The sequence below is a fragment of the Mycobacterium sp. B14F4 genome, from assembly GCF_039871645.1.
Classification (GTDB): domain Bacteria; phylum Actinomycetota; class Actinomycetes; order Mycobacteriales; family Mycobacteriaceae; genus Mycobacterium.
This window is the reverse complement of the sequence record NZ_JBDPMF010000001.1, coordinates 846,101-956,136: the sequence shown is the minus strand read 5'-3', so window position 1 is coordinate 956,136 and position 110,036 is coordinate 846,101. Positions and strand designations below refer to the sequence as shown.

117 protein-coding genes, 4 tRNA genes and 1 pseudogene (2 of these 122 running past the window's edge) are annotated in these 110,036 nt (G+C 68.7%); 68 read left to right on the top strand and 54 right to left on the bottom strand.

Annotated features, from left to right (window positions below; all coding sequences use genetic code 11):
• Positions 1-998, top strand: the 3' portion of a protein-coding gene (locus ABGB19_RS04805; RefSeq protein ID WP_347684528.1) for an acyl-CoA dehydrogenase family protein. It extends 214 nt beyond the left edge of the window; only the last 998 of its 1,212 coding nucleotides appear in the window; its start codon lies beyond the left edge, outside the window; the stop codon is at positions 996-998.
• A 59-nt stretch (positions 999-1,057) separates the two neighbouring features.
• Here the strand turns inward: ABGB19_RS04805 and pdxT are convergent, their stop codons facing one another.
• From pdxT to ABGB19_RS04745, 12 genes and pseudogenes are all read right to left on the bottom strand, one after another.
• A complete protein-coding gene (pdxT, locus tag ABGB19_RS04800; protein WP_347684525.1) occupies positions 1,058-1,642 on the bottom strand; it encodes a pyridoxal 5'-phosphate synthase glutaminase subunit PdxT in 585 nt (194 codons plus the stop codon).
• Positions 1,639-2,478 carry an acyl-CoA thioesterase II gene (tesB, locus tag ABGB19_RS04795; RefSeq protein WP_347684523.1) on the bottom strand — a complete coding sequence of 280 codons (840 nt, stop codon included), beginning with the start codon at positions 2,476-2,478 and terminating at the stop codon, positions 1,639-1,641. Before tesB ends, pdxT begins: the two co-directional genes overlap by 4 nt.
• An 11-nt stretch (positions 2,479-2,489) precedes the next feature.
• A complete protein-coding gene (pdxS, locus tag ABGB19_RS04790; protein ID WP_347684521.1) occupies positions 2,490-3,377 on the bottom strand; it encodes a pyridoxal 5'-phosphate synthase lyase subunit PdxS in 888 nt (295 codons plus the stop codon).
• Between the two features lie 99 nt (positions 3,378-3,476).
• Positions 3,477-4,510: pseudogene (locus ABGB19_RS04785) on the bottom strand (NUDIX hydrolase).
• The gene (locus tag ABGB19_RS04780) at positions 4,507-5,679 is read right to left on the bottom strand and encodes a glycosyltransferase family 4 protein (protein WP_347684519.1); all 1,173 of its coding nucleotides are present in this window, start codon (positions 5,677-5,679) and stop codon (positions 4,507-4,509) included. The pseudogene ABGB19_RS04785 and the gene ABGB19_RS04780 overlap by 4 nt, the downstream one beginning before the upstream one ends.
• On the bottom strand, positions 5,679-6,617 hold the full coding sequence (locus tag ABGB19_RS04775) for a phosphatidylinositol mannoside acyltransferase (RefSeq protein WP_347684517.1): 939 nt from the start codon (positions 6,615-6,617) through the stop codon (positions 5,679-5,681). Before ABGB19_RS04775 ends, ABGB19_RS04780 begins: the two co-directional genes overlap by 1 nt.
• Positions 6,614-7,279, bottom strand: coding sequence for a phosphatidylinositol phosphate synthase (pgsA, locus tag ABGB19_RS04770; RefSeq protein WP_347684515.1), 666 nt, complete (start codon positions 7,277-7,279; stop codon positions 6,614-6,616). Before pgsA ends, ABGB19_RS04775 begins: the two co-directional genes overlap by 4 nt.
• Positions 7,276-7,860, bottom strand: a complete 585-nt coding sequence (locus tag ABGB19_RS04765; protein WP_347684739.1) for an HIT domain-containing protein — start codon at positions 7,858-7,860, stop codon at positions 7,276-7,278. The genes pgsA and ABGB19_RS04765 overlap by 4 nt, the downstream gene beginning before the upstream one ends.
• 80 nt (positions 7,861-7,940) lie before the next feature.
• Positions 7,941-9,995 carry a threonine--tRNA ligase gene (thrS, locus tag ABGB19_RS04760; RefSeq protein ID WP_347684514.1) on the bottom strand — a complete coding sequence of 685 codons (2,055 nt, stop codon included), beginning with the start codon at positions 9,993-9,995 and terminating at the stop codon, positions 7,941-7,943.
• Positions 9,996-10,059: 64 nt separating this feature from the next.
• On the bottom strand, positions 10,060-10,479 hold the full coding sequence (locus ABGB19_RS04755; RefSeq protein WP_347684512.1) for a TIGR02611 family protein: 420 nt from the start codon (positions 10,477-10,479) through the stop codon (positions 10,060-10,062).
• Positions 10,476-11,105, bottom strand: coding sequence for a PaaI family thioesterase (locus tag ABGB19_RS04750; RefSeq protein WP_347684510.1), 630 nt, complete (start codon positions 11,103-11,105; stop codon positions 10,476-10,478). Before ABGB19_RS04750 ends, ABGB19_RS04755 begins: the two co-directional genes overlap by 4 nt.
• 22 nt (positions 11,106-11,127) lie before the next feature.
• Positions 11,128-11,994, bottom strand: coding sequence for an aldo/keto reductase (locus tag ABGB19_RS04745; RefSeq protein ID WP_347684508.1), 867 nt, complete (start codon positions 11,992-11,994; stop codon positions 11,128-11,130).
• Between the two features lie 37 nt (positions 11,995-12,031).
• Here ABGB19_RS04745 and ABGB19_RS04740 point away from each other — a divergent pair, with 37 nt between their 5' ends.
• Both ABGB19_RS04740 and ABGB19_RS04735 read left to right on the top strand, forming a co-directional pair.
• Entirely contained in the window at positions 12,032-12,529 is a 498-nt protein-coding gene (locus tag ABGB19_RS04740; protein ID WP_347684506.1) for a DUF1990 domain-containing protein, read from the top strand.
• Between the two features lie 215 nt (positions 12,530-12,744).
• Positions 12,745-13,467, top strand: a complete 723-nt coding sequence (locus ABGB19_RS04735; RefSeq protein ID WP_347684504.1) for a GAF and ANTAR domain-containing protein — start codon at positions 12,745-12,747, stop codon at positions 13,465-13,467.
• On the opposite strand, the gene ABGB19_RS04730 is transcribed toward ABGB19_RS04735, so the two are convergent.
• A complete protein-coding gene (locus ABGB19_RS04730) occupies positions 13,451-14,218 on the bottom strand; it encodes an alpha/beta fold hydrolase (RefSeq protein WP_347684502.1) in 768 nt (255 codons plus the stop codon). The genes ABGB19_RS04735 and ABGB19_RS04730 overlap by 17 nt on opposite strands.
• 50 nt (positions 14,219-14,268) lie before the next feature.
• Between ABGB19_RS04730 and ABGB19_RS04725 the strand changes: the two genes are divergently transcribed.
• The 3 genes from ABGB19_RS04725 to ABGB19_RS04715 all read left to right on the top strand — a co-directional run bounded on the left by ABGB19_RS04725 (position 14,269) and on the right by ABGB19_RS04715 (position 18,377).
• Complete coding sequence (locus ABGB19_RS04725) at positions 14,269-17,262, top strand: hypothetical protein (RefSeq protein WP_347684500.1); 2,994 nt, start codon at positions 14,269-14,271, stop codon at positions 17,260-17,262.
• Positions 17,263-17,646: 384 nt separating this feature from the next.
• The gene (locus ABGB19_RS04720; RefSeq protein WP_347684498.1) at positions 17,647-18,048 is read left to right on the top strand and encodes a phage holin family protein; all 402 of its coding nucleotides are present in this window, start codon (positions 17,647-17,649) and stop codon (positions 18,046-18,048) included.
• Positions 18,045-18,377, top strand: coding sequence for a DUF3618 domain-containing protein (locus ABGB19_RS04715; RefSeq protein ID WP_347684496.1), 333 nt, complete (start codon positions 18,045-18,047; stop codon positions 18,375-18,377). Before ABGB19_RS04720 ends, ABGB19_RS04715 begins: the two co-directional genes overlap by 4 nt.
• A gap of 789 nt (positions 18,378-19,166) precedes the next feature.
• Here ABGB19_RS04715 and ABGB19_RS04710 read toward each other — a convergent pair.
• Positions 19,167-19,607: an MscL family protein gene (locus tag ABGB19_RS04710; RefSeq protein ID WP_347684494.1), complete on the bottom strand. Its 441-nt coding sequence runs from the start codon at positions 19,605-19,607 to the stop codon at positions 19,167-19,169.
• 435 nt (positions 19,608-20,042) lie between these two features.
• Positions 20,043-20,114: transfer RNA gene (locus ABGB19_RS04705), tRNA-Val, on the bottom strand.
• 131 nt (positions 20,115-20,245) lie between these two features.
• On the opposite strand from ABGB19_RS04705, the gene ABGB19_RS04700 reads away from it, so the two are divergent.
• From ABGB19_RS04700 to ABGB19_RS04675, 6 genes are all read left to right on the top strand, one after another.
• Positions 20,246-20,743: a DUF6636 domain-containing protein gene (locus ABGB19_RS04700; RefSeq protein WP_347684491.1), complete on the top strand. Its 498-nt coding sequence runs from the start codon at positions 20,246-20,248 to the stop codon at positions 20,741-20,743.
• Positions 20,744-20,848: 105 nt separating this feature from the next.
• Positions 20,849-20,921, top strand: a tRNA-Gly gene (locus ABGB19_RS04695).
• Positions 20,922-20,948: 27 nt separating this feature from the next.
• Positions 20,949-21,019 (top strand) — tRNA-Cys (locus ABGB19_RS04690).
• Positions 21,020-21,034: 15 nt separating this feature from the next.
• Positions 21,035-21,109, top strand: a tRNA-Val gene (locus tag ABGB19_RS04685).
• 395 nt (positions 21,110-21,504) lie between these two features.
• Complete coding sequence (locus ABGB19_RS04680; RefSeq protein WP_347684489.1) at positions 21,505-21,888, top strand: hypothetical protein; 384 nt, start codon at positions 21,505-21,507, stop codon at positions 21,886-21,888.
• A 78-nt stretch (positions 21,889-21,966) separates the two neighbouring features.
• Positions 21,967-22,395 (top strand): hypothetical protein, encoded by a 429-nt coding sequence (locus ABGB19_RS04675; protein WP_347684487.1) that lies wholly within the window; start codon positions 21,967-21,969, stop codon positions 22,393-22,395.
• 6 nt (positions 22,396-22,401) lie between these two features.
• On the opposite strand, the gene ABGB19_RS04670 is transcribed toward ABGB19_RS04675, so the two are convergent.
• A complete protein-coding gene (locus ABGB19_RS04670; RefSeq protein ID WP_347684485.1) occupies positions 22,402-22,755 on the bottom strand; it encodes a helix-turn-helix transcriptional regulator in 354 nt (117 codons plus the stop codon).
• 76 nt (positions 22,756-22,831) lie between these two features.
• Here ABGB19_RS04670 and ABGB19_RS04665 point away from each other — a divergent pair, with 76 nt between their 5' ends.
• The 6 genes from ABGB19_RS04665 to ABGB19_RS04640 all read left to right on the top strand — a co-directional run bounded on the left by ABGB19_RS04665 (position 22,832) and on the right by ABGB19_RS04640 (position 26,287).
• Positions 22,832-23,320, top strand: a complete 489-nt coding sequence (locus tag ABGB19_RS04665) for an SRPBCC family protein (protein WP_347684483.1) — start codon at positions 22,832-22,834, stop codon at positions 23,318-23,320.
• Between the two features lie 32 nt (positions 23,321-23,352).
• The gene (locus ABGB19_RS04660) at positions 23,353-24,078 is read left to right on the top strand and encodes a Clp protease N-terminal domain-containing protein (RefSeq protein ID WP_347684481.1); all 726 of its coding nucleotides are present in this window, start codon (positions 23,353-23,355) and stop codon (positions 24,076-24,078) included.
• A gap of 42 nt (positions 24,079-24,120) precedes the next feature.
• Positions 24,121-24,594 (top strand): sigma-70 family RNA polymerase sigma factor, encoded by a 474-nt coding sequence (locus ABGB19_RS04655; RefSeq protein WP_347684479.1) that lies wholly within the window; start codon positions 24,121-24,123, stop codon positions 24,592-24,594.
• Positions 24,594-25,187: a methylated-DNA--[protein]-cysteine S-methyltransferase gene (locus tag ABGB19_RS04650; RefSeq protein ID WP_347684477.1), complete on the top strand. Its 594-nt coding sequence runs from the start codon at positions 24,594-24,596 to the stop codon at positions 25,185-25,187. The genes ABGB19_RS04655 and ABGB19_RS04650 overlap by 1 nt, the downstream gene beginning before the upstream one ends.
• Positions 25,188-25,258: 71 nt before the next feature.
• On the top strand, positions 25,259-25,750 hold the full coding sequence (locus ABGB19_RS04645) for a hypothetical protein (RefSeq protein WP_347684475.1): 492 nt from the start codon (positions 25,259-25,261) through the stop codon (positions 25,748-25,750).
• Between the two features lie 6 nt (positions 25,751-25,756).
• On the top strand, positions 25,757-26,287 hold the full coding sequence (locus ABGB19_RS04640; RefSeq protein ID WP_347684473.1) for a GNAT family N-acetyltransferase: 531 nt from the start codon (positions 25,757-25,759) through the stop codon (positions 26,285-26,287).
• Here the strand turns inward: ABGB19_RS04640 and zapE are convergent.
• Complete coding sequence (zapE, locus tag ABGB19_RS04635; RefSeq protein WP_347684471.1) at positions 26,284-27,303, bottom strand: cell division protein ZapE; 1,020 nt, start codon at positions 27,301-27,303, stop codon at positions 26,284-26,286. The two genes, ABGB19_RS04640 and zapE, sit on opposite strands and share 4 nt — an antisense overlap.
• Positions 27,304-27,337: 34 nt before the next feature.
• Here zapE and ABGB19_RS04630 point away from each other — a divergent pair, with 34 nt between their 5' ends.
• From ABGB19_RS04630 to msrB, 4 genes are read left to right on the top strand one after another with little or no spacing between them, the layout of a single operon-like run.
• Positions 27,338-28,120, top strand: coding sequence for a pyrimidine reductase family protein (locus tag ABGB19_RS04630; RefSeq protein ID WP_347684469.1), 783 nt, complete (start codon positions 27,338-27,340; stop codon positions 28,118-28,120).
• A gap of 25 nt (positions 28,121-28,145) precedes the next feature.
• The gene (locus ABGB19_RS04625) at positions 28,146-29,711 is read left to right on the top strand and encodes an alpha/beta hydrolase (protein ID WP_347684467.1); all 1,566 of its coding nucleotides are present in this window, start codon (positions 28,146-28,148) and stop codon (positions 29,709-29,711) included.
• Positions 29,712-29,746: 35 nt separating this feature from the next.
• Positions 29,747-31,030 carry an arabinofuranan 3-O-arabinosyltransferase gene (aftC, locus tag ABGB19_RS04620; RefSeq protein WP_347684465.1) on the top strand — a complete coding sequence of 428 codons (1,284 nt, stop codon included), beginning with the start codon at positions 29,747-29,749 and terminating at the stop codon, positions 31,028-31,030.
• Positions 31,031-31,068: 38 nt separating this feature from the next.
• The gene (gene msrB / locus ABGB19_RS04615) at positions 31,069-31,485 is read left to right on the top strand and encodes a peptide-methionine (R)-S-oxide reductase MsrB (RefSeq protein ID WP_347684463.1); all 417 of its coding nucleotides are present in this window, start codon (positions 31,069-31,071) and stop codon (positions 31,483-31,485) included.
• Here msrB and ABGB19_RS04610 read toward each other — a convergent pair.
• From ABGB19_RS04610 to hemE, 5 genes are read right to left on the bottom strand one after another with little or no spacing between them, the layout of a single operon-like run.
• Positions 31,445-33,775, bottom strand: coding sequence for a bifunctional diguanylate cyclase/phosphodiesterase (locus ABGB19_RS04610; protein ID WP_347684461.1), 2,331 nt, complete (start codon positions 33,773-33,775; stop codon positions 31,445-31,447). The two genes, msrB and ABGB19_RS04610, sit on opposite strands and share 41 nt — an antisense overlap.
• A gap of 51 nt (positions 33,776-33,826) precedes the next feature.
• Positions 33,827-34,138, bottom strand: coding sequence for a hypothetical protein (locus tag ABGB19_RS04605; protein ID WP_347684459.1), 312 nt, complete (start codon positions 34,136-34,138; stop codon positions 33,827-33,829).
• 53 nt (positions 34,139-34,191) lie between these two features.
• Positions 34,192-34,887 carry a hydrogen peroxide-dependent heme synthase gene (gene hemQ, locus ABGB19_RS04600; RefSeq protein WP_347684457.1) on the bottom strand — a complete coding sequence of 232 codons (696 nt, stop codon included), beginning with the start codon at positions 34,885-34,887 and terminating at the stop codon, positions 34,192-34,194.
• 4 nt (positions 34,888-34,891) lie between these two features.
• Positions 34,892-36,262, bottom strand: a complete 1,371-nt coding sequence (locus ABGB19_RS04595; protein WP_347684455.1) for a protoporphyrinogen oxidase — start codon at positions 36,260-36,262, stop codon at positions 34,892-34,894.
• Positions 36,259-37,323 carry a uroporphyrinogen decarboxylase gene (hemE, locus tag ABGB19_RS04590; protein WP_347684737.1) on the bottom strand — a complete coding sequence of 355 codons (1,065 nt, stop codon included), beginning with the start codon at positions 37,321-37,323 and terminating at the stop codon, positions 36,259-36,261. The genes ABGB19_RS04595 and hemE overlap by 4 nt, the downstream gene beginning before the upstream one ends.
• 121 nt (positions 37,324-37,444) lie before the next feature.
• On the opposite strand from hemE, the gene ABGB19_RS04585 reads away from it, so the two are divergent.
• The 3 genes from ABGB19_RS04585 to ABGB19_RS04575 are packed head-to-tail and all read left to right on the top strand — an operon-like array spanning position 37,445 to position 39,874.
• Positions 37,445-38,026 (top strand): DUF3000 domain-containing protein, encoded by a 582-nt coding sequence (locus ABGB19_RS04585; protein ID WP_347684453.1) that lies wholly within the window; start codon positions 37,445-37,447, stop codon positions 38,024-38,026.
• 47 nt (positions 38,027-38,073) lie between these two features.
• Complete coding sequence (locus ABGB19_RS04580) at positions 38,074-39,354, top strand: ribonuclease D (protein ID WP_347684451.1); 1,281 nt, start codon at positions 38,074-38,076, stop codon at positions 39,352-39,354.
• Between the two features lie 10 nt (positions 39,355-39,364).
• Positions 39,365-39,874 carry a phosphate-starvation-inducible PsiE family protein gene (locus ABGB19_RS04575; protein ID WP_347684445.1) on the top strand — a complete coding sequence of 170 codons (510 nt, stop codon included), beginning with the start codon at positions 39,365-39,367 and terminating at the stop codon, positions 39,872-39,874.
• Here ABGB19_RS04575 and dxs read toward each other — a convergent pair.
• Positions 39,871-41,793: a 1-deoxy-D-xylulose-5-phosphate synthase gene (dxs, locus tag ABGB19_RS04570; RefSeq protein ID WP_347684443.1), complete on the bottom strand. Its 1,923-nt coding sequence runs from the start codon at positions 41,791-41,793 to the stop codon at positions 39,871-39,873. The genes ABGB19_RS04575 and dxs overlap by 4 nt on opposite strands.
• 28 nt (positions 41,794-41,821) lie before the next feature.
• Positions 41,822-43,150: a Na+/H+ antiporter NhaA gene (gene nhaA / locus ABGB19_RS04565; RefSeq protein WP_347684441.1), complete on the bottom strand. Its 1,329-nt coding sequence runs from the start codon at positions 43,148-43,150 to the stop codon at positions 41,822-41,824.
• Between the two features lie 264 nt (positions 43,151-43,414).
• On the opposite strand from nhaA, the gene ABGB19_RS04560 reads away from it, so the two are divergent.
• The 4 genes from ABGB19_RS04560 (at position 43,415) to ABGB19_RS04545 (ending at position 49,602) form a co-directional block, all read left to right on the top strand.
• A complete protein-coding gene (locus ABGB19_RS04560) occupies positions 43,415-44,710 on the top strand; it encodes a polysaccharide pyruvyl transferase family protein (protein WP_347684439.1) in 1,296 nt (431 codons plus the stop codon).
• 13 nt (positions 44,711-44,723) lie between these two features.
• Complete coding sequence (locus tag ABGB19_RS04555; RefSeq protein WP_347684437.1) at positions 44,724-45,932, top strand: helix-turn-helix domain-containing protein; 1,209 nt, start codon at positions 44,724-44,726, stop codon at positions 45,930-45,932.
• A gap of 293 nt (positions 45,933-46,225) precedes the next feature.
• Positions 46,226-49,114, top strand: a complete 2,889-nt coding sequence (locus ABGB19_RS04550) for a UPF0182 family protein (protein WP_347684435.1) — start codon at positions 46,226-46,228, stop codon at positions 49,112-49,114.
• Between the two features lie 26 nt (positions 49,115-49,140).
• Positions 49,141-49,602, top strand: a complete 462-nt coding sequence (locus ABGB19_RS04545) for a hypothetical protein (protein WP_347684433.1) — start codon at positions 49,141-49,143, stop codon at positions 49,600-49,602.
• Here ABGB19_RS04545 and ABGB19_RS04540 read toward each other — a convergent pair.
• The 4 genes from ABGB19_RS04540 to ABGB19_RS04525 are packed head-to-tail and all read right to left on the bottom strand — an operon-like array spanning position 49,587 to position 53,816.
• Positions 49,587-50,084: an MSMEG_6728 family protein gene (locus ABGB19_RS04540; protein WP_347684431.1), complete on the bottom strand. Its 498-nt coding sequence runs from the start codon at positions 50,082-50,084 to the stop codon at positions 49,587-49,589. The genes ABGB19_RS04545 and ABGB19_RS04540 overlap by 16 nt on opposite strands.
• A 28-nt stretch (positions 50,085-50,112) precedes the next feature.
• On the bottom strand, positions 50,113-50,559 hold the full coding sequence (locus ABGB19_RS04535; RefSeq protein WP_347684735.1) for an SRPBCC family protein: 447 nt from the start codon (positions 50,557-50,559) through the stop codon (positions 50,113-50,115).
• Positions 50,560-50,601: 42 nt separating this feature from the next.
• Positions 50,602-51,825, bottom strand: a complete 1,224-nt coding sequence (locus tag ABGB19_RS04530) for a TRAM domain-containing protein (protein ID WP_347684429.1) — start codon at positions 51,823-51,825, stop codon at positions 50,602-50,604.
• The gene (locus ABGB19_RS04525; protein WP_347684427.1) at positions 51,822-53,816 is read right to left on the bottom strand and encodes an APC family permease; all 1,995 of its coding nucleotides are present in this window, start codon (positions 53,814-53,816) and stop codon (positions 51,822-51,824) included. The genes ABGB19_RS04530 and ABGB19_RS04525 overlap by 4 nt, the downstream gene beginning before the upstream one ends.
• A gap of 112 nt (positions 53,817-53,928) precedes the next feature.
• Here ABGB19_RS04525 and ABGB19_RS04520 point away from each other — a divergent pair, with 112 nt between their 5' ends.
• From ABGB19_RS04520 to ABGB19_RS04505, 4 genes are read left to right on the top strand one after another with little or no spacing between them, the layout of a single operon-like run.
• On the top strand, positions 53,929-54,600 hold the full coding sequence (locus tag ABGB19_RS04520; RefSeq protein ID WP_347684425.1) for a TrkA family potassium uptake protein: 672 nt from the start codon (positions 53,929-53,931) through the stop codon (positions 54,598-54,600).
• A complete protein-coding gene (locus ABGB19_RS04515; protein WP_347684423.1) occupies positions 54,600-55,262 on the top strand; it encodes a TrkA family potassium uptake protein in 663 nt (220 codons plus the stop codon). Before ABGB19_RS04520 ends, ABGB19_RS04515 begins: the two co-directional genes overlap by 1 nt.
• Positions 55,263-55,317: 55 nt before the next feature.
• Entirely contained in the window at positions 55,318-56,655 is a 1,338-nt protein-coding gene (locus tag ABGB19_RS04510; protein ID WP_347684421.1) for a TrkH family potassium uptake protein, read from the top strand.
• Positions 56,648-57,307 carry a TrkA family potassium uptake protein gene (locus ABGB19_RS04505; protein ID WP_347684419.1) on the top strand — a complete coding sequence of 220 codons (660 nt, stop codon included), beginning with the start codon at positions 56,648-56,650 and terminating at the stop codon, positions 57,305-57,307. The genes ABGB19_RS04510 and ABGB19_RS04505 overlap by 8 nt, the downstream gene beginning before the upstream one ends.
• Position 57,308: 1 nt before the next feature.
• Here ABGB19_RS04505 and ABGB19_RS04500 read toward each other — a convergent pair whose 3' ends face one another.
• The gene (locus tag ABGB19_RS04500; protein WP_347684417.1) at positions 57,309-58,535 is read right to left on the bottom strand and encodes an MFS transporter; all 1,227 of its coding nucleotides are present in this window, start codon (positions 58,533-58,535) and stop codon (positions 57,309-57,311) included.
• On the opposite strand from ABGB19_RS04500, the gene ABGB19_RS04495 reads away from it, so the two are divergent.
• Positions 58,534-58,782 (top strand): hypothetical protein, encoded by a 249-nt coding sequence (locus tag ABGB19_RS04495; protein ID WP_347684415.1) that lies wholly within the window; start codon positions 58,534-58,536, stop codon positions 58,780-58,782. The genes ABGB19_RS04500 and ABGB19_RS04495 overlap by 2 nt on opposite strands.
• Here ABGB19_RS04495 and ABGB19_RS04490 read toward each other — a convergent pair.
• A complete protein-coding gene (locus ABGB19_RS04490) occupies positions 58,764-59,480 on the bottom strand; it encodes a DUF3159 domain-containing protein (RefSeq protein ID WP_347684413.1) in 717 nt (238 codons plus the stop codon). The two genes, ABGB19_RS04495 and ABGB19_RS04490, sit on opposite strands and share 19 nt — an antisense overlap.
• Entirely contained in the window at positions 59,477-59,848 is a 372-nt protein-coding gene (locus ABGB19_RS04485; RefSeq protein WP_347684411.1) for an OB-fold nucleic acid binding domain-containing protein, read from the bottom strand. The genes ABGB19_RS04490 and ABGB19_RS04485 overlap by 4 nt, the downstream gene beginning before the upstream one ends.
• 134 nt (positions 59,849-59,982) lie before the next feature.
• On the opposite strand from ABGB19_RS04485, the gene ABGB19_RS04480 reads away from it, so the two are divergent.
• Positions 59,983-60,684: an alpha/beta hydrolase gene (locus ABGB19_RS04480; RefSeq protein ID WP_347684409.1), complete on the top strand. Its 702-nt coding sequence runs from the start codon at positions 59,983-59,985 to the stop codon at positions 60,682-60,684.
• On the opposite strand, the gene ABGB19_RS04475 is transcribed toward ABGB19_RS04480, so the two are convergent.
• Together ABGB19_RS04475 and dut are read right to left on the bottom strand one after the other, a co-directional pair.
• Positions 60,685-61,476, bottom strand: a complete 792-nt coding sequence (locus ABGB19_RS04475; protein WP_347684407.1) for a DUF3710 domain-containing protein — start codon at positions 61,474-61,476, stop codon at positions 60,685-60,687.
• The gene (dut, locus tag ABGB19_RS04470; protein ID WP_347684405.1) at positions 61,476-61,940 is read right to left on the bottom strand and encodes a dUTP diphosphatase; all 465 of its coding nucleotides are present in this window, start codon (positions 61,938-61,940) and stop codon (positions 61,476-61,478) included. Before dut ends, ABGB19_RS04475 begins: the two co-directional genes overlap by 1 nt.
• 25 nt (positions 61,941-61,965) lie before the next feature.
• Between dut and ABGB19_RS04465 the strand changes: the two genes are divergently transcribed.
• Positions 61,966-62,442, top strand: a complete 477-nt coding sequence (locus ABGB19_RS04465) for a DUF3093 domain-containing protein (RefSeq protein ID WP_347684403.1) — start codon at positions 61,966-61,968, stop codon at positions 62,440-62,442.
• A gap of 14 nt (positions 62,443-62,456) precedes the next feature.
• Here the strand turns inward: ABGB19_RS04465 and ABGB19_RS04460 are convergent, their stop codons facing one another.
• Positions 62,457-62,759, bottom strand: coding sequence for a DUF4193 domain-containing protein (locus ABGB19_RS04460; protein ID WP_347684401.1), 303 nt, complete (start codon positions 62,757-62,759; stop codon positions 62,457-62,459).
• 167 nt (positions 62,760-62,926) lie between these two features.
• Between ABGB19_RS04460 and cei the strand changes: the two genes are divergently transcribed.
• The gene (cei, locus tag ABGB19_RS04455) at positions 62,927-63,583 is read left to right on the top strand and encodes an envelope integrity protein Cei (protein ID WP_347684399.1); all 657 of its coding nucleotides are present in this window, start codon (positions 62,927-62,929) and stop codon (positions 63,581-63,583) included.
• Positions 63,584-63,613: 30 nt separating this feature from the next.
• Here cei and ABGB19_RS04450 read toward each other — a convergent pair whose 3' ends face one another.
• Positions 63,614-64,459 (bottom strand): inositol monophosphatase family protein, encoded by an 846-nt coding sequence (locus tag ABGB19_RS04450; protein WP_347684397.1) that lies wholly within the window; start codon positions 64,457-64,459, stop codon positions 63,614-63,616.
• Between the two features lie 115 nt (positions 64,460-64,574).
• Between ABGB19_RS04450 and ppgK the strand changes: the two genes are divergently transcribed.
• From ppgK to ABGB19_RS04430, 4 genes are all read left to right on the top strand, one after another.
• Positions 64,575-65,384 (top strand): polyphosphate--glucose phosphotransferase, encoded by an 810-nt coding sequence (ppgK, locus tag ABGB19_RS04445; protein ID WP_347684395.1) that lies wholly within the window; start codon positions 64,575-64,577, stop codon positions 65,382-65,384.
• A gap of 201 nt (positions 65,385-65,585) precedes the next feature.
• On the top strand, positions 65,586-67,109 hold the full coding sequence (locus tag ABGB19_RS04440) for an RNA polymerase sigma factor (protein ID WP_347684393.1): 1,524 nt from the start codon (positions 65,586-65,588) through the stop codon (positions 67,107-67,109).
• 12 nt (positions 67,110-67,121) lie between these two features.
• Positions 67,122-67,532 (top strand): YkvA family protein, encoded by a 411-nt coding sequence (locus tag ABGB19_RS04435; RefSeq protein ID WP_347684388.1) that lies wholly within the window; start codon positions 67,122-67,124, stop codon positions 67,530-67,532.
• 67 nt (positions 67,533-67,599) lie between these two features.
• Entirely contained in the window at positions 67,600-68,664 is a 1,065-nt protein-coding gene (locus tag ABGB19_RS04430; protein WP_347684733.1) for a methyltransferase, read from the top strand.
• A gap of 10 nt (positions 68,665-68,674) precedes the next feature.
• Here the strand turns inward: ABGB19_RS04430 and ABGB19_RS04425 are convergent, their stop codons facing one another.
• Positions 68,675-69,457 carry a hypothetical protein gene (locus tag ABGB19_RS04425; protein ID WP_347684385.1) on the bottom strand — a complete coding sequence of 261 codons (783 nt, stop codon included), beginning with the start codon at positions 69,455-69,457 and terminating at the stop codon, positions 68,675-68,677.
• A 56-nt stretch (positions 69,458-69,513) separates the two neighbouring features.
• Between ABGB19_RS04425 and ABGB19_RS04420 the strand changes: the two genes are divergently transcribed.
• Positions 69,514-69,882, top strand: coding sequence for a RidA family protein (locus ABGB19_RS04420; RefSeq protein ID WP_347684383.1), 369 nt, complete (start codon positions 69,514-69,516; stop codon positions 69,880-69,882).
• Here ABGB19_RS04420 and ABGB19_RS04415 read toward each other — a convergent pair.
• A complete protein-coding gene (locus ABGB19_RS04415) occupies positions 69,879-70,238 on the bottom strand; it encodes a DUF952 domain-containing protein (RefSeq protein WP_347684381.1) in 360 nt (119 codons plus the stop codon). The genes ABGB19_RS04420 and ABGB19_RS04415 overlap by 4 nt on opposite strands.
• Before the next feature lie 130 nt (positions 70,239-70,368).
• Here ABGB19_RS04415 and ABGB19_RS04410 point away from each other — a divergent pair, with 130 nt between their 5' ends.
• Both ABGB19_RS04410 and ABGB19_RS04405 read left to right on the top strand, forming a co-directional pair.
• The gene (locus tag ABGB19_RS04410) at positions 70,369-70,563 is read left to right on the top strand and encodes a hypothetical protein (protein ID WP_347684379.1); all 195 of its coding nucleotides are present in this window, start codon (positions 70,369-70,371) and stop codon (positions 70,561-70,563) included.
• Between the two features lie 64 nt (positions 70,564-70,627).
• Complete coding sequence (locus ABGB19_RS04405) at positions 70,628-71,632, top strand: YihY/virulence factor BrkB family protein (RefSeq protein WP_347684377.1); 1,005 nt, start codon at positions 70,628-70,630, stop codon at positions 71,630-71,632.
• Here the strand turns inward: ABGB19_RS04405 and ABGB19_RS04400 are convergent.
• On the bottom strand, positions 71,622-71,858 hold the full coding sequence (locus tag ABGB19_RS04400; RefSeq protein WP_069416272.1) for a DUF3039 domain-containing protein: 237 nt from the start codon (positions 71,856-71,858) through the stop codon (positions 71,622-71,624). The genes ABGB19_RS04405 and ABGB19_RS04400 overlap by 11 nt on opposite strands.
• 65 nt (positions 71,859-71,923) lie before the next feature.
• Here ABGB19_RS04400 and ABGB19_RS04395 point away from each other — a divergent pair, with 65 nt between their 5' ends.
• The 3 genes from ABGB19_RS04395 (at position 71,924) to ABGB19_RS04385 (ending at position 74,268) form a co-directional block, all read left to right on the top strand.
• Positions 71,924-72,325, top strand: coding sequence for a DUF3099 domain-containing protein (locus ABGB19_RS04395; RefSeq protein ID WP_347684374.1), 402 nt, complete (start codon positions 71,924-71,926; stop codon positions 72,323-72,325).
• A 147-nt stretch (positions 72,326-72,472) separates the two neighbouring features.
• Positions 72,473-73,432 (top strand): sigma-70 family RNA polymerase sigma factor SigB, encoded by a 960-nt coding sequence (sigB, locus tag ABGB19_RS04390; RefSeq protein ID WP_347684372.1) that lies wholly within the window; start codon positions 72,473-72,475, stop codon positions 73,430-73,432.
• A 140-nt stretch (positions 73,433-73,572) separates the two neighbouring features.
• Positions 73,573-74,268 (top strand): iron dependent repressor, metal binding and dimerization domain protein, encoded by a 696-nt coding sequence (locus ABGB19_RS04385; protein WP_347684370.1) that lies wholly within the window; start codon positions 73,573-73,575, stop codon positions 74,266-74,268.
• 31 nt (positions 74,269-74,299) lie between these two features.
• On the opposite strand, the gene ABGB19_RS04380 is transcribed toward ABGB19_RS04385, so the two are convergent.
• Entirely contained in the window at positions 74,300-75,340 is a 1,041-nt protein-coding gene (locus ABGB19_RS04380; RefSeq protein ID WP_347684368.1) for a DUF4192 domain-containing protein, read from the bottom strand.
• A gap of 198 nt (positions 75,341-75,538) precedes the next feature.
• On the opposite strand from ABGB19_RS04380, the gene sthA reads away from it, so the two are divergent.
• From sthA to ABGB19_RS04360, 4 genes are all read left to right on the top strand, one after another.
• A complete protein-coding gene (gene sthA, locus ABGB19_RS04375) occupies positions 75,539-76,945 on the top strand; it encodes a Si-specific NAD(P)(+) transhydrogenase (RefSeq protein WP_347684731.1) in 1,407 nt (468 codons plus the stop codon).
• A 131-nt stretch (positions 76,946-77,076) separates the two neighbouring features.
• Complete coding sequence (locus ABGB19_RS04370; protein WP_347684366.1) at positions 77,077-78,066, top strand: PAC2 family protein; 990 nt, start codon at positions 77,077-77,079, stop codon at positions 78,064-78,066.
• A 143-nt stretch (positions 78,067-78,209) separates the two neighbouring features.
• Positions 78,210-79,232, top strand: a complete 1,023-nt coding sequence (locus tag ABGB19_RS04365) for an alpha/beta hydrolase (RefSeq protein WP_347684364.1) — start codon at positions 78,210-78,212, stop codon at positions 79,230-79,232.
• Positions 79,233-79,293: 61 nt separating this feature from the next.
• The gene (locus ABGB19_RS04360; protein ID WP_347684362.1) at positions 79,294-79,980 is read left to right on the top strand and encodes a PhzF family phenazine biosynthesis protein; all 687 of its coding nucleotides are present in this window, start codon (positions 79,294-79,296) and stop codon (positions 79,978-79,980) included.
• A 23-nt stretch (positions 79,981-80,003) separates the two neighbouring features.
• Here ABGB19_RS04360 and nrdR read toward each other — a convergent pair whose 3' ends face one another.
• Both nrdR and ABGB19_RS04350 read right to left on the bottom strand, forming a co-directional pair.
• Complete coding sequence (nrdR, locus tag ABGB19_RS04355) at positions 80,004-80,474, bottom strand: transcriptional regulator NrdR (protein WP_347684360.1); 471 nt, start codon at positions 80,472-80,474, stop codon at positions 80,004-80,006.
• 159 nt (positions 80,475-80,633) lie between these two features.
• Entirely contained in the window at positions 80,634-81,083 is a 450-nt protein-coding gene (locus tag ABGB19_RS04350; RefSeq protein WP_347684358.1) for a LysM peptidoglycan-binding domain-containing protein, read from the bottom strand.
• 208 nt (positions 81,084-81,291) lie between these two features.
• Here ABGB19_RS04350 and lexA point away from each other — a divergent pair, with 208 nt between their 5' ends.
• Entirely contained in the window at positions 81,292-81,987 is a 696-nt protein-coding gene (gene lexA / locus ABGB19_RS04345) for a transcriptional repressor LexA (RefSeq protein ID WP_347684356.1), read from the top strand.
• Here the strand turns inward: lexA and ABGB19_RS04340 are convergent.
• Together ABGB19_RS04340 and ABGB19_RS04335 are read right to left on the bottom strand one after the other, a co-directional pair.
• Complete coding sequence (locus ABGB19_RS04340) at positions 81,984-83,945, bottom strand: hypothetical protein (protein ID WP_347684354.1); 1,962 nt, start codon at positions 83,943-83,945, stop codon at positions 81,984-81,986. The two genes, lexA and ABGB19_RS04340, sit on opposite strands and share 4 nt — an antisense overlap.
• 167 nt (positions 83,946-84,112) lie before the next feature.
• Positions 84,113-85,273, bottom strand: coding sequence for an acyl-CoA dehydrogenase family protein (locus ABGB19_RS04335; protein ID WP_347684352.1), 1,161 nt, complete (start codon positions 85,271-85,273; stop codon positions 84,113-84,115).
• A gap of 159 nt (positions 85,274-85,432) precedes the next feature.
• Here ABGB19_RS04335 and ABGB19_RS04330 point away from each other — a divergent pair, with 159 nt between their 5' ends.
• Both ABGB19_RS04330 and ABGB19_RS04325 read left to right on the top strand, forming a co-directional pair.
• Positions 85,433-85,936 carry a hypothetical protein gene (locus tag ABGB19_RS04330; protein WP_347684351.1) on the top strand — a complete coding sequence of 168 codons (504 nt, stop codon included), beginning with the start codon at positions 85,433-85,435 and terminating at the stop codon, positions 85,934-85,936.
• Between the two features lie 77 nt (positions 85,937-86,013).
• Complete coding sequence (locus tag ABGB19_RS04325; protein WP_347684349.1) at positions 86,014-86,247, top strand: CsbD family protein; 234 nt, start codon at positions 86,014-86,016, stop codon at positions 86,245-86,247.
• Positions 86,248-86,311: 64 nt separating this feature from the next.
• Here the strand turns inward: ABGB19_RS04325 and hflX are convergent, their stop codons facing one another.
• The 5 genes from hflX to ABGB19_RS04300 are packed head-to-tail and all read right to left on the bottom strand — an operon-like array spanning position 86,312 to position 91,134.
• Entirely contained in the window at positions 86,312-87,724 is a 1,413-nt protein-coding gene (gene hflX / locus ABGB19_RS04320; protein WP_347684347.1) for a GTPase HflX, read from the bottom strand.
• Positions 87,725-87,749: 25 nt separating this feature from the next.
• A complete protein-coding gene (gene dapF / locus ABGB19_RS04315; RefSeq protein ID WP_347684345.1) occupies positions 87,750-88,643 on the bottom strand; it encodes a diaminopimelate epimerase in 894 nt (297 codons plus the stop codon).
• A 4-nt stretch (positions 88,644-88,647) separates the two neighbouring features.
• Positions 88,648-89,556, bottom strand: a complete 909-nt coding sequence (miaA, locus tag ABGB19_RS04310; protein ID WP_347684343.1) for a tRNA (adenosine(37)-N6)-dimethylallyltransferase MiaA — start codon at positions 89,554-89,556, stop codon at positions 88,648-88,650.
• Positions 89,553-90,236: a hypothetical protein gene (locus ABGB19_RS04305; protein WP_347684341.1), complete on the bottom strand. Its 684-nt coding sequence runs from the start codon at positions 90,234-90,236 to the stop codon at positions 89,553-89,555. Before ABGB19_RS04305 ends, miaA begins: the two co-directional genes overlap by 4 nt.
• Before the next feature lie 10 nt (positions 90,237-90,246).
• Entirely contained in the window at positions 90,247-91,134 is an 888-nt protein-coding gene (locus ABGB19_RS04300; RefSeq protein ID WP_347684339.1) for a DMT family transporter, read from the bottom strand.
• Between the two features lie 163 nt (positions 91,135-91,297).
• Here ABGB19_RS04300 and ABGB19_RS04295 point away from each other — a divergent pair, with 163 nt between their 5' ends.
• Complete coding sequence (locus ABGB19_RS04295; RefSeq protein ID WP_347684337.1) at positions 91,298-92,623, top strand: DUF349 domain-containing protein; 1,326 nt, start codon at positions 91,298-91,300, stop codon at positions 92,621-92,623.
• 72 nt (positions 92,624-92,695) lie between these two features.
• Here ABGB19_RS04295 and ABGB19_RS04290 read toward each other — a convergent pair whose 3' ends face one another.
• Positions 92,696-93,286 (bottom strand): hypothetical protein, encoded by a 591-nt coding sequence (locus ABGB19_RS04290; RefSeq protein WP_347684335.1) that lies wholly within the window; start codon positions 93,284-93,286, stop codon positions 92,696-92,698.
• Positions 93,283-94,821 (bottom strand): tRNA (N6-isopentenyl adenosine(37)-C2)-methylthiotransferase MiaB, encoded by a 1,539-nt coding sequence (miaB, locus tag ABGB19_RS04285; RefSeq protein WP_347684333.1) that lies wholly within the window; start codon positions 94,819-94,821, stop codon positions 93,283-93,285. Before miaB ends, ABGB19_RS04290 begins: the two co-directional genes overlap by 4 nt.
• A gap of 140 nt (positions 94,822-94,961) precedes the next feature.
• On the opposite strand from miaB, the gene ABGB19_RS04280 reads away from it, so the two are divergent.
• Genes ABGB19_RS04280 through ABGB19_RS04265 form a run of 4 tightly spaced genes read left to right on the top strand, consistent with a single transcriptional unit; the run spans position 94,962 to position 98,099 of the window.
• Positions 94,962-95,690: an amino acid ABC transporter ATP-binding protein gene (locus ABGB19_RS04280; RefSeq protein WP_347684729.1), complete on the top strand. Its 729-nt coding sequence runs from the start codon at positions 94,962-94,964 to the stop codon at positions 95,688-95,690.
• Between the two features lie 16 nt (positions 95,691-95,706).
• Positions 95,707-96,525: a glutamate ABC transporter substrate-binding protein gene (locus ABGB19_RS04275; protein WP_347684331.1), complete on the top strand. Its 819-nt coding sequence runs from the start codon at positions 95,707-95,709 to the stop codon at positions 96,523-96,525.
• 15 nt (positions 96,526-96,540) lie between these two features.
• On the top strand, positions 96,541-97,221 hold the full coding sequence (locus tag ABGB19_RS04270) for an amino acid ABC transporter permease (protein WP_347684329.1): 681 nt from the start codon (positions 96,541-96,543) through the stop codon (positions 97,219-97,221).
• Positions 97,221-98,099, top strand: a complete 879-nt coding sequence (locus tag ABGB19_RS04265) for an amino acid ABC transporter permease (RefSeq protein WP_347684727.1) — start codon at positions 97,221-97,223, stop codon at positions 98,097-98,099. The genes ABGB19_RS04270 and ABGB19_RS04265 overlap by 1 nt, the downstream gene beginning before the upstream one ends.
• Before the next feature lie 8 nt (positions 98,100-98,107).
• Here ABGB19_RS04265 and ABGB19_RS04260 read toward each other — a convergent pair whose 3' ends face one another.
• The 4 genes from ABGB19_RS04260 to ABGB19_RS04245 all read right to left on the bottom strand — a co-directional run bounded on the left by ABGB19_RS04260 (position 98,108) and on the right by ABGB19_RS04245 (position 101,883).
• Positions 98,108-98,452 carry a hypothetical protein gene (locus tag ABGB19_RS04260; RefSeq protein WP_347684327.1) on the bottom strand — a complete coding sequence of 115 codons (345 nt, stop codon included), beginning with the start codon at positions 98,450-98,452 and terminating at the stop codon, positions 98,108-98,110.
• Positions 98,453-98,594: 142 nt separating this feature from the next.
• The gene (recX, locus tag ABGB19_RS04255) at positions 98,595-99,128 is read right to left on the bottom strand and encodes a recombination regulator RecX (protein ID WP_347684325.1); all 534 of its coding nucleotides are present in this window, start codon (positions 99,126-99,128) and stop codon (positions 98,595-98,597) included.
• Positions 99,094-101,238, bottom strand: a complete 2,145-nt coding sequence (gene recA, locus ABGB19_RS04250) for an intein-containing recombinase RecA (protein WP_347684323.1) — start codon at positions 101,236-101,238, stop codon at positions 99,094-99,096. The genes recX and recA overlap by 35 nt, the downstream gene beginning before the upstream one ends.
• Positions 101,239-101,406: 168 nt before the next feature.
• Positions 101,407-101,883 carry a VOC family protein gene (locus ABGB19_RS04245; protein ID WP_347684318.1) on the bottom strand — a complete coding sequence of 159 codons (477 nt, stop codon included), beginning with the start codon at positions 101,881-101,883 and terminating at the stop codon, positions 101,407-101,409.
• 123 nt (positions 101,884-102,006) lie between these two features.
• Here ABGB19_RS04245 and ABGB19_RS04240 point away from each other — a divergent pair, with 123 nt between their 5' ends.
• From ABGB19_RS04240 to ABGB19_RS04200, 9 genes are all read left to right on the top strand, one after another.
• Entirely contained in the window at positions 102,007-102,336 is a 330-nt protein-coding gene (locus tag ABGB19_RS04240; RefSeq protein WP_347684315.1) for a hydrogenase maturation nickel metallochaperone HypA, read from the top strand.
• Between the two features lie 2 nt (positions 102,337-102,338).
• The gene (gene hypB / locus ABGB19_RS04235) at positions 102,339-103,118 is read left to right on the top strand and encodes a hydrogenase nickel incorporation protein HypB (protein ID WP_347684313.1); all 780 of its coding nucleotides are present in this window, start codon (positions 102,339-102,341) and stop codon (positions 103,116-103,118) included.
• Between the two features lie 133 nt (positions 103,119-103,251).
• Positions 103,252-104,307 (top strand): hydrogenase expression protein HypE, encoded by a 1,056-nt coding sequence (locus ABGB19_RS04230; RefSeq protein WP_347684311.1) that lies wholly within the window; start codon positions 103,252-103,254, stop codon positions 104,305-104,307.
• A gap of 95 nt (positions 104,308-104,402) precedes the next feature.
• Positions 104,403-106,199 carry a nickel-dependent hydrogenase large subunit gene (locus ABGB19_RS04225; protein WP_347684309.1) on the top strand — a complete coding sequence of 599 codons (1,797 nt, stop codon included), beginning with the start codon at positions 104,403-104,405 and terminating at the stop codon, positions 106,197-106,199.
• A 3-nt stretch (positions 106,200-106,202) separates the two neighbouring features.
• Positions 106,203-107,105 carry a NifU family protein gene (locus ABGB19_RS04220; protein ID WP_347684307.1) on the top strand — a complete coding sequence of 301 codons (903 nt, stop codon included), beginning with the start codon at positions 106,203-106,205 and terminating at the stop codon, positions 107,103-107,105.
• A complete protein-coding gene (locus ABGB19_RS04215; protein ID WP_347684305.1) occupies positions 107,105-107,794 on the top strand; it encodes a DUF5947 family protein in 690 nt (229 codons plus the stop codon). Before ABGB19_RS04220 ends, ABGB19_RS04215 begins: the two co-directional genes overlap by 1 nt.
• A complete protein-coding gene (locus tag ABGB19_RS04210) occupies positions 107,791-108,429 on the top strand; it encodes a DUF6084 family protein (protein ID WP_347684303.1) in 639 nt (212 codons plus the stop codon). The genes ABGB19_RS04215 and ABGB19_RS04210 overlap by 4 nt, the downstream gene beginning before the upstream one ends.
• On the top strand, positions 108,426-109,763 hold the full coding sequence (locus tag ABGB19_RS04205) for a hypothetical protein (RefSeq protein WP_347684301.1): 1,338 nt from the start codon (positions 108,426-108,428) through the stop codon (positions 109,761-109,763). Before ABGB19_RS04210 ends, ABGB19_RS04205 begins: the two co-directional genes overlap by 4 nt.
• Before the next feature lie 126 nt (positions 109,764-109,889).
• On the top strand, positions 109,890-110,036 hold the beginning of the coding sequence (locus ABGB19_RS04200) for a hydrogenase maturation protease (RefSeq protein ID WP_347684726.1). The gene runs 339 nt beyond the window's last position; only the first 147 of its 486 coding nucleotides appear in the window; it begins with the start codon at positions 109,890-109,892; its stop codon lies off the right edge, out of view.

The window sequence follows — 110,036 nt, the reverse complement described above, 5'->3', positions numbered from 1 at the left end:
CCGTGTTCGAGGAGATGTTCTGGGGTGACGCCGGTATCGCGCTGTCGATCCTGGGCACCGGCCTGGCGGCGGCGTCGCTGGCGGCCAACGGGACACCCGAGCAGATGGGCGAATGGCTGCCGCAGATGTTCGGCACCGTCGACGACCCGAAGGTCGCGTCGTTCTGCTCGTCGGAACCCGGCGCCGGTTCGGACGTCGGCGCGATCCTTACGAAGGCGCGCTACGACGAGGCCAAGGACGAGTGGGTGCTCAACGGCACCAAGACGTGGGCCACCAACGGCGGCATCGCCGACGTGCACGTCGTCGTCGCGTCGGTGTATCCCGACCTCGGCACGCGTGGGCAGGCGACGTTCATCATCCCGCCGAACACCCCGGGCTTCCGGCAGGGCCAGAAGTTCCTCAAGCACGGCATCCGGGCGTCACACACCGCCGAGGTGGTGCTCGAGGATGTGCGCATCCCCGGCAGTCTGATCGTCGGCGGCCGCGAGAAGTTCGAGGAACGCATCGCGCGGGTGCGCGAAGGCAAGAGCGGCAAGGGCCAGGCCGCGCTGGCGACGTTCGAACGGACCCGGCCCTCGGTCGGGGCGATGGCGGTCGGCGTGGCCCGCGCGGCGTATGAGTACGCGCTGGACTACGCCCGCCAGCGCGAGCAGTTCGGCCGCAAGATCGGTGAGTTCCAGGCCATCGCCTTCAAGTTGGCCGACATGAAGGCCCGCGTAGACGCGGCCCGGCTATTGGTGTGGCGGGCCGGCTGGATGGCGCGCAACGGGGTGCCGTTCGAGAACGCCGAGGGCTCAATGGCCAAGCTGGTCGCCAGCGAGACGGCGGTGTACGTCACCGACGAGGCCATCCAGATTCTCGGCGGCAACGGCTACACCCGCGAGTACCCGGTCGAGCGGATGCACCGCGACGCCAAGATCTTCACGATCTTCGAGGGCACCAGCGAGATCCAGCGATTGGTGATCGGCCGTGCGGTCACGGGCCTGGCAATCCGCTGACCCCGGGGCGATTTGTGCGTGAAATCGTGCGGTGAGCGCACGTTTTGACGCACAAGTCGCTAGAGCAGGTCGACGAAGAGCTTGTGGATGCGGCGGTCGCCGGTCATCTCCGGGTGGAATGCCGTCGCGAGCCGCTGCCCCTGCCGCACCGCGACGATGTGGCCCGCGGCCTCACCGAGCACCTCGACGTCGGGGCCCACGCGTTCGACCCACGGCGCCCGGATGAACACCGCGTGCACGGGTCCGGCGACGCCGGCGAACTCGATGTCGTCCTCGAACGAATCGACCTGACGGCCGAAGGCGTTGCGCCGCACGGTCATATCGATCCCCCGCAACGGCGCCGCATCGCGCCCTTCCACGCCGGCGTCGAGGATCTCCGAGGCCAGCAGGATCATCCCCGCACACGAGCCGTAGGCCGGCATGCCCTCGGCCAGCCGGGCCCGCAGCGGCTCGAGCAGATCGAGCTCGCGCAGCAGGTGACTCATCGCGGTGGACTCGCCACCGGGGATCACCAGCGCGTCGACGGCGTCGAGTTCACGCAGCCGTCGCACCGTCGACGCCTCCGCGCCGGCCTCGCGCAGCGCCGCCAGGTGCTCGCGGGTGTCGCCCTGCAGCGCCAACACGCCGACGTGCGGCGTGCTCATGGCGTGTAGTCGCGCTTGTAGCGGGTCAGTCCCTCCTGCATGACCGCCGCCACCATCTCGCCGTACTGGTTGAAAAGCTTGCCCTGCGTGAGCGATCGGCCGCCCGACGCCGAAGGTGACGACTGGTCGTAGAGGAGCCATTCGTCGGCCCGGAACGGCCGCATGAACCACATCGCGTGGTCCAGTGACGCCACCATCAGGTGCTTGCGCTCCTCGGTGTGGTTGACCTGCGCCGAGCCGAGCAGGGTCAGATCGCTCAGGTACGCCAACGCACAGATGTGCAGGACGTGGTCATCGGGCAGCGGATCGCGGTGGCGGAACCAGACCTGTTGCTGGGACGCCTTGCCGGGCAGCAGCGTCATCTGGTCGCGTGGAACGATGCGGACATCCCACTCCGCGAACTGCGCGAAGCCCGCGTCGTCGAACACGCTGCCCTTCCTGATGAAGTTCGGCAGATCGTCGGGCGGCGGCGCGACGGGCATGACGTCCTGGTGCTCGATGCCACTCTGGTCGGTCTGAAACGACGCCGACATCGAGAAAATGGTCTCGCCGTGCTGAATCGCGTTGACACGACGGGTGACGAACGACCCGCCGTCCCGCAGTCGCTCGACGATGTACACCGTCGGAGCCTTGGCGTCCCCCGGGCGAAGGAAGTAGCCGTGCAACGAATGCACCTGGAATTCCGGCTTGACCGTGCGAACGGCGGAAACCAGCGACTGTCCTGCGACGTGACCGCCGAAAGTGCGCTGCAGAAAGCCGGATTCGGGGCTGAAAACGCTGCCTCGGTAGATGTTGACCTCGAGTTGTTCGAGGTCAAGAATCTCTTCGATCGCCATGGGTTGAAGTATTACCAGCCTCGTTCGGCGAGCCGGTGCGGGGCTGCGACGTCCTCAACGTTGATGCCGACCATGGCTTCGCCCAGTCCGCGCGAAACCTTCGCCAGCACATCGGGATCGTCGTAGAACGTGGTGGCCTTGACGATCGCGGCGGCGCGCGCGGCAGGGTCGCCGGCCTTGAAGATGCCCGAGCCGACGAACACGCCCTCGGCTCCGAGTTGCATCATCATCGCCGCGTCGGCCGGGGTGGCGATGCCGCCGGCGGTGAACAGCGTCACCGGCAGCTTGCCTGCCCGCGCCACCTCCACGACCAGGTCGTAGGGCGCCTGCAATTCCTTTGCCGCGACGTACAATTCGTCTTCCGACAGCGAGGTGAGCCGGCGGATCTCGCCGCCGATCTTGCGCATGTGGGTCGTCGCATTGGACACGTCGCCGGTGCCCGCCTCGCCCTTGGAGCGGATCATCGCCGCACCTTCGGTGATGCGGCGCAGCGCCTCACCCAGATTGGTCGCCCCGCAGACGAACGGCACGGTGAACTTCCACTTGTCGACGTGGTGGGTGTAGTCGGCGGGGGTCAGCACCTCGGACTCATCGATGTAGTCCACACCGAGGCTCTGCAGGATCTGCGCCTCGACGAAATGGCCGATGCGCACCTTGGCCATCACCGGGATGGTCACCGCGGAGATGATGCCCTCGATGAGATCGGGATCACTCATTCGCGCGACGCCGCCCTGGGCGCGGATGTCGGCGGGCACCCGCTCGAGCGCCATGACGGCCACCGCCCCGGCGCCCTCGGCGATACGGGCCTGCTCCGGCGTGACGACGTCCATGATCACGCCGCCCTTGAGCATCTCGGCCATGCCACGCTTGACCCGGGCGGTTCCGGTCTGAGACCTCATCTCTCCGACCCCGTTTTCCGGTGCGGTATTCACTGCTATCTCCTCCGAATCGCTACTGATTCAGTTTAAAGGCGGGTGCAAATGCATTGAATCCGCACTTCAGCGGATCGACTGCAACTCTCGCCGCGGGACACCGCCGCGCGCGTCGGCGATGGCGTTGGCTTGTTCCAGCAATTCGCCGAGTTGCAGCGGATAGACGGTTTCGCCCGTGGCGACCAGCTCGTCGATCATTGTCGCATCACACCAGCGATGGCCGTGAATCGTGCGCCGCTCGAGCGCGGTGTGGCCACCGGTCGACGGCTCGAACCGCGCGGTGCGGTGAACGAAGAACAACTCTTCACTGCGGATCATCGCGCCGTCGAACTCGAACACCGACTCGCGCCGCCACAGGGGGCCGACCAGATCGGCGGTCTCGACCCGCAGCCCGGTCTCCTCGGCGATCTCTCGTGCCGCGGCGTCGGCCAGCGACTCTCCGGGCTCCACCGCACCACCGACGGTGAACCACCATCGCGGCGCGTCGACGAGGGCCGGGTCGGAGCCGCCGAACAACAGCACCGCACCGGACTCGTCGAGCAGGACCACCCGGGCCGACGTCCGCCAGCTCATCGGTGTTCGACTCCGGGCGGCGACACCTCGACCCGTTCGACGATCTCGAAATACGTTGGCAGCGCGGCCGTTCCCCCGAGTCGCAGGATCCGCACCGCCGGCCGTTCGCGCAGCGCGAGCGTGTCGCGGACCGCGTCGTTGTGGAAGCGGCGGGCCAGCAGTACCCGCGCTTCGGCGTCGGCCATCTCGGCCACCAGCGGCAGCGGCAGCGCCGCCGGGTCCACCGCCGCCAGCGCCGCCGACAACTCGTTCTCGGCAGCCTCGCGCGCCGGCCGCGGCGCACGCTCGGCGACGGCGGCCAGCGCCGCGAGCCGCTTGCCCTCCGGAGCAGCGCCGTAGGCGTCGACGGCGACCGCGCGGGCCACCACGGCGCGCCGGGCCAGGGCCGCGTCGAGCGCCTGCCAGGACAGGTCGTAGCGCACATGCAGCCGGTCCAGGCGGTTCGCGGTCTGATATGCCCAGCCACCGACCGCGAGGATGACCACGACCAGCACCGCCAGTGCGATCACCACGATCCAGGTGATCACCGCACGCCTCCGCTCATCCGGCGGGCCTTGGCCCTGGTGCCGCCCTCACCGGCCACCGTCACCTTGGTCCCCGAACCGGAGACGGTCTCGTACACCCGCATGATCTCCCGCGCCACCACCGACCAGTCGTAGCGCCGCACGGCATCGGAGGCGGTCGCGATGTAGCGCTCGCGTAGCGCGTCGTTGCCGAGCACTTCGATCAGCCCGTCGGCCAGCGCCTCGGCGTCGTCGACCGGTACCAGCCGTCCCGCGTCCCCCTCGGCCAGCACCCGCCGGAAGGCGTCCAGGTCGCTGGCCACCACCGCCGTGCCCGCGGCCATCGCCTCGACGAGCACGATGCCGAAGCTCTCGCCGCCGGTGTGCGGCGCGCAGTACACGTCGGCACTGCGCATGGCCGACGCCTTCGCCGGGTCGTCGACCTGGCCGAGGAATCGCAGGTGCTCGGCCAGTTGCCCTGCGCTGTCGCGTAATTCGTCCTCGTCGCCGCGGCCCACCACCAGAACCTCGACATCGGGGAACCGCTCGACCAGCCGCGGCAACGCGCGCAGCAGGACGGCCATGCCCTTGCGCGGTTCGTCGTAGCGGCCCAGGAACAGCACCGACTTACCGGCCCTCGGGTACCCCTCGAGTGGTGGCGCCTCGGCGAACGACGCCACGTCGACGCCGTTGGGTATCTCGACGGCGTCGCTGCCCAGCGCCTCCATCTGCCAGCGCCGCGCCAGGTCCGACACCGCGATGCGCCCGACGATCTTCTCGTGCATCGGGCGCAGGATCGGCTCGAACACACTGAGCGTCAACGACTTCGTGGTCGAGGTGTGGAACGTCGCCACGATGGGACCCTCGGCGATGTTGAGCGCGAGCATCGACAGGCTCGGCGCGTTGGGCTCGTGCAGGTGCAGCACGTCGAACCGGCCGTCGGCCAGCCACCGTTTCACCAGGCGGTGGGTGGCGGGCCCGAACCGCAGCCGCGCCACCGAGCCGTTGTACGGGATGGGCACCGCCTTGCCGCCCGAGACGACGTAGTCGGGCAGGTCCGCGCCCGGTGACGACGGCGCCAGGACACTGACGTCGTGGCCGCGGTCGTGCATCACCGACGCGAGCTGCAGCACGTGCGACTGCACTCCCCCTGGCACGTCGAAGGAGTACGGGCAGACCATGCCGATGCGCACTAGCCGGCCTCCAGTGCGGCGCGCCGCGCCGCAGGCAGGTCGGCCAGCCACTGCGGCTGCATCATGTGCCAGTCGGCCGGATGCGCGGCGATGTTGCGCGCGAACCGGTCCGCCAGCGCCTGGGTGAGGACGGTGACGTCGCCCGCCGAGGCGTCCACCTCCGGGTACACCTGCATACCCCAGCCGTCGCGGTCATACCAGCAGTGCACGGGCAGCAGCGCCGCGCCCGTCGCGATCGCGAGCTTGGCCGAGCCCGCGGGCATGCGCGTGGGTTCGCCGAAGAAGTCCACCTGCACCCCGTTGCGGCTGAGGTCGCGGTCGGCCATCAGACACACCACGCCGTTGTCGCGCAGTCGCTCCGCGAGCACCTCGAACGGCGGCCGCTCACCGCCGGTCAGCGGCACGACCTCGAAACCCAGACTCTCCCGGTAGGCGACGAACCGGTTGTACAGCGACTCCGGCTTGAGTCGCTCGGCGACGGTGGTGAACGTGCCGTAATTCTGTACCAGCCACACCCCGGCCATGTCCCAGTTGCCGCTGTGCGGTAGAGCCAGGACCGCACCGCGTCCGGCATCGAGCGCCGACCACACGCGGTCGATGTCGTGCACGACGAGTTCACGGCCGAGCGCTTCGTGGTCCATGGTCGGCAACCGGAAAGCCTCCCGCCAGTACCGGGCGTAGGAGGCCAGCGAAGCACGAATCAGCCCGTCCGGCACCCGCTCGGGCGGTACGCCGACCACCCTGGCGAGGTTCTTGCGCAGCTGCTCCGGCCCGCCGTCACGCGCCACGTAGTGCGCGCCCGCGTCGAAAGCGTTGCGCGCCAAGAGTTCCGGCATCGCACGCACGAGTCGCCAACCCGCGGCATACCCCCAGTCCGAGAATCGGCCACCCAGCGGGTTGGCGCGATCCGCCGTCGGCCCCGAGGGCGTGGTCGTCACGGCTCCTCCGCCTCGCTCTCACCATCGGTGTCGGGTTTGACGAGCCGGTCCATGGCGCCCGGCGACGTCCGCACGCTGTGCACCCGCTGTCCAAGCGTGATCAGGCTGGTCACGGCCAGCAGCCACATCGCCGCGTGCAACAGCCACGGCACCGAGAACAGACCGGACAGGCCGGCGCCGAGCAGCACGATGATCAGTCGCTCGGGCCGCTCGATCAGCCCGCCCTCGGCGGACAGGCCGCTGGCCTCGGCGCGCGCCTTGATGTAGGAGATCACCTGGGAGGTGACCAGACAGATCGCCGTGGCGACCACCAGCGACGCGCTTTGCATGCCGAACGCCGCCCACCACAGCAGGCCGCAGAAGATGGCGCCGTCGCTGATGCGGTCGCAGGTGGCGTCGAGCACCGCCCCGAAGCGGGTGCCGCCGCCCCGCTGACGCGCCATCGCCCCGTCGAGCATGTCGGCGAGCACGAAGATCCACACCGCGAACGCGCCCCACCAGAGCTGACCGATGGGGAACAACGTGAGCGCGCCGAGCACCGATCCGGCGGTGCCCAGGATCGTGATGCTGTCGGGCGTGAAGCCGGCTTTCAGCGCGCCCTTGGCGATGGGCGTGCTCAGCTTCTCGTACGCCGCCCGGGTCATCAGATAGAAGTCGCTCACTTCTGTTTGGTCCACTCCGTCGCCAGCAGTTCACGGGTCTCACGCAACAACTGCGGCACCACCTTGGAACCGCCGATGATCGTGATGAAGTTGGCGTCGCCGCTCCAGCGCGGCACCACGTGCATGTGCAGATGCTCGGCCAGCGAGCCGCCCGCCGACCTGCCGAGGTTCAGCCCGACGTTGAACCCGTGCGGATTCGACACCGCCTTGATCACGCGAATCATCTTCTGCGTGAACGACATCAACTCGAAGCTTTCGTCGGCGGTGAGGTCCTCCAGCTCCGATACCTGGCGGTACGGCACCACCATCGAGTGGCCGGGGTTGTACGGGTACAGGTTGAGCACCACGTAGACCGACTCACCGCGCGCCACCACCAACCCCTCCTCGTCGGGCATGGTCGGGATGTCGGTGAACGGCTGCGGGGAGCCCGCCGAGCCCCCCTTCAGCGGACCCTCGGCGATGTAGCTCATCCGGTGCGGCGTCCAGAGCCGCTGCAGGTGATCGGGGTCACCGACGCCGCGGTCGATGATTGTCTGCTCCTCGCCCGAGCCCTCATCGGCGGTTGCCTGCTCTTCGCGCAAGCGCTCATCGGCGGTTGTCTGCTCTTCGCGCAAGCGCTCATCGGCGGTTGCCTGCTCTTCGCGCAAGCGCTCATCGCCGGTCACGGGTGGGTGCCCACCTTCACTAGTTCAGCTGTGGGAGCAGCGTTTTCGCGGGAATCGATCCAGCTGGCGATGGCCTCGACGGCCTCGTCTCGCGGCACACCGTTGAGCTGGGTGCGGTCACCGAAGCGGAAGCTGACCGCGCCGGCTTCCACGTCGCGATCGCCGGCCACCAGCATGAACGGCACCTTCTGGTTGGTGTGGTTGACGATCTTCTTGGCCATCCGGTCGTCGCTGACGTCCACCTCGGCGCGGATACCGCGCATCTTGAGTTGCGTGGCAAGGCCGTTGAGGTACGGGATGTGGTCGTCGGCGACCGGGATGCCGACCACCTGCACGGGCGCCAACCATGCGGGGAACGCGCCGGCGTAGTGCTCGGTGAGGATGCCGAAGAACCGCTCGATCGACCCGAACAGCGCGCGGTGGATCATCACCGGCCGCTGCCGCGAGCCGTCGGCGGCGGTGTACTCCAGCTCGAAGCGCTCCGGGAAGTTGAAGTCCAGCTGGATCGTCGACATCTGCCAGCTGCGGCCAAGCGCGTCCTTGACCTGCACCGAGATTTTCGGCCCGTAGAACGCCGCGCCGCCGGGATCGGGCACCAGGTCCAGACCCGACGCGGCGCCGACCTCCGCGAGCACGCTGGTGGCTTCCTCCCACAGCTCGTCGGAGCCGACCGACTTCTTGGGGTCCTTGGTCGACAGCTCGAGGTGGAAGTCGGTCAGGCCGTAGTCGCCGAGTAGGTCGAGCACGAACCGCAGCAGCGACGTCAGCTCGTCGCGCATCTGCTCGCGGGTGCAGTAGATGTGCGAGTCGTCCATCGTCAGGCCTCGGACCCGGGTCAGGCCGTGCACCACACCGGAGAGTTCGTAGCGGTACACCGTGCCGAACTCGAAGAGTCGCAGCGGCAGTTCGCGATACGACCGCCCGCGCGACCGGAAGATCAGGCAGTGCATCGGGCAGTTCATCGGCTTGAGGTAGTAGTCCTGTCCCGGTTTGCGCACTGTGCCGTCGGGGTTGAGTTCCGCGTCGAGGTGCATGGGCGGGAACATGCCGTCGGCGTACCAGTCGAGGTGTCCCGAGATCTTGAACAGCTCGGCCTTGGTGATGTGCGGGCTGTTGACGAACTCATAGCCCGCCTCGCTGTGCTTGCGCCGCGAGTAGTCCTCCAGTTCGCGCCGGATGATGCCGCCCTTGGGATGGAAAACCGCCAGGCCGGAACCGATCTCGTCGGGGAAGCTGAACAGGTCCAGCTCCGCGCCCAGCTTGCGGTGGTCGCGCCGCTGGGCCTCCTCGATGAGCTCGAGGTGCTTGTCGAGGGCGTCCTGCGACTCCCACGCCGTGCCGTAGATGCGCTGCAGGCTGGCGTTGCTCTGGTCGCCGCGCCAGTATGCCGCCGAGCTGCGGGTGAGCTTGAACGCCGGGATGTACTTCGTGGTCGGGATGTGCGGGCCGCGGCACAGATCGCCCCACTCCCGTTCGCGGGTGCGGGGATTGAGGTTGTCGTAGGCGGTCAGCTCGTCGCCGCCGACCTCCATCACGTCGGGGTCACCGGACTTGTCGTCGACGAGTTCGAGTTTGTACGGCTCGTTGGCCAGTTCCTCGCGCGCCTGGTCCTTGGACTCGTAGACCCGCCGCGCGAACAGCTGGCCCTCCTTGACGATCTGGCGCATGCGCTTCTCCAGCGCCTCCAGATCCTCCGGCGTGAATGCGCGCTCGACATCGAAGTCGTAGTAGAAGCCGTCGGTGATGGGCGGGCCGATTCCCAGCTTCGCCTCCGGGAACAGATCCTGCACGGCCTGGGCCAGCACGTGGGCGGTGGAGTGCCGGATGACGCTGCGGCCGTCGTCGGTGTCGGCGGGCACCGGCGTCACCTCGACGTCGGCATCGGGCGCCCACGACAGGTCGCGCAATTTGCCGTCGGCGTCGCGGACGACGACGATCGCGTCGGGCGCTCCCCTGCTCGGCAGGCCCGCCTCGCGAACCGCCTCACCCGCGGTGGTCCCGGCAGCGACCCGGATCGGGGCTGCGGGGGCGGGGCTGGCGGCGGCACTCATCGTGGACTCTCCGATTTCGGTTTCGACGGACGGTAGGACGCGACCATGCTATCGGTGCGAGTCGTCAGTCCCCGATGCCGATCGGACTGTTCAACCACTCGAATTCGTAGCCGAGCAGTTCGGCCGTCCAGTCGAGCGCACCCAGCACCCAGAGCGTCAGTGCCACGATCAGCGCGGTGAAGACGCCGCCGAGGATCTGCACGACGGCGGGCTGACGGTGAAACCAGTCCATCACCTTGTCGTAGCGCTCCTTGGCGTAGCCCAGCAGGCGTCGCGCCCAGTCGAATTCGGTGGCCAGGATGCCCAGGCCGACGAACACGATGGCCCACCCCGGGCCCGGATACGGGATCGCCAGCACGCCGACGACGAGTACCGCCGTGCCCACCACGCCGACCGCGATGCGGTAGCCGAAGTCGACCGTCGGGCGCTCGCGCAGCCGGTCCCGCCAGCGTGCCCACCGCCGTTTGACGTCGGACGCCTTCATGGCTGACCGGGCTTGAGCTTGACGAACAGCGCATGCGACTCAGCGAGCACCGTGTCGCCGTCCAGCAGCCGGCCCTCGACGAAGATCTTGCGGTCCTCGATCCGGTCGATGCCGGCCTCCACCCGATACTCCTGCTCGACGAGCGCGATCTTTCGGTAGTCGACGTGCAGGAATGCCGTGCGCTGGGCCTTGCTGCCGCTGAGCATGAACGCGGTGAAGCCCAGGATCGAGTCGAACAGCATGGCGACCGTGCCTCCGTGCGCGGCGCCGTTGCGGCCGAGGTGGAAGCGGCGAAACCGTGCGGTGCCGCTGACCCGCTGCTCCCCGGTGACGTGCAGGTCGAGGGGAACCGCGAGGATGTTGCCGCGGTTGGGCAGATCCATGCGCCGGCCCGACGGCGACGCCCATTCGTCGGCGTAATAGGGCCCGAGCAGCTGCGACACCTTTTCCACCAGGTCGGCCGCTTCGGTGATCACGTCGTCGGGCGCGTCGGCCGCGCGGGCGTGGTCCTGCAGGGTGCGCACGGCGTCGATGAAGCGGCCGTAGTCGGGTCCGCCGCGATCGGTCGGGACCGGCGGGTTGAACCCGCCACCGGGATGCGCTGCGACGGGCTGCTCTGAGCTCACCCATCCCACCGTATTGCCTGGCTCACCGGCTGGCCGACCCGGCTTTGCTCAGCGTCTCAAATTCGGCGTCGGACAACTCGATCCCGGCCGCGGCGACGTTCTCCTCGAGGTGGGCGACCTTCGAGGTGCCGGGGATCGGCAGCATCACCGGCGAGCGCTTGAGAAGCCACGCCAGCGCCAGTTGCGACGCGGTGGCGTGGTGTTCGTCGGCGATGCGCTGCAGGGGGCCGTCGGGCGCGGCCAACGGCCCGGCCGCGAGCGGGAACCACGGGATGAAGCCGATGCCCTGGGCTTCGCAGGCGTCGAGCAGCGGTTCGGCCGTGCGGACGGTGATGTTGTACATGTTCTGCACCGAGACGATCGGCGCGACCTTCTGCGCGGCCTCGAGGTGTTCGGTGGTGATCTCCGACAGGCCGATGTGGCGGATCTTGCCCTCCTGCTGAAGCTGCCTGAGCTCACCGATCTGGTCCTCGGCGGGGAACTTGGCGTCGATGCGGTGCAGCTGGAACAGGTCGATGGCGTCCACACCGAGACGTCGCAGGCTCATCTCGCACTCCTGACGCAGGTACGCCGGGAAGCCGAGAGGTGTCCAGTCGTCGGGCCCGGTGCGCAGCAGCCCGGCCTTGGTGGCGACGACCACGCCGTCGTAGGGGTGCAGCGCCTCGCGGATCAGTTCCTCGGAGACGTACGGTCCGTACGAGTCGGCGGTGTCGATGAAGTCGACGCCGAGGTCGACGGCGCGCCGCAGCACGCGCAGGCATTCGTCGCGGTCAGTCGGCGGTCCCCACACCCCCGGCCCGGTCAGCCGCATGGCGCCGAAGCCGAGGCGGTTGACCGTGAGGTCGCCGAGGGTGAACGTGCCCGAGGCCTGTGCGACAGGGGAGGTCATTTCACCGACCGTACGCCGACGATGACAAGGTGAGCGGATGAAGCTGAGCGACCTCGCCGCACTGCCGCTGACGTATCCCGAGGTCGGCGCCACCGCAGGTGAGCTGCCCGCCGGATATCACTATGTCCGCAAGTCGGCCGTCATCGGCCGCGGCCGCGCGCGCTTCGAACGCGCCGCTGCCGACGGCATGCGGTGGGGCATGCTGCGCGGTGCCGGCATCCGGGTCGAGGCGACTACGGAGGTCGCCGAGGTCGGCTCGGAAGTGGTCGTGCACCTGGGTCCGGTGGCGGCGCCGTGCCGAGTGGTCTACGTAATCGACGACGCCGATCGCCGGGGTTTCGCCTACGGCACGCTGCCCGGCCACGCCGAATCCGGTGAGGAGCTGTTTCTGGTGCGCTACGACCCCGCCCGCGACGAGGTGCTGGCCGAGGTGACGGCGTTCTCGCGCCATGCCACATGGTGGGCCCGATTGGCCTCGCCGGTCACGTCGCTGATTCAGCGCGCCGTCACCGATCGGTACCTGCGGGCGCTGTAGAGCGGCGCGGGCGGCGCGGGCGGCCTGGCGGGGAAATTGCACCCACGGCTGTGGACCGGTCGCCATCGCGACGCTGGCTGCATTAACGGGACCGGGAGCCCACCCGAGCGCGTGACAATCCGCGTTGTCCTCGTCGCGGGGAGCCATCCCATCTCCAGTTCGGCCGGCGAAGCGTAAATTAGGGAAACTCAGCGAAGGGCATTCGGATGGTGATGGTGAACGAACCCAGCGGGCTGGAGGGCACGCACCTGCGCATCGCAGAACTGGTGCGCGGTTTGCACAATCGACCCGACACCGACTCGGACACCGTCATCGCCGAACTGGTGGAGCACGCGGCGGTGGAGATTCCCGGCGCGCAGTACGCCGGAATCACTGTCACACGCAGCGCCAAGCACATCGAGACGCCCGCCGCTTCGCACATGTATCCAGTGCTGTTGGACAAGATCCAGCAGCGTCACCGGGAGGGGCCCTGCCTCACGGCGGCGTGGGAGGAGAAGACCATCCACGTCCCCGACCTGGAGACGGAGAACCGGTTCCCGAACTACCGCCGTGACGCCCTGGCCGAGACGCCGATTCGCTCGATCATGGCGTTTCAGTTGTTCATCGCGGGGGAAACGATGGGTGCGCTCAACGTCTACGCCGAGGACCCCAACGTTTTCGACGCCGACGCGAGGAGCATCGGGCTGATCTTCGCGGCGCACTCGTCGATCGCATGGAACTCCGCACGCCGCGACGAGCAGTTCAAGCGCGCCCTGGCCAGCCGCGACATGATCGGACAGGCCAAGGGCATGATCATGGAGCGCTACGGGGTCGATGCGGTGCAGGCCTTCGACGTCCTGCGCAAGCTGTCTCAGGACTCCAATGTGCCGCTGATCAGGGTCGCCACCGAGCTGGTCGAGAACTCGAACTCCTCACAGGCCGCTAGTCCGCAAGACTGAGCGTCTTCTTCAGCCAGTCGAGCACCGGCGGGGCGACGTCGTCGACGGCCGAGCGCGCGATGATCCAGTGCGGCAGATCGCGGTGTACATGGTGCTCGGCGTGGTAGCGCGCCGCGATACGCCGTGAAATCCATTGTGCGACATTGCGATCAGCGCCCGCGCTGACGCACAGCACCGGACAGGTGATGTCTTTGGCGCTCACCCGCGTCGATGACGCGCCCATCGACATCTCCCGGAAGACCCGGCCGGAGTCGCGCACCAGCCGGGGCAACAGCTCGTCCTGCTCGGTGGTGGACAACGTGTTGAGCGGCACCGCGCGCATGGTCCGCTCCGACGGAAAGAAGGGCTTGCCGGCCAGGATCTGCGATAGCAGCGGGAACAGGTGCGGCAGCGCCCGCAGCTGCGGCCACAACACCCCCGGCGGGATCGACGCGAGCAACACCGCGGCCGGTGGTCGGCGGGCGGCGGCGATCTTCTGGGTGAGCAGTCCGCCCAGGCTGTGGCCGATGACGATCGGCGCGGCGCTCAGTTGGTCGTAGGCGGCGAGGGCTACCTCGAAGCAGTCCTGGATGCCGGTCCGCGCGAGCACGTCGTCGTCGGTGGGATCACGGCCCGGCAGCACCGGTGCGTGGCAGTCGAATCCGGCCGCCTCGAAGAACTGGGTCCACGGCTCCATGAGGGCGGGCCGGCCGAACACGCCGTGCACGAACAGGACCGGTGGCTTGGCTCTGTCCGTTCGCTCGGGCCGCACCCGGCCAGTATGCCGGTCATCCCCAGTCGCGCCGACCCAGATCCGGTTGGTTGAGGACGCTGGGAGGTGCGTCCGCACCCGACTTCGACGCCGACCAATCGGCGCAGATCATGTCCGTCGGCATCGGAACGCCGTTCGGCACCGGCACGGGAACGCCCGGCACGTCCGGCACCGAGAACGTCGGCGGCGACACCAGATTCGAGGTCACGGTCGCCAGCGGTCCGGTCAGCGGATCCATCGGCGGCAGGCCCGCGGTCGCGCTGCTGACCGCGCCCGGCGCGCCCGGTGCCGGCGGCGGCAGGACACTGGTGAACGACTTCACCGCGTCCTGGGTGGTGCGGACGACGCCGGGGGGCGACAGCAGATCGGTCAGCGTGAGCTCCTGCGGCCCGGCACCCGGCGTGGGCGGAGTCGTCGCGCCGACATTCGTCGTGACGTTCCCGGGCGGCGTGCCCGGCGACGGCGGCGTCGCCACCGGAATATTCGTCCCAACCGACGCGGGCGGCGTGCCCGGCGACGGCGGTGTTGCCGCGGGCACGTTCGTCCCGGCCGACGCGGGCGGCGTACCGGGCGACGGCGGCGTCGCGGCAGGAACATTCGTCCCGGCCGACGCGGGCGGCGTACCCGGCGACGGCGGCGTCGCGGCAGGAACACCCGTCCCGACCGACGCCGGCGGCGTGCCCGGGGCCGGTGGGGTCGCTGCGGGCACCACAGTGCCGGCGGGAGCGCCCGGCGCCGGTGGCGCGGGCGGTGCCGCGAGCCCGGCCGCATCGATCGCGCCGGCCGGAGGGGCCGGCGGGGCCGGCGGCGCCACATTCGCCGCGGCGGCGTCGATGGGAGCGCCGGGGCCGGGAGGCGCCGGGGGGACGAGATTGGCGGCCGCAGCCTCGACCGGAGCACCGGCGCCCGGTGGCGACCCGGCTCCAGCGGCGCCGGCACCCGGCGCGCCGGCGGCCGGCGGACCGGCAGGCGCGGCGAGACCGGACGCCGCATCGACCGGTGCACCCGCGGGCGGCGGACCGGCGGGCGCGGCGAGACCGGACGCCGCATCGACGGGTGCGCCCGGCGCGGGCGGGGCAGGAGGTGCGGCGAGACCCGATGCCGCGTCGATCGGAGCGCCCGGCACCGGCGGCGCAGGCGGAGTCGCGGCGGCGACCGGCACGGCAGCAGGACCACCCGGAGCCGGCGGCCCCGGCGGCGTCGCGACCTCGACCGGCACCGCCGCAGGACCACCCGGAGCCGGCGGCCCCGGCGGGGTCACCGCTTCCACGGGAACAGCGGCGGGCGCACCGGGAGCCGGCGCCCCCGGCGGGGTGAAGACCTCGACGGGCACGGCCGCGGGGCCACCGGGAGCGGGCGGCCCGGGCGGGGTCACCGCTTCTACGGGAACGGCGGCGGGCACACCGGGAGCGGGCGGCCCGGGTGGCGTGACGACACCCGCGGACGCGTCGACGGGCGCACCGGGCACAGGTGGTGCGGGCGGGGTCGCCACATCGATCGACGTCGCCGCGGGAAGGGTCGGATCGGGCGTGATGGGCGGCGTCCCCGCGCTCGTCGAAACCTCAACGGGCACACCGGGAGCCGGAGGAACCGGTGGCACTGCGTTGCTCACCGAGCCCTGCACCGGCGGGCCGGGCACGCCGGGAGTCGGAGGCAGCGCCGCCTCGGCCGAGCTGACCGTGGGCGGACCCGAGATCGGCGGAAGGTCCGGCGTCGGCACCTCGACCATCTCGATCGAGGGCACGCTGTTGGCCGGCGGTCCCGGCGGCAACACCGTCTCCACCGAGTTGACGCTGGGGTTGCCCGGCGTGCCGGGCACCGGTGGCGTGGCCACGTTCGTATTAGCCTCGGCGGGCCCGCCTGGCGTCGGTGACACCGGCGGCGAGAACCGCTCGACTGAACTGGCGGCCGGTTCGGCCGGTGCGGGCGGCGCCGGCGGCGAGAACGTCTCAACCGAATTCGCGGCGGGCACGCCCGGCGCGGGCGGTCCGGGCGGCGTCGCGGCCCCCGACGAACCGTCGACGGGCGCACCGGGAGTCCCCGGCGCGGGCGGGGTGGCCGCCTCGACGGAGTTCGCGGCGGGCACGCCCGGCGCGGGCGGTCCGGGCGGCGTCGCGGCACCCGACGAACCGTCGACGGGCGCACCGGGAGCGGGCGGCGTGGGCGGCGTCGCCGCGGCGGCGGGTACTGCGGCGGGTGCTCCGGGAGCCGGCGGTGCAGGAGGTGTCGCCAGACCCGAGGCATCCGCGACGGGCGCCCCCGGCGCGGGCGGTGCGGGCGGTGTCGCGGCGGCCACCGGCGCGGCGGCCGACGCAGGCGGCCTCGGTGGCGTGCCGGGAGTGAGCGCGTCGCCGAGAATCAGATCACCGATGTTCGGTGCCGGCCGCCCCGAAGGGGCCGATTGCCCGGCCGCGCCCTGGCCACCGGCGCCCGGAGCGGGCGATCCCGCCGGAGGCGAGGCCGCTCCGGCGGCGTCGGCGACAGGCGCCCCCGGCGCGGGCGGTGCGGGGGGTGCGGCAAGCCCGGCCGCGTCGGCGATGGGCGCCCCGGGTGCGAGCGGCGCAGGAGGCGTCGCAGCGCCGACTGGTACGGCGCCGGGCGCACCGGGCGCCGGAGGTGCGGGAGGCGTCGCCAACCCGGACGAACCGATCAGGGGCGCGCCCGGGGCGGGCGGAGCGGGCGGGGCGGCCACACCGACCGGGGTACCGACGGACGCGCCCGGAACAGGCGGCGTCGGCGGCGTCACCGCACCGACAGGGGACCCGGCGGCCCCACCCGGCGCGGGCGGCGCGGGCGGGCCCGGCACACCGACCGTGTTGGCGACATTGGCGCCGGGAGCCGGCGGGATGGGAGGCGTCGCAGCGGCCGCGGTGTCGACCACCGACGCGGGCGGCAGTGGCGGGCCGGGAGGGGTCGCGGTCGCGATATTCGTTGCCGGGGGAATCACCACGGGCGGCTGCGCCGGCGGCGTGCCGGTGGAGATCGACGTCGTGGCGTTCTGGAAGGCCTGCGGGAGCGTGCCCGGAGAGGTGATCGCCTGCTGAAGGATGTTGAGGCACTGCACGCCGCCACGGCCGGTGCTGGCTTGCGCAGGTGAACTCGCCATCGGAGCGGAGAGAAACACTCCGGCGGCGCCCATCGTGAAGACGACCATGAACTTCTTGGTCTTCGACATTCAACAATCCCCAGTCTTTTGGCGCCGCGGCGAGGTCCGATGCGCGTTGTCCTGGGTTTACTGAAGCGACAATTTGCCGAATCACCGACGCGACAAATCCGGCGTTATTGAACCGTTGCGAGAGAGAAGTGTTCTCGTCATCGCTTATCAAGATCGGCTTGAATACATTCCGCGGCGGCTTCGGGTGTTTCGGGGCGGCGGTGCCAGGGCATCACTGTCGCGACAGGTAGGGCGAGCCAGAGGTTGGTATGCGATGAGTGTGCAGTCCAAGCCTTCCGCGGATGCGTCGATCGGCGAGTTGATGAGCCAATTGTCGACGCAGACGTCTCGGCTGATACGGGACGAATTGCGGTTGGCGCAGAAGGAGTTTCAGGAATCTGCCAGGCACGCCGGGATCGGCGCGGGGTTGTTCAGCGTGGCGGGTCTGCTCGCCTTCTTCGGCGCGGCGACCTTCATCGCCGCGGCGGTGGCGGCGCTGTCGCTCGTGCTCCCGGTCTGGGCGGCGGCCCTGATCGTCGGGGCGGTGTTGTTCATCACGGCGGGCATTGCGGCCCTCATCGGCCGAAATCAGGCTCGCGAGGCCACTCCGGCGGCGCCGAGGACCGTCGAGACGGTGAAAGCCGACATCCAAGAGTTGAAGGACGCGCGCTCATGACCGCACCCGATTCCCGTCCGGAGCCGGGCCCGGACGCCGGCATCCAGGACATCGAGGCCGACATCGAGCAGACACGCGCCGAACTCGGCGAGACCGTCGAGGCGCTGACCGCGAAGATGGATGTAAAGGAGCGTGCCCGCGAGAAGGTCGACGAGACCAAGGAGCGGGCCCGTGAGAAGGTCGACGAGACCAAGCACCGCGTCGTCGAGAAGGCCGACGCGGTACGACACACGGCCATCGACAATCCGCAGCGGACCATCCCGGTGGCGGCCATCGTGTTGGTCAGCGCGTTGGCCATCGGCATCGTGATCTGGCGACGTCGCCACTGAGTTTGAAGGTGGTCCCGGCTGGTTTCGAAGCAGCGGGTGTGGTGTTGCCCTGCTGGCCGCCGAACTAGATGAGCGCAGCCATTGGCCGCTTCACGTCCGCCACCTCGGCGAAGGCCTTCGCAACCTGCCGAAGTGTCGCAACCAGTTGACGGCGTTTCTGAGGGCGTTCGCCTGGCCTGGCCAATGGTTTGCAACCGCTTCAGAACGGGATCTACTACCAAGTCAGATCGAACTTCTTCGGACAACCAGGGCGAAGCTTGTTGGTTAGGGGCATGCATCCAGCTACAGGGACGATCCCCGTCCGGCCCGCACACCAAACGCGAACGGCAGGCTGAGATTAGCGTCCCGCAACGCTAGAGCCTGCCCAGGCATAGAGTTAAGCTGAACACGAGGAATACGGTCCGGATTTGAGCGTCGACTCAATGACTCGGTCCTACGTTGGCCACACAGCGTGGATCAAATTGGTTCCATGTGTTCGAAGGCAATCCGCCCTCATCTGCATCATCAAGATCCCCGCCGCGCGGTAACCCGCACCGGCATCACCGACGGCTATTCGCGCCGGTTACCACGGATTAAGTGAGGGAATGGGGCAGGCTGCGTCCGCTCCCTTACCAGGCGGACCCAGGGAGCAGCCCTGTGGTTGAGCAGACAGCTCAGCTCGAGTTCGCCGCCCCAGGGGCAATTGAGGGGTGCCCCTGGGGTGTCCTTGGTGCGCACCGGCGGAATTTACCGCCGTTGCAGTGCATCCGATCATCCTCAGTAAAACTGAGAAGAATAACGATTCCTTGGCTACGTCGTGTCCGCGCCGGATGAGGCCAGGTCGGTGCCGCAGTACCTACACTTGCTCGCCGCAGCCGGAAGATCATCGGACAAGCACGCGGGGCAGCTCCTCGTCGGCCCCGGCTCACCGAACACCGTCACGCCTCGCCTGGCTGAAATGTGCTTGTAGGGCAACACGATCACGAAATAGACGACTGCCATGAACACCAGGAAATAGATGATCGCGGAGATGAACGCCCCGACATCGAGGAAAGTCGCTTCATTCCCTTCGCTGCCAAGCTGCCAGCCCAGCCCGGGGGAGTTGCCGCCCTGCGCGGCGGCCACGAGCGGGTTGATTATCGAATCGGTAAATGCCTTGACCAGCGTGGAAAACGCCAACGCCACGACTAACCCGACCGCGATGACAATGACATCACCGCGCAGAAGGAAATTCCTAAATCCTTTGACCATGCGTTGCTCCTAATCCTGATGGCAACTGTCGCCAAATAGGCGGCTGCTTTTGCGACTACTCCTCGACGACCAGTTGGTCACTGTCAACGAAAATCAGATCGCCGGCGTCGAGGACGACCGCCTATCTTCGCGCGGGGCCAGCTATGTGGTTCTCACCGATCTCCACCGCCTGACCAGCCGTATCACCGAATCTTCGACTACAGTCCCCGGACCTCAGCATCCGGTCCCGGATACACACACCCTGGACCTGGGAAAAATTCTCCACATAAATCGGGGCGGTCTGGGCTTGTGCCTTAGGAAAGGGTCCCATCAAATGACAGAGGAGTTCTGAAAATCCCCGAGAAAACGGGTTTGTTGGCTACATAGATCGCACACAGATCGCAAGAGGGTGCGAGCGGGGAGTGGTAAACAGCCGCTGAGCTGCAGCGATGGGTGTGGTCCCGGCTGGTTTCGAACCAGCGACCTTCCGCGTGTGAGGCGGACGCTCTCCCACTGAGCTACGAGACCGGGGAGTTCGGCCGAAGGGCCGATCGACGTCGAAGACTAGCACGGTGAGCAGTGCGGTCCCGAATCCGCCGGACCCCCGGCTTGGATCGTTCGCCGGGGCCCACGAGCGGTCTCCGAGCTATCGTCACGCCATGGCTCGGCTTCCTCGACGTCGGGCGGCGCTGAGCGCCGGGCTCGCCGCCACGATCGCACTAGGCGGGTGCGTTACGCCACCGGAAGCGACGCCGGCGCAGTCGCCGGCCTCATCCGGCGCCCCGCAGACGTCGGCACCGGCGGAGCAGGAAAGCGACGAACTGCTGGGCTTCATTGCGCCGTCGGGCAACGTCGCCTGCATGCTCGACACCGGATACGTCCGCTGCGACATCATGGACCGCGACTGGTCTCCCCCGCCTCGTCCGGCGGACTGCGGGTTCGACTACGGCCAGGGCGTCTCGATCAGCGAGTCCGGGCCTGCCGAATTCGTGTGTGCGGGCGATACCACGTTCGGAAGCGACCAGGTGCTGCCGTACGGCGAGTCGATGTCGGCTGGGGCGATGCGCTGCGAGAGCGCCGAGCCCGGTGTCACGTGTCGCAACAGTCAGACGGGCCGCGGGTTCTTCCTGTCCCGCCAGTCGTATCGGTTGTTCTAGCGATGGCGCGACCGCGAATCGGCGGCCGTCATGGAGATTTGTGCAGCTCCGCGTTCGTGGACTATCGTCGTCCTTCGCGACGGGCGGCAATGTCGTTCGTGGCGCGCGGATGTAGCGCAGTTGGTAGCGCATCACCTTGCCAAGGTGAGGGTCGCGGGTTCGAATCCCGTCATCCGCTCGAAGGTGCAGTGGCATCAACCCCAGCGGTGGAGTGGCCGAGTGGTGAGGCAACGGCCTGCAAAGCCGTGCACACGGGTTCGATTCCCGTCTCCACCTCAATGAGATGACCCCGCGCGATTAGCTCAGCGGGAGAGCGCTTCCCTGACACGGAAGAGGTCACTGGTTCAATCCCAGTATCGCGCACCAAAGTTCTCTTCTCCTCCCCGCGCGGCGTAGCGATCGCATGCGGTGAACTCGAAGAACTCGGACCGCCTCACCGAAACGTAGGGAATCACCGGATTTCTCCGACCGGTTGCCCGCCTTAACATCTAAATCGCCTCGGGCGGGAGCGACTACCAAGTCGGGCCTCCTCGAGAGACGGGCTGCAGCGTGCCAATGGGGGGCGAGTCGGCTTCAGCCCCCTCGTCCGAGGCCCCCGAGGTGTCGCTCCACCATGGCGCGCCACCGGAACCCTGCAAGAAAGTCACCCTCTCCCCTTCACCGGTGCGGATTTGCCAAGATCACCATTCCCGTGCGACTTCCCACCAGCCCGCACCACGGATCACGAGGCGCGCCAGCTATGCATCCAGTACGTTCGGAAGATGCGTCTGACCGCGGCATTCTTTGCCAACCACGCGGAGGTCGTCGGTGGCATGCTCAATCTGCAGGGCGGGTTCTGGGCGAGCACCACGGTCGCAGCCGATGCGAACGGCTTCCGCACCAATGCGGTGGTGCTGTGCGAGGTCGACACCGAGGACTTCGACCGAGCGTTCACGCTGGCCATCGACGCCGAGGGTCCCACGGGACAGCGACTGCTCGTAACCATCTCGAAGTTCACCATCGAGGTGCCGAGCCTGTTCATGTGCCTGCCCAACCTGGTACTCCCGATTCAGCGAGGCGGCGGCTTCCACACCTATAGCTTCCGCATCGACGGCCAGCACGAGCGCATCGACGTGCGCCTCGCGGTGCGACAGGCGTTGGGCTGACTAGAAAAACACCCGTCCCTCCCGTCGCACACACTAGGCTCAGGCCAAGTCAGTCGGGGCCACGACCTAGGGGTGAAAATGCTTCGCCAAGTTCTCGCTGCCGCAGCGATCGCCGGCGCCGCCATCTGCGCGGCTCCTCTCGCGTCCGCCGACCCCGAGACCGACTACCCCGACACTCCCGGCCGCTACGCCACCGACGTGCCGGGCATGAACTACGACGCCCACCTCGCCGGGCCGTGCTTCAATCTCGAACTGTTCACGTTCGGGCGCGGCCCCGGCGGCGAGGCGTTGCAGTGCCGCTGGATTCCGAACCAATGGCCACCGGTCCCGACGAATCAGGGCTTTTGGCAAGCCACCTACGAGCTGTTCGGGGTGCAGGAGGTCGGCGCGCCGTGCCCCAAGCCGCAAGCCGCCGCCCAGGCTCCCGATGGGCGACCGATGCTGTGCCTCGGCGCGCGCGGCTGGCAGCCCGGCTTCTTCACCCGCGAGGGCTTCTTCCCCAGATAGGCCGCGCTAGTGGCGAAGCGTCTCGCTCGGAGGTGCTCCGAACGTGCGCTTGTAGACGCTGCTGAACCGGCCCGCGTGAGTGAACCCCCAACGGCCCGCGATCGCCATCACCGTGTCGACCCGCGGATCCGCCGCCAGCAACTCGCGATGGGCGCGGTCCAGCCGCACGCGACGCAGGTACTCCAACGGCGTCGTGCCGAGATGCCGACGAAACGTGTACTGCACCGATCTGGGGGTCAGGTTCACGGCCGAAGCGATGTCGCCGAGCGTGATGTCCCGGTGTGCGTTGTCGTGAATGAACTCAGTCGCCCGACGCAGCGCGGTTGGCTGCGTGCGTGTGGTCTGAACGTGTTTGCGCATACCGTTCGTTCAATACCCCTACTGCATAGCTCGAAACCGATTCCGTGCCGCTTCGCTGCCCCGAGAGGATTTGCCCATGACCGACCGCATTGACGTGCAACGCACCATCGCCGCACCCGCGGCGGACATCTTCGCGGTGCTGTCCGATCCGCAGGGGCACGTCGCGATCGACGCCACCGGCATGCTGCAGGACGCCACCGGTGATCCGGTCCGCGCCGTCGGAGACAGCTTCGTCGTGCACATGGACCGCGAAGCGCTGGGCGACTTCCCGCTCGGCAAGTACGACGTCACCGTCTCGATCCGCGAGTTCGACCAGGACCGCCTCATCGCCTGGACGATCACCGGACAGATCAAGCCGCAGATCGGTCACGTCTACGGCTACCGGCTCGAACCCGCCGACGGCGGCACGCTGGTCACCTCGTTCTACGACTGGTCCGACATCGACCCGCACTGGCGCGACGCCGGCATCTTCCCGGTCGTCTCCGAGGGGGCGTTGCGCGCCACGCTCGGCATCCTCGAGCGCACGGTCCGCCGCGGCTACCCGAGAGCGTCAACTCGCGGTTGACGACGACGCGTCGTCAACCTAATGTTGACGGCATGACGCAACCCGCCAAGATCACCAACCCGGTCCGCCTCGACGACCTCATCGACGTGATCAAGAAGGTGCACTCCGAACCCCTCGACCAACTCACCGACGCGGTGCTGGCCGCAGAGTCGCTCGACGAGATCGCCGACCACCTCATCGGCCACTTCGTGGACCAGGCCCGCCGCTCCGGCGCGTCGTGGACCGACATCGGCCAGTGCATGGGCGTCACCAAGCAGGCCGCGCAGAAGCGTTTCGTGCCCAAGAGGCCCAACGACGCCGACGCGCTGGACCCCAACGCCGGCTTCGGCCGCTTCACCCCCCGCGCCCGCAACGTCGTCGTCGACGCGCAGAACCGCGCCCAGCAGGCCGGCAACCCCGAGATCGGCCCCGCACACCTGCTGTTCGCGATGTTCACCGACCCCGACGCCCTCGCGGTCAAGTTGCTGGCCGGACAGGGTGTCGACCTCGATGCCGTCTCCGAGGCGGTGACACTGCCTCCGAAGACCGACGGCGACGTTCCGGCGCTGATCCCGTTCGACGGCGCCGCCAAGAAGGTCCTGGAACTGACGTTCCGGCAGGCACTTCGGCTGGGCCACAACTACGTTGGCACCGAGCACATCCTGCTCGCACTACTGGAGGGCGAGGACGACGACGGCCCCCTGCACCGCCTCGGCGTCGATCGGGACCGCTTCGAACGTGAACTGGCCGCGGCGCTGGAGCCGTTCACGAAGAACTGATCTCACATCGGCCGGCGCCGCGGCGTCTTCCAAGATGTGAGGGTGCGTCCGTTCGAAGAGGTGGTGACCGAACACGGGCCGACCGTGCTGCGGGTGTGCCGCGCGGTGGTCGGACCCGTCGACGCCGAGGACGCCTGGTCGGAAACCTTCCTGTCGGCCCTGCGCGCTTACCCCGACCTGCCCGCCGACGCCAACGTCGAGGCCTGGCTGGTCACCATCGCGCACCGCCGCGCCCTCGACGTCGGCCGGGCCCGCTCGCGCCGACCCACCCCCACCGACCCGATGCCGGATACCCCTTCGGCTCAGGCCGATCCGGCCGGCCGTGACCCCGACCTCTGGGACGCGCTGCGGCGACTACCCACCAAACAGCGCCAGGCGGTGGCCTACCACCACCTCGCCGGTCTGCCGTTCGCCGAGATCGCCCGAGTGCTCGGCAACTCCCCCGACGCCGCCCGCCGCGCGGCCGCCGACGGCATCAAGACACTGCGCAAGATCTACCGTGAGGACGAAACATAATGAGCGTCAACATCTTCGACGAGCTGCATGCCGACGAACCGACCCTGGACCGGCTACACCGGCAGCTGGAACGCGAGGCCGACCAGGCCGGCGTGCTCGATGTCGGCTACCGCACCGTCGACTCACCCGTCGGCATCCTGCTGCTCGCCGCCACCCCGGTCGGACTGGTGCGCGTCGCCTACGACATCGAGGACCACGACGCCGTCCTCAGCCGATTGGCGAACGCCGTCAGCCCCCGCATCCTGCGCGCGCCCGCCCGTCTCGACGCCGTCGCCCGGCAACTCGACGAGTATTTCGCCAAGCGCCGCACCGTATTCGACGTCACCGTCGACCTGCGCCTCGCCGACGGTTTTCGCCGCAGCGTCATCGAGCATCTGCGCGATATCGGCTACGGCCGCCGCGAGAGCTACGCCGCCGTGGCCGCAGCCGTCGGCAAGCCCCGCGCCGTGCGTGCCGTCGGCACCGCCTGCGCGCACAATCCGCTGCCGGTGGTGATCCCATGTCACCGCGTCGTGCGCTCCGACGGATCGACGGGCCAGTACGTCGGCGGGCCTCGGGCCAAGTCGACTCTGTTGACCCTCGAGGCCGCCTGAGTGGCGACCCTCTGACCCGTGAGCGGCCGGAAGCGGCTGTAACACGTTTCAGTCTGTGCGATCATTCCGGGATGCGCCGCTGCTTCGTGCTCCTCGTCGCCGTGATGGCGACCGTCGCCGGAATCATGGTCGCGCCCGCATCGGCCGCCACCGCGCCGATCGGCCGACTGGGTGAGACGCTGCAGGTGAAGTTCAAGAGCCTGATCGCCGACATCACCGTGCACAGCGTCGACCCGTCGCCGATCCCGCCGGGCTTCGGTTATCCCCCGCGCCCGCCCCGCAACCAGGTGTGGCGTGCCTGGGTGACCGTGCACCCGATCCAGGTGCCGACGCCGTACGCGCAGGCGATCACCTACAGCTTCCGCGGCGTCACCGCGACCGGCGACGCGTACGAACCCCGCAACACCGACGCCCCCGATGCGTTGCAGTTCGCGCTGAACAACGCGCCGGCCGGGTCCACGGTCAGCGGCGCGGTGTTCTGGGACTGCTACCGCGACCTGGTGTCCAACGTGGTGCTGATCGACAAGATCACCGGCCAGCACCTGGCGCAGTGGAACGTGTGACCGCCCTTGGGCGTTGACGTCGCCGCGGCCGTCGACACCGACCTTGCCGAACTGGCCGACGTCGCCGCCCGCACGTTTCCGCTCGCCTGCCCGCCCGGGGTGGCACCCGAGAACGTCGCCGCCTTCATCGACGAGTACCTGTCGGCGGACCGGTTCCGCGGCTACCTCGCCGACCCCGACCGCACGGTGCTCGTCGCGCGTGACGAGGGCCGAATCCTGGGCTACGTCATGCTGATTCGCGGTGTGCCCGAGGACGACGACGTGCAACGCGCCGTCACGCTACGCCCGGCCGTCGAGGTATCGACGATGTACGTGCTGCCCGACAGCCACGGCGCAGGCGCGTCGGCGGCGTTGATGACCGCGACCGTGCGGGCGGCCCGCGATTCCGGCGCCCGCTCCGTCTGGCTGGGCGTCAACCAGCACAACCGTCGCGCACAACGGTTCTACGCCAAGCACGGCTTCGCCGTGGCAGGCACCAAGACCTTCCGGTTGGGCGCCGCCGTCGAGAACGACTACGTGATGGTGCGTCCGCTCTAAGCGCCCTCGCGGGACAACGCCAGCAGCCGCGACGTCGCGCGCAGGTACTTCTTGCGGAAGCCACCGGCCAACATCTCGTCGCTGAATATGGTGTCGAGCTTGGCCCCCGACGCCACCACCGGGATGCCGGCGTCGTAGAGCCGGTCGGTCAGCGACACCAGCCGCAGCGCCACGTTCTGATCGTCGAGTGGATGCACACCGGTGACGAAGACCGCCTTCACGTCCTCGATCAGCGTCAGGTACCGCGACGGGTGCATGGTGGCCAGGTGCGCGCAAAGCGCGTCGAAGTCGTCGAGGGTCGCGCCGGCCACCTGCGCGGCGCGTTCGGTGACCTCGGCGTCGCTCAGCGGCTCCGGCGCGGGCGGCAGGTCACGGTGCCGGTAGTCCGGCCCGTCGATGCGCACGGTCTCGAAAATGGCTGCCAGCGTGTGGATCTCGCGCAGGAAATCCTGCGCTGCGAACCGGCCCTCGCCGAGTTGTTCGGGCAGCGTGTTCGACGTCGCGGCCACCGACACGCCGCGCTCGACGAGCTGGGACAACAGCCGCGAGATCAGGGTCGTGTTGCCGGGATCGTCGAGCTCGAACTCGTCGATGCACACCACGACGTGCTCTGCCAGCAGGTCGATGCACTCGACGAAGCCGAAAACGCCTGCCAGTTGCGTCAATTCGCCGAACGTCGCGAACGCCTTGGGCCCGGGGAGCCGGTAGTACGACGACGCCAGCAGGTGCGTCTTGCCGACGCCGAACCCGCCGTCGAGGTACAGCCCGACCCCGGGCAGCACCTCACGCCGGCCGAACAGCTTCTTCTTGCCCGCCCGGCGCTCGGCGGCCTGATCGCAGAACCGCACACAGGACCGCACCGCCGCCGCCTGCGACGGCTCGCCCGGGTCGGGCAGGTAGCTGTCGAAGCTGACCTCGGCGAACGTCGGCGGCGGAATCAGTTGGGCGATCAACCGCTCCGGCGTCACGCGGGGATACCGGTCGGTCAGACGTCCCACCCCGCTGGACCCGTGCATGCAGGCACCTTAACGGCGTGCTCCAATCGTCAACATGTCCGATACCGCACCTGCGGCGCAGTTCACAGTGCTGGGACCCGACGGCCCCCCGGTCGACGGCGCCGACAGCCGGATCGCCGACTTCTACGCCTACCCCGACGGGCTGCGGTCCTGCTGGGTGCGCGGCAACATGATCGCCAGCGTCGACGGCGGAGCCACCGCCGACGGCAAGACCGCCGACCTCGGTGCCGCGGGCGACCGCTCGGTGTTCACGCTCATGCGCCACGCCGCCGACGTCATCCTGGTCGGCGCCGCCACGGTGCGCACCGAGAACTACTCCGGCGCGCAGGTGCCCGTCGCGCAGCGCCGAGCCCGGCAGGACCGAGGCCAGGCCGAGGTGCCGCCGATCGCCGTGCTCACCCGCTCGGGCAACCTCGATCCCGACACGCTGTTCTTCACCCGCACCGAGGCGGCGCCGCTGATCTTCACCTGCACGGAGGCGGTCGGCGAGACGCGGGTCCGGCTGGGGTCGGTCGCCGACGTGATCGACGCCTCGGGGCCGAGGCCCGACGAGGTCGACGCCGCGACCGTGCTCGAGATCCTGGCCGAGCGCAGGCTGTTCCGGGTGCTCAGCGAGGGCGGCCCGCTGATCCTGGGTCTGCTGATCGGCGACGACCTGCTCGACGAGCTGTGCCTGACCGTCGCGCCGTTCCTGGTCGGCGGCGCCGCGGGGCGTATCGCCACCGGTCCGGGCGAGGTGCTGACCCGGATGCGCCCCGCCCATCTGCTCTGCGACGACGACGGCTACCTGTACACCCGTTACGTCCGGAGTTCGTGAGCCGCGCATCAGTACTGTGGTCAGCATGCATCGGCGTGGTCAGCTGGTCCGGGCCCTGAGCCTGGCAACCGTCGTGGCGTTCGTCGCTGCGTGTGCCCCCGGTCTGGCCGCCAATCCCCGCTTCGCCACCGACTCCGGCGCCGGGGCGCAGGGCGAGCCGCCGTCGGCCAAACCGGCCGGCGGTCCGCCCGCGATCGAGGCGCCGAAGAACGACCTGTCCTGGCGTGACTGTACGTCGCGGGTGTTCAGCGATGCGGCCGTCGCGCCGATCCCGGGTGTCACCCTGGACTGCGCCAGCTACGACGCCGACCTCGACCCGATCAACGGCGCGGCCGGTTCGGTGAGCATCGGCGTCGTGCGCGCGCGCGGTCCGCAGACCCCCGCCGACGCCGGACCCCTGGTGATGACCACCGGGTCCGACCTGCCGTCGTCGGTGCAGCTGCCGGTGTGGTTGTCACGCTCGGGCGCCGACGTCCTGGGCGCCAATCCGATCGTGGCCGTCGACCGGCGCGGCATCGGGATGTCGGGCGCCCTGGACTGCCGCGATCTGTTCGACCGCCAGGAGATGCTCGACCAGGCGCAGTTCCAGGCCGGCGACGACCCGGTCGCCAACCTCACCGCGATCGCCCAGACCGCGACGACCAGTTGCACCGACACCATCGCCCCCGGCGACTCCGCGTACGACAACTCGCACGCCGCCGAGGACATCGAGCGGTTGCGCAGCACCTGGGATGTGCCGACGCTGGCGCTGCTCGGCGTCGGCAACGGCGCGCAGGTCGCGCTGGCCTACGCGGGATCGCATCCCAACAAGGTCGCGCGCCTGGTGCTCGACTCGCCGCTGCCGCTGGGCATCGCGGCGGAGGCCGCGGCCGAACAGCGGGTCAAGGGGGAACAGGTAGCACTCGACGCCTGGGCCGCCCAGTGCGCCGCGGCCAACTGCCCGGTGGGCCCCGACCCCAAGGGTGCGGTCGACGCGCTGCTCTCCGCCGCCCGCGACGGGCGCGGGCCGAACGGCGCGTCGGTGGCGACGGTCGCCAACGCGATCGCCACGACGCTGGCCTATCCGCGCGGCGACCGCGTCCAGTCCGGCAACACGCTGGCCGCCGCGGTGGCCGGGGCACGCTCCGGCGACTCCGGCCCGTTCACCGACCTGATCACCGAGGCCGAGGCGCTGCGCGACACCGACGGCCAGTTCGTCAACGGCTGCAGCGACTCGCTGAACCGCCCCACCCCGGACCGGGTCCGCGAGCTCGTCGTCGCCTGGGACAAGCTGTATCCGCAGTTCGGCACCGTCGGCGCGCTGAGCCTGGTCGACTGCCTGAACTGGCCCAGCGGCACACCCCCGCAGGAACCGAAGAACCTGAAGCTCCCGGTCCTGCTGCTCGGCACGCAGAACGACCCGATCGTCGGCAACGAAGGTGTCGCCGCCGTCGCGGCCACCGTCATCAACGCCGGGTCGGCGAACCGGCGGGTGATGTGGCAGGGCATCGGGCACGGCGCCTCGATCTACTCGCCGTGCGCGCTGCCACCGGTGATCGGCTACCTGGACTCCGGCAACCTTCCCGAGACCGACACGTTCTGCCCGGCCTGATGTCCGGCCCCGAGGGGGTCGGGTACCGTGCGGTCGTGCGCGATCTTGTCCTCACCGCTTTCCGGCCTCGCACCTCCCCGCCCGGCGTCGCGACGTTGTTGCGATCGATCCTGTGGCCGCTGGCGATCCTGTTCATCATCCACCGCAGCTACGTCCTGGCGACCAACGGCTACATCACCGACGACTACGGGCCCGTCTACCGCGCCGTCGTGAACTTCAAGATGGGCTGGGACATCTACAACGAGCACTTCGACCACGTCGACCCGCACTACCTCTACCCGCCGGGCGGCACGTTGTTAATGGCGCCGTTCGGCTATCTGCCCGTCGACGCATCGCGGTACTGGTTCATCACCTTCAACACGATCGCCATCCTGTTGGCCGCCTACTTCCTGGTGCGGCTGTTCGGCTACGACTACCGGTCGGTGGCGCTGCCCGCGCTGCTGGCCGCCATGTTCTGCACCGAAAGCGTCATCAACACACTGGTTTTCGGCAACATCAACGGCTGCATCCTGCTGCTGGAGGTGCTGTTCTTCCGCTGGCTGCTCGACGGGAACCGCAAGCACGAGTGGTGGGCGGGCATCGCGATCGGCCTGAGTCTGGTGGTCAAACCGATCCTGGCCCCGCTGTTGTTGCTGCCGCTGTTGAATCGACAATGGCGGCCATTGGTGGCCGCGGTCGCGGTGCCGGTGGTGTTCAACGCCGCGGCGTGGCCGTTGATCAGCGACCCGATGAGCTTCATCACGCGGACCGTGCCGTACCTGCTGGTCACCCGTGATTACTTCAACAGCTCCATCGCGGGCAACGGGATCTACTACGGCCTGCCGATGTGGCTGATCATGTTGCTGCGCATCGCTTTTGCCCTTCTGGCGGCGTACACGCTGTGGCTGCTCTACAAGTACTACCGCGCGCGCGACCCGCTGTTCTGGATGATGACGTCGTCGGGTGTGCTGCTGATCGCGTCGTTCCTGGTGCTGTCGCTGGGTCAGGGCTACTACTCGATGATGTTGTTCCCGTTCCTGATGACGGTGGTGTTGCCGAATTCGGTGCTGCGCAACTGGGTGGCGTGGGTGGCGATCTACGGGTTCATGAGCGCCGACCGTTGGTTGCTCGGCCACTGGCCGACGACGGGCCGCTTCCTGGAGTACATGAAAATCACCTACGGCTGGGGCTTGATGCTGGTGGTGGTGTTCTCGGTGCTGTACTTCCGCTACCTGGACGCCAAGGCCGAGGGACGTCTTGACGACGGCATCGACCCGGTGTGGTTGAAAAAGCAAGAACCTTCCGCGCCTTCGAAACCGGTCGCGCCGCCGATCAGTTGACCGTCGCAGGTGCCGCCGAACGCGGCTAACGTGGAACCATGACGACACCGGCCCCCAAGTTGCAGCTGTCCGACGACGAGTGGCGCCAGAAGCTCACCCCGGAGGAATTCGCCGTCCTGCGCCAGGCCGGCACCGAGCGACCGTTCACCGGCGAGTACACCGACACCAAGACCGAGGGCGTCTACGAGTGTCGCGCGTGCGGGGCCGAGTTGTTCCGCAGCACCGAGAAATTCGAGTCGCACTGCGGCTGGCCGTCGTTCTTCGATCCGGCCGACAGCGACGCGGTGATCCTACGCAGCGACGAATCACTGGGCATGCGCCGCGTTGAGGTGCTCTGCGCCAACTGCCACAGCCACCTCGGCCACGTCTTCGAGGGCGAGGGCTACCCCACCCCGACCGACAAGCGGTACTGCATCAACTCGATTTCGCTGCGCTTGGTTCCCGAGGCGTCGTGACCGTCCGGTCGGGCGAGAACAGCAGGTCGAGGATCCCGACCGGGGTGAGCGGCGGGCTGTAGAGGTACCCCTGCACGACGTCGCACCCGTAGGAGCGCAGCCGCGCCGCCGCCTCGCCGTTCTCGACGCCCTCTGCGACAGTGACCGCGTTGAGGGCATGGGCCAGGTCGATGACGGCGTGGATGATGGACGCCGACCGCCAGTCGACCAGCACCGGCGCGACGAACTGCCGGTCCAGTTTGATCTCGTCGATCGGCAGCTCCCGCAAGTACGACAGCGCCGAGTAGCCGCTGCCGAAATCGTCGATGGAGATGCGGATTCCGTGGTAGCGCAGCTTGTCGAGGATCTTGCGGGTGCGGTCGAGGTTGTTGAGCAGCAGGTGTTCGGTGATCTCGACGGTGAGCGTGTCGGTGGGCAGGTTGCGGGCCGTCAATGCGTCGACGATCTGCGAGGGCAGCCGCGGATCCTCCAGCGACGGCGCGAACAGGTTGATCGCGATCGGCAGGCCGACACCCTTCGATCGCCACCAGGCCGCGTCGTCGAGAGCCCGCGCGACCACGAACTCCGTCATCGACCCCATCAGGCCGTGGCGGCGCACCAGCGGCAGGAAGTGATCCGGACCCAGCAGCCCGCGCTCGGGGTGCGGCCAACGGATCAGCGCCTCGACGCCGACGATCTCACCGGAGGCGAGGTCGAACTTCGGTTGGTACACCAGGCTCAGATCGAAGTTCGCGATCGCCTGGCGCAGTTCGCCGAGCATCCGCACGGCCATGGCGCCCCGGCGCTTGACCGCCCCGTTGGGCGCCGACTGGAACAGGTACATGTCGGGGCTGAAGGTGTGCACCCGGCCGGTTCCGGAACGCTTCGCCGAATACATCGCTGCGTCAGCCTGTTTCAGCAGCACCTCCGGCGTCGTGTCCCGACCGTCGGTGCCGGCGAGCGCAAGGCCGACGCTGGGACGGATGGCCAGGTCGTGCCCGTCGATGGCGAACGGGTCATCGAACGCCTCGACCACCCGGTCGGCGACGACCCGCACGTCCTCGATGCCGCCCTCCATGAGCACCGCGAGCTCGTCACCGCCGACGCGGGCGACGGTATCGCTCTCCCGCACCGATGCCGACACCCGTGAAGCGGCCTCGACGAGCACCGCGTCGCCCACCCAGTGCCCGAGACTGTCGTTGACGAGCTTGAAGTCGTCGAGGTCCAGCGACATCACCACAACCGACTGACCGTCGCCCCGGTGCAGCTGCAGGGCATGCGTCAGGCGGTCGTAGAACAGGGTCCGGTTGGCTAGCCCGGTGAGCGGATCGCGCAACGCCTGGGCGGCCGCGGTCGCCAGCAGCCGCCGGTTCTCGCCGACGACGAGCACTTGGCGCGCCAGCAGGATCAACACGATGACCACCGAGGACACCACCAGCGGGCCCAGCGAGTCCATGGGCATGAGCTCGGGCATGCACACCACCGCGGCGATCACGACGGGCACATACGGCAGCCACAACTCCGGCCGCGTCGGGACGTATTCCACCGTCAAGTCGCTCTGCGACACCCGAGAGCCGTGCAGGCCGGCCAGCGCCAGCAACAGCAGCCCACCGACCCACCCGACGTCGACCAGGCTGCCGGCCTCATACGCGCCGCGCGCGCTCAAGTAGGTGAACAGCGTGTCGGACAGCGCATTCAGCACGTTGCCCGCGGTGAGCAGGACCAGCGTGAGGCGATGGGCGGTGCACGCGCGCATCAGTACCAGCACCGCCACCGTGATGATCATCAGGTCGGTGATCGGGTACGCGAGCGAGACGCTCAGCGCCAGCGGCCCCTGCACTCCGGCCGACGGGTAGACGTCGCGGAGCAGCACAAGCCAATAGACCTCGAACATCGCGGCCGCGACGAGTAGCCCGTCGAGCACGATCCGTGCCTGCGACCGATTCGAATAGCCGACGGGGAACAGGATCAGCGCCATGATGGCGCCGACCGGATACAGCAGGTAGCCGATGTCCGCGACCGACGGAGTCGACACCTGTCCCAGCACGAGGTAGAGGAGCGCGCAGAGGATCTCGCCGAACGTCCACCCGCCCAGCCCGACGGTCATCCAGGTCCACGCCTGCCGCTGCCGGCCCTGAGCGGACCGCGCGGCCAGGGCCGAACAGACGGTGGCGAAGACGGCGAACCCGATCATCCCGAGCGAATCGACGACGCGCACCGTCGACTCGCCACCCCAGCCGCCGATCAACCAGACCGTGAATACGATTGCTGCGCCCGTGGCGATACTCGCAACTCTGGCGAACGTCGACACCGCACCGAGGCTAGCAACAAATGAGCACGGCTAAGTGGCGAGCGGGAGACCCTACGCGGGGTAGACGGCGAACTCGGCGCGGTCGGCGGTGTCGGCGACGCACTGGAACAACAACGGCGCGGTCATCGCGTTGCCGGAATAGCAGGTGAACGGGCCGATCACCTGAAACTTGTCGCCGTTCAGGTCGTACTGGACGGCGAAATCCGACGCCGTGACGCAGTCGATGTCGCCGGCGGTGATCTCGATCTGCTGGCCCGCGCGCGGCGGGCACTGGAAGCCGTTCTGCGCCTGCACGACGCCGACGGACCCCGCCGCCACCGCGGCGACCGACACCGCCGCGGCCCCCCATGCCTTCATGCTCATGGACTCATGATGAACGGGCACCACCGTTGCCACGGCGTTTGCGGTGAATCGGGCTAAGGCAACCGCTCGATCAACTGCTCGGCGCCGACCCGCGGGCCGGTGAAGAACGGCGTCTCCTCGCGCACATGGCGCCTCGCGTCGGTGGCCCGCAGGTCCCGCATCAGGTCGACGATGCGATGCAGTTCGGGCGCCTCGAACGCCAGGATCCACTCGTAGTCGCCGAGCGCGAACGCCGGCACCGTGTTGGCTCGCACGTCCTTGTAGCCGCGGGCGGCCATGCCGTGTTCGGCCAGCATCCGCCGACGCTCCTCGTCGGGCAGCAGATACCAGTCGAGCGAGCGGACGAACGGGTACACGCAGATGTAGTGGCCGGGCTCCTCGCCGGCCAGGAACGCCGGGATGTGGCTCTTGTTGAACTCGGCCGGGCGGTGCAGCGCGACGTTGCTCCACACCGGCGTACTGGCCCGCCCCAGAGCGGTCGTGCGACGGAAGTCCGCATAGGTGGCCTGCAACGCCTCGACGGTCTCGGCGTGCGTCCAGATCATGAAGTCGGCATCGGCGCGCATGCCCGCGATGTCGTAGAGGCCGCGGACCACCACGCCGCGCTCCTCCTGCTGCTTGAGGAACGTCGCGGTCTCGTCGACCACCGCGGCGCGCTCGTCGCCCAGCTCTCCCGGCCGCACCGAGAACACCGAGAACATCAGGTAGCGAATGGTGGCGTTGAGCGTGTCGTAGTCGAGCTTGGACATAGGCCTATCGTGCCACGCGCGTGGTGACGAGTGAGGCCGCCGCCCTGGTGGCCGCCGACACACACGCGGGCACGCCGATGCCGTCCAGATACCCGCCCGCGACGGCGATCGTCGGCGGCAGCCCTGCCCGCAGTTCGGCGACGAGCCCGGCATGCCCGGGGCCGTACTGCGGCATCGCGTCGATCCACCGTTGCACACGGCAGTCGACGGGCTCGGTGGTGACGCCGAACAGCGACTTCAGGTCCTGCGCCGACCAGTCCAACAGGTCCTCGTCCCCCGCGCTGCGAGCCAGGTCGTCACCGAACCGGCCGAACGACAGCCGCACCAGCTCGACGTTGCCGCGCTGCCCCCATTTGCGAGTCGTCAGCGTGATCGCCTTGGCGCGCAACCGTTCTCCGCTGGCCATCAGCACACCGGACTGCTCCGGCACGGGGGTGCCGCCGGGCAAAGCCAACGCCACCAGTGCGGTCGACGCCACCGGAATCCGGCGGGCGGCCGCCGCCGTCCGCGGCGCGATACCGGCGACCAGTCGTGCCAGCCGCGGCGCGGGGACGGCCAGCACCACCGCGTCGGCGTGATGTCGCACGCCCTCGTCGTCGACCAGTTCCCAGCCGCCGCCGGCGGTCGCGCCGGGCCACCGGTTCACCTGCTCCACGGCCACCTGCAGCCAGCGCGCCCCCGCACGCCGGACGAGCTCGTCGACCAGCACCGAGTAGCCGCCGTCGACCGCGCCGAAGACCGACCCGGTGCTCGGTGGCGGCAGCGCTTCGCGGACCGCCTCGGTCAGGCTGCGCGCGCCCCGATCCAAGACCACCGCCAGCGTCGGGACCGCCGAGCGCACCCCGATCGTGGCCGCCGATCCCGAGTAGACGCCCATCAGCAGCGGTTCGACCGACCGGGTCACCACCTGCGCGCCGAACCGGTCGCCGACCAGCTCGGCCACCGTCGGGTCCGCGCCCGGCCGCCACGAGAACGGCCGGTTCGGCTCGTCGTACATGCGCGCGATCGTCGCGTCGTCGACCAGCCCCGCCAGGGCCGACGGCTGCGCCGGGATCCCCTGCAGCGTGCCGACGGGCAGCGGGTGCAGCCGCGCCTGGCTGTAGATCAGCGGCCGCGCACCCGTCGTCCCGACCTGCCTGTCGGCCAGCCCCAGTTCGGCCAGCAGGGCGGGGACCTCCGGGCGCCGCGCCACGAACGCCTCCGCCCCCACGTCCATCGGCTGGCCGCCGATCCGCTCGGTGCGCAGCACCCCACCCAGCCGGTCGGCGGGGTCGAACAGCGTGATCGACGCATCGGGTCCCGCGGCCACCCGCAGCCGGTAGGCGGCGACGAGTCCTGAGATACCGCCGCCGACAACGCAATACGAGATGCTCACAGCGAATGCACCAACGCCACCACATCGGTGATGATGCCGGGATCGGTGCCGGGCAGCACTCCGTGGCCGAGGTTGAACACGTGGCCGGCCGCACCGGCGTCGACCGCGCGTCGGCCCTCGTCGACGACGGTGCGCGCGGCCTTCTCGGCCACCTCCCAGCCGGCCAGCAGCACCACCGGATCGAGGTTGCCCTGCAGTGCGGTGCCCGCTTGCACCCGGGCGGCGGCGTCGGGCAGCGCGGTGCGCCAGTCGACGCCGACGACGGGCGGGGCGCCGTGCCCGGAGACGGCCTGCGACATCGCGCCCAGCAGTTCGGCGGTGCCCACCCCGAAGTGGGTCATCGGCACGCCCGCGGACGCCAGCGACGCGAACACCCTGGTGCTGTGCGGCAGCACGTGGGCGCGGTAGTCGGCCAGCGACAGCGTGCCTGCCCACGAGTCGAACACCTGGATCGCGTCCACCCCGGCGTCGACCTGGGTCCGCAGGAACGCGATCGTCACGTCGGTCAACGCCGTCATCAGCGCGTGCCAGGTGTCGGGTTCGCCCAGCATCATCGCCTTGGTGTGCTCGTGATTGCGGCTCGGACCGCCTTCGACGAGGTAGGAGGCGAGCGTGAACGGCGCACCGGCGAACCCGATCAGCGGTACGTCACCGAGTTCGCTCACCAGCATCCGCACCGCTTCGGCGACCGGTGCAACCTGTTGGCGCTCGAGCGGTTTCATCGCCTGTACGTCGGCGGGACAGCGGATCGGGTGCGCGATGACGGGGCCGACGTCGGGCACGATGTCGAGGTCGATGCCCGACGCGCGCAGCGGCACGACGATGTCGGAGAACAGGATCGCGGCGTCCACGCCGTGCCTGCGGATCGGCTGCATCGTGATCTCGGTGATCAGTTCGGCGTCGAAGCAGGCCTGCATCATCGTGTTCTTGGCCCGCAAGGCGCGGTACTCGGGCAGCGAGCGGCCGGCCTGCCGCATGAACCACACCGGCACGCGGGTGGGTTTGCGGCCGCCGGCGGCGGCCAGGTACGGCGACTCGGGCAGGTCACGGCGGTTGTTCATCGGCTTCAATGCTGCCATGCGCGCGCGGTGGGCCCCCGTGTCGCCTCCGCGGCGGCCCCGGGACCGGCGAATCGGCGCGCCACGCGCACAGACCTGCCCAGATGGGCTAGCGTCAAACGTCGTGACCACCGCCGAACCGGCTCAGTTCCGCGAAGCGGTGGCGGCGATGAACGCCACCACCGTGCGACCGGAGATCGAGCTGGGCCCGATCCGCCCGCCGCAGCGGCTGGCGCCGTACAGCTATGCGCTGGGCGCCGAGGTCCGCCACCCCGAGACGGCGATCGTCCCGGAGCGCTCGGAGGGCGACGCGTTCGGACGCCTGATCCTGCTGCACGACCCCGAGGGCGCCGAGGCGTGGGACGGCACGATGCGGCTGGTCGCCTACATCCAGGCCGACCTCGACTCCAGCGAGGCCGTCGACCCGCTGCTGCCCGAGGTGGCGTGGAGCTGGCTCGTCGACGCCCTCGAGCAGCGGGCCGAGCATGTCACCGCACTGGGCGGAACGGTCACCGCCACCACGTCGGTGCGGTACGGCGACATCTCCGGCCCCCCGCGCGCCCACCAGCTCGAGCTGCGAGCGTCGTGGACGGCGACGACGCTGGAGCTGGGCCCGCACGTCGAGGCGTTCTGTGAGGTGCTCGAGCACGCGGCCGGCCTGCCGCCGGCCGGTGTGACCGACCTTGGCTCCCGCACCCGCGCCTGACGATGTCGGACGCATCCGAAACCACCGAGGCATCCGAGGCGCCCGAGGTGTCTGAGGCCGGGCAGGCCGAGTCGGATGCGCAGCAGCCCGAGCCGGAGGCCACCCCGCTGCTGGCGCCGCGTGACGGCGTGCCCGAGCTGTCGATCAGCACCAGCGAGATCCGCAAGGCCGCCGAGTTGCTCGATTCCGGGCACGGGCCCTTCGCGGTGGACGCCGAGCGTGCGTCGGGCTTCCGCTATTCGAACCGGGCGTACCTGATCCAGATCCGGCGGGCCCGCGCGGGCACCGTGCTGATCGACCCGGTCAACCACGGCGGCGATCCGGTCGCCACCCTGGCGCCCATCGCCGAGGTGCTGGCCTCCGACGAATGGGTATTGCACGCCGCCGACCAGGATCTGCCGTGTCTCGCCGAAGTGGGGATACGGCCGGTCACGCTGTACGACACCGAACTGGCGGGCCGGCTTGCGGGGTTCGACAGGGTCAACCTCGCGGCGATGGTGCAGCGCCTGCTCGGCCTGCAGTTGATGAAGGGACACGGGGCCGCCGACTGGTCCAGACGGCCGCTGCCCGACGAGTGGCTGAACTACGCGGCACTGGACGTCGAGGTGCTGCTCGACCTGCGTCACGCGATCGACGCGGTGCTCGAGGAGCAGGGCAAAACCGATTGGGCGGCACAGGAATTCGAGCACCTGCGGACCTACGAGGCGGCCCCCACCCGGCGCGACCGGTGGCGCCGCACGTCGGGCATCCACAAGGTTCGCGATCCGCGCGCATTGGCGGCGGTGCGCGAGATGTGGACGACGCGCGACAACATCGCCCAGCGCCGCGACATCGCGCCGGGCCGCATCCTGCCCGACGCGGCAATCATCAACGCCGCCACCGTCGACCCGGACTCCGTCGAACAACTGACCGCGCTGCCGATCTTCGGTGGCGCCCGGCAGCGCCGCAGTGCCAGGGTGTGGCTGGACGCGCTCGCGCGGGCCCGGACGACGCAGGATCCGCCGACGGCCCAGGAGTCGCCGAACGGTCCGCCGCCCGCGTCGCGCTGGGCCAGGCGCAAACCCGAGGCCGCCGTCCGGCTCGAAGCAGCCCGCGCCGCGCTTTCCAAACTGTCGCAACGGGTTTCGGTGCCCGCGGAGAACATCCTGTCCCCCGACACCCTGCGCAGGCTGTGCTGGGACTGGGAGCCCGTCGACGACAGGGCGACCGTGATCGAGGCGTTCCTGCGCGGGGCGGGCGCGCGACGGTGGCAGCGCGAGTTGGCGGTGCCGGTGCTCACCGAGGCGTTGACCACCGCCGACGCTCAGCTCGAAGCCCAGATGAAATAGCGAGGCTCCGGTGGCAGAACAAGACGAAACCGAAAACGAAGAGGACCGGCAGCGGTTCGCCGACCGGGTCCTGAGCTTCGCCGAGGACGCCGTCTACTGGGCCATCGCCGTCGTTCTGCTCACCGGGTCGGTGGCGCTACTGGTCGCGCAGGTCAACACGGTCTTCCGGGGACTGGGCGAAAGCCCGACCAGCGCGGTCATGCTCGAGGTCCTCGACGGCCTGTTGTTGATCTTCATCTTCGTCGAGTTGCTCTACGCCGTACGCACCTCGCTGCGCTCACACGAGATCGTCGCCGAGCCGTTCCTGATCGTCGGCATCCTGGCCTGCATCAAGGAGATCGTCGTGATGTCCGTCGAGGCGGCCAAACTGGTGCCGAGCGGTCCGGAATTCGCGCGCGCCATCGTCCAGGTAGGCGTGCTGGGCGGCCTCGTGCTGATCCTGACGGTATCGATCTTTGTGCTGCGGGTGCAGCGCCGCGGCGCCAGCGACGAAGCCGCCGAGGTCGCCGACGAGAACTAGTCCAGGCGCTCGCTGACTTCGTTCTCGCTGGCCTCGCTGACCGGGGTGCCCTGGGCGGCGACCCAGCCGGTGATCTGGCGGGCCACGTTGCGATCGGTCAGGCCGACCTCGCTGAGCACCTCACCGCGCGACGCCTGTGCGAAGAACTCCTGCGGCAACCCGAGGTCGCGGCACGGCACGTCGACCTCCGCGCGGCGCAGCGTCGCCGACACGGCCGACCCGACGCCGCCGTTGACGCCGTTGTCCTCGAGCGTCACCACGAGCTTGTGCCCGCGCGCCAGGGTGGCCAGCACCTCGGGCACCGGCAGCACCCAGCGCGGGTCGACGACCGTCACGCCGATGCCCTGGTTGCGCAGCAGTTCGGCCACGGACAGCGCCATCGCCGCGAACGGTCCGACGGCCACCAAAAGCACGTCGTCGGACACGCCTTCCCCGGGGACGGCGAGCACGTCGACGCCGTCGCGGCGTTCGACGGCCGGGATGTCTTCGCCCACATCGCCTTTCGGGAAGCGGATGGCGGTCGGGCCGTCGTTGACGTCGAGGGCCTCGCCCAGCTCCTCACGCAGCCGCGCACCATCGCGCGGCGCGGCGACCCGCATGCCCGGCACGATGCCCAGCATCGACAGATCCCACATGCCGTTGTGGCTGGCGCCGTCGGGACCGGTGATGCCCGATCGGTCCAGCACCATGGTGACCGGCAGCTTGTGCAGCGCGACGTCCATCATGACCTGGTCGAACGCGCGGTTGAGGAACGTCGAGTAGACCGCCACGACCGGATGAAGACCACCCATCGCCAGGCCGGCCGCCGACGTCATCGCGTGCTGCTCGGCGATGCCGACGTCGAAGAACCGGTCGGGGAACCGCTCGCGGAACTTCGTCAGCCCCGTCGGGCCGGGCATCGCGGCGGTGATCGCCACGACGTCGCGGCGCCGGGCCGCGTAGCTGATCAGCGCCTCGGAGAACGTCGACGTCCACCCCGGCCCGGGCACCGACGTCGCGAGCCCGGTCTCCGGGTCGATGACGCCGCACGCATGCATCTGGTCGGCCTCGTCGTTCTCCGCGGGCGGGTAGCCCATGCCCTTACGGGTGACGACGTGCACGATCACCGGCAGGTTGAAGCCGCGCGCGTGCCGCAGCGCGGACTCGACCGCCTGCTCGTCGTGGCCGTCGATCGGGCCGACGTATTTCAGCCCCAGGTCGGTGAACATCACCTGCGGGGACAACGCATCCTTGATGCCGGCTTTCATGCTGTGCATGAACTGGTAGCAGATCTCGCCGATGAGCGGCATGCCGCGCACCGCCCTGCGGCCCTCTTCGAGCACCCGCTCGTAGCCCGGCTGCAGCCGCAGCCCGGCCAGGTGTTCGGCGAACCCGCCGATCGTGGGCGCGTAGCTGCGGCCGTTGTCGTTGACGACGATGACGACCGGGCGGCGCGCCGCCGCGATGTTGTTGAGCGCCTCCCAGCACATGCCGCCGGTCAGCGCGCCGTCGCCGACGACGGCGACCACGTGACGGTTGCGGTGCCCGGACAGCTCGAACGCCTTGGCCAACCCGTCGGCATACGACAGCGCGGAGCTGGCGTGGCTGGACTCCACCCAGTCGTGCTCGCTCTCCTCGCGGGACGGATAGCCGGACAGCCCGCCCTTCTTGCGCAGCGAGTCGAAGTCGTGGCTGCGGCCGGTCAGCATCTTGTGCACATAGGACTGGTGCCCGGTGTCGAAGATGATCGGATCGTGCGGCGAGTCGAACACCCGGTGCAGGGCGAGCGTGAGCTCGACCACGCCGAGGTTCGGGCCGAGATGCCCGCCGGTTGCAGCGACCTTGTGAATCAGGAACTCGCGAATCTCGCGTGCCAAATCGCTTAGCTGCGACTGTGTCAGGTGCTGCAGATCGGCGGGCCCGCGGATCTGTTCAAGCATCCCGTCAGTCTACGCACGCATGTCGTAGTCAGTCGTGTCGAGCCTGGTAGATGTCGGGCACACCGTCGAGATCGGAATCGGCGGTCTCCTGCTGCCAGATGGCCCGATATTGCCTGTTCCGCAGGCGTAGCAGCACGGCGGCGAGCAGAGCGGCCAGGACCGATCCGGCCAGCACGCCGACCTTCACAAATTCGTCACGCTCGGACCCCTGTCCATAGGCGAGATCGCCAATGAGCAGCGATACCGTGAACCCGATCCCGGCCAGCATCGAGATGCCGAGCACGTCGACCCAGCGCAACGCCGAGTCCAGCTTCGCGCGCGTGACGGCGGCGAGGATCCGCGTGGTGAGGAAGATGCCGACCGGCTTGCCCACTACCAGACCGAGCACGATGCCGATCGTGATCGGATCGGACAGCGCCCGGGTGAACCCGCTGAACCCGCCGATGTGCACCCCGGCGGCGAAGAATGCGAAGACCGGTATAGCGATCCCCGCCGACAGCGGGCGCAGGAGATGTTCGAAGTGCTCGGCCAGACCGGGCCCCGCCTCCGGGCCACCCGCAGCGGCCGAGCGCAGCACCGGCACGGTGAACCCGAGCAGCACCCCGGCCACCGTCGCGTGCACACCCGACTCGTGCATCAGCGCCCACGTCGCGGCTGCCAGTGGCAGCAGCAACCACCAGGACCGAATCCGGCGCTGCACGCAGAAACCGAACAGCGCCAGCGGGACCAGCGACAACAGCAACGCCGTCGCGTTGATGTCCTGGGTGTAGAAGACGGCGATCACGGTGACGGCCAGCAGGTCGTCGACCACCGCCAGCGTCAGCAGGAACGTGCGCAGCGCGGCGGGAAGGTGGGTGGAGATGACGGCGAGCACCGCCACGGCGAACGCGATATCGGTCGCCGTCGGAATGGCCCAGCCGCGCGTCGCCCCGTCGCCCACCGGAAGGGTCACCGCGACGAAGATCAACGCAGGAACCACCATTCCGCCGACGGCCGCCGCGATCGGCAGCGCCGCCCGGCCGGGGTCGCGCAGATCGCCGGCGACGAATTCCCGCTTCAGTTCCAGGCCCACCACGAAGAAGAACACCGCGAGCAAACCGTCCGCCGCCCAGGTGCCCAGAGACAGATCCAGGTGCAGACCGAAGGGCTCGCCGCCGACCTTCAGGTCACGCAGTGAGAAGTACGCATCCGACCACGCCGAATTCGCCCACACCAGCGCGACCGCCGAGGCGACGAGCAGGACCGCGCCACCGACCGTCTCCTTCCGCAGGATGGACGACACGCGGCTGGTCTCCGACCAGGAACCGCGCGTGAACAACGCACGCTGCGTGAGTCTGCGGAAGGGGTTGGTGGTCATGGTCTGCCCTACAGGGTTGTTCGCGGTCGGTCAGTACGCGCCGACCAGACTTCCCGGCACACCATCGACCACCACCCTATTGCATGCAGCCCCGCTGCGCGGAGTTGCGGTGCGCGCGAGCGATTTGCCGACTCGCGGCGCAATCGCAGGTGCCGTCGACTACGATCGCTAGCTGGCGCGCCGGGAAGCCTGGTCGGCAACTGTCTGTCGCACACCCTGATTCGGGTTGTGCGGCAGATGTGTCGTCGATCAGGAAGGCCGCCGGTGCACGCAGCCACATCACCGCCCCAGGGCTCGATCCGGACGCGCGGCCGCAAGCGTGACGACCTCATCTACCTCATTGCCCCGAGCGGCAATCCGAACTACGGCGACGAATTCATCGTGCGTGCCTGGCTGCGCCACCTCGCCGTCGTCCGGCCTCACGCCGACGTCGTCGTCGACTGCCACACGCCCGGGCAGGCCGCCGTCCTGCTGCAGGGCAGTCATCCGCGGTTGACGTTCGTCGACACCATCTGGCGGATCTGCTTCCAAACCGCTCACCTTCCGCCTGCGGAAGCCGCCGCGGTCAGCCAGGACGTCATCGGCAATCCGGGTCGCATGCCGAGGATCGTCTCCGGGATCGAACTGCTCGCCCGCGCGGACACGGTGCACCTGGTCGGCGGCGGTTACGTCAACGCCGTGTGGTCCCACCACATGGCGCTGTTGGCCGCGGCCGCCGCAGCGGCCGACCGGTCCGGGGGCCGGGCACTGGCGACCGGGCAGGGACTGGTCCCCGTCGGCGAGGACGACCGGCTCACCCTGCTTCGCGAATTGCAGTCCCGTTTCGCGCTGTTCGACGTCCGCGACGGCCCGTCGCTGGAATCGATTGCCGGAGCCGGTGGTTCGTCCACGTTGACCGGCGACGACGCGTGGCTGGGCATCGGTGAGGACGGTGTGTACGACACCGTTTCGGAGGCCGCGAAGCGGCCCGTCGTGTTCTGTCTGCAGTCCGACCTGATGGAGGACTTCGCCAAGGGCGAGGGCACCGAGGGGCTCACCCGGGCGATCACCCGGCTCATCGAGCAGTGGGGCGTGGCCGGCGACGACGTCGCGGTGATCGAGGGCATTCCCGGCGCGGACCGCATCGTCTTCGACCGGGTGTCGCATCTGCTGCCCGGCGCCCTCTTCGTGCCGTTCACGACGATCTGGACCGACGGGTTGCCGGCCACGGCGAAACAGGTGTGGGTCAGCACGCGGTTTCACCCGCATCTCCTTGCCGCCGCGGTGGGGGCCAGTGGGTTGGCGTTGTCCGGCCGCGCGGACTATTACCCGAACAAGCACCAGTCCCTGGTCGAGGCCGGGTCGCGCTGGCGGATCGCGGACTCCATGGAACTGCCACCCACCCCGGTGCACGACGGCGGCTTCACCCCGGAAGCGGTGATGCTGCAACGCGGCAGGAAAGCGGCCCTGGCGGCCGAGATCTATCCACCCGAGCAGTCCCCGATGCGGCGGGCGCGCAACAGCCTGCGACTGACCATGCGCCGGTCAGCGGGCAATCCGCGGCACCGGCCGGGCGGCTAGCCTGTAGTCGTGGTTGCCGCAACCGCGCAACGACGGCTCGCGGAGGTGCGCGCTGACTGATCGCGAACGTCCGGGTCTCGACGCGTCGGCGATCGCCGACACCGCCGCCGCGAACGCGGACGCGACCGACGCCGGTCATCTCGCGGGTTTCGTCGAGATGCTGCTGGCCGTCAGCGCGACCGGCCGCAGGCTCACGCCCGGGGAGGTCGATTCCCGAAGGGCGCTCGGGGCCGCCGGGGCGGAGCGCAACGTCGCACTGCGATGCCTCATCGACCTGTACCTCAACGCCACCTGGCTCACCTGGCGCGAACTGCCCGCGATCAGAGGAGCCAGCGGCGAGCAGGTACGCGATATCGCCGAATGCGTCCTGCGTGCCGCCGATGACGCCATCGTCGCGCTGGCCGACGGCTACGACGAGGCTCAGCGGGCCGTACTGCGGGAAGAGGAGGCGCGCCGACGGGAGTTCGTCGACGACCTGCTTGCCGGGCGCAGCGGTCTCGGCCGGCTCGCGGAGATGGCCGAGCGGTTCGGCCTGCGGATCGCGGGGCAGTTGATCGTCGCCGCGGTGCAGTCCGACCGCGACTTCGTCGACGGCGACGCCGTCACGCGGTCCATCGAGTCGGCGATGCTGGAGCAGTTCGGCCCCCGCGACGTCCTGGTCACCACCAAGGACGGCATGCTCATCTGCGTCGCCTCGGCGGCCGTCCACGAGCCACTCGCCGCGCTCGCCGGCCATGTCGAGACGACACTCGCCGATTCCGGGCACTGGCGCATGGGCGTCGGCCGTCCCCATCCCGGCCCGGGTGGCGTCGTGCGGTCCTACGAAGAAGCCAGGGGCACCATCGAGTTGGCCGCGGCGCTCGGCCTGCCCGCGCGGGTCGTGGACACGGCCGATCTGCTCGTCTTCCAGGTTCTGCTTCGCGACCGTGCCGCCATCATCGACCTGGTCGACACCGTCCTCGGGCCGCTGGTGCGCACGCGCGGTGGAGCCGAACCCCTGTTGCAGACGCTGGAGGCCTACTTCTCGGTGGGCGGCGTCACGGCCGCCGCAGCCCGTCGCCTCTACCTCAGCGTGCGTGCTGTCACCTACCGCCTCGACCGGATCCGGAGCCTCACCGGCAAGGACGTCAACGACCCGACGGATCGGTTCACGTTGCAGGCCGCCGTGATGGGAGCCCGGCTGCTCGGTTGGCCGGCCGTCGCCCTGCCGCGGACGGAATGAATGGACTCCCGCGGCCAGCTTGCCGGAATCCGGCAGTGTGAGTGCGGTCAGACTGGCAGGCGGCACACCTTGAAATCGGCGTCCGCGGGTGACGACGATGGTCGTATCAGTCCGCTACCGGGACTGTTCAATTGACGTCGCCTCAGACCGATTCGTGAACATCGCGCCCCGGGACGGGTCGCGAACGAAGCACTCGAGGTGGAGCACCGATGGGGACAATTTCGACCGGCGACTCCTCCTCGGGAAAGCGGCCACCGCCCAAAGTGCCGCCACTGACCAGACGCTCCCGTTTGATGTTGCGCGCGGGCGTGGTGCTGCTGGTCGTCCTGCTGGCCGGTCCACGACTGGTGGAGATCTACGTCGACTGGCTGTGGTACGGCGAGGTGGGCTACCGCGCCGTCTGGCTGACGGTGCTGATGACCCGCCTGCTGACCTTCGCCGCGGTGACGACGATGGTGGGCGGCATCATCTTCCTGGCGATGGCACTGGCCTACCGGTCACGACCGGTGTTTGCGCCCGTCACGCGCGGCAACGATCCGCTCGCGCCGTACCGCGCCGCGGTGATGGGCCGGACCCGGGCGGTCGGATTCGGGGTCGCCGGCGTGGTCGGCGTGATCGCGGGACTGATCGCACAGTCCAACTGGGCGACCGTCCAGATGTTCCTGCACGGTGGTTCGTTCGGCGTCGACGATCCCGAATTCGGCCACGACATCGGCTTTTTCGTGTTCGACCTGCCGTTCTACCGCTCGGTGCTGAACTGGCTCTTCGTCACCGTCTGCCTGGCCCTGGCGGCGAACCTGGTGACGCACTACCTGTTCGGCGGTATGCGGCTGGGTTCGGGGGACGGTCTGTTGACCTCGGCGGCCCGCGTCCAGTTGGCGGTCCTCGCGGGAAGCGTAATCCTGCTCAAGGCCGTCGCGTACTGGTTCGACCGCTACGACCTGTTGACCGCCTCGCGCAAGGAGCCGACGTTCCGCGGTGCCGGCTACACCGACATCAACGCGGTACTCCCCGCCCGGCTGGTGCTGCTGGCCATCGCGGTGCTGTGCGCCGCGTCCTTCTTCGCCGCGATCTTCCTGCGCGACATGCGGATACCGGCGATGGCCGCCGCGCTGCTGGTGCTGTCGTCGCTGCTGGTGGGTGGCGGGTGGCCGCTGCTGATGGAGCAGTTCTCGGTGCGCCCGAACGCCGCCGACGTCGAGCGCCCGTACATCCAGCGCAACATCGACGCGACCCGGCAGGCGTACCGGCTCGACGGCGACCGCATCGAGTACCGACCGTATCCCGGGGTGGGAACCAAGAATCCACGCGAGGTGCCCGCCGATGTGACCACCATCGCCAACGTGCGCCTGCTCGACCCCAACGTGCTGTCGCGGACCTTCACCCAGCAGCAACAGCTCAAGAACTTCTACAGTTTCCCCGACGAACTCGACATCGACCGCTACCGCATCGACGGGGAGCTGCAGGACTACATCGTCGGAGTCCGGGAGCTCTCACCGGACAGCCTGACCGGTAACCAGACCGACTGGATCAACCGGCACACCGTCTACACGCACGGCAACGGTTTCGTCGCCGCCCCGGCGAACCGGGTGAACGCGGCGGTGGGCGACGCGGCGGAGGCCGCCGAGAGCAACAGCGGCTACCCGATCTACGCGGTCAGCGACATCGCGACCCAGACCGCCGACCGGCAGGTCATCAAGGTCGAACAGCCGCGGATCTACTTCGGCGAGGTCATCGCGCGGTCGGCACCGGACTATGCGATCGTCGGCGGCGGGGTCGATGCCCCGTCGCGCGAATACGACACCGACACCTCGACATACACCTACACCGGAACCGGCGGGGTGCCGATCGGCAACTGGCTGCACCGCACCGTGTTCGCGGCTAAGTTCGCCGAACGCAACATCCTGTTCTCCAGGGCGATCGGCTCGCGCTCGAAGGTCCTGTTCCATCGCGATCCGCAGGACCGGGTGCAACGCGTCGCTCCGTGGTTGACCACCGACTCCAATTCGTACCCCGCCGTCGTCGGCGGGCGGATCGTGTGGATCGTCGACGCGTACACCACGCTCGACAGTTATCCCTACGCACAACGCAGTTCGCTGGAGGGAGCCGTCACGACGGCCACCGGCACCGTGCGCCCGGGCAGGCAGGTCTCGTACGTGCGCAACTCGGTCAAGGCCACCGTGGACGCCTACGACGGCGCCGTGACGCTGTATCAGTTCGACACCGAGGACCCGGTGCTGAACACCTGGATGAGCGCCTTCCCCGACGCGGTCAAGCCGGAGAGTGAGATCTCCGACGAACTGCGCACCCACTTCCGCTACCCCGAGGACATGTTCAAGGTGCAGCGGGACCTGCTGGCGAAGTACCACGTCGACGAGCCGCGAGAATTCTTCACCACCAACGCTTTCTGGTCGGTCCCCAGCGACCCCACCAACGACGCCAATCCGGCCCAGCCGCCGTTCTACGTGCTCCTGGGCGACGAGGAGACGGCACGGCCGTCGTTCCGCCTCGCCACCGCCATGGTCGGCTACAACCGCGAGTTCCTGTCCGCATACATCTCGGCGGACTCGGACCCGCAGGACTACGGCAAGCTCACGGTGCTGCAGTTGCCGACCGACACCCTGACCCAGGGGCCGCAACAGATTCAGAACTCCATGATCTCGGACACCCGGGTGGCGTCGGAGCGCACGCTGCTCGAACGCTCCAACCGCATCCACTACGGGAACCTGCTGACGTTGCCGATCGCCGACGGCGGTGTGCTGTACGTCGAACCGCTCTACACCGAACGCATATCGACCAACCCCAACAGTTCGACGTTCCCCCAACTGTCGCGAGTGCTGGTCAGCTTCCGAGAGCCCGGGGCCGGCGGCGTGCGCGTCGGCTACGCGCCGACGCTCGCCGAAGCACTCGACCAGGTGTTCGGGCCCGGCACCGGACGTGCGGCCACCGCCCCGGGCGGTGACGCGGCGAACGCGCCGCCGCCGGCCGCCCGGCCGGGTGCCGCGCCGCCGGCCTCGGCTCCCGCACCGGAGCGCCCTCCCCCCGACGGGGCCATCCCACCGGCCACCGGCGGTGACTCCCCGACTACGGCGGCCGAACTGCGCGAGGCGCTGGCCGAGATCCGCGCCGCGCTCGACCGCATGGAGCGTGCGGTCGACGCGATCGAATCCCCTGGCCCGTAGTAGCCGGCGCCCGCTATCGTCGTTCGGTGATCGTCGAGCGGCGAAGCGTCGTCGATGCCCCCGTCGAGCAGGTCTGGCGGCGCGTCGTCACGCCCGAGGGCATCAACCACGAGTTGCGTCCGTGGCTGACGATGTCGATGCCGCGCGGCGCGAAGGACCTCACCGTCGACACCGTGCCGGTCGACGAACCGGTCGGCCGCTGCTGGATGCGCCTGTTCGGCGTACTGCCGTTCGACTACGACGACCTGACGATCGCCGAACTGTGGCCAGGCCGCGGGTTCGACGAGCAGTCGACGATGCTGAGCATGCGCTCGTGGCGCCATCAACGCACCCTCGAACCCGAGGACGGCTCGAAAACCGTTGTGCGCGATCGGCTCACCTTCGAGTTGCGGGCACCGCTGCGGTGGTTGACGCAGGTCGTCGGGGCCGGCATCGGCGCGTTGTTCACCCACCGCCAGCGCCGACTGCGACGTTACTTCGGCGGTTGACCGTCGAGCGCGACGCGCCGCGACCGGTCGGATCCGGGCCAGACGTAGGACAGGTCGTCGGGGACGTCGGGGAAGAACGTTCGGTAGTGCCCGGGGTCCTTGCGCACCAGCACCGACTGGTGGCTGCGGTGAAACGCCGGATCGCCCAGCCACGGCGGTAGTTCGCCCGCCGCCGCCAACTCCTGCTGGCTGCGCGGGACGCCGAGACCGGTCGCGTCGGTCAGGTCGGCGACCATCGTTGTCGCGCAGGTGTCGGCGTGGCCGAGCCGGCACCATGCGGCGCAGACGTCGAGCCCGTAGCGGACCAGCGCCTCCTCGTAGCCGGCCCACATCGCCGCGGCCGGATGGTGCCGCCACCCGTAACCGGGTCTGGTCAGCGCGCGCACCACCTGGATGGTTTCGACGCGCTGCTTGCCCAGCCGTTTGACGTCGAGGACACGGGCCGAGTCGTCGAAACCCGGGCACGGCAGGAATGTCTGCATCGGAAGTGGGATACCCGTTTGTGGGCGTTCACTCTGCGGTCGGGGTCGCTTCGAGGATCGCCTTCAACCGTTCGAGGTCCTTGCCGGTCGCCCGCTTCATCGCCGCGCCGATCATCGGCGCCGCGAGGCCGGAGAACCCCAACGGCTCGCCCCGGTTGCGCAGCGTCATGCGCGTGTGCCCCGGCCCAGCGTCGTCCCACTCGTAGACGGTTTCCATCGGGAAGGGCCCTTCGGCGGTGCGCATGACGAAGCGGCGGTCGACGGTGAACTCGACGACCTCGTAGGTGTAGGCCATCCGGCGACCCAGGAACTTCGCGACGAAGGCGAACCGCGAGCCCACCGCCAGCGGGGGCGTCGTCTCCCACCGCACGCTGACGATGTTGGCGTACCACTCGGTGGCGTTGTCCGGATCGGCGGCGTACGCCGCCACCACCTCGCGCGGTCGGCGGATGACGATCTCGACGCTGACGTCCACAGGTGGCAACGGAACTCCCTCGACGAGATCGGAGTCTACGGCTCACCGGCACAGCACCGCCACGCACTCGACGTGGTGGGTCAGCGGGAACGAGTCGAACACCCGGACGTCCTCGACCGTGTACCCGTGACCGCGGTACAGCCCGATGTCGCGCGCGAAAGATGCTGCCTCACAGCCGATATGGACGACCCGCTGGACGTCGGCGGCGGCCAGTAGGTCGATCACCTCGCGGCCCGCACCCGCGCGCGGCGGGTCGAGCACCGCGACGTCGGCCCGTCGGCGCTGCGCGGCCAGTGCGCGGCGCACCGAATCGGTGACCACCGACACCTGCGGCAGGTCGGCCAGCGCGGCGCGGGCCGCTCGCGACGACCCCCGCGACGTGTCGACGCTGACGACCTTGCCGCGGTCGCCGACCCCTTCGGCCAGCACCGCAGCGAAAACCCCTGCGCCGCCGTACAAATCCCATGCGGTCATCCCCGCCGACAGCTGCGCCCAGCCGGCCACCAGCTCGCTGTAGCAGCGGGTCGCGTCGCGATGGGCCTGCCAGAACGCCGTCACCGGCACCCGCCAGACCCGCTGTCCGACGCGCTGGACCGCCTCGTAGTGACCCTCGACCACCTGGGTGAGGCCCTTGCGTGCGGTGCGCGGACCGGTCTGCACGACGTGCCGGTCGCCGTCGTCGTCGAGCGCGACATGCACCTGGGCGCCGGGTGGCCACCTGCGCGACTCCAGCCCGTCGAGCATCCCGTCGGGCAACTGGGCGCAGTCCAGGTCGGTGACGAGCTCGGCACTGTGGAAGCGGTGGAAACCCGCGCGGCCGTCGCCGGCGGTGTCCAACCGCACGCGGGTGCGCCATCCCGTCGCGCCGACATCACCGACCGGCTCGGCGGCCGCGTCGGCCTCGTCGCGCCACACGTACCCGCCGAGTCGGGACAGCTGATTGGCGACGACGGCGCCCTTGAGCCTGCGCACCGCGGCCGGCTCGGCGAACGCCAGGTCGCAGCACCCCGCACCGTCGACACCGGCGATCGGGCAGATCGACTCGACCCGGTCGGCGGACGGCTCGACCACCTCGACCGTGTCGGCGTTCCAGTAGGACCCGTGCTCGGCGACCACCCGGGCCCTGACCGTCTCCCCCGGCAGCGCGTAGCGCACGAACACCACGCGGCCCTCGTGGCGGGCCACGCAGCTGCCGCCGTTGGCGGGCGGTCCCACGGTCAGCGTGAGTTCGGACGGCCCGCCCGAGCGGTCCGTGGCGGCGGTCAATCCAGGAAACCCCTGCGCGCGTCGCCCGGAGCCGACTGCGGCTGCAGGGTCTTGAGGCGCTCCGACGAACTCAGTTGCCACGGAACGGAAGTCACCATCACGTTCGGTTCGAACAGCAGCCGTCCCTTGAGCCGCAGCGCGCTCTGGTTGTGCAGCACCTGCTCCCACCAGTGCCCGACGACGTACTCGGGGATGAAGACTGTGACAACGGTGCGCGGTGAGTTTTTCGTGATTCGCTTGACGTAGTCGAGCACCGGACGGGTGATCTCCCGGTAGGGCGACGCGATCACCTTGAGAGGCACGTTGATGTCACTTGCCGCCCATCGGTCCACCAGAGCGCGGGTCTCGCCGTCGTCGACGCCGACGGTGATGGCTTCGAGCGTGTCGGGTCGGGTTGCCCTGGCGTAGGCCAGAGCGCGCAGCGTCGGCAGGTGCAATTTGCTCACCAGGACAACGGCGTGGTTGCGGCTCGGCAGCACCATGCCGTCGTGCTCGGCCTCCTGTTCCTCCAGTTCGCGGGCGACAGTGTCGTAGTGGCGGTGGATCATCTTCATCAAGATGAACAGCGCGCCCATGGCGAGGACGGCGATCCATGCACCGGCCACGAACTTCGTGATCCCCACCACCACCAACACCGAGCCAGTGGCGATGAAGCCGACCGTGTTGATCATGCGCGATCGGACCATCTTTCGGCGGACGGCGACGTCGGATTCAGTGCGTAGCAGCCGCGTCCAGTGCCGGACCATCCCGATCTGGCTCAACGTGAACGACACGAACACGCCGACGATGTACAGATGAATGAGCGCGGTGACCTCCGCGCGGAACGCGACGATGAACGCGACGGCGGCCAGGGCCAGGAACACGATGCCGTTGGAGAACGCCAGGCGATCGCCGCGGGTGTGAAGTTGACGGGGCAGGTAGCGATCCTGCGCCAGGATCGAGCCCAGCACCGGGAAGCCGTTGAAGGCGGTGTTGGCCGCAAGCACGAGAATCAGCGCGGTCACGCCGGTGATCAGGTAGAGCCCCAGCGGGAAGCCGTGGAATATCGTCTCGGCCAGTTGGGCAACCAGCGTCTTCTGCTGATATCCCTCGGGGGCACCGATCAACTGCTCCTCGGGGCGCTCCGCCACCTTCACACCGGTCGCCATCGCCAACAGGATCATGCCCATGAACAAGGAGACGGCGATGACGCCCAGCATCAGCAGCGTGGTGGCGGCGTTGCGCGACTTCGGCTTGCGGAAGGCGGGTACACCGTTGCTGATCGCCTCCACACCGGTCAGCGCGGCGCAGCCTGACGAGAATGCCCGGGCGACGAGGAACACCATCGCGAATCCGAACAGGTCCTCATGTTCGGCGGCCAGCTCGAACGAGGCGGATTCGGCTTGCAGCGGCTCGCCTAGGAAGTAGATCTGAATGACGCCCCAGGCGATCATCACGTACATCCCGAACAAGAAGGCATACGTCGGTATCGCGAATGCGGTGCCCGACTCCCGGATCCCGCGCAGATTGATAGCCGTCAGCAAGAAGACCGCCGTAACCGCGAACAGCACCTTGTGGGTGTCGACGAACGGGATGGCCGAACCGATGTTGGACGCGGCCGATGAGATCGAGACCGCGACCGTGAGGATGTAATCCACCAGTAGCGCGCTGGCGACAGTCAAACCCGCCGTCGGCCCCAGATTGGTGCTCACGACCTCGTAGTCGCCGCCGCCCGACGGATAGGCGTGCACGTTCTGCCGGTAGCTCGCGATCACGATGAGCAGCACGACCGCCACCGCGACGCCGATCCACGGGGCCATCGAGTAGGCGGCGAGCCCGGCCACCGACAGCATCAGGAAGATCTCTTCGGGCGCGTAGGCGACCGAAGACATCGGGTCGGAGGCGAATACCGGAAGTGCTATCCGCTTGGGGAGCAGTTGATGCGACAGCTTGTCGCTCCGGAATGGCCGGCCAAGAACCAGTCGCCGGGCGACGGTCGAAAGCTTGGACACGAGTGCCAAGGTTAAGCCCAGGAGCGCATGCTTGTAGCGTTCCGGGTGCTGGATGCGACGAACAGCCGTATGACGCCGGGTTGTGGAGGCTGCGGCGGGAAGGGGCCGTCACGTGCGTGTGGTGGTGATGGGTTGCGGTCGAGTCGGGGCATCCCTGTCCGACAGCCTGGCTCGAATTGGTCACGACGTGGCGGTCATCGACCGCGACGGCACCGCGTTTCACCGCCTCAGTCCGGACTTCAGCGGGGAGCGCGTCCTCGGGATGGGCTTCGACCGCGAAGTCCTGCTGCGCGCAGGAATTGAGGAGGCCGGGGCGTTCGCCGCAGTCTCCTCGGGCGATAACTCCAACATCATCTCCGCCCGGGTGGCTCGCGAGACGTTCGGGGTGGAGCGCGTTGTCGCGCGGATCTACGACGCCAAACGCGCCGCCGTTTACGAACGGCTGGGCATACCGACTGTCGCGACGGTCCCGTGGACCACGGACCGGCTTCTCAACGTGCTGCTCCGCGAGACCGAGACGACCAAGTGGCGCGACCCCACGGGCAATGTCGGTGTGACGGAGCTCGCACTGCACGAGGACTGGGTCGGTCACCGGATCACGGACCTGGAACGTGTGACGGGTGGCCGGGTGGCTTTCCTCATTCGCTTCGGAGCCGGGCTTCTGCCGGAGCCCAAGACAGTGATACAGGCGGGCGATCAGGTCTACGTCGCCGCAATCGCCGGCCGCATCGCCGAGGCGCTGGCCATCGCGGCGCTGCCGCCCGGTGAGGAGGTCGAAGGCTGATGAAGGTCGCCATTGCCGGTGCGGGTGCCGTCGGCCGGTCCATCGCCCGGGAACTTGTCGACTCGCACGAGGTCACCCTGCTGGAGCGCAATCCCAGCCACATCGACGTAGACGCCGTTCCCGCCGCGCAGTGGCGTCTCGGCGACGCCTGCGAACTGAGCCTGCTGGAGTCGGTGAAGCTCGAGGAGTTCGATGTGATGATCGCCGCTACCGGCGACGACAAGGTCAATGTCGTGGTCAGTCTGCTGGCCAAGACCGAGTTCGCTGTGCCTCGGGTGGTGGCCCGCGTCAACGATCCGCGCAACGAGTGGTTGTTCGACGAGAGCTGGGGCGTCGACGTCGCCGTGTCCACTCCGCGAATGCTCGCCTCTCTGGTGGAGGAAGCAGTGGCCGTCGGTGATCTCGTGCGCCTGATGGAGTTCCGCCACGGAGAAGCCAACCTGCTGGAGATCACTCTGCCCGACGACACCCCCTGGGGCGGGCAGCCCGTTCGCAAGCTCGAACTGCCGCGCGATGCGGCCCTCGTGACGATCTTGCGTGGCTCCCGTGTCATCGTGCCCGAAGCGGACGTCCCTCTGGAGGGGGGCGACGAACTGCTCTTCGTGGCCACCGCGGAAACCGAAGACCAATTGCGTGACCTCCTGCTGCACCGGCACGGATAGCCTCGACGCCGGCTTCCCGCACGACGCAGCCAGACCGGGGACGTAGCATCTGGCCGTGATCGCCAGCGCGGAGAAGGTACGGCCCGGGCGGGTCATCGTCGCAGCCTTCGCCGTTGCTATCGCGGTGGGCAGCGCCTTGTTGTCCATGCCGATGGCCACCGAATCGGGCCAACGTGCTCCATTGCTGGACGCTGTGTTCACGGCTACCTCCGCGGTCTGTGTCACCGGTCTCGTGACCGTCGACACGGGCACCTACTGGTCGACATTCGGCGAGCTCGCGATTCTGGCGATGATCCAGATCGGCGGACTGGGAATCATGTCGGTCGCATCACTGGTCGTCGTGTTGCTGTCACGACGACTGGGCTTGCGCGCTCGGCTGGTCGCCCAGGCGCAGACCCGAACCCTCACCGTTCACGACGTCGGCCGCGTCATCCGCAATGTTGCGATATTCAGCGTGGTCTCCGAATTGGTGGTCGCCGCGATCCTGGTGGCACGGTTCGCCGCGAAGTACGACATGCCGCTCGGGGAAGCATTGTGGCAAGGCGTTTTTCACTCAGTGTCCGCATTCAACAACGCCGGGTTCTCGCTCTACGCCGACAGCCTGGTCCGCTATGTCGGCGATCCGACCGTGATGCTGACGATCTCGGCAACCGTCATCGTCGGCGGTCTGGGGTTCCCGGTCGTCTTCGAACTGGCGAAGTCGTGGCGCCGGCCCCGCACCTGGTCGGTGACGACGCGGATCACGGTGAGCGTCACCGCGGCGCTGCTGATCGCAGGCACCCTGGTGATCGCGATCGTCGAGCACCGCAATACCGCCACCCTCGGCGACCTGCCTGCGAACCAACGGTTTCTGGCCGCCGTTTTCACCGCCACGATGCCGCGGACAGCAGGCTTCAACGCGATCGACATCGCCGCGATGACGCCCGAAGGGCTCCTGTTCACCGATGTGCTGATGTTCATCGGCGGCGGGAGCGCGAGCACCGCCGGAGGCATCAAGGTGACCACCCTGGGGCTTCTGGCCGTCGTGTTGTGGGCGGAGATCCGCGGCGAGAGCCGCGTCAACGTCGGCGTGCGCCAGGTGCCGGTGGACAACCAGAGGCAGGCGCTCGCGGTCGCGGTGCTGTTCGGCGCCTTGGCCAGTGTGGCCACTTTCGCGCTGCTGCGGATGACCGACCTGCCGCTCGAACCGGTGATGTTCGAGGCCGTCTCCGCTCTGAGCACAGTCGGGCTGTCGACCGGCATCACCGCGACGCTGCCCGATGAGGCGAAGTGGCTGATTACCGTGTTGATGTACGTAGGCCGTCTTGGCCCGCTCACGCTGGCGTCCGCGCTGGCGCTACGGCAACGGGAACGCCGCTACGAGCGGCCTGTGGAGAGGACGATCGTTGGCTGAGAGACGTGAGCCCGTCGTCGTGATCGGACTCGGCCGATTCGGAAGCGCGATCGCGCTGGAGTTGACGCGGCGGGGCACCGAGGTCTTGGCGATCGACGAATCGCACAAGCTCGTGCAGAGCCTGTCCGGTCAACTGACCCAGGTCGTCGCCGCGGATTGCACCGACATGGACGCGCTGCGCGAGCTCGGCGTCGACGAGTTCTACCGCGCGGTGGTCGGTGTCGGAACCGATATCGAGGCAAGCATTTTGATCACCTCGCTGTTGGTCGAACTCGGGGTCGAAGACATCTGGGCCAAGGCCATCACCGCGCAGCACGGCAGAATCCTCGAGCGGGTGGGTGCCACGCATGTGGTGTTCCCCGAGCGCGAAGCCGGCGAGCGGGTGGCGCACCTGGTGTCGGGACAGTTGCTCGATTACCTGCAGGTCGACTCCGACTTCGCCATCGCGAAAGTCAGGCCGCCACACTTCACGGTGGGAAATCCGCTGGGGCAGACCAAGGTGCGCTCGAAGTACGGCATCACGGTCGTGGCGGTCAAGAGTGGCGACGGCGAGTTCACCTACGCCTCCGCTGAGACGGAGCTTTCGTACGGCGATGTCATCCTGATCACCGGGCGGAGCCGAGATATCGACCGCTTCGTCGGAGTCGATTGACTTACAAGCTTTTCGAGTGTGGCACCCGCAGCACTGACCTCAGCGCGCGGCGTGTGCCGGTGGCGGGGCGGCGCGGTCGTGGCAACCCGCGGCGCTCTGGGGCGTCACTCGTGCGGCGTCGCACTGCTCGTTGCGGATGCCCACTGCCGAGACGACCCCCGCGAGCGCCAACAGCGCGGCGGTGATCAGGGCTCCGCGGCGGAAGCCGTCGAAATCGACTGCGCCCCCGACGATCACACCGGCAAGCGCCACCGCGATCAGCCCGGCGATCCGCGAGACCGCGTTGTTGACCGCCGACCCGATGCCGCTCTGCGAAGGGTCGACCGCGGCCCACTGCGGCCGTCAACGGGGACACGGTGACCGCGAGGCCCAAGCCGAAAACCACCACCCCGGGCAGCATCTGGGTCCACAGGTCGACCGGTTCATGCGCCGTGGCCGGCAGCAGGAAACCCACGGCGGCCAGCAGCGGGCCCGCGGCCATGAACATCCGCGGACCGTACCTGCCCGACAACGTCCCGAAGCGGCGCGCCAACAGGAACGACAGCACCGGGATGGGCAGCGTCACGAGCCCCGCCTGGGTGGCCGACAGGCCGGCGGTCTCCTGCAGGAACAGCGCGACGATCAGCATGCCGAGTGACACTGCGGCGTAGAGGAACACGGTGGCGAGATTGCCGACGGCGAAATTGCGGGTGGTGAAGATCTGCAGGGGCATCATCGGGTGGGCCGCGCGGTGCTCCCACAGCGGGAACGCCAGCAGGCACACCGCGCCGACCAGCAGGGCCGCCAACACCGCTGGGCTCCCGTAACCGAGGCACTGACCCTCGATCAACCCGTAGACGACGCCTGTGAGTCCGACGGCGTTCAGTGTCGCGCCGACGACGTCGACTCGGCCCGCAGACCGCGCCCCGAACTCGTCGGCGGGCAGTTTCGACGCCAGGTACAGCGTCACGGCCAGCGGCACGAGGTTTACCCCGAAGATCCACCGCCAGTTGAGCGCGTCGACGAGCAGGCCGCCGAGCAATGGACCGATCACGAAGGCGGTGCCCGTCCACGTGCCGATGGCGCGCGCCTGCGCCGCGCCGGAGAACCGGGCGTTCAGCATCGCCAGCGAACTGGGCACCAGGAACGCGGCGCCGACACCTTGCAGCAGGCGTGCGGCAACCAACACACAGCCCACGGGGGCAAGCGCGCACAGCACCGACGACACCGCGAACACGACGAGGCCCATGCGTCAGCACCGCGAGCCTGCCGAACTGGTCGGAGACCGCACCCGCCACGAGGATCAGCGCACCGAGCGTGAGCAGGTAGCCGTTCAACACCCACTGTTGCAGGGCCAGTCCGCCACCCAGGTCACGGCCGATGGCCGGCAGCGCGAGGTTGACCACGGAACCGTCGAGGAAGGCCACGAACGAGGCCAGTACGGCAACCGCGATCAGCGACCGATCGGTGTCGCCCCTCAGTGGGCATCGGACTGAGTCACGTCGCCGTGCTCGGTGCGCCCCTCGTCGACGGAATCGTGTTGCGCGGCTTGCTCATCGGTGTGGAGGGCACGTTGCGCGGCCCGGATCGCCAGATAGGTCACCAGCGCGGCGACCGCGGTCAGCGGCCAGCCCATCGCGATGCGCGCGACCCCCAGCCAGCCGGTCTGGTCGGCGTCGTAGAGATGCTGCTGCACCACGAAGCGGGAGGCGAAGACGAGCACCCAGAACACCGTCGCGATGTCGAACGCCGTCACCGCCTTGCGCACCCGGCGCCAGTCGCGGCCGTGGCCGTTGACCCAGCTCCAGACATAGCCGACGACGGGGCGGCGGATGAGCACCGACAGCGTGAACACCGTCGCCCACAGCAGCGACATCCAGATGCCCCAAAGGAAGTAACCCTTGGACTCCCCCGTTACGTAGGCGATCAGGGCGCAGATGCCCACGCCGACGAAACCGGAGATCGCGGGCTGAACGGATTCCCGGCGGGCCAGCCGCCACACCAGGATCAACGCGGCCACACCCAGCGCCGCGACGATGGCGGGCAGGAGGCCGAAGAGTTGAGAGACCGGAACGAACGCGACGACGGGCAGCGAGGAGTAGACCAGGCCGCTGAAGCCGCCCATCTGGTCGAGGACAGCTTGGGCCTTCGAGTTTCCGATCGTGGTCCCCGGTTCGGTTCCGGGTTCGCTCACTTCTGGATCTCGTAGTGCGGGTTGTAGATCGCCTTGGAGCCGTTGTCGAGCTTGCCGACGCGGCCGTGCACCTTGAGGGTGCGGCCCGACTCGATACCGGGAATGCGCCGCTGACCGAGCCAGACCAGCATGACCGAATCGGTGCCGTCGAACAGCTCGGCCTTCACGCCCCCGGCGCAGCCCTTGCCGTTGCACTCCACGCTGCGCAGGGTGCCGACCATCGTGACTTCCTGACCGCGCTGACAGTCGATCGCCTTCTGGGCGCCGGTCATCGCGGCTTCGTCACTGAGCTCTTCCACGTCAAGTTGCTCGGGGTCTTCTGTCAGCCGCCGAGTGAGCCGGCGCAGATACCCTTCGGCCGTTGCCATGGCCTCTCCTGACTCATCGCAGATCCACCATGGATCTACCCAATCCAACGCCACGGTAGACCTGTTGGTTCCGATCTGCCACGCGGGGTCGGGTCGGCGCGCCGGGCCGATCTTCGGCCGGGCACGATCGAAGCATGGCGGTCAATCTGCGCGGCGTCACGACGGTCCTGCTCCCGGGCACGGGATCCGACGATGACTTCGTCTACCGGGCGTTTTCGGCGGCCCTGCACGACGAGGGCGCCATCGTCGTCACCCCGGCGCCGCAACCGCACCGGCTCGTCGAGGGCTACCGCGACGCGCTCGACGACGCGGCGCGAGCCGGGCGCATCGCCGTTGGCGGGGTGTCGATCGGCGCCGCCGTCGCGGTCGCGTGGGCGCTGGCCCATCCCAGCCGGGCCGTCGCCGTCCTCGCCGCCCTGCCGGCGTGGACGGGGGCACCACAGTGGGCGCCCGCTGCCGCGGCCGCGCGGCACTCGGCGGAGGTGCTGCGCCGCGACGGTCTGGCCTCGGCCACCGCCGCGATGCGGGCGTCGAGCCCCCCGTGGCTGGCCGACGAGCTGACCCGGTCGTGGCTGGGTCAGTGGCCGTCGCTGCCCGAGGCCATGGAGGAGGCGGCCGGCTACGTCGCACCCAGCTGCGCGGAACTGGAGCGGCTCGCCGTCCCGATGGGTGTGGCCGCGGCGGTCGACGACCCGGTGCACCCGCTCGAGGTCGCCGCCGAGTGGGTGGCCGCGGCGCCGCGGTCGGCGCTGCGCACGGTCACGCTCGACGCGATGGGCACCGCCCCGTCGGTGCTCGGCGCCGCGTGCGTGGCGGCGCTGCGCGATGCGGGCTAGTCAGCCGCCGGTGATGGTGCGCAGCTGCTGCATCGCCGAGCCCTGGGCGCTACGGCGCGCGGCGGGCTGGGCGGGCGGCTGCTGACCTCCCTGCTGAGCCTGCTGGGCCGCGGCCTGTTCGGCCGCCGCGCGCAGCTGATTGGCCATCGGCTCCGGTAGCTCGACGGCCAGCGGCGTGCGCACCGGAAGCGGGGTGTCACCGCGGCGAACAACCGTGTCCGCCAACGCCTCTCGCGCTTCAGCGGTAAGCGCTTCGATGTGGTCCTGCGGGCCGTTGACGACGCAGCGGATCATCCACCGGTAGCCGTCGACGCCGATGAACCGAACCACGCCGGGCTGGACTTCCTGGTTCGGCGGTGTCGCGGCCACGCCGACGACCTCACGCCCCCACGGTCCGTCCTTGATCGACACCTGGGCGCCGTCCTTGCGCAGCGAATCGGCCAGTTCTCCTGCGATGTCGCGCCACAGGCCGCTGGTCTTGGGCGCGGCGTAGGCGGCGACGGTGAACCGCCCGTGCGGCGTGACGACCCAGACCGCGCTGGGCACGCCCTGCTGGGTGAGCTCGACCTGCACCTGTCCCGCTGCGGGCAGCGGGATCAGCACCGAGCCGAGGTCGAGCCGGCCCGTGGCGGCGGCCGACGGGTCGTCGAAGTCCTCGATGTCGAACGGGCCCTCGAGGTCACCGTCGCCCGGATCGACCGTTTCCTGCTGCGCGTGCCTGCCGACGTCCTCGCCGGGGACCTCGCCGACGTCGCCCGCCTCGTCGTTGCCTTTACGCCTACCGAATGCCATCACAAACTCGCATGTCCGCCGGAGGAACCGTGGCCGCCGTCGCCACGGGAGGTGTCACCCAGACCGGCCTCGTCGAACGACGTGACCTCGACCAGTTCGGGCAGCTCGACCCGCTGCACCAACAGCTGCGCGATCCGGTCACCCCGGTGCACGACGATCGGTTCTTGCGGGTCGAGGTTGATCAGCGCCACCTTGATCTCCCCGCGGTAGCCGGCGTCGATCGTGCCTGGGCTGTTGACGATCGAAAGCCCTGCGCGCGCAGCCAGACCCGAGCGCGGGTGAACGAGGCCGACCATCCCGTGCGGGATGGCCACCGCGACACCGGTCGGCACGAGGGCGCGTCGACCGGGCGCCAGTTCCAGGTCGAGCGCGCTGTAGAGATCGACGCCGGCATCGCCGTCATGGGCACGGCCGGGCATCGGCAGCTCCCGGTCCAGGCGCACGACCGCCAGAGAGGTGGACACGACGTCAGAGATTACTCTTGGCCGCGTGTCCGACACGCGCGCCACGTCGCAATCCGTGCGCTACCGCGAACGGCTGTGGGTGCCGTGGTGGTGGTGGCCCCCCGGTCTGGGGCTGGCGGGGTTGATCGCACTCGAGGTCAATCAGGGCGTGCCCGGGCTGCCGGTGTGGTTGCCGTACGCCGTGCTGCTCCCGGTCGCCGTGGTGGTGCTGCTGTGGCTGGGCCGGACTGAGGTGCGCGTGGTCGGTGGCGCAGGCGCGACCGAACTGTGGGTGAATGCCGCCCACCTGCCGGTCGACGTGGTGTCGCGGTCGGCGGAGGTGCCCCGCAGCGCCAAGTCCGCGGCGCTGGGGCGCCAGCTCGACCCAGCGGCCTACGTCGTGCACCGGGCATGGGTGGGCTCGATGATTTTGCTGGTACTCGACGATCCGGACGACCCGACGCCGTACTGGCTGGTGAGCTGTCGTCACCCGGACAAGGTGCTCGCTGCGCTGCGCAGCTGATCGAGCGCGCCCGGTCAGGCGGCGCAGTCCGAGCAGATCATCACGCCGTTCTTCTCGCTGGCCAGCCGGCTGCGGTGGTGCACCAGGAAGCAGCTCGAGCAGGTGAACTCGTCGGCCTGCTTCGGGACGACGCGCACCGACAGCTCCTCGCCGGACAGGTCGGCGCCGGGCAGTTCGAAATTCTCGGCCGACTCGGATTCGTCCACGTCGACCACCGCCGACTGGGCTTCGTTGCGCCGGGCCTTCAGTTCCTCGAGCGAATCTTCAGAGACGTCGTCGGTCTCACTACGCCGCGGGGCGTCGTAATCGGTAGCCATCCTCGTCCCCTCCGATATAAAGCTTGTGCAGCAGAGGTTTGTACCAGCGTGGAACGCATCCGCCAAATGATTCGTGCCCGCATTGGTACGCGTTCCACTGTGATTTATGTCACACCGGCTATCGTGCCACCGGCAGGCGGCGGCAACCGGGGCTTTAGAGTGCATTCGTGGTCGCGCAAATCACAGAGGGCACCGCGTTCGACAGGCACGGTCGCCCGTTTCGTCGCCGGAACTTCCTGCCGGCAATGCTGCTGTTCGTCGCGCTGTCGGTGGTGACGCTGTTTGTCTGGGTCATCGCGCTCAATCAGCCGGCCGATGTCGAGGAACTGGCCGCGTGCAATCCGCCGCCCGCGCCCGCAGACCCGAATGCGCCGCCCCCGACGCTCGGCGAGCAGGTCTCGCGCGCCGACATGAGGGAGGTGACCCCCGCCCGGCTCGCCGACACGAAGATCCAGGTGCTCAACGCCAGCGGGCAGGGCGGCCAGGCCGCCGAGGTCGCGGGCGCGCTGAAGGATCTTGGTTTCGCGGAGCCGACCGCGACCAACGATCCATTGTACGCCACCGCGCGCTTGCAGTGTCAGGGCCAGATCCGGTTCGGGGAATCCGGGCGCGCGGCGGCCGCCGCGATCTGGCTGGTCGCGCCGTGCACCGAACTGTTCGAGGACGACCGCCCCGACGACACCGTCGACCTGGCCCTGGGCACCGACTTCAGCGAGCTGGCCAGCAACGACGACATCGAGGCGGTGCTCGCCAGCCTGCGCCCGGACGCCACCCAGGCCGCCGATCCGGCGTTGGTGGTGAAGGCCCACAGCGCCGCGTGCTGACCCTAAGCCGTTGCCGCGCAATCTGATCGGTCACAGGGCACCCGAGCACCGCAGCGCGGCGTCCAGCGCGGCGGCCACCCCCGGCGCGGCCGCCACGATGAACCCGGGACCGCCGGCCGCCCCGTCCCCCGGCGGCAGGCGCAGGACCGCGCCGGCTTCGGCCGCGATCAGCGCGCCGGCCGCCCAGTCCCAGACGTGCACGCCGTCCTCGTAGTAGGCGTCGAGTTGACCCCCGGCGACCATGCACAGATCCAGCGCGCACGACCCCATGCGCCGCACGTCGCGCACCTCGGGCAGCATCTCGATGAGAACCTGGGCCTGCCGTTGCCGCTGCTCGCGGGCATAGGAGAACCCGGTGCCCACCAACGCCATCGACAGGTCGGCCGCCGCGCTGGCCTGCAGGGGTGACACCACACCGCCGCGCCGGACCCGGGCGCCGTGGCCGAGGGCCGCGGAGTACAGCGCGCCGGTGGGCACGTTGGCCACCGCACCGGCGACCGACGCGCCGCCGCGCTGCACCGCCACCGAAACGGCGTAGGTGTCGAGGCCGTAGACGAAGTTCACCGTGCCGTCGATCGGATCGAGCACCCAGGTGAGCTCGCCGTCGCGCCCGGCCGGCGTGCCACCCTCCTCCTCGCCCATGACGTGGTCGCCGGGGCGCAGCACGGCCAGGCGGTCGCGGATCAGCCGTTCGGTCTCGGTGTCCACGACGGTGACCGGATCGGTCGGTGAGCTCTTGGCCCGCACCTCGGGCGAGTCGGACGTCGCGTCACCGAAGACCTCCGCGCGGCGTCGCAGCACGAACTCCGCCGCCTCGGCGGCCAATTCCTCGGCGACGGAGCACAGCTGGGCGGCATCGGGCTCGGTTTCGGTCACCGCTCCATCGCAGCACAGTTCGCGCTAACCGGTTGCGCGACAGCCCCGCATCGGGTTTGCGGAACTACTAGTGTGGGGCGCACCGCACCCGTCGGCCGCCTGTGAGGAGCGCTGAATGACCGCCACCGATTCACCCGCCGCGGACCCGAGCGTCGACGGCGGCCCGCAGCGCCGCGGGTTCGGCATCGATGTCGGCGGAAGCGGAGTCAAGGGCGGCATCGTCGACCTCGACACCGGGCAGTTGATCGGTGAGCGGTTCAAGCTGCTGACCCCTCAGCCGGCGACACCGGACGCGGTCGCCAAGACCATCGTCGACGTCGTCGCGCACTTCGGATGGGACGGCCCACTGGGCGTGACGTATCCGGGTGTGGTGGTCGAGGGGATCGTGCGCACGGCCGCCAACGTCGACAAGGATTGGATCGGCCTCAACGCCAAGGAGGTCATCAGCGGTGCGCTCGACGGGCATCAGGTGACGGTGCTCAACGACGCCGACGCCGCCGGACTCGCCGAGGAGAAGTTCGGCGCGGGCCGGGACAACACGGGCGTGATCGTGCTGCTGACCTTCGGCACCGGCATCGGTTCGGCCGTGATCCACAACGGCGTGCTGCTGCCCAACACCGAGTTCGGCCACCTCGAGGTCGGCGGCAAGGAAGCCGAGCACCGCGCCGCGTCGTCGGTCAAGGAACGCAAGAGCTGGAGCTACGAGCGCTGGACCGTCGAGGTGACAAAGGTGCTGGTGGCGATCGAGAACGCGATCTGGCCGGACCTGTTCATCGCGGGCGGTGGCATCAGCCGCAAGGCCGACAAGTGGATTCCGTTGCTGAAGAACCGCACGCCGGTGGTGGCCGCGGCGCTTCAGAACACCGCCGGGATCGTCGGCGCGGCCATGGCCGCTGAGGTGGACGTCACAGCTACCGCCAAGTAGCCACGCCCGACCCCGTCGAATTTGCCGCTCAGGACGGCGTCCCCTCACACTGTCGTTACAATGGTCGACGGCGGACGCAGGCCGGATAGCGGCGATCATCACCGCCAATATCCGACAGCCGACGCTTTTCGATGGGGCGCGCCCTCCCCACATGCATGGGGGGCCCCAGCCCGCGATGAGTAGCAAGACGAAAGGGTGTACGTGGCAGCGACAAAGGCAAGCCCGGCGACCGACGAGCCGGTGAAGCGCACCGCCACCAAGGCCCCCGCCAAGAAGGCCGCGGCGAAGGCCGCCAACGGATCGGCGCCGGCGAAGAAGGCCACCAAGGCGGCCACCGCCCGCGCGACGAAGGCCGACACCGGCACCACGCCCGCGAAGAAGACCACCAAGGCAGCGGCCAAGGCGCCCGCCAAGCGTGCGACGAAGGCCAAGGCCGCGGGACCCGCGCCGCGCGGCCGCGCCAAGAAGGGCACCGCTGCCGAGGCGGACGCGACCAAAGCCGCCGTCGAAACCGACGAACTCGCCACCGACGACGACCTCGAAGCCGAGCCCGGCGAGGATCTGGCGGTCGAGGACGCCGATCTGGACCTCGAGGATCTGGTGGTCGACGACGAGCCCGCCGAGGAGGCCGCCGAAGGCGACACACCTGCTGGCAGCAAGAAGGTCAAGGTCGCCGAGCCCGCGACCGCCGAGGACGACGAGATCGCCGAGCCCTCGGAGAAGGACAAGGCCTCCGGCGACTTCGTGTGGGACGAAGAGGAATCCGAGGCGCTGCGCCAGGCCCGCAAGGACGCCGAGCTCACCGCGTCGGCCGACTCGGTGCGCGCCTACCTCAAGCAGATCGGCAAGGTGGCGCTGCTCAACGCCGAAGAGGAGGTCGAGCTCGCCAAGCGCATCGAGGCCGGCCTGTACGCCACCCAGCTGATGAACGAGCTCACCGAGAAGGGTGAGAAGCTGCCCGCCGCGCAGCGTCGCGACATGATGTGGATCTGTCGTGACGGCGACCGCGCGAAAAACCATTTGCTGGAAGCGAACCTGCGTCTGGTGGTGTCGCTGGCCAAGCGCTACACCGGCCGCGGTATGGCGTTCCTCGACCTGATCCAGGAAGGCAACCTGGGCCTGATCCGCGCGGTCGAGAAGTTCGACTACACCAAGGGTTACAAGTTCTCCACGTACGCGACGTGGTGGATCCGGCAGGCGATCACCCGCGCGATGGCCGACCAGGCCCGCACCATCCGCATCCCGGTGCACATGGTCGAGGTGATCAACAAGCTCGGCCGCATCCAGCGCGAGCTGCTGCAGGACCTGGGCCGCGAGCCCACGCCCGAAGAGCTGGCCAAGGAAATGGACATCACGCCGGAGAAGGTGCTGGAGATCCAGCAGTACGCGCGTGAGCCGATCTCGCTGGACCAGACCATCGGCGACGAGGGTGACTCGCAGCTGGGCGATTTCATCGAGGACTCCGAGGCCGTGGTGGCCGTCGACGCGGTGAGCTTCACCCTGCTGCAGGATCAGCTCCAGTCGGTACTCGAGACGCTGTCCGAACGCGAGGCCGGCGTGGTGCGGCTGCGGTTCGGCCTCACCGACGGTCAGCCCCGCACTCTCGACGAAATCGGCCAGGTGTACGGCGTGACGCGCGAGCGCATCCGTCAGATCGAGTCGAAGACGATGAGCAAGCTGCGCCACCCCAGCCGTTCCCAGGTGCTGCGCGACTACCTGGACTGAGCACGCCGCCGCGTGTGGTCGGACTGGTGGTCGCTCCCGCTGAGCATCGCGGCCGGAGTGCTGCTTCTCTGGCTGGTGCTGGTGGCCGTGCTGTGGTTCACCCGACCGGACGACACCGGCCTGCGCGACGTGCTGCGATTGCTACCGGACATCCTGCGCCTACTCAAGAGACTGGCCGCCGACGCGACGCTGCCCAGACGCGTCCGGGTTCAACTGGCTTTGTTGCTCGGCTATCTCGCGCTGCCGATCGACCTGATCCCCGACTTCATCCCGGTACTCGGTTATGCCGACGACGCGATCGTCGTCGCGCTGGTGCTGCGTTCGGTCACGCGCAGCGTGGGTTCTGAGGCACTGGAGCAGCACTGGCCCGGCACGCCCGACGGATTGGCCGCCGTGCGTCGGCTGTGCCGGCTGCCTCGTTGAGCGCAGGACCGGCGGCGAACCGGTAGTGTCTCGGGCCGTGTCCGACAAGCCCACCCGAGTTCCACCCATGCCCGTCGTTCGCGCCATCGACCGGCTGCGCGCGGGGCTGCAGAGCCTGCACCGGTCGACGGCGCCACCCAGCGTCGCCCTGCTCGAGATGGCCACCGGCGCCTGGACCACGCAGACGATGTACGTCGCCGCCAAGCTGGGTGTCGCCGACGAGCTGGCGGGCGGCCCGGCCCGCGCGGCCGACATCGCGCCACGCGTTGGCGCCGACCCGGATGCGCTGTACCGGTTGATGCGCGCGCTGGCGGCCAAGGGCCTGCTGCGCCATCGCCGCAACGACACCTTCACCCTGACCAAGGTGGGCGAGGCGCTGCGCTCCGGCGTACCCGGGTCGATGCGCGACATGGTGCTGTTCATCGGGCACCGGGCGCGGTGGGAGGACTGGGGCGGCCTGTTGCACTCGGTGCAGACGGGCGAGCCGTCGGTGCTCAAGCTGCGCGGCATGCCCTACTGGGACTACCTCGAGACGGATCCGGAACTCGCGCAGGTCTTCAACGACGCGATGACCGCGACGAGCGGCATGACGAACGAAATCGCGCTCAGTGCATACGATTTCAGCGACTTCAAGCTGATCGTTGATGTCGGCGGCGGCCACGGCCTGCTGCTGTCCACCATCCTGCACCGCGCGCCCGGCGCTCGCGGGCTGCTCTTCGACCTTCCCGCCGTCGTCTCCGGCGCCGACACGGTGCTCGCGGCCGCGGGGGTGGCCGACCGTTGTACGGCCGAGGGCGGCTCGTTTCTCCAAGGGGTGCCCGCGGGGGGTGACGCCTACGTGATGAAGAACATCATCCACGACTGGGACGACGAGTCGTCGTCGACGATCCTGCGCAACATCCGCACGGCGATCGCACCGAACGGCAAGCTGCTGTTGCTCGAGATGGTGCTGCCGGAGCGCACCACGTCGTTCATCGGGTACCAGCTCGACCTGGAGATGCTGATCACCGTCGGCGGCCGCGAGCGCACCCGCACGGACTACGCGAAGCTGCTGAGCCGCGCCGGTTTCCGGCTGGACCGGGTCGTCGACACGGTCACCCCGCTCTCGATCGTCGAGGCCTCACCGGTCTGAGCCCGCCCGCTCACCGCTTCTTGTCGCGCACCTTGTATGTCGAGGGCCACGACTCGCGGGTCTCGTCGCCGGTCAGCGGTATGCCCTTGCTGCCAATCTTGATGTCGTAGGCCTCCTTGCCGGGACCCACTTCCCGGTTGGCGTGTTCGGTGGCGAGGTAGATCAGCTGATCGATCTCGGCCTCGGCGAACGCGACGAAGGACGTCTTGCGGACGATGTCGTCGGCGCCCGCGGCGATGCGGTCGGGCAGCACCCTGGTCGCAAATGCCGCGCCGGCCAACAACGCGAACGGGACGACCCAGTAACAGATGAACGACAGCGGCGTCTTGGTGTCGAGGATCGTCGCGTCGCCGTAGACGATCGGCGGGATCGCCGACGACACCGTCATGCCGCCGAAGACGCCGACCCAGATCCAGGTCAACAGGTTGGTGATCCTGGCGAAGAGGTCGCTGTTGACGACGTGCGGCGGTTGACCGACTTCGGCGAACTCGCGCACGAACGGCCTGCCCATCAGCACGCCGACCAAGGTCACGAGGAAGATCCCCAAGTTGCTCAACGGCTGCATCCACCGTTCCATGAACGACTGGTCGAGCGTGAAGGTCAACACCGTCAATACCAAAAATGTTGCGAGAGCGCCGACTTCGAGCGTCCGCCCCGGTCCTCCGCGGAACCGGCCCACCGCGAACGCCACGACGGCGACTGCCAGGGCGATCAGGACGGCGACGGAGAACGGCACGTTGCCGACGAGCACCCAGTACACGATCCACGGCGCGAGACCTAACAAAATGCCCACGATCTGTAAGTGTACGTAGCGGGGTGCCCGCCGTCGGCGTGCCCTACTTTGTAGCCATGTCGCCGCGCCGCAACGTGTCTTCGGGGTCGCCCTTCGAGGCCGTCGTCGGCTACTCGAGGGCCGTGCGCACCGGCTCCCACGTTGCGGTGGCGGGCACCACCGGCACCGGGCCCGACGTCGCCACCCAGGCACGAGACGCCCTGCGCCGCGTCGAGGCAGCGCTGCAGGAGGCCGGAGCCTCACTCTCCGACGTGGTGCGGACACGCATCTACGTCACCGACATCTCACACTGGCAGGACGTCGGGGCGGTCCATGCCGAGGTGTTCGGCGACGTCCGTCCGGTGGCGACAATGGTCGAAGTATCGGCGTTGATCGCGCCCGAGTTGCTCGTCGAGATCGAAGTCGACGCGTACGTCGCCGATTAGTCCGCGAGCGGAGCGAACCGGCCGTCCACCCCGGGCTGGTACGGCGTGACGTTTATCACAGCCGTTAATGGCAAAGCTCCATACAGATGTGGGAACACCATCCCCGCGGGATCGGCGGGGACACCGGGTTCCCAGCGAACGGGAGAGGACAGTCGTGCGGCATCGATGCGGAGCAGCACCAGATCGGTCCGGCCGGCGTACAGCCGGTTGGCCGGCAGGTGCACCTGCTCGGGCGTCGACAGGTGCACGAACCCGTTCGCGGTCAGCGAAACCGGGCGGTGCTCCCCTAGCGCTTGCGCGGTCCGCCACTCCTCTTTGCTGCACAAGTGGACCAGCACGGCATTCTGCGAGGTCATACCGCCAGCCTGCCGTGCCGGCAACTCGACGTAACGGTGAGACACGACACACCGGTAAACAGCTTGGGAACAAGGCCGGAAGCCAAAACGTCTGAGACAGTGGATGCACGCGAACAGTACGGAGGTCGCAATGACACAGGCAACGCTCACCAGTCCCCCGTTGACTCGGGCCGACCGCTGCGATCGTTGCGGTGCCGCGGCTCGCGTTCGCGCCAAGCTGCCGTCAGGCGCGGAGTTGCTGTTCTGCCAGCATCACGCCAACGAGCACGAGGCCAAGCTGATCGAGCTGGCCGCCGTCCTCGAGGTCAGCCCGGTGGAGGCATAGCACCCGACACGGTCACCCGGCGCGCTGGGCGCAAGGACGCTCTGTCAGGGATGCTGGACTGGTCATGACTGACCAGTCCCAGCCGCTTCCGCTGCGGCCGTCGCGCCACCACCTTCGCCACATCGCGCGGCGCACCCTGTCGAAGAGCTGGGACGACTCGATCTTCTCGGAGTCAGCTCAGGCCGCGTTCTGGTGTGCGCTGTCCCTGCCGCCGTTGCTGCTCGGCATGCTCGGGAGCCTGGCCTACGTCGCGCCCCTGTTCGGCCCGGAGACACTGCCGACGATCGAGAACCAGATCATCAGCACGGCGAACAGCTTTTTCTCGTCGAACGTGGTGCGCGAGATCATCGAGCCCACGGTCCGCGACATCGTCAGGGGCGCCCGCGGCGAAGTGGTCTCGCTCGGTTTCGTGATCTCGCTGTGGGCGGGGTCGTCGGCCATCTCGGCCTTCGTGGACTCGATCGTCGAGGCGCACGACCAGACGCCGCTGCGACACCCGGTCCGACAGCGGTTCTACGCGCTGGGCCTGTACGTGATCATGCTGATCATCGCGATCGCGGCGGCGCCGTTCGTCGCGCTCGGCCCCATCAGGGTTGCGGCCTCGATCCCGGACAGCTGGGACCATGTGCTGCGGTTCGGCTATTACCCGGCGGTGTTCGTCTGCCTGGGCCTCGCGGTGCTGGTGCTGTACCGGGTGTCGCTGCCCAAACCGCTGCCGACACACCGACTGCTGCTCGGCTCGCTGCTGGCCGCGGTGGTCTTCCTGCTGGCCACCTTCGGGCTGCGCGTCTATCTGACCTGGATCACCGCGACCGGCTACACCTACGGCGCGCTGGCGACGCCGATCGCTTTCCTGTTGTTCGCCTTCTTCCTCGGCTTCGCGATCATGATCGGCGCCGAACTCAACGCCGCGATCGAGGAGGAGTGGCCCGCTCCGGTCACCCACGCCAAGCGGTTCCGGTGGTGGTTGGCGGAGAAGGCGGAATCGCTCAACGGCGGCGGGGTCGAGCCGCAGGCGACCGCCGGGCCCGCAGCCGCGGCGGCCAAGGCCGACGGCGCTACTTCTTGAGCTGCTCGTAGATCCGCTTGCAGTCCGGGCACACCGGCGATCCGGGCTTGGCGGACTTGGTCACCGGGAACACCTCGCCGCACAGCGCGACGACGTGGGTGCCCATCACCGCGCTCTCGGCGATCTTGTCCTTCTTGACGTAGTGGAAGTACTTGGGAGTGTCGCTGTCGGTCCCGTCGTCGACGCGTTCGTCGGTGTCAGTGCGCTCGATCGTCTGGGTCTGCATCTGCCTATTGTGCCCGTAAGAAATCCGACCCGTACAGCGGTGGACAACTGTGGAACAGTGGAGGTATGAAACAAAGCCCCGAGCTGAGTTTCGACGACGACGGCCGGCCCGTCCTGATCACGCGCGCCGCCCCCGCCTACGAAGAGCAGCACCGCCAGCGGGTCCGCAAGTACCTGACCATCATGTCGTTCCGAATCCCGGCTCTCATTCTGGCCGCGATCGCATACGGCATCTGGCACAACGGCCTGATTTCGTTGGCGATCCTCGTGGCCTCGATCCCCCTGCCGTGGATCGCCGTGCTGATCGCCAACGACCGTCCGCCGCGACGTCCCGAGGAGCCGCGCCGCTATGACGCGACGCGCCGCATCCCGCTTATCCCGACGGCCGAGCGCCCGGCACTGGAAGGTCGCATCGTGTCATCGCCGCAACCGGACGCCGACGGGCCGAAGGGCGATGTTCCCAGCTGAGGAGCTTCTGGTCCTTTTCTAAGGACATTCTCAGGTCGAGGAAGAAAAACCGCTGATCAGAACGTGTGAACCGGCCCATGGCCGGGAACTCTTTGAACCTCGTGGGCGTTGTAGCTCATGACAGTTCGACTTGATCAGGAGGCCGTCATGGCAAATGCCACCACCATTCGCGTCGACCACGACCTGGACGCCCAGAGTCCGGCCGCGGATCTCGTGCGCGTGTACCTGAATGGTATTGGCAAAACGGCCTTGCTCAACGCCGCGGACGAGGTGGAACTCGCAAAGCGCATCGAGGCAGGGCTTTACGCCCAGCATCAGCTCGACACGCGGAAGCGCTTGGGCGAGAACCGCAAACGTGATCTTGCCGCGGTTGTGCGCGACGGCCAGGCGGCCCGCCGCCATCTGCTCGAGGCCAACCTCCGGCTGGTCGTGTCGCTGGCTAAGCGTTACACCGGCCGCGGCATGCCCCTGCTCGACCTGATCCAGGAAGGCAACCTCGGTCTGATCCGCGCGATGGAAAAGTTCGACTACACCAAGGGATTCAAGTTCTCGACGTACGCCACGTGGTGGATCCGGCAGGCGATCACCCGCGGCATGGCCGACCAGAGCCGCACCATCCGGTTGCCGGTCCATCTCGTCGAGCAGGTGAACAAGCTGGCCCGCATCAAGCGGGAGATGCACCAGAACCTGGGACGCGAGGCCACCGATGAGGAACTGGCCGCCGAGTCCGGCATCCCGGTGGAGAAGATCAACGATCTGCTCGAGCACAGCCGCGACCCGGTGAGCCTCGACATGCCGGTCGGCAGCGACGAGGAAGCGCCGCTCGGCGACTTCATCGAGGACGCCGAGGCGATGTCGGCGGAGAACGCGGTGATCTCCGAGCTGCTGCACACCGACATCCGGCACGTGCTGGCCACGCTCGACGAGCGCGAGCAGCAGGTGATCCGGCTGCGCTTCGGTCTCGACGACGGCCAGCCGCGCACGCTGGACCAGATCGGCAAGCTGTTCGGGCTCTCCCGCGAACGCGTCCGCCAGATCGAGCGCGAGGTCATGGTGAAGCTGCGCAACGGCGAACGCGCCGACCGATTGCGCTCGTACGCCAGCTAGACCAGCCAGACCCCCCACACACGATCCCCGCCGGACGCCCGGCGGGGATCGTGTCCTGTCGTACGCGTCGGCGTCGGCGATGTAACAACGCAGTTCAGGCCCTCAGCCCGGTAGACTCGCCCCAGACGAAGGGTTGGCTAATGAATGATCTTGTCGATACCACCGAGATGTACCTGCGGACCATCTACGACCTCGAGGAAGAGGGCGTGGTTCCGCTGCGTGCGCGCATCGCAGAGCGGCTTGATCAAAGCGGCCCGACCGTCAGCCAGACCGTATCCCGGATGGAACGCGACGGCCTGCTGCACGTCGCGGGTGACCGCCACCTCGAGCTGACCGAGAAGGGTCGCGCACTGGCCGTGGCCGTCATGCGCAAGCACCGGCTGGCCGAACGGCTGCTGGTCGATGTCATCGGCCTGCCGTGGGAGGAAGTGCACGCCGAGGCCTGCCGCTGGGAGCACGTGATGAGCGAGGACGTCGAACGCCGTTTGGTGCAGGTCCTCAACAACCCCACCACCTCCCCGTTCGGCAATCCGATCCCGGGCCTGTCCGAGCTCGGCCTGATCAGCACGTCGGGCAACCCCGACCAGATGAACCTCGTCCGGCTGACCGAGCTGCCCGCCGGCATGCCCGTCGCGGTGGTAGTCCGCCAGCTGACCGAGCACGTCCAGGGCGACGCCGACTTGATCAGCAGGCTCAAGGACGCCGGCGTGGTGCCCAACGCCCGCGTGACCGTGCAGGCCAACGATCACGGCGGCGTGATGATCGTGATCCCCGGCCACGAGCAGGTCGAGTTGCCCCATCACATGGCGCACGCCGTCAAGGTCGAAAAGGTCTGAGCCAGCGGATAACTCGGCCACCGCGGGTAGGTCATCCGGCCCGCCGGCCGAACACCTGCCGCGGCGGTAGCCGCACCCCCAGCCGGTCCGCCAACCGGTAGCCGGTGATGGCCAGCTCGCGTATTCGCTCCGGGCGCATCCCGGATTGCAGCGCGGTGTCGAGCATGCCCGCCATGCGGTGCGTGCCGTCGCACCGCAGCGCCGCCTCCAACGACGCACCCGCTAGCGGCCCATCGCCGCGGACGTAGGCCGAGAACGCCAGCAGCACCAGGGCCTCGACCCGCCATGGCGCGGGGAGGCGCCGCGACATCTCGGCCCACAGCGACTCGGCCTGCCCGGCGGTCTCCCCGACCGCAAGGGCGTACAACGTGTCGCGCACCTGCAGATCGGTCAGCGCCCGGGCCAGGCGCGCCAGCGTGCCGTCGGGAAGTTCCTCGCCGTCGGCGACTCGCGCGGCGGCCGCCATGGCGGCCTCGATGTCGTCGCGCGCGTCGGCGTCCGAGCGGTCGCCGGGAGCGTCGTCGATGAGGCCGGCCAACGCAGCGGTGCGGGCCGGATCGGTGATCGCGATGACGTCCTGCAGTTCGGAGCGGCGGCGGTAGAGCCTGCGCCCGTCCAGGACGGCAGCCATGGCCAGCGGTGACGCCGACGGGTCTTCGACGGTGCCGCCGTTGCCGCAGCCGTCGACGCAGTGCCACCGCCCGCCGGCCGCGACCCTGTCAACGACGTGGGCGGCGAGCAGTTCGATTCCCCGGTCGGCCAGCGTCGTCTCCAGCGTCGCCACCAGGTCGCGATATTCGTCGTTGCACATCCGGCAGCCGGCCCCCTCCTCGTCGACGACGACGACGATCGCGGCGTCGGGCCTGGCCGCGGCGGCCACCTCGGCCATCTGCGCGACGGTGTCGGGCAGTTCGTCGTTGAGGTCGACGCGCATGACGCACCCCAGCGAGCCGTGTTCGACCGTCACCAGCACCAGGGATTTCTCCGGGACGAAGCCGAGCACGGCGGGCAGCGCGGCGATCAGCACGCCTGGGCGGTTGAGCTGGAAGTCGGGTGAATGCGAAGTCGTCATGGCCCGACCTTGTCCACCCGAGGTGACCGCGATGCGCACGTCGGCATCCGCAGCGCCGGGAGTGTGGATGAATTCGCGATTGGGGACAAGCCGACCGCGCGTCGGCGCGAGGAGAACGCCCGATTAATTCACATGTCGTTGCTGCCGGTCGGCGTGCGGGATCGACGCAATGGGCGTACACCTTTTGCCATGGGTTCCATGCTGGAGTACGACCTGGTCGTCATCGGTTCCGGTCCGGGTGGCCAGAAAGCCGCGATCGCGGCGGCGAAGCTCGGCAAGACCGTCGCGATCGTCGAGCGCGGACGGATGCTCGGCGGGGTGTGCGTGACCACCGGCACGATCCCGTCCAAGACGCTGCGCGAGGCCGTGCTCTACCTCACCGGAATGAACCAGCGCGAACTCTACGGAGCCAGCTACCGCGTCAAGGAGAAGATCACCCCGGCTGATCTGTTGGCGCGCACCACGCACGTCATCACCAAAGAGCAGGACGTCGTCCGTTCGCAGTTGATGCGCAACCGCATCGACCTCATCCAGGGGCACGGGCGGTTCGTCGACGCGCACACCGTTCTGGTGGAGGAACCGATGCGCGGCGAGCGCACCACCGTCAGCGGGGATCACGTCGTGATCGCCACCGGCACCAAGCCCGCGCGGCCGGCAGGCGTGGAGTTCGACGAGTGCCGCGTGCTCGACTCCGACGGGATCCTCGACCTGAAGTCGCTGCCCGCCACGATGGTGGTGGTCGGCGCGGGCGTGATCGGCATCGAGTACGCGTCGATGTTCGCCGCGCTGGGAACCAAGGTCACCGTCGTGGAGAAGCGCGACAGCATGCTCGACTTCTGCGATCCCGAGATCGTCGAAGCGCTGAAGTTCCACCTGCGCGACCTGGCGGTGACGTTCCGGTTCGGCGAGGAGGTCACCGCCGTGGATGTCGGTTCGGCCGGCACCGTGACGACGTTGGCCAGCGGTAAGCAGATCCCGGCCGAGACGGTGATGTACTCGGCGGGGCGCCAGGGCCAGACCGAGCACCTCGACCTCGGCAACGCGGGTCTGGAGGCCGACAGGCGCGGGCGCGTCACCGTCGACAGCAACTTCCAGACCAAGGTCGACCACATCTACGCCGTCGGTGACGTCATCGGGTTCCCGGCGCTGGCCGCCACGTCGATGGAACAGGGCCGACTGGCCGCCTACCACGCGTTCGGGGAGCCGGCGAAGGGAATGACCGACCTGCAGCCGATCGGGATCTACTCGATTCCCGAGGTGTCGTACGTCGGCGCCACCGAGGTGGAGCTGACCCGCAACGCCATCCCCTACGAGGTCGGGGTGTCGCGCTACCGCGAGCTCGCCAGGGGCCAGATCGCCGGCGACTCCTACGGCATGCTCAAGTTGCTGGTGTCCACCGACGACCTCAAGCTGCTGGGCGTGCACATCTTCGGCACCAGCGCCACCGAGATGGTGCACATCGGCCAGGCGGTGATGGGCTGCGGCGGCACCGTCGAGTATCTAGTCGACGCGGTGTTCAACTACCCCACGTTCTCGGAGGCCTACAAGGTCGCCGCGTTGGACGTGATGAACAAGCTGCGCGCGCTCAGTCAGTTCCGCGGCTAGCCGTTACGCCGTCGGCAAACATTGTCGGGCGACGGCATGGGTTGAGCAGCAACGGGAACGCAACGTGCGCGACACTAGTTGTCACTGGTACGGACGTAACCGTTCTGGCACCACGGCGAGGAGGCAGACAGATGGCTGACAACGCTGGTCACCCCGAGCAGCACTACCAGCCCGAGCAGTCCGGCATGTACGAGCTGGAGTTCCCCGCGCCGCAGCTGGCGTCGTCCGACGGTCGTGGTCCGGTGCTGATCCACGCGTTGGAAGGGTTCTCCGACGCCGGCCACGCCATCCGGCTGGCCGCCCAGCACCTGAGGAACACCCTCGACACCGAACTGGTGGCGTCCTTCGCCATCGACGAGCTGCTGGACTACCGCTCACGGCGCCCGCTGATGACCTTCAAGACCGACCACTTCACGCAGTACGAGGATCCCGAGCTCAACCTCTATGCGCTGCGCGACAGTGTGGGCACGCCATTCCTGCTGCTCGCCGGACTGGAGCCGGACCTGCGCTGGGAGCGGTTCATCACCGCGGTGCGGTTGCTGGCCGAGCGGCTCGGGGTGCGCCGAACCATCGGCATGGGCACCATCCCGATGGCGGTGCCGCATACCCGCCCGATCACGATGACGGCGCACGCCAACGACAAGGAGCTGATCGCCGACCACACGCCGTGGGTGGGCGAGGTGCAGGTGCCCGGCAGCGCGTCGAACCTGCTCGAGTACCGGATGTCGCAGCACGGGCACGAGGTCGTCGGGTTCACCGTGCACGTCCCGCACTACCTGGCGCAGACGGACTATCCCGCGGCCGCCGAAGCTCTGCTGGCCGAGGTGGCGCGCAATGGCTCGCTGCAGATCCCGCTCGACGCGCTGGTGGAGGCGGGCGCAGAGGTGTTGACGAAGATCAACGAGCAGGTCGACGCCAGTGCCGAGGTCGCCCAGGTGGTCGCCGCGCTGGAGCGCCAGTACGACGCCTTCGTCGCCGCCCAGGAGAACCGGTCGTTGCTGGCCAGCGACGAGAACCTGCCCAGCGGCGAGGAACTGGGCGCCGAGTTCGAACGGTTCCTGGCCCAGCAGGCCAAGGACAAGAACAAGGACCGGTTCTCCGACGGCGACGACAACCGGTAACTCCCCCGCCGGCCGTCCTCGCGAGACGTACACCAGGGCCGTGGTGGGCCTCGGAATCACGACCCCCGTGTAGCTCTCGCGAACGCGGGGAAGCTCGGCGTCGAGAATTCGCGCGATTCGCGAAGGCCAGCTAAGTTGTCGCAATGGCAGCGCGAAAGCCCAACCTGCGCCCCGTGCGACAACTCACCCCGTCGTTGCAGTTCCGCACGATTCACGGGTACCGGCGCGCGTACCGGGTGGCGGGTTCCGGTCCGGCGATTCTGCTGATCCACGGCATCGGGGACAACTCCACGACGTGGGAGACGGTGCAGTCGAAACTGGCCCAGCGGTTCACAGTCATCGCCCCCGACCTGCTGGGCCACGGCAAGTCCGACAAACCCCGCGCGGACTACTCCGTGGCCGCGTACGCGAACGGGATGCGTGACCTGCTCAGCGTGCTCGACATCGACCGGGTGACGGTGATCGGTCACTCCCTCGGCGGTGGGGTGGCGATGCAGTTCGCCTACCAGTTTCCCCAGCTGGTCGACCGGCTCGTGCTGGTCGGCGCCGGCGGGGTCACCAGGGAGGTCAACATCGCCCTGCGCTTCGCCTCGCTGCCGATGGGTAGCGAGGCGCTGGCGCTGCTGCGTATCCCCTTCGTGTTGCCTGCGCTGCAGATGGTGGGCCGCGCGACCGGCGGGCTGTTCGGGTCCAGCGGCCTGGGCCGCGACATCCCCCAAATGCTGCGGATCCTGGCCGATCTGCCCGAGCCGACGGCGAACTCGGCGTTCGCCCGCACGCTGCGGGCAGTGGTCGACTGGCGCGGTCAGGTGGTGACCATGCTGGACCGCTGTTATCTGACGCAATCGGTTCCGGTGCAATTGATCTGGGGCACCCGCGACTCGGTGATCCCGGTGAGCCACGCCCGCATGGCGCACGCGGCGATGCCCGGCTCACGGCTGGAGATCTTCGACGGCTCCGGCCATTTCCCGTTCCACGACGATCCCGACCGCTTCGTCGAGGTGGTGGAGAAGTTCATCGACTCGACCGAACCCGCCGAGCACGACCAGGACTACCTGCGCGGGTTGCTGCGCGCGGGCGTCACCGAGGGCGCGATCAGCGGCTCGGTTGACACGCGGGTCGCGGTGCTCGACGCGATGGGCCACGACGAGCGCAGCGCCACCTGACACCGACGCCCCTGACATCGGGCCCACCGCCGCATCGGGCACACGAAGTAGCATCGGCGGCATGGCTATCGACGTGACGGTGTTGCGTGTCTTCACCGACCCTGGCGGCAACCACGGAAACCCCCTCGGCGTCATCGACGCCAGCACCGTGGACTCCGATGACCGCCAGCGCATAGCCGCCGAATTGGGTTACAGCGAAACAATTTTCGTTGACCTCCCGGCCCCAGGCACCAGTACCGCGCATGCCCGCATCCACACGCCCGTCGTCGAGCTGCCCTTCGCGGGTCATCCGACCGTGGGCGCATCGTGGTGGCTGCGCGAACGCGGCACGCCGATTCATACGCTGCGCGTGCCCGCAGGTGTCGTGCAGGTGGGCTACTCCGACGGATTGACATCGGTGAGCGCGCGCGCGGAGTGGGCGCCAGAATTCGCCATCCACGACCTGGCCTCGACCGACGAGCTGTTCGCCGCTGACCCCGACGACTATTCCGACGACATCAACCACTACCTGTGGACGTGGACCGACCGGGACCGGGGCGTCATCCGATCGCGGATGTTCGCGACCGATCTCGGCGTGCCCGAGGACGAGGCCACCGGTGCCGCGGCCGTGCGCATCACCGAGTACCTCAGCCGAGACCTCACCATCGTTCAGGGCAAGGGGTCCTACATCCACAGCGAGTGGAGTCCCGAAGGCTGGGTGCGCATCGCCGGTCGCGTCGTCAACGACGGCGCCAAGCAGATCGACTGACAAGCGGCGGTGCGCCGCGCAGCTCAGTTCGGCGCCGGCTGTGGCGACGCGCGGTGCTCTCGAAGCGCCTCGATCTCGCGTTCGAAGTCTTCGGCCGAGGTGAACCCGCGGTAGACGGAGGCGAAGCGGAGATAGGCCACCTCGTCGAGATCGCGCAGTGGGCCCAGTATCGCAAGGCCGACCTCGTGGCTGGGCACCTCTGGCGACCCCGCGGCCCGCACGGCGTCCTCCACCTGTTGAGCGAGCAGGTTCAACGCGTCGTCGTCGACCTGCCTGCCCTGGCACGCCCGCCGCACGCCCTTGATGACCTTCTCCCGGCTGAACGGCTCGGTCACGCCGCTGCGCTTGACCACCGCCAGCACGGCGGTCTCCACCGTGGTGAATCGCCTACCGCATTCGGGGCAAGAGCGCCGGCGTCGGATCGCCTGGCCCTCATCGGTTTCGCGGGAGTCGACCACGCGCGAATCTGGATGACGACAGAACGGACAGTGCATCACCGCTCCTTCGCCGCGCCAACATCCGACCAACTCGAACGTCTTCGAGCCTACCTGCGCGGACTGCCGACAGCCCAGGCCCGGGCTGATTGGCACGTGTGCGGCCGACCTGTCGGTGAACATGATTGTGCAGCTGAGCTTTCCGCACCACCAGCGCGGTCAGCCGACGGGCGCGATGAGGGTCTGGCCGGCGTCGAGGGCGGCGGAGTCGAGCCGGTTGAGCTCGCGGATCCGGTCCGCAACCTCGCCGACCGGCGCTTCAGGTGCCACCCGCTGCGCGACCTGGTGCAGCGTCTCACCGCTCTGCACCTGGACCACGGCGAGCCGGTCCGGGACCGCGGCGGGCGTACTGCCGACGACTCCGCCGAACTGGGCCACCAGGCCCAGCCACACGGTGATGCCGGCGGCGATGAGCGCGAGGATCACCGTCGTGCCCGGCGTGATCGGCCGGCGCCGGTGCGATGCGCGCGACATCAGCACCCCCGCGCCCCGGTGGCGCATCGGTGCGCCGCCCGGCCGCTGCGACCGCGGCCGACGGGCGCTCACCGGCCGACGCACCGGCCTGACCTGGGGCGCTGCCTCAAAATCCCGGGTGTCGAGGATCGTCATCTTCCTGCCTCCTAGTCCGCTGCTTTCGCTCTTGTGTTCGAACATACTCGATCATGTGTTCGATTGATAGAACATGTGATCGAACTGTTGCGAACCATAGAACACCCCACCGACAAAAAATCCCGCCGCTTCTCCGCCGTCCTGCGGGGGGCGACACGCGTCGAACACATGTTTGATTAATCGGTCGCAGCGAGCTACATTCGGCGCCATGGACGACAGCAGCGATACCCCGGCCAGCACCGGCGGGAGCCGTGCACTCGACCCGGGTCTCACGGAGCGCCAGCGCACCATCCTCGAGGTCATCCGCGCATCGGTCACCAGCCGCGGCTATCCCCCGAGCATCAGGGAGATCGGCGACGCGGTCGGCCTGACGTCGACCTCATCGGTGGCGCATCAGCTGCGCACACTCGAGCGCAAAGGCTATCTGCGCCGGGATCCCAACCGTCCGCGAGCGGTTGATGTGCGTGGCTCCGACGAGACCCTGACGCCGATCGTCGCCACCGACGTCGCCGGTTCCGACGCGCTACCGGAGCCCACGTTCGTCCCGGTGCTGGGCCGCATCGCGGCCGGCGGGCCCATCCTCGCCGAGGAGGCCGTCGAGGACGTCTTCCCGCTGCCCCGCGAACTCGTCGGCGAGGGCTCGCTGTTCCTGCTCAAGGTGGTGGGCGACTCGATGGTCGACGCGGCGATCTGCGACGGCGACTGGGTGGTGGTGCGTCAGCAGAACGTCGCGGACAACGGTGACATCGTGGCGGCGATGATCGACGGCGAGGCGACGGTCAAGACGTTCAAGCGCACACGCGGTCAGGTGTGGCTGATGCCGCACAACCCGGCGTTCGACCCGATACCCGGCAACGACGCCGCCGTGCTCGGAAAGGTCGTCACCGTCATCCGCAAGATCTAGTCGCCGCGGACGAAACCGTTCGTTACCGCGAATTCCTCGCTGGCGAACCAAATTTCGGCTTGAGCATCCTCGTAGCCGAGGCCACCCGGCGCCCAGTACCGCCCGGACTGAGTGTCGGCCTTGATCGGATAGCCCTCCGGCGCCTCTGTCGCGTCCCCCGTCGGCAAGCGGAACGACGTGCGACCCAACTCCGGTTCGTCGTCGATCTCGATGCGCGCATGCCTGCCGGTGTCGGTGAGCGGATCGCGATCAGGCGTCGGCTCGGCGATGCTCGCCACCCGCGTCGGTGCGGTGTCGACGGTATCGGGATCCTCGTCGGGGTTCTCGTCGTGGTTCTCGTCGTGGTCCCGGGCTTCCGCGTGCGCCTCGTCCTCACCGCTTCGCGGCGCTTCCCAGGGACTGGTCGGAGCCGCGGGCGCCGACAGCGCTTCGAGTCCCTCGCTCGCGTACCGATCGCCGAACATCGCCGCGGAGTAGTCGTCGGCCGTCGTCGGTGTCTCCCTCGCTCCGACCGCGCTGTACACGCGTTCGACGTCGCTGCCGAACCCATCGTCGAAGCGCTCGCTCCGGAAGGGATCGTCGTCGTACGCGCGGCGGTCGTCGCCACCGCCGCCACGCCTGCTGCGCATCGTCGCGAACACCACCAGGCCGATGAGCACGAGCACCGGCACCACCGCGAGCAGCCACCACCAGCTCGGCTCAAACCAGCCGCCGTCGGAGTCGGAAGCCTGCGGGGCCGCGGGCGGTTCGGGCGCCTCCTGCGCGGGCACCTGCAGGTCGGACAGCTGGCCGGCGAGATTGGCCGGCTCCGTGGTGAACTCACCGGTCGACCGGTCCCAGTTGAGCACGCCTCCGCTGAACCGCTGAGTGACGACGCCGCCGTCCTCGGTCTGGTCGGCCATCGGCGCCCCGAGCGGACCTTTGGCCCGGTCCAACTTGTCCCAGGCGGCGTTCATAGCCCCGCGCACGATCACCGCGCCGTAGTCGGGCGTCCAGAAGATGACCGGCTTGTCCTCGGCGGCGAACGTGGTCATCCGGCTCTCGGTGGCCAGGCCTCCGTCGACCTCGCTGGTGGTCGGGAAGCCGAGATCACCCTCCGGCCCGCCGACGCTCTCGTACTTGGCGAGCACCTGCCCGGTGACCACCCGGGCGCCGGTGGCCGGGCTGTAGAAGATCTTGCCGCCGGCGAAGTTCTGCCCCAGCCCGTCCTTGCCGATGGGATACGACCCGCCCTCGGCGGCGCCGAGCGGGCCCAGCGGGCCGCCTGCCGCGCGGCGCGCCGCTTTGATGGCGGAGTCCGGGTCGTCCGGCACCGCGAGGCCGGCGAGCTGACCGGCCAGGTCCGGCGGCACCGTGGTGAAGGTCTTGTCGCGCATGTTGTACGACAGCTCGCCGCCGGTGAACTTCTGGGTGACGACGTCGCCCCGGTAGGTCTCGTCGCCGGCGGGCACGCCGAGGGTGCCCGATGACCCGCCGAGCTTGTCCCACGCCGCGTTGATCGCCCCGCGCACGACGCGCGCACCGGTGCCGGGGGTCCAGAAGATGACGGGCTTGTCGGCCGCGCTGAGTGTGGTGTTGCGGCTGTCCGGAGCCCGGCCGGGTCCCTCGTCGATGGTCGGGAAACCGAGGTCGCTGTCGGCCGGACCGCCCAGCGACTCGTACTTCTCCAGGATCGCGCCCTGCATGAAGTGGGCCCCGGTCGCCGGGGTGAAGAACATCTTGCCGCCGGTGTAGTTCTGCGCGAAGCCCTCGCCGGCCTTGTACACCTCGCCCTGCTTGGGCCCGAGCGGTCCGCCGGGGCCGCCACTGGCGTCGTACGCCGCGGTGATGGCGGCATTCGCGTCGGCTTCCGGCTGTGCCGCCGCGACAGGCACCACCAGCAGGGCCGCCGCAATCGCCAGCAGACCGGTCGCCATCCGGCTCATCACCGTCGTGCGCCGGGTGTCACGCCCGCTCATTCGCCCTCCCGCGGTCGGCACGAAATTCCGTGGAGTTTCCCGCGCCCGTCAACTGTCCGCCAGCAGAAGTCAATAACCAACGAACACGGTTGAATCTTTGGAGAGAAAATACCCGCCGCCGCGGCGGATGTCGGCGATAACCCTCGCGCCGCGCCGATCAAGGCCGATTAGACACCCATGCTGCGGCCGATGATCTCCTTCATGATCTCGGTGGTTCCGCCGTAAATGGTCTGCACGCGAGCATCGAGATATGCCCGCGCGACGGGATATTCCCGCATATAGCCGTAACCCCCGTGCAATTGCAGGCAACGGTCGATCAAATGGACCTGCTTCTCGGTGGCATACCATTTCGCCATCGCCGCCTGCTCGGCGGTGAGCTTGTCGTCGAGATGCAGCCTGATGAACTCGTCGACCATCATCCGCACCACGGTCGCCTCGGTCGCCAGTTCGGCGAGCAGGAACCGGCTGTTCTGCTGGCTGCCGATCGGGCGTCCGAAAGCCTTGCGTTCCTTGGCATATTCGAGCGTGGACTCGAGGACCGCCTCCATCGCCGTCGCCGCCATCACCGCGATGCCGATCCGCTCCTGCGGGAGGTTCTGCATCAGGTAGATGAAGCCCTGCCCCTCCTCGCCGAGGAGATTCTCCGCGGGCACCGTCACGTCGGTGAACGACAGTTCGGCGGTGTCCTGGGCGTCGAGGCCGATCTTGTCGAGTTTGCGGCCGCGCTCGAAGCCCTCCATGCCGCGCTCGACGACCAGCAGCGAGAACCCCAGCGCGCCCTTGTCGGGGTCGGTGCATGCCACCACGATCACCAAGTCGGCGTTGATGCCGTTGGTGATGAAGGTCTTTGCACCGTTGAGGATGTAGTGGTCCCCCTCCTTGACCGCCCGGGTCTTGATCGCCTGCAGGTCGCTTCCGGTGCCCGGTTCGGTCATCGCGATCGCCGTGATCAACTCCCCGCTGCAGAACTTCGGCAGCCAGCGCTGCTTCTGCTCCTCGGTGGCCAGGCGCAGCAGGTACGGCGCGACGACGTCGTTGTGCAGCGTGAACCCGATGCCGCTGTAGCGGCCCGCGGTGGTCTCCTCGGTGACGATCACGTTGTAGCGGAAATCGGGGTTGCCCCCGCCGCCGTACTCCTCGGGCACGGCCATCCCCAGAAAGCCCTGCTTGCCGGCCTCCAACCAGACGCCCCGGTCGACGATCTTGTCCTGTTCCCACTGCTCGTGGTGCGGCGCGACGTGACGCTCCAGAAACGCCCGATAGGACTCGCGGAACAGATCGTGTTCGGGTTCGAAGAGAGTGCGCTCGTAGTGGACGACGCCGCCCATGACATGACCTCCGGGATTGGTACGAGGAATTACCAGCCAAGGTACCCCATCCAACCGGATGGTTGGTTGACGGGCGGGCCGCAACGCCCGAAAGTGCATTTCGGGCCGCTGAACGGCGTACACCACGACCGGGACCGTTGCTTCGGCGAGGATGGGGTGATGAGCGAGACGCTGACAGTCGAAGAAGACGGGCGTCTCCTGGAGTTCGCGTTCGACGATCTGATCCGCTACCACGGGCCGCACTCCCCCGGCGGCGTCGCGGTGGCGTTCAAGGCCATGCACCGTGCGTTCCCGCTGTTGACCCCCGGCGGGCCGCCGCCGCGCCGACGAATCGAGGTGCGAACGGCATTTCGCGGCCCGGGGGCCCGCGACGGCTTCGAAGCGGTCACCCGCGCGGTCTCCGACGGCCGGTACCTCGTGGACCGTTCGCTGCTGCGGCCCGACCGCGGCTACCTGCTCGAGGACTTCGTCTTCGCGATGCGCATCGCCGACAAGACGGTCACCGTGCTGCTGCGAGACGGTTTCGTGACCCCCGAGTTCATTGCGCTGGCGCGTGCGCAAACCCGCTCTGAGGCCGACGAACGGCGGCTGGACGAGATGAAGCTCCAATTGGCGCACCGGGTACTCGAACGCCCTTCTGAGGATGTCTACGACGCGATGTGAGCTATCGCACTCTTCGTTTGACGGATCGCCGATTCAGGGAAGTCCTGCCCCATCACCGAACCGAGTGGAGGACATGCATGTCGAACAACAGTGGTCCCGAGGAAGCCGTCAAGGGCGTCGTCGAGGGCGTGAAGGGCAAGGCCAAAGAGGTGCTCGGCGCCGTCGCGGGTCGTGACGACCTGTACCGCGAGGGCCAGGCCCAGCAGGACAAGGCCGAGGCACAGCGCAACGCCGCACAGAAGGAAGCGGAAGCCGAAAGCGCCCGCGCCGCGGCCAAGACCGCCGAGAAGCGGCAGGAATCCGAGCAGTAACAAGCTTTCCCACAGCGCGAAGGCCCCGAACCGAGCGGTTCGGGGCCTTCGGCCTGTGAGGCCGTCAGAACGTCGCGTAGTCGCGCAGGCTGGCCGCCAGCGGGATCGGCACTCGCGCCTTGATCCTGGTGCCGTCGGCGGTGTGCTCGGTGGCGTCGACACGACCGTCAGCGTGCACACGGTTGACCAGATCGCCGCGGTCGTACGGGATTGTCACGTCCACCGTCGTGTCGGTCGGCGCGATCAACTCGGCCATCCGCTGCTGCAGCCGGTCCAGGCCGTCACCGGTGCGCGCGGAGACGAACACGGCATCGGGCAGGGCTCGGCGCAACTGTGCCAGCGTCAGGCCGTCAGCGGCATCGATCTTGTTGACCACCAACAGTTCCGGTGCCGGCGGGCCGTCGTGCTCGGCGATGACGTCGTTGATCACCGCGCGGACGGCGTTGATCTGGGCCAGCGGGTTGGCGTCGGACCCGTCGACCACGTGCACCAGCAGATCGGCGTCGACGACCTCCTCCAGCGTGGAGCGGAACGCCTCCACCAGCTGGGTCGGCAGGTGTCGCACGAACCCGACGGTGTCGGTCAGCACGAACGGCCTGCCGTCGGTGAATTCGCCTCGGCGCGTTGTCGGTTCGAGCGTGGCGAACAGCGCATTCTCGACCAGTACCCCGGCTCCGGTCAATGCGTTGAGCAGACTGGACTTGCCGGCGTTGGTGTAGCCGACGATGGCGATCGACGGGATCTCGCTGCGCCGCCTCCCGCTGCGCTGCGTATCGCGAATCTTCTTCATGTCCTTGATTTCGCGGCGCAGCTTGGCCATCCGCTCGCGGATGCGACGGCGGTCGGTCTCGATTTTGGTCTCACCGGGACCGCGCGTGCCTACTCCGCCGCCTGCGCCACCGGCGCGACCGCCGGCCTGCCGCGACATCGACTCGCCCCAGCCGCGCAGCCGCGGCAGCATGTACTCCATCTGCGCCAGCGAGACCTGGGCCTTGCCCTCCCGGCTGGTCGCATGCTGGGCGAAGATGTCGAGGATCAACGCCGTGCGGTCGATGACCTTGACCTTGACCGCCTTCTCGAGCGCGGTCAGCTGGGCCGGGCTGAGCTCTCCGTCGCAGATGACGGTGTCGGCGCCCGTGGCCACCACCATCTCGCGCAGTTCGGCGGCCTTGCCCGAGCCGATGTAGGTCGATGCGTCCGGCTTGTCGCGGCGCTGGATCAGCCCCTCGAGCACCTCGGAGCCGGCGGTCTCGGCGAGCGCGGCGAGCTCGGCCAGGCTGGCCTCGGCGTCGGCGGCGCTGCCTTCGGTCCAAACACCCACCAGCACAACGCGTTCCAGGCGCAGCTGGCGGTACTCGACCTCGGAGACGTCGGTGAGTTCGGTCGACAGGCCGGCCACTCGGCGCAGCGCCGTGCGGTCTTCGAGGGCCAGTTCACCCGCACTCGGGGTGTCGCGGAGGGGATCGGGATATGTCATGGGCGAATAGAGATTCGCACGGAGATCACTGTTCATGCACCTCAATTAACGTTGCGCAGCGGTTCCACCATTCCTCCGAGAACTCGCCGTTCGCCACGAGCACAGACGGGCCGCGCAGGAAGCTCGTCGCGTCGGTGACGGTGACGTCGACCTCACCGCCGGGGACGCACACGTTCATGGTGCCGGTCGTCGCACCGGCGAACGCCAGCGCCGCCACCGCGGCCGCCACCGTGCCGGTACCGCAGGACCGCGTCTCGCCGACGCCACGCTCGTGCACCCGCATGAACACCCGGTCGTCGATGGGGGCGGTGAGCACCTCGACGTTCACGCCGTCGGGGAATTGCGCGCGGTCGAACGACACGGGTGCGGCGACGTCGAGCGCGGCGAGATCCTCGTCGGTCATGTCGGGGTCGACACAGGCCAGGTGTGGGTTGCCGACGTCGATCGCCATCCCCGAGAACGGCCGCCCGCCGACGATCGCCTCCCCGGTACCCAGCCGGTTGGCCTTGCCCATCTCGACGGTCACGTGCGCCGTCGTCGCGTCCCAGTAGTGCAGCGTCACCGGCCGCGGCCCGGCCAGCGAGCCGACGACGAACTGGTCGCGCGTCTCCAGCCCGCTGGCGCGCAGATAGTGCGCGAACACCCGCACGCCGTTGCCGCACATCTCGGCGATCGACCCGTCGGCGTTGCGGTAGTCCATGTACCAGTCGCGGGGCGACACCCCCTCGGGCAGCCGATCGAACACGCCCAGCCGGTACGCGCCCTCGGCGGTGATGACCCGCAGCACACCGTCGGCTCCCAGCCCACGGTGGCGGTCGCACAGCGCGGACACCGCGGCCGGCGACAGCGTCAGCCGGGCGTCCGGGTCGGGCAACAGCACGAAGTCGTTCTGCGTGCCGTGGCCCTTGGCGAACCTCATTCGCTCAGGATACGTGCCGCCATACCCGCAGCGTGTCGTCAACGAGACCGGTCGCGGCACCGTCCAGCCAGGTGATCCGGTGGTCGCGGCGGAACCACGACCGCTGCCGACGCACGTAGCGCCGGGTGCCGACGAACGTCGGTTCGCGGGCGGCCGCACCGTCGCCGCCGTCGTCGAGATCGGCGATCACCTGCGCATAGCCCAGCGCCCGCGATGCGGTGACTCCGTCGCGCAGCCCCCGGTTCAGCAGCTCGCACACCTCCCCGACCAGCCCGTCGGCGAACATCCTGTCCGTGCGCTCGGCCAGCCGTGCGTCGAGAGCCGTTGTCTCCCAATCCAGCCCGACGATCGCGGTGTCCCAGCGCGGCACCCCGATCGTCGGGAACGACGCGGCGAACGGCTGGCCGGTCAGTTCCACCACCTCCAGCGCCCGCACGATGCGGCGCCCGTCGGTGGGCCGGATGGAGGCCGCGGCGTCGGCGTCCACACGCGCCAGCTCCGCGTGCAGTGCGCCGGCGCCGATCTCGGCGAGCCGCTGCTCCCAACGGGCCCGCACCGCGGGGTCGGTGGCCGGGAACGTCCATTCGTCGAGCAGGGACTGGATGTACATCATCGAACCGCCGACCACGACCGGCACCGCGCCGCGGGCGGCGATCGCCTCGACGTCGGCGGCGGCGGCCTGCTGGTAGCGCGCCACGCTCGCGGTCTCGGTCACGTCGAGCACGTCGAGCTGGTGGTGGGGGATGCCGCGACGGTCACCGACGGTCAGCTTCGCGGTGCCGATGTCCATGCCGCGGTAGAGCTGCATCGCGTCGGCATTCACGATCTCGCCGCCCAGTCTCTCGGCCACGGCCAGCGCCAACGCGGACTTGCCGGTGCCGGTCGGGCCGATGATCGCGATCGGGCGCGTCATGGCGACCAGACGCCGGCGAAGTAGCCGACGCCGTAGGGCGCGCCGCGGTACAGCTGCTCGGCCGAGCCCGGCGCCTCGTCGAGCCCGGCCAGCACCTGATACGCCACTCGGCCGACGACCGCCCCGGGCAGCCGGGTCAGGGCCGCCGGGTCACCGGCGGCCAGCGCGTCGTCGAGCGACTCCTGCAGAGGAACGGAGTCGGGTTCGTAGCCGCCCGGCGCGGACGGTGTCAGCGTGTGCAGGCCGTCGGCGACGACGAGCACACCGATCGGGTCGCCCGCCTCGTCGATCTCGGCCCGCAGCCGTCTGCCGAGGGTCAGCGCCGCGTCGACGTCGTGCGTGTCGGCGTACACGCGCACCTCTGCGTGGGCGCCGGGGGCGGCGTGGCCGCGCACCCAGCCGGTGATCAGCGCGCACAGCGGCAGCGGCGCCGGTGCGTCGTCGGCGCCGGGCGACAGCGCCACCCGCACGTCGACGCCGTAGCCGGCGAACGTGCCGACCTGTCGCGACCCGATCACCGCGTCGGACGGGCCGACACCGACGCCGATCCAGCGTGTCGGCAGCGCGGCGGCCGCCGAGAACACCGCCTCGCGCAGGTCGGCCAGTTTCGCGGCGGCGCCCGACGCCAACTCCGGCACCATCACCGGTGCCGACGGGACGATCGCGATGGCGCTCAGCACGTCGACCACGCTAATGCGATGCGGCCGCCCGGTCGGCGCTGGCCGCCTCGCCGCGCGCCAGCGCCGCGGTCGCGACGACCATGACGGCGACGGCGGCGATGAGCGTCAGCCACCCCGCATCCCCCGGTCGCATCGCCTCGCCGAGCACGAAGATGCCGAGCACCGACGCCACCACCGGTTCGGTCACCGTCATCGTCGGCAGCGACGCGGTCAGCGCCCCGGCGCGGAACGACGCCTGCTGCCATGCGGTGCCCGCGACGCCGACCACCGCCCACACGTACAACTCGGGCGTGCGCAGCAGCGCGAACAGGCCGTCGTCGAGACGGTCGACCACCCCCTTCGTCAGCACGGCGAAGACGCCCCAGAGCGCGCCGGACACCAGCGCGAGAAGCACCGCGCTCACCGGGCCGTCGAGCACGCTCGCGCCGAGCACACACAGCGCCAGCGCCGGACCCAGCACCGCGATCACCACGGTCCACGTCTCCGGCGAGGCGCGGGCGTCCCCGGCGGTCGGGTTACCGACGGTCACGATCACCGCGACCGACGCGGCGAGCAGCACCGCCCACGTCCACTCCCAGCGCGTGACCCGCCGCTGCGCCAGCCGGGCACTGATGGGCAGCGCGAAGAGCAACGAGGTGACGAGCAGCGCCTGCACCAGCAGAACCGATCCGAAGCCGAGCGCGGCGGCCTGCAGCGCGAACCCCACGGCGGCGACGATGCTGCCCAGCCACCACTGCCGATCGCGCAGCAACCGGGTGAAAAGCGCGACGTGGCCGACCGGTTCGTCGGTCACCTCGTGTGCCTGACGTTGATGGATGACGTCGCCGATCGCGATGAACAACGCGGCGCCAAGCGCGAGCAGGGCGGCCAGATCCGTCCCGCCATCCAGCCCGGCCATTCGCAGTCCTCCCCTCGGCGTCCGCTCCGAGCCTAGGCAGGTCATCGCGAAAGGCGTGCGCATGCACCGCGGCGACCTGTTTCAATAGCGTTCGACAGCGATCAGGCGCCGCGTCGCGCGGCAGGTGCGCGGATATGCGCGCGGAGGGCACGAGGTTAGGGACATGACGACCAGCGAGCCAGGGGGCCAGTCCTCCTCGCCCAAGCCCGCTCCCCGGCCCGGGCCGCCCCGTCCCGTGCCCCGGCCGGGCCGGCCCGCACCCACGGTCGCCGCTCCGCCGTCCAGCGATCCGCACCGGTTCGGCCGCGTCGATCCCGACGGCACGGTGTGGCTCATCACGGGTTCGGGCGAACGGGTCATCGGCTCGTGGCAGGCCGGTGACACCGAGGCGGCGTTCGCCCACTTCGGCAGGCGCTTCGACGATTTGCACACCGAGGTCGCGCTGATGGAGAGCCGCCTCGAGTGCCGCACCGGCGACGCCCGCAAGATCAAGTCCGCGGCCCAGGCGCTGGCCGACACCCTGTCCGACGCACACGTGCTCGGCGACGTCGACGCGCTGGCCGCCCGGCTGCAGGCGATCATCAACCACGCCGACGAGACCGCCCAGGCCGACAGGGCCAGGCGTGAGGAGCACCGGGCCGCCCAGACCGCGCGCAAGGAGGCGTTGGCCGCCGAGGCCGAGGACCTCGCCGCCAACGCCACCCAGTGGAAGGCCGCCGGTGACCGGTTGCGCGAGATCCTCGACGAGTGGCGCACCATCACCGGGCTGGACCGCAAGACCGACGACGCGCTGTGGAAGCGCTACTCGGCCGCGCGAGAGCAGTTCAACCGCAGGCGCGGTTCGCATTTCGCCGAGCTCGACCGCGAACGGGCGGGCGCCCGGGAGGCCAAGGAGGCGTTGTGCGAGCGCGCCGAGGAGCTCGCCGACTCGACGGACTGGGGCCCTACGGCCGCGGCGTTCCGCGAGCTGTTGAACGAGTGGAAGGCGGCGGGTCGGGCCGCCAAGGACGTCGATGACGCCCTGTGGCAGCGGTTCAAGGGAGCGCAGGACAGGTTCTTCTCCGCCCGCAACGCCGTCACGGCCGAACGCGACGCCGAGTTCCGTGCCAATGCCGAGGCCAAGGAGGCGCTACTGGCCGAGGCGGAGAAGATCGACACCTCCGACCTCGACGCTGCGCGCGCGGCCCTGCGGGTGATCGGCGACAAGTGGGACGCCATCGGGAAGGTGCCCCGCGAGCGCGGCGCCGACTTGGAGCGGCGGCTACGGGTCATCGAGCGCAAGATCCGGGAGGCGCCCACGCACGGCGTCGATCCCGAGGCGCAGGCGCGTGCCGACCAATTCCGCGCGCGCGCAGAGCAATACGAGCGCCAGGCCGAGAAGGCCGCGGCGGCGGGACGCGAGAAGGACGCGGCTGAGGCGAGGGCCAACGCCGACCAGTGGCGGCAGTGGGCCGACGCGGCCGCCCAGGCGCTGGGCAAGGGCCGCTGACCCTCGTCGTCGACTCTGCGGCTGCGGCGCGCCTTGCTCGCGATTCTGCGCCCTGAGCGCAGAGTCAACAGCTCAGTCCCCGGGCGTCCCGGGCGCGTCGTCGTCGTCGAGGCCGTCGAGCAGGCCCTTCTTGTCGCGCTCGGCGGCCGCACGGCGGCGCTCCTCCTCGGCCGCCAGCTGCAGGGCGGTGCGTGCCCACACCGCCCGCGCCCAGTGGAAGGTCACCACGGCGACCGCGATCCAGGCGAGGATCAGGCCGATGCCCGGCCCCGGATACTGCTCGGGCGCCGTCTGCCGGGACCACACCGCCAGCAGGCCCAGCAGCGTCGCCACCGTCGATCCGGCCAACGCGATCCACGCCAGCGCCCACCGCCGGGTCAGCAGCGCCAGCATCGAGAAGCCGACACCGAAAACCAGCGCGAGCCAGATGAACACTCTCGACGGCAGGGTGATGCCCGCCTCGGTCGCCGCCGGACCGCCGACCAGCACGTCGATGCCGCGCGCTCCGCCGCTGTGCGGCAGCACGAACGACACCAGCAGAACGAAGACGCCGATGGCGATCACCAAAGCGCGTGCGCCCGGATCGATCTCGCCGGCGACGCGACGCTCGGCGGCCTCGATGTCGCCCTTGAAGTCCTCGAAGCCGTTGTCGGGGGCACTCACGTGCCGCACCCGCTCGACGGCGGTGGATCGGCGGGGGCCCCGACGCCGGGCATGCCCAGACCGACACCGGTACGGGGGCGCTCACCCGCGGCGTGCGCGTCGCCCGCCCGCGTGCGCCGATGCGACCGTACGGCGGAGTCGGCGATCAGATGATGCGGCGCGGCGCCGGTGACGGTCGTGGTGATGACGTCGCCGGGCCGGATCTCGTTGCCCGCCGGGTCGAAATGCACCAGCCTGCCGTCGCGGGCCCGTCCCGACATGCGCGCGGTGCTGGCGTCCTTGCGGCCCTCGCCCGCGGCGACGAGCACCTCGACCTGGCGCCCGATCTGCGCCCGGTTCTCCTCGAGGGAGATCCGCTCCTGGAGCTCGATGAGCCGTTGATAACGTTCGGTGACAACGGCTTTCGGCACCTGATCGGTGAGCTCCGCAGCCGGCGTACCTGGCCGCTTCGAGTACTGGAACGTGAACGCGCTCGCGAACCGGGCGCGGGCCACCACGTCGAGCGTGGCCTGGAAGTCGTCCTCGGTCTCCCCCGGGAAACCGACGATGAGGTCGGTGGTGATCGCCGCGTGCGGAATGGCGGCTCGCACGCGGTCGATGATGCCGAGATAGCGCTCTGCGCGGTAGGACCGGCGCATCGCTCGCAGAATCCGGTCGGACCCCGACTGCAGCGGCATGTGCAGCGTGGGGCACACGTTCGGCGTCTCGGCCATGGCCTCGATGACGTCGTCGGTGAACTCCGCCGGATGCGGTGAGGTGAAGCGCACCCGCTCTAGGCCGTCGATGCGCCCGCAGGCGCGCAGCAGCTTGGCGAAGGCGCCGCGGTCGCGCGGCTGGGCGGGGTCGGAGAACGACACCCCGTAGGCGTTGACGTTCTGGCCGAGCAGCGTGATCTCCAGCACGCCCTGGTCGACCAGCGACTCCACCTCGGCGAGCACGTCACCGGGCCTGCGGTCGACCTCCTTGCCGCGCAGCGCGGGCACGATGCAGAACGTGCACGTGTTGTTGCAGCCGACCGACACCGATACCCAAGCGGCGTAAGCGGATTCGCGCGCGGCGGGCAGCGCTGATGGGAACTCCTGCAGCGCCTCGACGATCTCCACCTGGGCGGCCCTGTTGTGGCGGGCCCGGTCCAGCAGTGCGGGCAGCGAGCCGATGTTGTGGGTGCCGAACACGACGTCGACCCAGGGCGCGCGGCGCAGCACCGAATCGCGGTCCTTCTGCGCCAGGCACCCGCCGACCGCGATCTGCATGTCGGGATCGGCCTGCTTGCGCGGGGCGAGATGGCTGAGGTTGCCGTAGAGCTTGTTGTCGGCATTCTCCCGCACGGCGCAGGTGTTGAACACGACGATGTCGGCGTCCTCGCCGTCCGAGGCCCGGTGGTATCCCGCGGCGTCCAGCAACCCCGCCAGCCGTTCGGAGTCGTGCACATTCATCTGGCAGCCGTAGGTGCGCACCTGATAGGTGCGCGGACGCTCGCGAACAGCACGGGCTGCGTCCGCCGGTTGCGCCACCACCGAAGTCACGCGCACCATCGTACGGACGGCGCGGGCGGGCGATCCGGGCGGATTCTCGAGTTCCGGGCACGCTGGGCGTTGGCTGGGTAAGGTCTGCTGCCATGGAGACCACTGGGTCGGAGGCAGCGCAGGTCGATCCGGCTCAGTCAACCACGCCCATGATCTCCATGAAGGCGGTCAACAAGCACTTCGGCAGCCTGCACGTCCTCAAGGACATCGACCTCGAAGTCGACCGCGGTCAGGTGATCGTCGTGCTCGGCCCGTCGGGATCGGGCAAGTCGACGTTGTGCCGCACGATCAATCGCCTCGAGCCCATCGACTCCGGCACCATCGCGATCGACGGAGTGGTGCTGCCCCCCGAGGGCAAGAAGCTCGCGCAGCTGCGTTCCGACGTCGGCATGGTGTTTCAATCCTTCAACCTGTTCGCGCACAAGACGATCCTGGAGAACGTGACGCTCGGCCCCATGAAGGTGCGCAAGCTGTCCAGGGAGAAGGCCCGCGAGAAGGCGATGTCACTGCTGGACCGCGTGGGTGTCGCCAACCAGGCCGACAAGTACCCCGCGCAACTGTCCGGCGGCCAGCAACAGCGCGTCGCCATCGCCAGGTCCCTGGCGATGAACCCGAAGGTGATGCTGTTCGACGAGCCGACGAGCGCGCTGGACCCCGAAATGATCAACGAGGTGCTCAACGTGATGACCTCGCTGGCCGCCGAGGGGATGACCATGCTCGTCGTGACCCACGAGATGGGCTTCGCCCGCGGCGCCGCCGACCGGGTGGTGTTCATGGCCGACGGTGCGATCGTCGAATCGGCCGCACCGACCGAGTTCTTCACCAACCCGCAGTCCGATCGCGCCAAGGACTTTCTCGGCAAGATCCTCCACCACTGATCGAAAGGAACGACACATGCCAGCTCTTTCCAAGCGCGTCATGGGGGCGATCGCGCTCGCCGTCGCGCTGCCGTTGGCGGCCACCGCGTGCGGTGGTGGTGACGGCGGTGGCGGCGACACCATCGTGATCGGCACCAAGTTCGACCAGCCCGGCCTGGGACTGAAGAACCCCGACGGCACGATGAGCGGATTCGACGTGGACGTGGCGAAGTACGTCGCCCAGCAGCTCGGGTACAGCGAGGACAAGATCGAGTGGAAGGAAGCGCCGTCCGCGCAGCGCGAGACGCTGATTCAGAACGATCAGGTCGAGTTCATCGCCGCGACGTACTCCATCACCGACGCCCGCAAGGAGAAGGTGACCTTCGCCGGGCCGTATCTGCTCACGGGGCAGAGCCTGCTGGTGCGGGAGAACAACACCGACATCACCGGCGAGGCCTCGCTGCAGAACAACAAGAAGCTGTGCTCGGTGTCGGGATCGACGCCGGCGCAACGCATCAAGGACAAGTACCCCGGTGTGCAGTTGCAGCAGTACGACACCTACTCGGCGTGCATCGAGGCGCTCAAGAACGGCGCAATCGACGCCGTGACCACCGACGAGGTGATCCTGGCCGGCTATGCCGCGCAGACCCCAGGGGCGTTCAAACTGGTCGGCGGGACGTTCTCCGAAGAGAATTACGGCATCGGCCTGAAGAAGGGCGACACCGAACTGCAGACCAAGATCAACGACGCGCTCACCAAGATGGAGCAGGACGGCGCCTGGAAAGCGGCGTGGGACAAGAACCTCGGTCCCGCGGGCATTCCGGCGCCGGAGCCGCCGAAGATCGACCAGACCTAAGGGACCGCTCCCGGCGTGGAGATCTTCACCAAGTATCAGGGCCAGATCTTCGAGGCGTTCTGGACCACGATTCAGCTGACCGCCTATTCCGCCGTCGGAGCGCTGATCCTCGGGACGGTGCTGGCCGCGATGCGGCTGGCCCCGGTCCCGATGCTCAACTGGATCGGGACGAGTTACGTCAACGTCGTGCGCAACACGCCCCTCACGTTGATCATTCTGTTCTGCTCGTTCGGGTTAGCGCAGACGCTGGGCATCACGCTGGTGGATCCGAACTCCACGACGTCGATCGAAGACAGCAACTTCCGGCTCGCGGTGCTCGGATTGACGGTCTACACCGCGTCATTCGTCTGTGAGACCGTACGGTCCGGGGTCAACACGGTGCCGCTCGGTCAAGCGGAGGCGGCGCGGTCGCTGGGATTGACGTTCGCGCAGAACCTGCGAATCGTGCTGCTGCCGCAGGCGTTTCGTGCGGTGATCATCCCGCTGGGCTCGGTACTGATCGCCCTGACCAAGAACACCACGATCGCCTCGGCCATCGGTGTGGCCGAGGCCGCACTGTTGATGAAGGAGATGACCGAGAACGAGGCGGCGCTGCTGGTGATCGGGTCCATTTTCGCCATCGGCTTCGTCATCCTGACCCTGCCCCTGGGCCTGTTCTTCGGATGGCTCGGCAAGCGACTGGCGGTGGCGCGGTGATCGGGGCGTCGGTTCTGTTCGACGCCCCCGGCCCGCGGGCGCGCGTGCGCAACCACATCATCTCCGCGGTCACGCTGGTGGTCACCGTGCTGGTGTTGTGGGTGGTCTACTCACGGCTCGAGGCCAAAGACCAACTCACGGCGGCGAAGTGGGAACCCTTCCTCACCGCCGACCTGTGGCGTACGTATGTCCTGCCCGGCGTGGAGGGCACGCTGACGGCGGCGGCGGCGTCGATCGTGCTCGCGCTGGTGCTGGGCCTCGTGCTGGGCGTGGGCCGGCTGTCCACGCACGCGGCGATCCGCTGGCCGGCCGCGATCGTGGTCGAGTTCTTCCGCGCGGTACCCGTGCTGATCATGATGATCTTCGCGTACTTCCTGTACGCGCAGGAGGACATCTTTCCCTCCAAGCATTTGGCGCTGGCGGGGGTCATCACGGGACTGACGCTCTACAACGGCGCGGTGATCGCCGAGATCGTGCGGGCCGGCGTCAACGCCCTGCCGCGTGGACAGTCCGAAGCGGCGTCGGCTCTCGGGCTGACCTGGGGGCAGACCATGCGCTCCATCCTGCTGCCCCAGGCGATCACGTCGATGCTGCCGGTGCTCATCTCACAGCTCGTGGTGGTGCTCAAGGACTCCTCGATCGGGTTCGTGATCACCTTCGTCGAGATCGTGCGCCAGGGCACCGTGATCGGGTCGTCGTACGGCAATTACATCCCCGCTCTGATCGTGATCGCGCTCCTGATGATCAGCGTCAACTTCACCTTGTCCTGGTTCGCCACCTGGCTGGAGCGGCGGATGCGCCGATCGCGTCGGGGCCCCGCTCCGTTGGAGTCGGAGGCCGTCGAGCAGGAAGGCGCACCTGGCGCCAAGGCGGTGTAGGACGCGGGTCAGCGGGCGATGTGCTCGGCGCAGCGCTGCAGTAGCGCTGCCGTGGGCGGTTGGTAGAACGACAGCACCGCGTGCCGGCAGCCCAGCGTTTCCAGTTCGGGGAGCTTGGCAAGCTGCTCGTCGACCTGACCACCTTGCGCGGGATGGAGGAACAGCTGCACTGACCGCCGGATGTCTTGGGGGTCACGCCCGACCTCCTGACACGCCTCGTCCAGACGGACGCTGACGTCGCCCCAATCTTGGGCCGCACCGGGATTCGGCGCGTTCCATTCGTCGGCGTGGCGCCAGAACTCCTCAAGCACCGGAATGTCGAATACGGGCGCAAGTTTGGCTGACAAGAGCATGACGGCAAGCTACCCCTATCCGCCCGCAACCGATCCAGCGCTTCGGCCGGCGGAGTCGTTGAGGTCACGGTGCTCAACGCTTACCGCGATACCGGGCTTCACGCCGGCGAGAGAGCACCCCGCCGGCCGACCGCGCCGCGATCTAGACTTTCCGGCGTTCCCGCTCGCTGGCCATCGCGACCTTGACGACGTCGAATGCCATCGACTGCGAGTACCCGCGGCGGGCCAACATGCCGACCAGCCGCCGGGTGACCTTGACGTCGTCGCCGTCGCCGTCGCCGTCGAGCTTCTCGCGGCGCAGCCGATCGGCGACCAGTTGTTCGGCCCGCGACCGCTCGGCGTCGGCGTCGATGCCTGCCAGTGCGTCGGTGATCACGTCGTTGTCGACCCCTTTGGTCCGCAACTCGGCGGCCAAGGCGCGCTTGCCTTTTCCGGCGTTCAGCCGTCTGGAGCGAACCCACTGCTCGGCGAAGTCAACGTCATCGACCAGCCCGACCTGTGTGAGCCGGTCGAGTACCCGGGTGCTGACCTCGTCGGGGTAGCCGCGCTTGGCCAGCTGTCCCTCCAGCTCGGCCCGGGTGCGGGCCCTCGCGGTGAGCAGGCGCAGACACAGGTTGTGCGCCTGCTCCTCGCGGGAGGCCTCAGAAGTCGACCGGGGCGGGCAGGGCTTCGTCATCAGTCGGACCGTCGGTCAGCACGGCGCCGATGCCGAGCTTCTCTTTGATCTTCTTCTCGATCTCGTTGGCCACGTCGGCGTTCTCGATCAGGAAGTTGCGGGCGTTCTCCTTGCCCTGCCCCAACTGCTCGCCGTCGTAGGTGAACCAGGAACCGGATTTACGGATGAAGCCCTGCTCGACGCCCATATCGATGAGCGAACCTTCCTTGGAAATGCCCTTGCCATACAGAATGTCAAACTCGGCCTGGCGGAAGGGCGGACTGCACTTGTTCTTCACGATCTTGGCGCGGGTCTTGTTGCCGACCGCGTCGGTGCCGTCCTTGAGCGTTTCGATGCGGCGCACGTCTATACGGACCGAGGCGTAAAACTTCAAAGCCTTTCCACCAGTTGTCGTTTCGGGCGAGTTGTGAACCATGACGCCGTCAGCGAAGTAGTTGTGCGAGCCTTCAACCTCGATGTCGAACCGATTCATCAACCGGGTGTGCGGCTTGACATGAACGTCAAGGACTCGCGCCGGCACCAGCCGTTGCGTGGGTTCAACAAACTGGGGCGTCACGCTGCCCTGGCCACGGAACCGCGGCAGCAGCTTGTACTCCATCGACGGGGCCATGTATGGCGCCACCATCTCCTGGAACTTCGCGGTGGCCGCTGTGGAAAATACCAGCACGGCCTTTCTGGCCGCACCAGACTGCCGCAACCGCACATCCAGGCCGTGGGCGTCACGCAGATAGTCACGCAGCCGAGTGCGAGTGCCCTCAGTCATGGCTTCGACGCAGATCTCGATGCGGCCGCTGCCGCCGGCGGTACGCTCCTGCAGGCCCTTCGAACGAATGCTGAACGAGCCGTCGTCCATGTACCAGATGGCCAATGCCAGCGGACTAAGCGCCTTGAGGTAGTCCTCGGAGAAGAACTTCTTGCCCTCACCCAGATAGACCGCGCGTTGCAGCTCACCCAACTCGGGCAGCGGCGTGAAGTCGACGAATGTCGCGCCCTTGTCATTTACTCGGGTCGAGTGCGTGATATTGCCCAAAAGGGCTGTCTTCCATTGCAAGTAGTCGACCTGCTTGGCGCCGTGTCTCATTCGGAACCGCACGCCGTTGCGGTCCCGCTGATTCGGTGACAGATTGCCGTCACCCATCAGCGAGCCGAGCACGACCTGGAATTGCTGATCACTCAGCCGGTGCGGCTCGGCAGCCATCACCCGATCGCCGGCGATGAGGTCGCCCGCCTCTGACCAGCCGCCCGGCGTGCGAATGAGGTGGTTGGGTGTTGCGGCGAACTGCGACCTACCGTTGCCACCCGACTTCTCCACTGTGAACTGCAGGAACTGCTCGGCAGGACCGTTGTTGAACCAATTCACCACCTTGCGCGGCACGATCTGATCGGTGCCGGGGTCATAGGACATGACCTCGACGTCCATCCTCTGGTTGACGATCTTGCCGATCTTCTCGGTCGTGCCGTCGGCCAATTGCACTCGGGTGCCATAGGAAAAACACCCGAACATCACTCCGATTTTTTCGCGGAGCTGGTTGATGAAGATTGCGGTGGTGCCCGAGTTGCTCAATGCGCCAGTGATCTTGCGCAGCGCCTGGCTCATCAGCCGGGCCTGCAAGCCGACGTGACTGTCGCCCATCTCGCCTTCGATTTCAGCGCGGGGCACCAGCGCGGCCACCGAGTCGATGACCAGGATGTCCAGCGCACCGGACCGGATCAGCATGTCGGCGATCTCCAGTGCCTGCTCACCGGTGTCGGGCTGGCTGACCAACAGCGAGTCGGTGTCCACGCCGAGTTTCTTGGCGTACTCCGGATCGAGCGCATGCTCGGCGTCGATGAACGCCGCGATACCTCCTGCGGCCTGGGCGTTGGCCACCGCATGCAGCGCGACCGTCGTCTTACCCGAGGATTCCGGGCCGTAGATCTCGATGATGCGGCCGCGCGGCAATCCGCCGATGCCGAGGGCCACGTCGAGGGCGATGGACCCGGTCGGGATGACCGAGATCGGCTGGCGAACCTCGTCGCCGAGCCGCATCACCGACCCCTTGCCGTGACTCTTCTCAATCTGTGCGAGAGCCAGCTCGAGGGCCTTCTCGCGGTCGGGTGCCTGCGCCATGGTGGTCTCCGTCCTGGATGGTCTAGCTGTTCGGTGATCGGTGTCGATCAGTTGGCCGTGACGCTAGAGGCAGCCACCGACAAGTCGCCTTGACCAGCATCTAGCCGTCGAACATCGCCCACAGTAGCGAACGTGTGTTCGATGGCAAGGAGGCGCGCCGACGGCGCGTCACGGAGTGGGTGGACGCCAGAGCTGATCGGTCGTGACCGCGCCGCCGGGCAGTTCCACCAGTTCGATCGGCGTGTCGTCGGGGTCGTAGACGAACATCATGCGCACGCCACCGATGTCCACGGGCGGCTGGCACCGCACGCCGTCGAGCCCCTTCAGCTGCCCGTAGGCGGTGTCGACGTCCGCGACCCGCAGGGAGATGTTCGTGTACCCGATGTGCGGACCCTCGGCGTAGCGCGGGACGTCGCCGAGCGCGAGCAACTCGACCATGGCGCCGCCGAGCAGGCCGCCGACCATCCGGCCGCTCTCCCCCTCGCGCCCGGTCACGGCCGACAGGTTCGCGCCCTCGAGCGCCACGTCGAAGACGACGTCCATGCCGAGCACGCCGCGGTAGAAGTCCAGCGATTTGTCGATGTCGGATACGCCGATACAGACGTGGGAGAAGTTCTCGATACGGATCGGTGCGTGCTCGCTCATCTGGCCTCCTCGCTTGCGAGTGTGCCCGATCGGCACGCCGGCCGGCGGCTAGATTGGCCGTCTGATCACGCGGGCGGGCCGCCCCGTCTATCGTGAAGTCATCGCGGCCGAAGCGGGTTTCGCATGCACGAGATGGCAATAACGCAGAGCGTCGTCGACGCGGTGTGCGAGCACGCCGCGGGACGGCGGGTGCACTGCGTCACGCTGGAGGTCGGCGCCCTGTGCGCGGTGGTGCCCGACTCGATGGAGTTCTGCTTCGAGCTCGCCACCGCGGGCACCGTCGCCGACGGAGCGCGGTTGCAGGTCAACGTCGAACCGGGCGCGGCCCGGTGCCGCACCTGCGGCGAGCGCTTCGTGCTGCCGGACTTGATCTTGTTGTGCCCGTGCGGAAGTGCAGACGTCGAGGTCATCGCCGGACGGGACCTGAAGATCCTCTCGATGGAAGTGAGCTGAGCATGTGTGCCACCTGTGGCTGCGGCGACGACGCGACGACGATCACGGTGCCCGGGCACACCCACCCCCACACCCACGATCATTCTCACGACCACGACGGGCACGTCCACACCGAGACGGTCACGCTGGAACAACGGGTGCTCGCCCGCAACGACGAACTGGCACAGCACAATCGCGACTGGCTCGCCGCCCGCAACATCCTGGCGCTCAACATGACCAGCTCGCCGGGAGCGGGTAAGACGACACTTCTCGAGCGCACGATCCGCGAATTGACCCCGCGCCGCGCGGTGGCCGTCATCGAGGGTGACCAGGAGACGCTGCTCGACGCCGAACGGATCAGGGCCGCCGGCGCCCGCGCCGTGCAGGTCAACACGGGCGCCGGTTGCCACCTCGATGCAGCCATGGTGCACCGGGCACTCGACGCGCTCGCCCCCGAGCCGCAGTCGATCCTGTTCATCGAGAACGTCGGCAACCTCGTCTGCCCGGCGCTCTTCGACCTCGGCGAGGACAGCAAAGTCGTCGTCATCTCCGTCACCGAGGGCGACGACAAGCCACTGAAGTACCCCCACATGTTCGCCGCCGCCGGGCTGGTGGTCGTCAACAAGATCGACCTGCTGCCCTACGTGTCGTTCGATCTGGACAGATGCCGCGGCTACCTGCGGTCGGTGAATCCGAACGCGCCGATCCTGCCCATGTCGGCGACGACCGGCGAGGGTAGCTCGCAGTGGTACGCGTGGCTGGAGAACCGCATATCCGGAGCTACCACCGCCTCGACCCGTTGACAAGGCATAGTCCCCGGAGTAAACCCAGACTTAGCGCAGAGTGATCTGCGCCACACTGTGAGGTGACGGTGGGAGCCACACCCCGGCTCCCGGTCGTGAGGGCCCCAGCCCGGCCCCCAGAAAGCTGTGACACATGCCAACTGAGGCAGCAGTCAAAGCGGAAGAGGCGTTGATTCACGTTTTGTGGATAAATGCCGGATTGAGTTGTGACGGCGATTCGGTGGCGCTGACTGCCGCCACACAACCCAGCATCGAGGAGATCGCCCTCGGCGCCCTCCCCGGGCTGCCGAAGATCGCCGTTCACTGGCCTCTGATCGACTTCGAATGTGGTCCCAACGGAGGCGCCGACGACTTCCTGGAGTGGTTCTTCAGAGGGGACAGAGGCGAATTAGAACCGTTCGTGTTGGTTGTCGAGGGGTCCATCCCGAACGAGAAGATCAAGAACGAAGGCTACTGGTGCGGGTTCGGCAACAACCCCGCGACCGGCCAGCCCATGACGACGAGCGAATGGCTCGACCGGCTCACCCCAAAGGCCACCGCCGTGGTCGCGGTGGGGACCTGCGCCACCTACGGCGGCATCCATGCGATGGCGGGTAATCCGACCGGAGCCATGGGTGTGCCGGACTACCTGGGTTGGGACTGGAAGAGCAAGGCGGGTATCCCGATCGTCTGCGTGCCGGGCTGCCCGATCCAACCGGACAACCTCGCCGAGACGCTGACCTATCTGCTCTACATGGCGACCGACCAGGCTCCGATGATCCCGCTCGACGATGCACTTCGTCCGAAGTGGCTGTTCGGGGCCACCGTTCACGAGGGCTGTGACCGCGCCGGCTACTACGAGCAGGGCGACTTCGCGACTGAGTACGGCTCGCCGAAATGCATTGTCAAACTTGGCTGCTGGGGTCCGGTCGTCAAGTGCAACGTACCCAAGCGCGGCTGGATCAACGGCATCGGCGGCTGCCCGAACGTCGGCGGCATCTGCATCGGCTGCACCATGCCCGGATTCCCCGACAAGTTCATGCCGTTCATGGACGAGCCGCCGGGCGGCAGGGTCTCGACGGCCGCGTCATCCCTGTACGGCTCGGTCATCCGCAGCCTGCGTCACGTCACCGGTCGCACGGTCGACCGGGAACCGAAGTGGCGACACCCCGGCACGACGCTCGAGACAGGCGCGGCTCGCACCTGGTAGGTGCGAGCCTTCTCGTCTGCCCGTCTCCACGGCTCCGCCTGGGCGCCTCGAAAAGTCTTTCAGCACTGCGAATCACATAGAGAGAAGTAGTTCCGATGACAACGACCATTCCCGAACCGTCCCACGTGAAGCGTGACCCCGGCCAGCTGGTGGAAATGGCGTGGGATCCGATCACCCGGATAGTCGGCAGCCTCGGCATCTACACCAAGATCGACTTCGAGAACCGGGAGGTCGTCGAGTGCCACAGCACGTCGTCCATCTTCCGGGGCTACTCGATCTTCATGAAGGGCAAGGATCCGCGCGACGCCCACTTCATCACCAGCCGGATCTGCGGGATCTGCGGTGACAATCACGCCACCTGTTCGTGCTATTGCCAGAACATGGCCTACGGCGTCAAACCACCGCACCTCGGCGAGTGGCTGATCAACCTCGGCGAGGCCGCGGAATACATGTTCGACCACAACATCTTCCAGGAGAACCTGGTTGGTGTCGACTACTGCGAGAAGATGGTCGCCGAGACCAATCCCAGCGTGCTGGCCAAGGCGGAGAACACCGAGGCACCCCACGCCGGCATGCACGGTTACCGCACCATCGCCGACATCATGCGCGCGCTCAACCCGTTCACCGGTGAGTTCTACCGTGAGGCGCTGCAGGTGAGCCGGTGGACCCGCGAGATGTTCTGCCTCATGGAAGGCAGGCACGTCCACCCGTCCACGCTGTATCCCGGCGGCATCGGCACCACGGCCACGATCCAGTTGATGACCGACTACATGACCCGGCTGATGCGCTACGTCGAGTTCATGAAGAAGGTCGTGCCGATGCACGACGACCTGTTCGACTTCTTCTACGAAGCACTGCCGGGGTATGACCAGGTCGGTCTGCGCCGCACGCTGCTCGGGTGCTGGGGCTCCTTCCAGGACCCCGAGGTGTGCAACTTCGCCTACAAGGACATGGAGCGCTGGGGCGACGCGATGTTCGTCACTCCCGGCGTTGTGATCGACGGCAAGCTGCACACCCACTCACTGCTCGACATCAACCTCGGCATCCGAATCCTGTTGGGCCACTCCTATTACGACGACTGGACCGACCAGGAGATGTTCGTCAAGACCGATCCGCTGGGCAATCCGATCGACCGTCGCCACCCCTGGAATCAACACACCAATCCCAGGCCGCAGAAACGCGATTTCGACGAGAACTACAGCTGGGTTATGTCGCCGCGCTGGTTCGACGGCACCGACCACCTGGCGCTGGACACCGGCGGCGGACCGCTGGCCCGGCTGTGGTCGACGGCGCTCGCCGGACTGGTCGACATCGGCTACGTCAAGGCCACCGGCACCAGCGTGCAGATCAACCTGCCCAAGACGGCGCTCAAGGGCCCGGTCGAACTCGAGTGGAAGGTGCCGGCGTACGGCAGCAACACGCTGGAGCGCAACCGCGCCCGGACCTACTTCCAGGCCTATGCGGCCGCGTGCGCGTTGCACTTCGCCGAGAAGGCGTTGGTGGAGATCCGCGCCGGCCGCACCAAGACGTGGGAGAAGTTCGAGGTACCCGACGAGGGCATCGGCTGCGGCTTCACCGAGGCGGTGCGCGGTGTGCTCTCGCACCACATGGTGATCCGCGACGGCAAGATCGCGAACTACCACCCGTATCCGCCGACCCCGTGGAACGCCAACCCGCGGGACAGCTACGGCACGCCCGGCCCGTACGAGGACGCGGTGCAGGGGCAGCCGATCTTCGAGGAGAACGACCGGGAGCACTTCAAGGGCATCGACGTCATGCGCACCGTGCGCAGTTTCGATCCGTGCCTACCGTGCGGGGTGCACATGTACCTCGGCAAGGGCAAGAAGCTGGAGATGCTGCACTCCCCCACCCAATCCGTCACCGGGGAATAGCGTATGGCCCCGCCCACACTGCCAGGACCGGACGAGAACCGAGACGACGCGCAGTGGCGCATGGCGGGCGATCGGATACAGACCCTGCTCGACGCGTCCGGCGCCGGCGGCGCAGTCGCACGCGAACGCGCCGAGCAACTGGTCGGTGAGGTGACCGATCTCTACGGGGCGGCACTCGAACGGATGATGGACGTCGCATCGGCCGCCGATCCCGAACTGGCGGAGCGCTTCGCCGCCGATCCCCTGGTGGCCAGCCTGCTGCTGGTGCACGGGCTGCATCCGCACAGCGTCGAACAGCGGGTGATCGAGGCCCTCGACAGTGTTCGGCCCTATCTGGGCTCGCACGGCGGTGACGTGTCGCTGTTGTCGGTCGCCGACGGCGTGGTCCGGCTGCAGTTCCAGGGCAGTTGCCGGAGCTGCCCGTCGTCGTCGGTGACGCTGGAACTCGCGGTGCAGGATGCGATCCACGCGGCGGCGCCGGAGATCTGCGATATCGAACTGGTTGCCGCCGAGCCCGATCCGAGTGCGGCGGTGATCCCGGCCGACTCGCTGTTGCGGCGGGTGCACGCGAACGGGCACTCCACCGCATGGCACCCGGTACCGGAACTGGCCGACCTGCGCGAGGCCGAGGTCGGCGGATTTCGCATCGCCGGCGTGACCGCGCTCGCGTGCCGCATCGCCGGTGACGTGTACGCCTACCGCGACCGTTGCGCGGCCTGCGGTGGCTCGCTCGCCGGGGCCCGCCTGACCGGTCCGGTGTTGCGCTGCCCGGGCTGTGGTGCCGGGTTCGACGCCGTCCACGCCGGCGCCGGGGTCGGCGGCGACAGCCGCCTGGAACCCATCCCGCTGCTCGAGCGCGACGGGGTGTTGTCGATGGCGATGTCCGTGCCGGCGGGGGTGGCGTGATGGACGGCGCCTTCGATGTGCTGGCCCGCATCCGCGCCAACCGCGGTGCGCCCCAGCCCGTGGACGAGCGGTGCGAGATGTGCGCGGAGACCATCGCCGACGAGCATCAGCACGTGGTCAATGTCGAAGGCCGTCAACTGATGTGCGTATGCCGCGGCTGCTATCTGCTGTTCACCGACACCGACGCCGAGCTGCGCTATCGTGCGGTGCCCGATCGCTACCTGGTTTTCCCCGACTTCGCGATGGACCGCCGACAATGGGAGGCGCTGCAGATCCCGGTCGGCCTGGCGTTCTTCTTCCACAACTCCACGCTCGGCCGCACCGTCGCGTTCTATCCCGGCCCGGCGGGCGCCACCGAGTCCGAGCTGGATCTGGCCGCCTGGAACGACATTCGGGCCGCCGACCCACGCGTGGACAGCCTCGCCGGCGACACCGAGGCCCTGCTGGTACGGGTGCGTGACGGACACGACAGCGTCCCGCAGGCCTACCTGGTGCCGATCGACGCCTGCTACGAGTTCGTCGGCCGCCTGCGCATGTTGTGGCGGGGGTTCGACGGCGGCCAAGAGGCGCGCGACTTCATCGACGAGTTCTTCTGCGGGATCGAAGAGCGCGGCAAGGTGGTGGATCCCGCACGACCGACGAGCGAGAAGCGGAGCGGGGAGCGCATGACCGGAGCGGATCGCGCATGACTGACGTGACGTTCGCGGTCGTCGACGTCGTTCCCGAGCCGTACGCGGTGACGCCGATCCTGACGGCCCGCATCGGCATCGGCGCGGTCGGCGACGAGCCGATTCACGCGATCGCGTTGCGCTGTCAGGTCCGCATCGAACCGCTGCGGCGTACCTACACCGACGACGAGGCCGCCGGACTGCTCGACCTGTTCGGCGCGCGCGAACGGTGGTCGACCACGCAGCAGACCTTCCTGTGGCAGCATGCGACGACCATGGTCGGCGGATTCGCCGGTGCCACGCAGGTGCAGCTGCCGCTGGAGTGCACCTACGACTTCGAGGTGAAGGCCGCGAAGTACCTGCTCGCCCTGCGCGACGGTGCCGTTCCGCTGCAATTCCTGTTCAGCGGAACAATTTTCGCCCAGGGCAGCCGCGGGTTCAGCGTCCAGCAGATCCCGTGGGATCGCGAGGAGCGCTATGAGCTACCGGTGTCGGTATGGCGCGATCTCATCACGCAGCACTACCCGAACACCGGTTGGCTGCGCCTGCGCCGCGAGACGATCGACGCGCTGGCCGCCTACCGTTCGGCACACGGGCTGCTCGGCTTCGACGACGCGCTGGACGAACTGCTCGCCGCGGCCAGGGAGTTGCGATGAGCGCCAATTGGGACCGGGCCCGCGCCGTCGCCGACGCGGTGCTCTACGAGGGATATCTGTTGTACCCGTACCGCGCGACATCGTCGAAGAACCAGTCGCGCTGGCAGTTCGGCGTGCTCGGCCCGTCGGGCGCCGAGGAGGCCGGCATCGGCGAGAACTCGTCGCTGTCCGCGGAGGTGGTGATTCAGCCGCACGGCGCACCGTTCGTGTCGGGGGTGGTGCGCTTCCTGCAACTGCAGCACCGCGACGTCGAACGCGACCGCGGCGGCGGCCACTACGAGCGCGTCGACGAACTGCACACCGGAACCGGCAGCTGGCTCAGCTGGGACGAGGCGGTGGAGTGCGAGATCGCGATCGACGCCTCCGCCATGGCGAGCCTGCCTCGCACGGCGGACATCTCGGTACCTGCGGGCACCGACATCGAGGAGGTCGACGGCGGCCGGCTGGTGCGCACCCGTCGTGCCCTGCACGGCCGGGTCGCGCTGTGCGCCGAGTCCGACGGCGCTCTGCTGCGGCTGGCGATCGACGTGCACAACACGGGCTCACCGGCCGGGGACAAAGACGAGGCGATCGCCACCTCGCTGATCGGGACACATCTGCTCCTCGAGATCGGCGGTGGCGAGTTCGTGTCGCTTCTCGAACCGCCCGACGCGGCCGCGGGTGCGCTGCAGCGGTGCCGCCAGCACCGCTGCTTCCCGGTGCTCGCCGGACCCGCCGGCGACCGCAGCCTCGTGCTGGTGTCGCCGATCATCCTCTACGACCACCCCGAGATCGCCGAACAGAGCAGGGGCGACCTGTACGACGCCACCGAGATCGACGAGATTCTCACGCTGCGGATCATGACCATGACCGACGAGGAGAAGGCCCAGGCCCGCGCCACCGACCCGCTGGCCGCCAAGATCATCGACCGCTGCGATTCGATGTCCGCCGAGGCGATGCTCGATCTGCACGGCGTACTGCGCAACCCGCACGCCGCGGGGCCCGAACGCGACCTGATCCCCGAGGTGCCCACGGAGCTGAATTGGTGGGATCCCGGCGCCGACACCGCCGTTCGCCCGGACGTCGACGCCGTGCTCGTCAACGGCACCAAGGTCGCCCGCGGCAGCCGGGTCCGGTTGCATCCGGCGCGGCGCGCCGACGCCCAGGACCTGTTCTACGCCGACCGGGTCGCCCTCGTGACGTCGGTGCACGAGGACGTCGACGGCGGCCAGCACATCGGCGTCGTGCTCGAGGACGACCCGGCGGCCGACATGCACGACTGGTACGGCCGATATCTGTACTTCGCACCGGACGAAGTGGAACCGCTCGTGGAAAGGAGCGCGAAATGGAAGTAGTCGGTTGGGTCGCCGTAGGTGTGGTGGCAGCCGTGATACTCGCGGGAGCGCTCGTCGGAGTCCGATCGATTCCGGATGTCCAGCGCTACCTGAAGATGCGACGCATGTGACGTCCGGGGAGTGCCCATCACGCCACGGTTTCTGGTAGCCGGCATCGGCAACATCTTCCTCGGAGACGACGGCTTCGGACCCGAGGTGATCCGTCATGTCCCGCCCCTGCTCGGGCCGGGCGTCGAGGTCGTCGACTACGGCATCAGGGGCATGCACCTGGCC

What these genes read in the sequence shown, in the direction of transcription:
- pdxT (WP_347684525.1), bottom strand. Translation starts at nt 1,642, where the DNA reads ATGAGCACGCCGCACGTCGGCGTGTTGGCGCTGCAGGGCGACACCCGC.
- tesB (WP_347684523.1), bottom strand. Translation starts at nt 2,478, where the DNA reads ATGGCGATCGAAGAGATTCTTGACCTCGAACAACTCGAGGTCAACATC.
- pdxS (WP_347684521.1), bottom strand. Translation starts at nt 3,377, where the DNA reads ATGAGGTCTCAGACCGGAACCGCCCGGGTCAAGCGTGGCATGGCCGAG.
- thrS (WP_347684514.1), bottom strand. Translation starts at nt 9,995, where the DNA reads ATGAGTGCCGCCGCCAGCCCCGCCCCCGCAGCCCCGATCCGGGTCGCT.
- ABGB19_RS04755 (WP_347684512.1), bottom strand. Translation starts at nt 10,479, where the DNA reads ATGAAGGCGTCCGACGTCAAACGGCGGTGGGCACGCTGGCGGGACCGG.
- ABGB19_RS04745 (WP_347684508.1), bottom strand. Translation starts at nt 11,994, where the DNA reads ATGACCTCCCCTGTCGCACAGGCCTCGGGCACGTTCACCCTCGGCGAC.
- ABGB19_RS04740 (WP_347684506.1), top strand. Translation starts at nt 12,032, where the DNA reads ATGAAGCTGAGCGACCTCGCCGCACTGCCGCTGACGTATCCCGAGGTC.
- ABGB19_RS04720 (WP_347684498.1), top strand. Translation starts at nt 17,647, where the DNA reads ATGAGTGTGCAGTCCAAGCCTTCCGCGGATGCGTCGATCGGCGAGTTG.
- ABGB19_RS04715 (WP_347684496.1), top strand. Translation starts at nt 18,045, where the DNA reads ATGACCGCACCCGATTCCCGTCCGGAGCCGGGCCCGGACGCCGGCATC.
- ABGB19_RS04710 (WP_347684494.1), bottom strand. Translation starts at nt 19,607, where the DNA reads ATGGTCAAAGGATTTAGGAATTTCCTTCTGCGCGGTGATGTCATTGTC.
- ABGB19_RS04700 (WP_347684491.1), top strand. Translation starts at nt 20,246, where the DNA reads ATGGCTCGGCTTCCTCGACGTCGGGCGGCGCTGAGCGCCGGGCTCGCC.
- ABGB19_RS04680 (WP_347684489.1), top strand. Translation starts at nt 21,505, where the DNA reads ATGCGTCTGACCGCGGCATTCTTTGCCAACCACGCGGAGGTCGTCGGT.
- ABGB19_RS04675 (WP_347684487.1), top strand. Translation starts at nt 21,967, where the DNA reads ATGCTTCGCCAAGTTCTCGCTGCCGCAGCGATCGCCGGCGCCGCCATC.
- ABGB19_RS04670 (WP_347684485.1), bottom strand. Translation starts at nt 22,755, where the DNA reads ATGCGCAAACACGTTCAGACCACACGCACGCAGCCAACCGCGCTGCGT.
- ABGB19_RS04665 (WP_347684483.1), top strand. Translation starts at nt 22,832, where the DNA reads ATGACCGACCGCATTGACGTGCAACGCACCATCGCCGCACCCGCGGCG.
- ABGB19_RS04660 (WP_347684481.1), top strand. Translation starts at nt 23,353, where the DNA reads ATGACGCAACCCGCCAAGATCACCAACCCGGTCCGCCTCGACGACCTC.
- ABGB19_RS04650 (WP_347684477.1), top strand. Translation starts at nt 24,594, where the DNA reads ATGAGCGTCAACATCTTCGACGAGCTGCATGCCGACGAACCGACCCTG.
- ABGB19_RS04645 (WP_347684475.1), top strand. Translation starts at nt 25,259, where the DNA reads ATGCGCCGCTGCTTCGTGCTCCTCGTCGCCGTGATGGCGACCGTCGCC.
- zapE (WP_347684471.1), bottom strand. Translation starts at nt 27,303, where the DNA reads ATGCACGGGTCCAGCGGGGTGGGACGTCTGACCGACCGGTATCCCCGC.
- ABGB19_RS04630 (WP_347684469.1), top strand. Translation starts at nt 27,338, where the DNA reads ATGTCCGATACCGCACCTGCGGCGCAGTTCACAGTGCTGGGACCCGAC.
- ABGB19_RS04625 (WP_347684467.1), top strand. Translation starts at nt 28,146, where the DNA reads ATGCATCGGCGTGGTCAGCTGGTCCGGGCCCTGAGCCTGGCAACCGTC.
- msrB (WP_347684463.1), top strand. Translation starts at nt 31,069, where the DNA reads ATGACGACACCGGCCCCCAAGTTGCAGCTGTCCGACGACGAGTGGCGC.
- ABGB19_RS04605 (WP_347684459.1), bottom strand. Translation starts at nt 34,138, where the DNA reads ATGAGCATGAAGGCATGGGGGGCCGCGGCGGTGTCGGTCGCCGCGGTG.
- hemQ (WP_347684457.1), bottom strand. Translation starts at nt 34,887, where the DNA reads ATGTCCAAGCTCGACTACGACACGCTCAACGCCACCATTCGCTACCTG.
- hemE (WP_347684737.1), bottom strand. Translation starts at nt 37,323, where the DNA reads ATGAACAACCGCCGTGACCTGCCCGAGTCGCCGTACCTGGCCGCCGCC.
- dxs (WP_347684443.1), bottom strand. Translation starts at nt 41,793, where the DNA reads ATGCTTGAACAGATCCGCGGGCCCGCCGATCTGCAGCACCTGACACAG.
- nhaA (WP_347684441.1), bottom strand. Translation starts at nt 43,150, where the DNA reads ATGACCACCAACCCCTTCCGCAGACTCACGCAGCGTGCGTTGTTCACG.
- ABGB19_RS04550 (WP_347684435.1), top strand. Translation starts at nt 46,226, where the DNA reads ATGTTGCGCGCGGGCGTGGTGCTGCTGGTCGTCCTGCTGGCCGGTCCA.
- ABGB19_RS04540 (WP_347684431.1), bottom strand. Translation starts at nt 50,084, where the DNA reads ATGCAGACATTCCTGCCGTGCCCGGGTTTCGACGACTCGGCCCGTGTC.
- ABGB19_RS04515 (WP_347684423.1), top strand. Translation starts at nt 54,600, where the DNA reads ATGAAGGTCGCCATTGCCGGTGCGGGTGCCGTCGGCCGGTCCATCGCC.
- ABGB19_RS04495 (WP_347684415.1), top strand. Translation starts at nt 58,534, where the DNA reads ATGCGTCAGCACCGCGAGCCTGCCGAACTGGTCGGAGACCGCACCCGC.
- ABGB19_RS04500 (WP_347684417.1), bottom strand. Translation starts at nt 58,535, where the DNA reads ATGGGCCTCGTCGTGTTCGCGGTGTCGTCGGTGCTGTGCGCGCTTGCC.
- ABGB19_RS04485 (WP_347684411.1), bottom strand. Translation starts at nt 59,848, where the DNA reads ATGGCAACGGCCGAAGGGTATCTGCGCCGGCTCACTCGGCGGCTGACA.
- ABGB19_RS04480 (WP_347684409.1), top strand. Translation starts at nt 59,983, where the DNA reads ATGGCGGTCAATCTGCGCGGCGTCACGACGGTCCTGCTCCCGGGCACG.
- ABGB19_RS04475 (WP_347684407.1), bottom strand. Translation starts at nt 61,476, where the DNA reads ATGGCATTCGGTAGGCGTAAAGGCAACGACGAGGCGGGCGACGTCGGC.
- ABGB19_RS04460 (WP_347684401.1), bottom strand. Translation starts at nt 62,759, where the DNA reads ATGGCTACCGATTACGACGCCCCGCGGCGTAGTGAGACCGACGACGTC.
- ppgK (WP_347684395.1), top strand. Translation starts at nt 64,575, where the DNA reads ATGACCGCCACCGATTCACCCGCCGCGGACCCGAGCGTCGACGGCGGC.
- ABGB19_RS04430 (WP_347684733.1), top strand. Translation starts at nt 67,600, where the DNA reads ATGCCCGTCGTTCGCGCCATCGACCGGCTGCGCGCGGGGCTGCAGAGC.
- ABGB19_RS04420 (WP_347684383.1), top strand. Translation starts at nt 69,514, where the DNA reads ATGTCGCCGCGCCGCAACGTGTCTTCGGGGTCGCCCTTCGAGGCCGTC.
- ABGB19_RS04415 (WP_347684381.1), bottom strand. Translation starts at nt 70,238, where the DNA reads ATGACCTCGCAGAATGCCGTGCTGGTCCACTTGTGCAGCAAAGAGGAG.
- ABGB19_RS04410 (WP_347684379.1), top strand. Translation starts at nt 70,369, where the DNA reads ATGACACAGGCAACGCTCACCAGTCCCCCGTTGACTCGGGCCGACCGC.
- ABGB19_RS04405 (WP_347684377.1), top strand. Translation starts at nt 70,628, where the DNA reads ATGACTGACCAGTCCCAGCCGCTTCCGCTGCGGCCGTCGCGCCACCAC.
- ABGB19_RS04400 (WP_069416272.1), bottom strand. Translation starts at nt 71,858, where the DNA reads ATGCAGACCCAGACGATCGAGCGCACTGACACCGACGAACGCGTCGAC.
- ABGB19_RS04395 (WP_347684374.1), top strand. Translation starts at nt 71,924, where the DNA reads ATGAAACAAAGCCCCGAGCTGAGTTTCGACGACGACGGCCGGCCCGTC.
- sigB (WP_347684372.1), top strand. Translation starts at nt 72,473, where the DNA reads ATGGCAAATGCCACCACCATTCGCGTCGACCACGACCTGGACGCCCAG.
- ABGB19_RS04385 (WP_347684370.1), top strand. Translation starts at nt 73,573, where the DNA reads ATGAATGATCTTGTCGATACCACCGAGATGTACCTGCGGACCATCTAC.
- ABGB19_RS04380 (WP_347684368.1), bottom strand. Translation starts at nt 75,340, where the DNA reads ATGACGACTTCGCATTCACCCGACTTCCAGCTCAACCGCCCAGGCGTG.
- sthA (WP_347684731.1), top strand. Translation starts at nt 75,539, where the DNA reads ATGCTGGAGTACGACCTGGTCGTCATCGGTTCCGGTCCGGGTGGCCAG.
- ABGB19_RS04370 (WP_347684366.1), top strand. Translation starts at nt 77,077, where the DNA reads ATGGCTGACAACGCTGGTCACCCCGAGCAGCACTACCAGCCCGAGCAG.
- ABGB19_RS04365 (WP_347684364.1), top strand. Translation starts at nt 78,210, where the DNA reads ATGGCAGCGCGAAAGCCCAACCTGCGCCCCGTGCGACAACTCACCCCG.
- ABGB19_RS04360 (WP_347684362.1), top strand. Translation starts at nt 79,294, where the DNA reads ATGGCTATCGACGTGACGGTGTTGCGTGTCTTCACCGACCCTGGCGGC.
- nrdR (WP_347684360.1), bottom strand. Translation starts at nt 80,474, where the DNA reads ATGCACTGTCCGTTCTGTCGTCATCCAGATTCGCGCGTGGTCGACTCC.
- ABGB19_RS04350 (WP_347684358.1), bottom strand. Translation starts at nt 81,083, where the DNA reads ATGACGATCCTCGACACCCGGGATTTTGAGGCAGCGCCCCAGGTCAGG.
- lexA (WP_347684356.1), top strand. Translation starts at nt 81,292, where the DNA reads ATGGACGACAGCAGCGATACCCCGGCCAGCACCGGCGGGAGCCGTGCA.
- ABGB19_RS04340 (WP_347684354.1), bottom strand. Translation starts at nt 83,945, where the DNA reads ATGAGCGGGCGTGACACCCGGCGCACGACGGTGATGAGCCGGATGGCG.
- ABGB19_RS04335 (WP_347684352.1), bottom strand. Translation starts at nt 85,273, where the DNA reads ATGGGCGGCGTCGTCCACTACGAGCGCACTCTCTTCGAACCCGAACAC.
- ABGB19_RS04330 (WP_347684351.1), top strand. Translation starts at nt 85,433, where the DNA reads ATGAGCGAGACGCTGACAGTCGAAGAAGACGGGCGTCTCCTGGAGTTC.
- ABGB19_RS04325 (WP_347684349.1), top strand. Translation starts at nt 86,014, where the DNA reads ATGTCGAACAACAGTGGTCCCGAGGAAGCCGTCAAGGGCGTCGTCGAG.
- hflX (WP_347684347.1), bottom strand. Translation starts at nt 87,724, where the DNA reads ATGACATATCCCGATCCCCTCCGCGACACCCCGAGTGCGGGTGAACTG.
- dapF (WP_347684345.1), bottom strand. Translation starts at nt 88,643, where the DNA reads ATGAGGTTCGCCAAGGGCCACGGCACGCAGAACGACTTCGTGCTGTTG.
- miaA (WP_347684343.1), bottom strand. Translation starts at nt 89,556, where the DNA reads ATGACGCGCCCGATCGCGATCATCGGCCCGACCGGCACCGGCAAGTCC.
- ABGB19_RS04300 (WP_347684339.1), bottom strand. Translation starts at nt 91,134, where the DNA reads ATGGCCGGGCTGGATGGCGGGACGGATCTGGCCGCCCTGCTCGCGCTT.
- ABGB19_RS04295 (WP_347684337.1), top strand. Translation starts at nt 91,298, where the DNA reads ATGACGACCAGCGAGCCAGGGGGCCAGTCCTCCTCGCCCAAGCCCGCT.
- miaB (WP_347684333.1), bottom strand. Translation starts at nt 94,821, where the DNA reads ATGGTGCGCGTGACTTCGGTGGTGGCGCAACCGGCGGACGCAGCCCGT.
- ABGB19_RS04280 (WP_347684729.1), top strand. Translation starts at nt 94,962, where the DNA reads ATGATCTCCATGAAGGCGGTCAACAAGCACTTCGGCAGCCTGCACGTC.
- ABGB19_RS04275 (WP_347684331.1), top strand. Translation starts at nt 95,707, where the DNA reads ATGCCAGCTCTTTCCAAGCGCGTCATGGGGGCGATCGCGCTCGCCGTC.
- ABGB19_RS04260 (WP_347684327.1), bottom strand. Translation starts at nt 98,452, where the DNA reads ATGCTCTTGTCAGCCAAACTTGCGCCCGTATTCGACATTCCGGTGCTT.
- recX (WP_347684325.1), bottom strand. Translation starts at nt 99,128, where the DNA reads ATGACGAAGCCCTGCCCGCCCCGGTCGACTTCTGAGGCCTCCCGCGAG.
- recA (WP_347684323.1), bottom strand. Translation starts at nt 101,238, where the DNA reads ATGGCGCAGGCACCCGACCGCGAGAAGGCCCTCGAGCTGGCTCTCGCA.
- ABGB19_RS04245 (WP_347684318.1), bottom strand. Translation starts at nt 101,883, where the DNA reads ATGAGCGAGCACGCACCGATCCGTATCGAGAACTTCTCCCACGTCTGT.
- ABGB19_RS04240 (WP_347684315.1), top strand. Translation starts at nt 102,007, where the DNA reads ATGCACGAGATGGCAATAACGCAGAGCGTCGTCGACGCGGTGTGCGAG.
- hypB (WP_347684313.1), top strand. Translation starts at nt 102,339, where the DNA reads ATGTGTGCCACCTGTGGCTGCGGCGACGACGCGACGACGATCACGGTG.
- ABGB19_RS04230 (WP_347684311.1), top strand. Translation starts at nt 103,252, where the DNA reads ATGCCAACTGAGGCAGCAGTCAAAGCGGAAGAGGCGTTGATTCACGTT.
- ABGB19_RS04225 (WP_347684309.1), top strand. Translation starts at nt 104,403, where the DNA reads ATGACAACGACCATTCCCGAACCGTCCCACGTGAAGCGTGACCCCGGC.
- ABGB19_RS04220 (WP_347684307.1), top strand. Translation starts at nt 106,203, where the DNA reads ATGGCCCCGCCCACACTGCCAGGACCGGACGAGAACCGAGACGACGCG.
- ABGB19_RS04215 (WP_347684305.1), top strand. Translation starts at nt 107,105, where the DNA reads ATGGACGGCGCCTTCGATGTGCTGGCCCGCATCCGCGCCAACCGCGGT.
- ABGB19_RS04210 (WP_347684303.1), top strand. Translation starts at nt 107,791, where the DNA reads ATGACTGACGTGACGTTCGCGGTCGTCGACGTCGTTCCCGAGCCGTAC.
- ABGB19_RS04205 (WP_347684301.1), top strand. Translation starts at nt 108,426, where the DNA reads ATGAGCGCCAATTGGGACCGGGCCCGCGCCGTCGCCGACGCGGTGCTC.